Here is a 110,793-nt window from a genome sequence, read left to right on the forward strand (position 1 = left end):
GCCCGGCCGGGCCGGGCGCAGCGCGCCTCCTCGTGGATCAGCTCAGCTGCTTGACCGGGATGATCTGGCCGTCCTTGACCTGGTAGCCCCAGATCGGGATCTCCTTGGACTCACCGGTCTTGGTGAAGCCGAGGTGCTTCGTGATGCCGTCACCGTCGTACGCCGAGACGAAGGTGTTCATCGACGCGCGGTCAGTCTTGCCGGCGTCGATACCCGCCAGGAAGATGTTCGCCGCGTCGTAGGCCTCGGGCGAGTACGTGCCCGGGTCGACGTCGTACTTCGCCTTGTAGGCGTCCGCGAACGCCTTGACCTGGTCACCCGGGACGCAGGGGCAGGTCATGAGCGTGCCCTCGGCGGCGTCGCCCGCGATCTTGACGTACTCCGGGTCCTTCACACCGTCAGCGACGACGAACGAGCCCGTGTAGCCCGCGGCGCGGAGCTGCTTGGCGAGCAGACCACCCTCGGGGTAGTAGCCACCGAAGAAGACCGCCTCCGGCTTCGCCGCGACGACCTTGGTGACAGTGCCTGCGAAGTCGGTCTTGCCGGCGGTGATCGTGTCGCTGCCGATGACCTCGGACTTGAGGTCCTTCTTGACGACGTCCGCGAGACCCTTGCCGTACTCCGAGGCGTCGTCGATGACGAAGGTCTTGTGCGCCTTGGCGACGTCGTGGATCAGCTTCGAGACGTCCGGGCCCTGTGCGTCGTCGTTGCCGAGGAGGCGGTGGAAGACCTTCCAGCCGTTCTCGGAGAGGTGCGGGTTGGTCGCCGAGGCGGAGATCAGCGGGACACCGGCCGAGTTGAAGACCGGGTCGGCTGCCTTGGACTCACCCGAGAAGAGCGGGCCGACGACACCGAGGACGTTCTTGTCCTGCGCGACCTTGGTGGCGAGGGCGGGAGCCTGGTTGGGGTCGGACTGCGAGTCGACCTTGTTCAGCGTGACGCAGGCGTCCTTGTGCTTGTCGTTGTACTGGTCGACAGCGAGCTTGGCGCCGTTGTAGGCGTTGACGCCGAGGGCGGCGGCGTCACCAGTCAGCGCACCGAAGTAGGTGATCGCGTAGTCACAACCACCATCGGCGGAGTTGCCGCCCTTGGTCGTCGTGTTGCAAGCGGCAAGCGACATCGTCGCCAGGCCGACGGCAGCGAGGGCCGCTCCGGCCTTCGGGGAAAAACGCACGATTTGTCTCCGATCGATTCAGGCGGACGGCGATGTCCGCGATCGATTCGCAACCTAGCCCGTGATTCACATCACGCGACAGGTCCGACGCGCGTGGTTGTCGATTCGTGACCGAACTTTTTCCGGGCTGGGGTCAGGCGCTGGGGGTGCCGGCGGCGCCGTGCTCGACCACGCCGTCGGCGACCTGGCGCATCGAGAGGCGCAGGTCCATCGCAGTCTTCTGGATCCAACGGAAGGCGTCGGGCTCGGAGAGGCCCATGTCCTTCTGCAGGACACCCTTCGCGCGGTCGACGGCCTTGCGGGTCTCGAGCCGCTCGGTCAGGTCCCCGACCTCGATCTCGAGCGCGGCCACCTCGGCGAAGCGACTCACCGCCATCTCGATCGCCGGTACCAGGTCGTTGCGGGTGAACGGCTTGACCAGGTACGCCATCGCGCCCGCGTCACGGGCCCGCTCGACGAGCTCGCGCTGCGCGAACGCAGTGAGGATGACGACCGGTGCGATCCGCTCCCCCGCGATCCGCTGCGCAGCGGCAATGCCGTCGAGCTTGGGCATCTTCACGTCGAGAACGACGAGATCCGGACGCAGCTCCTCGGCCAGCGCGATCGCCTGCTCGCCGTCCGCAGCCTGGCCCACGACGTCGTAGCCCTCCTCGACGAGCATCTCGGCGAGGTCCATGCGGATGAGGGCCTCGTCCTCGGCGATGAGGACACGGCGCGGCGGGGTGCTGTTCACGGCGGCAAGGCTAGCCGCCCGGCGTACGGCGCGCACCTGCGATGCGGCTAGGCTGACGCCCGCCAGCCGGGTTGGCGAAATCGGCAAACGCGACGAGCTCAAACCTCGTTGCCCGAAAGGGCTTGCGGGTTCAAGTCCCGCACCCGGCACCACATTGGTTGTCGGTGGCTCGCGCTCTACTGAAGGCGTGGGCCACTTTCATCCGGACGACGTCGTCGAGGAGGCGCTTCGGCTCCTTCGCGCGGGCGTCCGCCCAGGTGACGTAGCCGCTCGCACTGGAGTACCGCGCAACACAGTCTGGCGTTGGCGCAAGGTGTATCTCCACGAGGGTCTGCCTCGCGGCCAGAGCCATTGCCAGGTTCCGTGCCCGCGCTGCGACGGCGCCGCACTGGACGAAGACGCCTATGCCGAGCTTCTCGGCTGGTACCTGGGTGATGGCCACATCGTTCGCGCCCGTCGGGGCGTGTGGAAGTTCAGCATCTACAACGACGCCAACTATGCCGACGACAACGCTCGACTCGTCGAGACCATCGGCAGACTCAAGCCGGGATCGACACCCATGGCGCTAGCGCGTCGAGGCATGGTGACGACGTACCTCTACTGGAAGCACTGGCCGTGCCTGTTCCCGCAGCACGGCCCGGGCTACAAACACACTCGGCCAATCGTGCTCGATCGCTGGCAGCGCGAAGTCGTCGAACGACGTCCCGGGCCATTCCTCCGGGGCCTCTTCCACTCGGACGGCTGCAGGACCAACAACTGGGCCAGCCGGATCGTCAACGGCGAGCGGAAGCGCTACGACTACCCGCGCTGGCAATTCAGCAACCGGTCCGACGACATTCGCGACCTCTGCTGCTGGGCACTGGACTTGCTCGAGATCCCCTGGCGTCAGAGCAACACCTGGTGCATCTCCGTATCAAGGCGCGAGGCGGTCGCCCGCCTCGACGCCTTGATCGGGCTGAAGTCCTGATCAGTCCTCGTCGCTGTCCACGCGGTGGTACGCCGGCGCCACCTCGTTGATCGCGTCCCCCATGCGGTGGACGCGCAGGGCGTTGGTCGAGCCGGGGATGCCCGGGGGCGAGCCCGCGATGATGACGACGAGGTCGCCCTCCTCCACGCGGCCGCTGGCAAGGAGCGCCTCGTCGACCTGGCGGACCATCTCGTCGGTGTGCTCGACGACCGCGGTCTGGAAGACCTCGACGCCCCACGCCAGGCAGAGCTGCGAGCGGGTGTCGGCCTTCGGCGTGAACGCCAGGATCGGGATCCGGCCCCGATAGCGCGACAGCCGTCGGGCGGAGTCGCCGCTCGTGGTGAAGGCGACGATGTACTTCGCGCCGACCCGATCGGCCACCTCGGCGGCAGCCTTGGCGATGACGCCACCGGTGGTGCGCGGGTTCCAGTTGATCAGCGCCATGTGCTCGAGGCTGTGGTCCTCGGCGGCAGCTGCGATGCGGGCCATCGTCTGGACGGCGACGATCGGGTGCGCGCCGACGCTCGTCTCCCCCGACAGCATGACCGCGTCGGCGCCGTCGATGATCGCGTTGGCGACGTCGGACGCCTCGGCACGGGTGGGCGCCGGCGAGCTGATCATCGACTCGAGCATCTGCGTGGCCACGATGACCGGCTTCGCGAAGCGGCGGGCCTTCTCGATCACGGACTTCTGGATGAACGGCACCTCCTCGAGGGGGCACTCCACGCCCAGGTCGCCGCGGGCAACCATCAGGCCGTCGAAGGCGTCGACGATCTCGTCGATCGCATCGACCGCCTGCGGCTTCTCGATCTTGCCGATGACCGGGACGATCCGGCCCTCCTCACGCATGACCACGCGGACGTCCTCCGCGTCGGCCGCGTTGCGTACGAACGAGAGCGCGATGAAGTCGACACCGAGCTGCAGCGCGAAGCGCAGGTCCTCGACGTCCTTCTCCGACATCGCCGGCACGGACACCGGTACGCCGGGCAGGTTGATGCCCTTGTTGTTGCTCACCGTGCCGGGCACGACGACCTGCGTGTGCACCTCGGTGTCGGCCACCCCGGTCACGACCAGGCGGACCTTGCCGTCGTCGATGAGGATCGGGTCGCCGATCTTCACGTCACCCGGAAGGCCCTTGTACGTCGTGCCGCACTCGACGTTGCTGCCGTCGACGTCACGCGTGGTGATCGTCCAGGCCTGGCCCTGCTCGAGGTCGACAGGACCGTCGGAGAAGCGCTCGAGACGGATCTTGGGGCCCTGCAGGTCGGCGAAGATGCCGACCGATCGACCCGCCTGCTCGGCGGCATCGCGCACCAGCTGGTAGATCCGGGCGTGGTCGTCGTGCGACCCATGGCTCATGTTCATCCGTGCAACGTCCATGCCCGCGTCCACAAGCGCCCGGATCTTGTCCGGGGTCGAGACGGCAGGGCCGAGGGTGCACACGATCTTTGCTCTCCGCACACCTCGACCCTAGTGGTCGGCGATGGTTACCCCACAGTCACAGCGACAAACTTTCGTCGTCCGGACAGCAGAAGGCCCCCTCCCATGCGGGAGGGGGCCTTCTGTCGACGTTCTGCGTCAGGCCATCAGCGGACGGGCCGTCGGCGGGATCGGCGCCGGCAGCGTCGTCGAGCCGGTGAGGAACTTGTCCACCGCAGCGGCGGCGGAACGTCCCTCGGCGATCGCCCAGACGATCAGCGACTGACCACGACCGGCGTCACCCGCGACGTACACGCCCTCGACCGACGACTTGTAGTCGAGGTCGCGCTTGACGTTGCCACGCTCGTCCAGCTCGACACCGAGCTGCTCGACGAGGCCGGTCTTCTCCGGGTGGAGGAAGCCCATCGCCATGAGCACGAGCTCGGCCGGGATCTCGCGCTCGGTGCCCTCGATCGCCTTGAAGTCGGGACCGACCTCGGTGACCTTGAGCGCCCGGACATTGCCGTTGGCGTCGCCGAGGAACTCGACGGTCGAGGTCGCGTAGACGCGCTCGCCGCCCTCCTCGTGCGCCGACGAGACCTTGTAGGTCATCGGGTACGTCGGCCACGGCTGGCCGGCGGGACGCTCCTCGGTCGGACGCGGCATGATCTCGAGCTGCGTGATCGAGGCGGCACCCTGACGGATGGACGTGCCGAGGCAGTCGGCACCCGTGTCACCGCCACCGATGATGACGACGTTCTTGCCCGTCGCCATGATCTGCTCGGCACCGCCCGGCAGCTCCGTGTCGCCGTAGGCGATCCGGTTGGCCTGCGGGAGGAACTCCATCGCCTGGTGGATGCCACCGAGCTCCGCACCCGGGACCGGCAGGCCACGCGGGACGGTCGAGCCGATGGCGAGGACGACGGCGTCGTAACGCTCACGGAGCTGGTCGCCCGTGATCTCCTCACCGACGTTGACGCCGGTGCGGAAGACGGTGCCTTCCTTCTTCATCTGCTCGAGACGGCGGTCGACCTGCGACTTCTCCATCTTGAACTCGGGGATGCCGTAGCGGAGGAGACCACCCGCACGGTCCGCGCGCTCGTAGACGGCGACCGTGTGGCCGGCGCGCGTGAGCTGCTGGGCGGCGGCAAGACCGGCCGGGCCGGAGCCGATGACGGCAACGGTCTTGCCGGAGAGCCACTCGGCCTCGACGGGGCGGACGAAGCCGGACTCCCACGCCTTGTCGATGATCGAGACCTCGATGTTCTTGATCGTCACCGGGTCCTGGTTGATGCCCAGGACGCAGGCCGTCTCACACGGGGCCGGGCACAGGCGACCCGTGAACTCCGGGAAGTTGTTGGTCGCGTGCAGCCGCTCGATCGCGGCCTCCCAGTCGTTGCGGAAGACCAGGTCGTTCCACTCCGGGATGATGTTGCCCAGCGGGCAACCCTGGTGGCAGAACGGGATGCCGCAGTCCATGCAACGGCTCGCCTGCGTCGTGATGATCGGAAGCAGGGTCTTGCCGATGCCACCATCGGGGTAGACCTCCTTCCAGTCACCGACACGCTCGTCGACGGAACGACGGGTCGCGACCTGGCGGCCTTCCTTCAGAAAGCCCTTCGGGTCAGCCATGCAGCACCTCCATGATGCGAGCCGCGGCCTCGTCCTCGTTGAGACCCTCCTCGAGGGCCTCCTCACGGGCCTCGAGCACGCGCTTGTAGTCACTCGGCATGACCTCGGTGAAGCGCGGAAGCGCCGCATCCCAGTCAGCCAGCAGCCCCTCGGCGACCGACGAACCGGTCTCCTCGAAGTGCTTGGTCACGATCTCCTTGAGCTCGACGGCCGCCTTGCCGGTGACCGGCGCGAGCTCGACCAGCTCCGGGTTGACCTTGGCCTCGTCCAGTTCGAGCACGAAGGCGTAACCGCCCGACATGCCCGCGGCGAAGTTGCGGCCCGTGGCGCCCAGGACGACCACACGACCACCGGTCATGTACTCGCAGCCGTGGTCGCCGACACCCTCGGTCACGACCGTCGCGCCCGAGTTGCGGACGCAGCAGCGCTCGCCGACCCGGCCGGAGAGGAACATCTCGCCGGAGGTCGCGCCGAACGCGATCGTGTTGCCCGCGATGACGTGCTCGCTCGCCTCGAAGGTCGCAGCGGAGTCCGGGCGGACCACGATGCGGCCACCGGAGAGGCCCTTGCCGACGTAGTCGTTGGACTCGCCGACGATGCGGAGCGTGACGCCCTTCGGGATGAAGGCACCGAACGAGTTGCCGCCCGAGCCCGTGAAGGTCACGTCGATCGTGTTGTCCGGCAGACCGGCACCCTTGTAGCGCTTGGTCACCTCGTGGCCGAGCATGGTGCCGACCGTGCGGTTGACGTTGTGCACCGGCATCTCGATCGTCACGGCCTCGCCGGACTCGAGAGCCGGCTTGGCGAGCGCGATGAGCTCGTTGTCGAGCGCCTTGTCGAGACCGTGGTCCTGACCCTGCGTGTTGTAGAGGGCCTGGCCCTCGTACTGACCGTGGTCACCCGCGGGGTCGACCTTGTGCAGGATCGGCGACAGGTCGAGACCCGAGGCCTTCCAGTACGCCGAGGCGTCACGCGTGTCGAGAGCCTCGACCTGACCGACCGCCTCCTGGATGGAGCGGAAGCCCAGCTCGGCGAGGATCTCGCGCACCTCCTCCGCGATGAACTCGAAGAAGTTGACGACGAACTCCGGCTTGCCGGAGAAGCGGCTGCGCAGGACGGGGTTCTGCGTGGCCACACCCACGGGGCAGGTGTCGAGGTGGCAGACGCGCATCATGATGCAGCCCGAGACGACGAGCGGCGCGGTCGCGAAACCGAACTCCTCGGCACCGAGCAGGGCGGCGATGACGACGTCGCGACCGGTCTTGAGCTGACCGTCCGCCTGGACGACGATCCGGTCGCGCAGGCCGTTGAGCAGCAGCGTCTGCTGGGTCTCGGCGAGGCCGAGCTCCCAGGGACCGCCCGCGTGCTTCAGCGACGTCAGCGGCGAAGCGCCGGTGCCGCCGTCGTGGCCGGAGATCAGGACGACGTCCGCGTGCGCCTTGGAGACACCCGCGGCGACCGTGCCGACGCCGACCTCGGAGACCAGCTTCACGTGAACACGGGCAACCGGGTTCGCGTTCTTCAGGTCGTGGATCAGCTGCGCCAGGTCCTCGATCGAGTAGATGTCGTGGTGCGGCGGCGGGGAGATCAGGCCGACACCCGGGGTCGAGTGACGGGTCTTGGCCACCCACGGGTAGACCTTGTGACCGGGCAGCTGGCCGCCCTCGCCGGGCTTGGCACCCTGCGCCATCTTGATCTGGATGTCGTCGGCGTTGGTCAGGTACTCCGACGTGACGCCGAAGCGACCCGAGGCGACCTGCTTGATCGACGAACGGCGGACCGGGTCGTACAGACGCTCCGGGTCCTCGCCACCCTCACCGGTGTTGGACTTCGCACCGATGGAGTTCATCGCGACCGCGAGGGTCTCGTGCGCCTCCTGCGAGATGGAGCCGTACGACATGGCGCCGGTGGAGAAGCGCTTGACGATCTCGCTGACCGGCTCGACCTCGTCGATCGAGATCGGCGCGCGGCCGCTGTCGAACGCGAAGAGGCCACGCAGCGTCTTCAGCTGGACCGCCTGGTCGTCGACCGCGGCGGTGTACTGCTTGAAGACGTCGTAGCGGCCCTGACGGGTCGCGTGCTGGAGGCGGAAGACCGTCTCCGGGTTGAAGAGGTGCGGCTCGCCCTCGCGGCGCCACTGGTACTCGCCACCGATCGGCAGCGTGCGGTGGGCCGACGCGATGCCGTCCTTCGGGTACGCCGTGGCGTGGCGCTTGGCCACCTCCTCGGCGATGGTGTCGATCGAGATGCCACCGAGGCGCGACGTCGTACCGGTGAAGTACTTGTCGATGACCTCCTGCGACAGACCGATGCACTCGAAGATCTGCGCACCCGTGTAGGACGCGACCGTCGAGACACCGATCTTCGACATGACCTTGAGGACGCCCTTGCCGAGGCCCTTCACGACGTGCTTGACGGCGACGTCGGGCTCGACCTTGACGAACGAACCGTCGCGGGCCAGGTCCTCGGCGGACTCGAGCGCGAGGTACGGGTTGACCGCGGCGGCACCGAAGCCGATCAGGGTCGCGACGTGGTGGACCTCGCGGACGTCACCGGCCTCGACGACGAGACCGACCTGCGTGCGGGTCTTCTCGCGGACGAGGTGGTGGTGCACGGCGGCCGTGAGCAGCAGCGACGGGATCGGCGCGAGCTCGGCGGTCGAGTGACGGTCGGAGAGGACGACGATGCGGGCACCGTCGGCGATCGCCTGCGACACCTCGGCGCACAGCTCGTCGAGCTTCGCGGCGAGCGCGGCGCCGCCACCCTTGACGTCGTACAGACCGCGGGCGACGTGGGCGATGAAGCCCGGCTGGTCACCGTCACGGTTGATGTGGCGGATCTTGGCCAGGTCGTCGTTGCTGAAGACCGGGAACGGCAGGATGACCTGCTTGCAGGACTCAGCCGACGGGGCGAGGAGGTTTGACTCCGGACCGATGGAGCCGTTGAGCGAGGTGACGAGCTCCTCGCGGATGGCGTCCAGCGGCGGGTTCGTGACCTGCGCGAAGAGCTGGCTGAAGTAGTCGAACAGCAGACGCGGCTTCTCGCTGATCGCGGCGATCGGCGTGTCCGTGCCCATGGAGCCCAGCGCCTCGGCGCCCGTGTTGGCCATCGGGGCCAGGAGGACGCGGAGCTCCTCCTCGGTGTAGCCGAAGACCTGCTGGCGGCGCGCGACGGACTTGTGCGTGTGGACGATGTGCTCGAGGTCCGGGAGGTCGCCCAGCTTGATGCGACCCTCGGCCAGCCACTCGGCGTACGGGTGCTCCGCAGCCAGGGCGTCCTTGATCTCGTCGTCCTCGATGATGCGACCCTCGGCCGTGTCGACCAAGAGCATCTTGCCCGGCTGCGTGCGGCCCTTGCGGACCACCGACTCCGGCGCGATGTCGTGGAGGACGCCGGCCTCGGAGCCGTAGATCACGAGACCCTCGTCGGTCACCCAGAGGCGACCGGGGCGCAGGCCGTTGCGGTCGAGCACGGCGCCGACCACGGTGCCGTCGGTGAAGACGACGTTGGCCGGACCGTCCCACGGCTCCATGACGGTGCTGTGGAACTCGTAGAACGCCTTGCGCTCGGGCGACATCGTGGCGTGGTTCTCCCACGCCTCGGGGATCATCATCAGCATCGCGTGCGGAAGCGTGCGGCCACCGAGGTGGATCAGCTCGAGCACCTCGTCGAACGACGCGGAGTCGGACGCCTCGGGGTCGACGATCGGGAAGAGGCGCTGCAGGTCGCCCGGGATGACGTCGGAGGCCAGGAGGGCCTCACGCGCACGCATCCAGTTGCGGTTGCCCTTGACCGTGTTGATCTCACCGTTGTGCGCGATGAAGCGGAACGGGTGAGCCAGCGGCCACGACGGGAACGTGTTGGTGGAGAAGCGCGAGTGGACGACACCGATGGTCGAGGTGACGCGCTCGTCGACGAGGTCCGGGAAGACCTGGTCGAGCTGCTCGGTCGTCAGCATGCCCTTGTACGCGATGGTGCGCGAGGACAGCGACGGGAAGTAGGCGCCCGTCTCGTGCTCGGCGCGCTTGCGCAGGCAGAAGGCCTGACGCTCCAGCGGGAGGCCGGTGATGGCCTCGGTGCCGGCGACGAAGAGCTGCTCGAAGTTCGGCATGCAGGACAGCGCCGTGGCGCCGAGCATGTCGGTGGCGACGGGGACGGTGCGCCAGCCGAGGACGTTGAGGCCCTCCTCGACGGCGATCTCCTCGATGCGCGCCTTGACCTTGGCGACCGCATCGGCGTCACCGTCGATGAACGCCGTACCGGCGGCGTACGCCCCGGCGGCGGGAAGGTCGAAGTCAACGACGTCGCGGAAGAACGCGTCCGGAACCTGCAGCAGGATGCCGGCGCCGTCACCCGAGTTGGGCTCGGCACCCGCAGCACCGCGGTGCTCGAGGTTCTTCAGCGCGGTCAGCGCCTTCTTCACGATGTCGTGCGTGGCAACGCCAGTCAGGGTGGCAACGAAGGCAACACCACAAGCGTCGTGCTCGTGGCCCCCGTCGTACAGACCCTGGGGCGGCGGGAATGCGTGCATGGGCATTCTCCCGTCGTCGTCTGCGCCTGCCCATGAGGGCGCGGCGAATCGGCAATGCAAGAAGCAAAAGGGAACCGCAGGGGACGACGTTGGCCCTAGCGAATGGTCAGAGTACCACTCAGGTCCCCCTCGACTCCTCCCGAAAAAGGGCACCGGGACCCCGGAGTGACGGGCGTCTCAGACCGCTGCGTCCTGCTGCGTCCGGTAGATCCCGTCCTCCCGGCCGGGCCGCTTGACCGCGGCCCAGACGAGGTACGCCGCAGCGAGGCTGAAGACGATCAGCGACATCCAGACGTTGAACCGGAGGCCACCCACGTCGTGGAGCTCGACGGGGTCGATCCGCAGCGTCTCGATCCAGCCGCGGCCGGCCGTGTACAGCATCGCGTAGAGCGCGAGCGTCTTGCCGAAGCCGAGCGCGAAGCGGCGCTCGAGCAGTAGGATCACCGCGAAGGCGCCGAGGCACCACAACGACTCGTAGAGGAACGTCGGGTGGAACGTCGCGACGTTCTCGTAGCCGGCGGGGCGGTGTGCCGCGTTGATCTCGAGCGCCCACGGCAGGTCCGTCGGCTTCCCGAAGAGCTCCTGGTTGAAGTAGTTGCCGAAGCGACCGATCGCCTGCGCCACGAGTACGCCGGGAGCGAGGGCGTCGAGGACCGGCAGGATCCGCAGGTCCATCACGCGGGCGCCGATGATCGCGCCGACGGCACCCAGCGCGATCGCGCCCCAGATGCCCAGGCCGCCGTGCCAGATCTTCAGGGCGTCGATCGCGTGGCGGCCCTCGCCGAAGTACAGGTCGTGGTCGGTGATGACGTGGTAGAGCCGGCCACCGACGATGCCGAAGGGCACGCACCACAACGCGAGGTCCTGCATCTGGCCGGCCTTGCCGCCCCGGGCGATCCAGCGGCGCTCGCCGATCCACACCGCGGCGACGATGCCGAGGATGATGCAGAGCGCGTAGGCGCGCAGCGGGAACGGGCCGAGGTGCCAGACGCCCTGCGCCGGGCTCGGGATGAACAGAGCGGTCACGTCACTCCTCGAGGAGGTGGCTGATGTCCTGCGCGAGCTGCTGGGCGCTGGCGTCGCGGTTCCAGAAGGCGGTGACCTGACCGCCCTGCATCGCGTAGGTGTAGTCGGTGTGGTCGACGAGGTAGCCGCTGCGGCCGGGGTTGTTGCTGTCAGGCGTGCCCTGTCCCCCGGGCCCGGCCTTCTTGCCGTAGACGTAGAAGGCCTTCATGACCACGTCCAGGTCGGACTGCGAGCCCGTCACGCCCACGAATCCCGGGTCGAACGCGCCGAGGTAGCGCGTCAGCACCGGCACGGTGTCGCGCTTGGGGTCCGTGGTCACGAAGACGACGTCGACGTCCTTGCGCTGGTCCTTCGGGATCCGGACCAGGGCCGAGGTGATGTCGGCCATCTCCTGGCTGCAGACATCGGGGCAGTTCGTGTACCCGAAGAAGACCAGGGTCAGCGGGCTCGACTCCTTGGTGAAGGAGAACGACGCGGCATCGGTCGCCGTGAGCGAGTTCGCCGGCGCCTTCCAGGGCGTCTTCAGCATGCTGCCGTGGAACGGCGCGCTGGCGTCCGGGGTGGACGAGCACGCCGAGAGCGCGAGGGCCAGCGCGGCGGCGGCTGCGGCGAGGCCGAGCCGTCGGTTGCTGCGGTCAGCCACGACCGCGCACTCCGGCAGCCAGCTCCTCGGTGAGGGCCGCGAGGTTGCGCAGGCCCGTCGCGCGGTCAGGTGCCTCGAGCAGCGTGCGCACGAACGCCGAGCCGACGATGACGCCGTCGGCGTACTGGGCGAACTGGGCGGCCTGGGCGCCCGTGCTGACACCCACGCCGACGCCGACCGGCAGGTCGGTGGTGGCCTTGGTGCGCTCGATGAGCGGGCGGACGATGTCGCCGGTGGCCTGCTTGCCGCCCGTCACGCCCATGACGCCGGTCGCGTAGACGAAGCCGCGGCTGGCGGCGGTGGTCATCGCGATGCGCGCGGGGGTGCTCGACGGCGCGACGAGGAAGACCTTGTCGAGGTCGTGCGCGTCAGCTGCGGCGATCCACTCCTGGCCGAAGTCAGGCGTGATGTCGGGGGTGATCAGGCCCGCTCCCCCGGCGTTCGCCAGGTCGGCGGCGAACTGCTCGACGCCGTAGCGCTCGATCGGACCCCAGTATGTCATCACCAGCGTCGGGGCGCCCGCCTTGGCGACCGCCTCGACGGCCTGCAGGACCTGCTTGGTGCGGGTGCCGTTGTCGAGCGCCTGCTGGGCGGCGGCCTGGATGATCGGGCCGTCCATGACCGGGTCGGTGTAGGGCAGTCCGATCTCGATGACGTCGCAGCCGTGCTCGACCATGACCTTCAGCGCCTCGATCGAGCCGTCGAGGTCAGGGAAGCCGGCGGGCAGGTAGCCGACGAGGGCAGCGCGGCCCTCGGCCTTCGCCCGCGCGAACGCGGTCGCCGTGGTGGTCACTTGGTCTCACCCTTCTTCGACGAGGCCAGCTCGAAGTAGTCGAGCGCCGTGCCCATGTCCTTGTCGCCGCGGCCGGAGAGGTTGACGAGCAGGATCGCGTCCTTGCCTTTCTCGGCAGCGAGCTTCGGCGCGAGGCGCAGGGCGCCGGCGAGCGCGTGGCTCGACTCGATCGCCGGGATGATGCCCTCGGTGCGCGCGAGCAGCTGGAACGCCGCCATCGCCTCCGCGTCGGTCACGCCCTCGTAGGTCGCGCGACCGGAGTCGGCGAGCCACGCGTGCTGCGGGCCGACGCCCGGGTAGTCGAGGCCGGCCGAGATCGAGTGCGACTCGATGGTCTGGCCGTCCTCGTCCTGCAGGACATAGGTGCGGGCACCGTGCAGGACGCCCGAGCCGCCGGCCGCGATGGTGGCCGCGTGACGACCGGTCTCGATGCCGTCGCCGGCCGCCTCGTAGCCGTAGATCGCGGTGTCGGCGTCGTCGAGGAAGGCCGTGAAGAGGCCGATGGCGTTGGAGCCACCGCCGACACACGCCGCGATGGCGTCGGGCAGGCGGCCGTACTTCGCCAGACACTGCGCACGCGCCTCGTCACCGATGCCGCGGGTGAAGTCGCGGACCATGCTCGGGAACGGGTGCGGGCCGGCCGCCGTCCCGAAGAGGTACGCCGTGTGGTCGACCGACGCGACCCAGTCGCGCAGCGCCTCGTTGATGGCGTCCTTGAGCGTGGCGGAGCCGGACTCGACCGGGACCACCTTCGCGCCGAGGAGCTCCATGCGGGCGACGTTGAGCGCCTGGCGCTCGGTGTCGACCTTGCCCATGTAGACGGTGCAGTCGAGGCCGAAGTAGGCAGCCGCGGTCGCGGAGGCGACGCCGTGCTGGCCGGCGCCGGTCTCGGCGATCACGCGGGTCTTGCCCATCCGCTTGGTGAGCAGCGCCTGGCCGAGCACGTTGCGGATCTTGTGGGCGCCCGTGTGGTTGAGGTCCTCGCGCTTGAGCAGGATCTGCACGCCGTACTGCTCGGAGAGGTGCTTGGCCTCGTAGAGCGGGCTGGGGACGTTGGCGTAGTCGACGAGCGCGCTCTCGAACGCGCCGACGAACTCCGGGTCCGCCATCGCCTCGGCGTACGCGACCGTCAGCTCGTCGAGCGCGGCCACCAGCGCCTCGGGCATGAAGCGGCCGCCCCAGGCGCCCGTGCCGCCGAACCAGCCGAACTCGTCGGCGTCCCAGGTGGAGGGCTGCTTGGTCATGCGTCGACTCCCGTCAGTCCGGTCATGGAACGAACGGCGGCCTCGGGGTCGCCGTCCTTCACGAGTGCCTCGCCGACCAGGACGACCCGCGCGCCCTCGCGGGCGAACCGCGCCACGTCCGCAGGCCCGGTGATGCCGGACTCGGCCACCTTCACGCGGTCGTCGGGGATCAGCGCAGCGAGGCGGCCGAAGGTGTCGTTGTCGACGGCGAGCGTCTTGAGGTTGCGTGCGTTGACGCCGATCAGCTCGGCGCCCAGCGCGACCGCCCGGCGCGTCTCCTCCTCGTCGTGGACCTCGACGAGGACAGTCATGCCGAGACCCGTGGCCTCGTCGAACAGCGCCTTCAGGTCGGTGTCGCCGAGGGCGGCCACGATCAGCAGGACCAGGTCGGCACCGGCAGCCCGCGCCTCCTGGATCTGGTAGCTCGTGACCATGAAGTCCTTGCGCAGCAGCGGCGTGTCCACGGCGGCCCGGACGGCGCGGAGGTCGTCGAGCGAGCCGTTGAACCGGCGCTGCTCGGTGAGGACGGAGATGGCGTGGGCGCCGCCGGCGGCGTACGACTGGGCCAGCGCGGCGGGGTCGGTGATCTCGGCTAGCTCGCCCTTCGAGGGCGACTTGCGCTTCACCTCGGAAATCACGCTGGTGCCCGCGGCGCGGAACGCCGGCATCGGGTCGCGCGGCGCGGGAGCTGCCTGGGCGAGCGCGACGACCTCGTCGTACGACAGGAGCGCCTCGCGTGCAGCGAGGTCCTCACGGACTCCGGCGATGATGTCGTCGAGGACCGTGCCTCCGATTGATGCGCTGCTCACGCGCCCAAGCGTCTCACGGCGGACCCAGCGCTTTTCGCCGGGTTCCACAGCGCTCGCCGTGGACTGTTCCGTGTGCCACCCGACGACGCTAGGGTCCATGGAAATCAGCGTCACACTCGGACGTGACGCCCGGACTCCCTGGGGGAACCATGAGCTCGATGCCACCGCCGCCGCCCGCCTACGGCGCACCCGTCCCCGGCGCTGTGCCGCCGAACCACCCGCGCGCAGTCCTGTCGCTGGTGCTGGCGATCGTCAGCTGGTTCGTGTGCGGCCTCTTCCTCTCGATCCCCGCGTTCTTCATCGCCAAGGGTGCCGAGAAGGAGACGCTCGCGTCGCAGGGCACCATCGGCGGTGCCGGCATGCTCCGGGCCGCCAAGATCATCGCGCTGATCCAGATCATCTTCTCGATCATCGCGATCATCGTTGTCATCGCACTCGTCGCCGGCGGCGCCTTCAGCTCCACCACTGGCACGAGCACCGGCTACTGACATGACCGACCTGCCTCCCCCGCCGCCGGGTGGTCCCCCACCGCCTCCGCCGTACGGCTACAGCACGCCGCAGTACGGAGGGGCGCCGACCGAGCACCCGCAGGCACAGACGATCTTCGTACTGGGCATCGTCAGCCTCGCGCTCGGTGCGGTCGGCATCTTCTGCTGCGCCTTCCTTGGCCTCGTCGGCCTGGCACCGCTCCTGATGAGCAACTCGGCACTGCGTGAGATCGAAGCGTCGGGTGGCGCGCTCACCGGCGCTGACAAAGTCCGCAACGGGCGCCTGATGGGGATCATCGCGCTGGCGCTGTGCGCAGTCGGCGTCGTGGTCGGCGTCGTGATCGGTGTCGGATTGGGCATGCTCGGCGGCACGTCGGGCGTTTGACACGACGACGAAGGGCCTGCGATCTGAGATCGCGGGCCCTTCGTCGTACCGACGTTGGTCGTGCCGCGATCAGGGTGCGAGCCACGCACCCCACGGAGTGTTGCGGGCGATCCAGAAGGCCAGCAGGAGCACGAGAGCGACGGTGACGAAACGCGTGCTCGGGCCTTCGACGGGCTGGCCGCGCCAGGCCTTGCTGACCCACATCAGCCAGCCGAAGGCGAGGAACGGGATGCTCGCCACGAAGTAGAGGTTGCTCGACGCCGCACCGACGATGTCGAAGCGGGTCAGGTCGTTGACTGCGCGCAAACCGCCGCAGCCCGGACAGGGATGGCCGGTCAGCTGCAGGAACGGGCAGAACCCCCACGAGCCCTGCTCGTGGGGGTCACGCAGGTGGAGCGCGACGCTCGCGGCGGCGACGGCCGCTGCGAGGCCGAGGGGTGTCGCCAGGTCACGCGCTCTGCGCGACCTGCGGACGACCGAGGCGGTCAACGCCTCAGTGGCCGGTGCCCTCACCGAAGCCCATCTTGTTCAGCACGACGAGCGCGACCGGCGCGACCGCGAAGATCGCGACGCCGACCCAGAAGAGGGTCCAGTTGAGCGGCGAGAACATCAGGCCGATGCCGCCCACGACGAACGCAGCGAGACCGATGAAGACCGCGGTCCAGGCCGCCGGGGTGTTGCCGTGAGAGTCAGACATGCGCGTGGTTCTCCTCGTCGTGCTGCGATTGCGGCGACAGTCTAGTCAGGCCGACGGACCGGAGGTGTCGTCCGGGCCGATTGTCGGATCGTGACCTGCATCAAGCGACTTCCACAGGTCCATGCTCGACTGCTCCGCGAGGGGTGCAGCGGGGGCCGAGTCGCCGGCGGAGGGCGCGTCGTACCGGCTGCCCATCTCGGGCCAGTGCGGAGTGAGGACGACGGCGAACGCCGCCACGATGACGGCGACCGCACCGGCGACGAGGGCGGCGTGCCACCACGTGTCGCTCATCCAGACCCGGGCCTCGCCGCAACCGGCGACGTGACCGATCCGCTCGGCAGCCTTGCGCTCGGTCAGGTCGCGCAGCGACCACGCGGCCTCGATCGCGGTGGCCAGGTAGCCCGCCGCCGCGAGGACGGCCACACCCGCCATGGCGCGCCGGACCTTGCCGCGGGTCACGAGCAGGACGCCCCAGGCCGCCAGCAGGACCAGCGCCACGGCGCCGGCCAGCGGAGAACGCTGCGCGAAGTCGGACCAGACGATGCCGGCCGGGAGGTCTGCCGGGTTGCACGAGCCGGTCGGTCGATGCGCCTCGGTCCAGGTCTTGTTGCCGGCGACGGCCGCGAGCCCGGCGGTCGCCAGGCCGAGGAGGACGACCGGGCCGAAGGTGCTCCGCTTGGTCACGCCGGCGCCTCGGCCGGACCCAGCAGGTCCGCGTCGAAGCAGGTGCGGTCTCCGGTGTGGCAGGCGGCGCCGACCTGGTCGACCTTCACCAGGATCGTGTCGCCGTCGCAGTCGAGGCGGACCTCCTTGACGTGCTGGACGTGGCCGGAGGTGTCGCCCTTGGCCCAGTACTCCTGGCGGCTGCGGCTCCAGTAGACGGCGCGGCCCGTGGTCAGCGTGCGGCGCAGCGCCTCGTCGTCCATCCAGCCCATCATCAGCACCTCGCCCGAGTCGAACTGCTGGGCAATCGCCGGCACGAGGCCGTCGGCGGTGCGCTTCAGGCGGGCGGCGATGGCGGCGTCGAGCGTGTCAGTCACCTCGGCATTCTCCCCCATCGCACCAGCCGCGACCGACAGCGATCGGCTCGGCGGTCAGCGACACACGTGTGTCGCCTCAGCGGGCGGCTCGGCATGGGGTGGTTCCGGTGACTGCGACACAGGTGTGCCGCAGTCACGACGAGGGGCAGACTGCGCCGGACCCCGAGTGGCGACACACACGTGTCGCCACGACGCCGTGGCGTGGGCCGGTTGATCAGTGAGCCTGTTGAGCCACCCAGCTCGCGTGGAGGCCGGCGTACGGACCCGGGCGGTCGACCAGCACCGCGTGCGGGCCGCGCTGCACGATCCGGCCGTGGTCGACGACGACGACCTCGTCGGCGTTCTCGGCGGTGGTGAGGCGGTGCGCGATGGTGACCGACGTACGGCCCGACATCAGCTGTTCGAGGGCGCGTGCCATGCGCATCTCGAGCTGCGGGTCGACCGCGCTCGTGGCCTCGTCGAGGACCAGCAGGTCGGGGTCGGCGAGGTGGGCGCGCAGGAGCGCGACGAGCTGCCTCTCCCCCGCGCTCATCGACTCGCCCCGCTGTCCGACCCGGGTGTCGAGGCCGTGTGGCAGCGCGTCGAGCCAGTCGCTGATGCCGAGCTCGCGCGCGGACGCAGCGATCTCCTCGTCGGTCGCTCCGTCGCGGCCCCACTGCACGTTCGCACGCAGGGTGTCGTCGATGAGGAAGCCTTCCTGCGGCACCAGCACGACGCTGCGGCGCAGCGAGGCGTTGGCGATCCGGCGGACGTCGACGCCGTCGAGCAGGACCTCGCCGCTGGTCGGGTCCATGAGCCGGGTCAGCAGCTTGGCGAGCGTCGACTTGCCCGAGCCGGTCTCACCGACGACGGCAACGCGGGTGCCCGAGGCGACGTGCAGGTCGATGTCCTGCAGCACGAGCGGCCCACCCGGATAACCGAACGACACGTCGCGGAACTCCACGTCGATCGGGCCGCGCGGCAGGACCTCGCCGTCCGCGCCCGGGTCGACGAGCTCCGCCGGGGTGTCGAGTACGCCGATCACGCGTCGCCACCCGGCGAGCGCGTTCTGCGCGTCGGTGAGCACCTGGGTGCCCATCTGCACGGGACCGACGAAGAGCGTCACGAGGAACGCGAAGGCAATGACCTCGCCGGCACTGATCTGCCCCGCGAAGCCGAGCCAGATGCCGATCACCAGGACGCCCGCGTTGGCCAGGCCGCCCGACAGGCCGCCCAGCGAGAACGAGAACGCCGTGAAGCCCTGCGCCTTCGTGGCGGCCGTCTGGTTGGCGAGGATCGCCTCGTCGATCCGGGCCTGCGTGCGCGCCTGGACGGCGTACGCACGGATGACCGCGGCACCGACGACCGGCTCGGCGATCGCGCCGAGCATGACGCCGACCTGGGCGCGGACCACGCCGTACGCGTCGGAGAGGCGCTGCTGGAACCACTTCAGGCTGAGGAACAGCGGCAGGAAGCAGATCCAGACGACAAGACAGAGCTGCCAGCTGTAGAAGAGCATGATCACGGTCGCGACGATGATCTGGCCGACGCTGACGATCGCGAACACGCCGCCGAAGACAAGGAACTGGCTGACCTGGTCCACGTCGCTCGTAACCCGGCTGACCAGGGCGCCGCGACGCTCGGTGTTCTGCGTCAGCAGGGGCAGGTCGTGGACATGGCGGAACGCCTTGATCCGCAGCGTCGCGAGGCCCTTCTCGGCCTGCGTGAAGAGCCGGCTCGTCATCGCGTACGACGCGACGCCGGTCGCCAGGATCGCGACCGCTGCGACCAGCCCCATGCGCAGCATGTAGCCGACGTCCGCGTGCTGCCCGGGAGCCAGACCGTGGTCGATCGTCTTCTGCACCGTGATCGGTACGACGACCTGGCCGACCGTCGCGATGAGGGCGAGGAGCAGGGTCCCGCCGAGGCCGTCGCGCAGCTCCGGCGAGATCACCATGCCGCGGCGGATGGTGGCCATCGCGGCGATCTCGGCGCCCGTGCCGACGGTGCGCTCGGGGGCGGCGGTGCTCACGCGTCCTCCTCGAGGGTCTCGTAGGCGTTGACCAGGTCGGCGTACGCCGCCGAGCGGGCCAGCAGGTCGGTGTGGGGGCCGCGGTCGGCGATGCGCCCGTCGGCGAGGTGCAGCACCTCGTCGGCCAGCGCGATCGTGGCCTTGCGGTAGGCGACGACGACCAGCGTGGCCGCCTCTGCCCCGTCGCGGAGGGCGCCGAGGATGCGGGCCTCCACCTCCGGGTCGACGGCAGAGGTCGCGTCGTCGAGGACCAGCAGTCGCGGCTGCCGCACCAGCGCGCGGGCCAGCGCGATGCGCTGTCGCTGGCCGCCGGACAGGCTCGTGCCCCGCTCGCCGAGGCGTGCGTCGAGACCGTGCGGGAGCGCCGCGACGAAGCCGTCGGCCTGCGCGGTCCGCAGGGCCGCCCACACGTCTGCGTCGGGGATGTCGGCGCCCAGCGTGACGTTGCCGCGCACCGTGTCGTCGAAGAGGAACGCCGTCTGCGGCACCACAGCGACCGACCGCGCCAGCTCGCCCGCGGAGAGCTCGCGGAGGTCCACCCCGTCGACGCGGATCGCCCCCTCGTCGGGGTCGACGAGGCGGGTGATCAGGTTGGTCAGTGTGCTCTTGCCGCTGGCGGTTGCGCCGACGAGCGCGACCGAGCGGCCGGGCGCGAGCGCAAAGTCGATGTCCGCGAGCACCGGCGTACCAGCGTCGTACGCGTACGTGAGGCGGTCGACCTGCAGCGTGGCCGGCCCACGGGCGTCGAGATGCGCCCCGCCGTACTGCATCTCCCCGGTGGCGGCGAGCACCCGGCTGACCCGCCGGAAGCCGACGACACTGCGCGGGAACTCGCCGAGCAGCCAGCCGATCGAGCGGATCGGCATTGCCACGATCGTCAGCAGGTAGCTGATGGTGACCACGTCACCGGGTGCGGTGTGACCGGACTCGACGCGCCACACACCGACCGCCAGCACGACCAGCACGCCCAGCGAGGGCACCGCCGCGATCACCGGGTCGAACGCCGCGCGGATCCGGCCGGCCCGCACGTTGACGTCGCGGAGCTCATGGGCCACGGCGGCGAAGCGGTCCGTCTCGTCGCCCTCGCGGCCGAGGGTCTTGACCACCTGTGCGCCCTCGAACGACTCGTGCGCGATCGCGCTCAACCGACCGCGCAGTGACTGGGCTCGGGTCATGAGCGGCGACGAGGCGTTCTGGTAGAGGACCGTCGTGCCGATGACGAGCGGGAAGACAAGCAGGCCGATCAGCGCCAGCACCACGTCGGCCGCGAACATCTGCCCGATCGAGATCAGCATCATCACCACCGTGCCGACGGCCATCGGCAGGGGCGCGATCGGGCTCCACGCGGCCTCCACGTCGGCGTTCGCGTTGGAGAGGAGCTCGCCGGTCGGGTGCTGCTGGTGCCACTCCATCGGGAGCCGGAGGTACTGCCGGGTGACCGCGCGACGGTCCCGCGCCTGCAAGCGGTACTGCATGAGACCCGCGCCGAGGCGGCGCGCGACGATGCCGACCGCGCGCAGGATCGCGACCCCCACGAAGAGTCCGACGACCGCCCACAGGATCGACGGGCGGATCTCGCCATCGCGGAACGCCGGGATCACGGCGTGCTCCGTCGACCAGCCGAGGACCCAGGCGTCAGCGACGGTGAGCGCGCCGAACAGGGCACTGCCGATCGTCGCGACGGTGAAGATCCAGGGCTCCCGCCGGATGGCCACTCCCAGCACGGCGAAGCCGTCTCCGAGGGTCGAGGTCGGCCGTCCGGATAACTGGGTCACGTGGGCGCAACCACGGTGGGGGCGGATCCCATTCCCGGGATTGCCCCGGGGCTTAGGCTGACCGGCATGACCCGGTCACCTGCGCGCCTGGAGCGCGAGCAGCTCTGCGACCTGGCCCTGGCCACCGGCCCCGACGCACCGACGCTGTGCGGCGAGTGGGACGTCCGGCACCTGATGGCCCACCTGCTCGTCCGGGACCGCCAGCCGCACAACGCTGTCGGCATCTTCGCCCGCGCACTCGCGGCCCGGCACGACGGCGCGGTGGCCTCCACCGCCCGACGCGACTTCCGCGCGACGGTCGACGCGGTCCGTGCCGCGCGCTCGCCCCTGGCCCTGCCCGGCGTGGACGTGCTGGCCAACACCCTCGAGTACTTCGTCCACCACGAGGACGTACGCCGCGCCGGCCCGGCGTGGGAGCAGCGTCGGCTCCCCCGGTCGACGGTCCGGGCGCTCTGGCTGGCGCTCCCGGTCATGGGCCGCGTGATCGTCCGCGATGCCGGCGTTCCGGTGCAGGTGCGGCGTTCCGACACCGGCGCGACGCTGCAGCTCCGCCGCGGCGAGAACCCGGTCGTGCTGGTCGGCGAGGTGCCGGAGCTGGTCCTCTATCTCTACGGCCGACGCGACGTCGCCCGGGTCTCCTTCGAGGGGCCCGACGCCCACATCACGGCCCTCAAGGCCGCAGACCTGGGTCTCTGATGACCAGCCTCGGGATGCTCGTCGCAGGCTTCCTGATCGTCATCGCCGACCTACGGATCAACGGCTTCGACCTGATCACCGACCCGATCGGCTGGATGCTCGCCCTCGTCGCGCTGGCCGGCCTGACGCGCCTGCACTGGGGCTTCACGCTCGCGGCGGCATCGAGCGTTGCCGGGCTGATCGTGTCGGTCGGCTCGATCCAGCAACCCACCGAAGGACTGCTCGGCACGGCCGAGTCGATCGTCATGACCGGTGTTGTCTTCGGCACCTGCTCGGCGATTCTCGCGCTGTCCTCGTCGGCCCGGGATCGGCGGGCCGCTGACGTGATCCGATGGGTCGACCTGGCCCTCACGGTCTTCGTCGTCGCGTCGAGCCCCTGGACGCCCGACGAGAAGGTCGACGTCAGCGGCGCAGCAGCGTTCCCCCTGGTCGCGCTCGTGATCCTCGCCCTCGGCGTGGTGATCTGGTTCCTGCTGCTCGTCTGGCGCGTACGCCGGGAGCCGGCGTACGCGCCAGACGCGCGGTGATCGAGGGCCTCGCGGTCAGCGCGGGTCGACGTACAGGTCGAGCTCGAGGCCGTCCTCACCGCCGTACGGCGAGAGGTCGGTGATCCCGGCGGCGGCGAGCACGTCGACGTCGAGGAACGAGTTGCCGGTGCACGCGCGCGCGTCCTGGACCAGCACCTCGACCGCAGCGTCGCCCATGATCTCGGGCGTGCGCGACACGGCGATCGCCGCGTCACCGCCGAGCAGGTTCTGCACGGCGGCCGTGGCGATGATCGTCTCCGGCCACAGCGTGTTGGAGGCGACGCCGGCCTCGCGGTACTCCTCGGCCCAGCAGAGGCCGAGCAGGGACATGCCGTACTTGGCGAGCGTGTAGCCCGGGTAGGAGCCGAGCCACTTCGGGTTCATGTTCAGCGGCGGCGAGAGCGTCAGGATGTGCGGGTTCGTGCCGTTGACCAGATGCGGCAGCGACTTCGACGTGAGCAGGAACGTGCCGCGGTGCTCGATGGACATCATCAGGTCGAACCGCTTCATCGGCAGCTCGGTGGTCTTCGAGAGGTTGATGGCCGAGGCGTTGTTGACCACGATGTCGATGCCGCCGAAGCGCTCGACCGTGCGGGCCACGGCGTTCTCGACCGAGGCCTCGTCGCGGACGTCACCGACGATCGCGAGGGCCTGACCACCCGCGGCCTCGATCTCGGCCGCAGCGGTGTGGATCGTGCCGGGAAGGCGCGGGTCCGGAACGTCGGTCTTGGCGAGGATCGCCACATTGGCGCCCTCCTTCGCCGCCGCGACGGCGATCGCGAGACCGATGCCACGGCTGCCGCCGGACATCAGGATCGTGCGGCCCTCGAGTCGCTTGGTCATGCCCCTGCCCCTTCCTCGATGTTGAGCTTCTCCCTGCGGTGCAGGGCCTCGACGACGCCGGCGTACCGGGTCTGCTTGATGGCGCCCATCACCGGGCCGCGCAGTGGCGCGAGCTCGGCAGCCCGGCTGATCGCAGTCTGCAGCAGATCCTCGACCGGCGCGACGGCGTCCAGAATGCCCGCAGCCAGCGCGGAGTCGGCGTCGAACCGGTGCGCCAGGACCATCGCACGGTGCGCGACCTGCGGCGCGAGGCGCGCCATGGTCAGCGCGGCCAGACCCGAGGTGAACGGAACCTTGATCGCGGCCTCGGGCAGGCAGTGGAAGCCACGCTCGGTGCGGGCGATGCGCTCATCGAAGGCCAGCGCGAAGAGCAGGGCGCCGGCGTAGCAGTGGCCGTTGAGCGCGCCGACGGTCGGCACCTCGGAGACCAGGTAGCGGGCCACCATCCGCTGGTACGCCGCGGTGTACTCCGGGTCGACGAAGAGCTCCGGCACCAGACCGTTGGAGAAGAACTTGCCCTGGGCCGTGATGACCAGCGCCGCGGGGCCGTCGCTGGCCTCGACCTCGGTCAGGGCCGCGTCGAGCGCGGCGATCCGCTCGAAGGTGAAGCGGTGGTCGTCATCGGGTGTGTCGCTGATGTCGAGGACGAAGACGTCGCCCTCGCGGGTCAGGGAGGTCATGGGGAGAGCATGCCAGATCGTTTGCGGCACGAAGGAATTCGACGCACGAATTTTTGCCCGATCGGAGGACAGTCTCATGTCCGAACGGCTGACGCCGTCATGACCGTCGGACCCGTACGTTCCTTGTCCATGAAGCGCTCCACCCTCGCCGTTGCGGCTTGTCTCCCCCTCCTGTCCGGCCTGATCCTGCAGGCACCGGCACAGGCGGCGACGAGCACCACGGTGTCGGCGACGCTCTCCTCCTCGACGGTGAAGATCGGCAGCACGACCACGGTGTCCGGCACCGTCTCCGGCCCGAGCGATCGCGACGTACGCCTCGAGGTCAGGCTCGCCTCCGGCTGGCGCATGCTCAAGGCCAGCACGACGACGAGCACCGGCTCGTACAGCATGACGGCACCCAGCCAGTGGATCGGCGGCCACGATCTCCGCGTCGTCGCGCCCGCGGCCGGCACCGCCACGACCGGCTCGTCGACCGCCCGCGCCTTCACGGTCAAGCCGTCGTGGACCCCCGCGGGATCGAGCAGCGACTGGCGCTGGCTCGCCACGGACGGCGACCACCCCCGCTACAACCCGTGTCGTGCGATCAGCTGGAAGTTCAACCGCAACGGCGGCTACGCGGCATCCCTCGACGACGTCAAGGGCGCCTTCCACCGCCTTGCCCAGGCGACCGGACTCACCTTCACCTACGCGGGGACCACAAGCGTCGTTCCGTCGTCCGACAGGTACGACCGCAGCACCGCGATCACGGTCGGGTTCGTCTCGTCACTGAGCGGCAACATCGCGGGTCGGGGCGGCGGCACCTGGTCGGTCCACGATGGCTACGAGGAGATGGTGCACGGCTCGCTGGCACTTGACCGCTCCGAGCACCTCCGCACCGGGTTCACCTCGTCCGGCGACGCGACGTGGGGCCAGATCATGGAACACGAGCTCGGTCATGTCCTGGGCCTCGGGCACGCCGCCGGCAGCAACCAGCTGATGAACGGCACCGCGTCGTCGCGCAACCACCTCATGGGCGCCGGCGACCTCAGCGGCTTCCGCGCCGTGGGCCTGCACGCCGGGTGCATCCCGAACGCGGTGCGGACCGTCTGAGCCTCAGCGGACGGGGTGACCCGCCGCCGCCAGACCGGCCTTGACCTCGCCGATGCGCAGCGTGCCGAAGTGGAAGACGCTCGCCGCGAGGACGGCGTCGGCGCCCGCGTCGACGGCAGGCGCGAAGTGCTCGACCGCACCGGCACCGCCGGAGGCGATCACCGGGATGTCCACAGCAGCGCGGACCATACGGATCAGCTCGAGGTCGAAGCCGTCGCGCGTGCCGTCGGCGTCCATCGAGTTGAGCAGGATCTCGCCCGCGCCGAGCTCGGCCGCCTTGATCGCCCAGCCGACCGCGTCGATGCCGGTGCCCTGACGGCCACCGTGCGTGGTGACCTCGAAGCCCGAGTCGGTGCGGGTCTCCCCCGTCACGCGGCGGGCGTCGACCGAGAGCACCAGCACCTGGTTGCCGAACCGGTCGGCGATCTCGGCGAGCACCTCGGGGCGCGCGATCGCGGCGGTGTTGACGCCGACCTTGTCCGCACCGGCGCGCAGCAGCCGGTCGACGTCGGCGACCGTGCGCACGCCACCGCCGACCGTCAGCGGGATGAAGACCTCTTCGGCGACCTTGGAGACGACCTCCATGGTCGTGGCCCGGGCATCGGTCGACGCGGAGATGTCGAGGAAGGTCAGCTCGTCGGCGCCCTCGGCGTCGTACGTGCGCGCGAGCTCGACCGGGTCGCCGGCGTCGCGCAGGTCCTTGAAGTTGATGCCCTTGACCACCCGGCCGCCGTCGACGTCCAGGCAGGGAATGACGCGGACGGCGAGGCTCACAGGGTGCCCTTGGTGAGGGCGAGCGCGTCCTCGAGGGTGAACTGGCCGGTGTAGAGCGCGGTGCCGGCGATGGCACCCTCGACGCCCTCGCCCACCAGCGTCATCAGCGCGCGGATGTCGTCGAGCGTCGTCACGCCGCCGGACGCCACGATCGGGCGGTCGGTGCGGGCCGCGACGTCGCGGAGGAGCTGGAGGTTCGGGCCCTGGAGCATGCCGTCCTTGTTGACGTCGGTGACGACGTAGCGGGCGCAGCCCTCGGCGTCGAGGCGCGCGAGCGTCTCCCACAGGTCGCCGCCGTCGCGGGTCCAGCCACGCGCGGCGAGGGTCGTGCCGCGGACATCGAGGCCGATGGCGACGCGGTCGCCCCACGTCGCGATGGCCTTGGCGCACCACTCGGGCTGCTCGAGCGCAGCGGTGCCGATGTTGACGCGACGGCAGCCGGTGGCCATGGCGGCCTCGAGGGACTCGTCGTCGCGGATGCCGCCGGACATCTCGACCTTGATGTCGAGGCGGCCGACGATCTCGGCCTGGAGCTCGCGGTTCTGACCGACACCGAACGCTGCGTCGAGGTCGACGAGGTGCAGCCACTCCGCACCGGCGTTCTGCCAGCGCAGCGCGGCCTCGATCGGGTCACCGAAGACCTTCTCGGATCCGTCCACGCCCTGCACCAGCTGGACGGCCTGGCCGCCCTTGATGTCGACGGCGGGCAGCAGCTCGAGGTAGTCGCTCATGGTCGCGATTCTAGGAGGGCCTCTGGGGCTGCCCCGGGTTCGCCCGGAAACCTGATACGCCCAGCGGCGACGGCGCTACCGTCGAAGCATGTCGGCCTGGCACATCCGGGGCATCGTTCTCCCCGAGGCCGTCGAGCGCGACGTGTACGTCGCCGACGGCCTGCTCACCTTCACGCCGATCGACGGCGCCGAGACGGTCGCGACCGATGTCTGGCTCCTTCCCGGGCTCGTCGACGTCCACGCCCATCTCGCCCTGGCCAGCCCCGCACGCAACGCACACAGCCCCCGCGAGGCCATCGAGGCGAGCCTGCACGCCCACCTCGACGCGGGCGTGCTGGCGCTCCGCGAACCCGGTAGCCCGGTGCGTGACGCGGCCGGGCTCGGTCCGGCCGAGGGCTTCCCGCGCGTCGCGACGGCAGGTCGGTTCCTGGCTCCGCCGGGTGGCTACTTCCCCGGCCTGGCCCGCGAGGTCGGCGCAGACGAGCTACCCGTCGCGGCGCTCGAGGAGCTTGCCGCGGGCACCGGATGGGTCAAGCTCATCGGCGACTCGCCGTTCCCCGGACCGGGTATCGCCCGGACGTATCCGGACGACGCGGTCGCGGAGACCGTCCGTCAGGTCCATGCCGCCGGCGGCCGGGTGGCGATGCACTGCACGCTGGCCGAGGTGGTCGAGATGGCCATCGCCGTCGGCATCGACTCCGTGGAGCACGGCACCTTCCTGGAGCCCGGCCAGATCCACGCCTTCGCCGCATCACAGACCGCCTGGGTCCCCACGATGTCGATCGACGGTCTGCTCGGAGACTTCGTCTCCGCCGACCAGGCGCGCTGCATCTCCGCCCACGGCGACGTCGTCGCCGCAGCCCACGAGGCCGGCGTACGCGTGCTGGCGGGGACCGACGCCGGCATGGTCGCCCACGGACTCGTCCGGCACGAGGTGCAGCTGCTCGCGCGCGCCGGCATGCCGGCCGACGCTGCGCTGGGCGCCGGTTCGTGGGCCGCCCGCGAGTTTCTCGGCCTGCCGGGCATCGCCGACGGAGCGCTCGCCGATCTGACCGGCTACCGCGACGACCCGCGCGACCGCCTCGACGTCCTCGCCGACCCGGCGCTGGTGGTGCTCGACGGGCGCGTCATCCGCCGGCCGGCGTGACCTCGAGCAGGATCCGGGCCAGCTCCTGCGGCCGGGTCAGCTGCGGCCAGTGACTCGTGGGCAGCCAGGCCCAACGCAGGTCGGAGACGCGGTCCAGCACGGCGAACGAAGCCGGCCACTGCGCCCGCCACTCCCCCAGCGTCGCCTCGTCGAAACCGGTGCCGATGACCAGCGCCGGGACGTCGTACGCCCGCTCGTCGAGGGGCCATGGGTCGCGGGTGACCTGAGCGGGATACGGGACTGCGGTGGACTCGATCCAGGTGCGCTGTTCGTCGGTCAGGTCGCGCTGCTCCTCGGGCGTGAGGAGGTCCCAGTCGAACGGGATGACCTCACCGGCGTGCTCGTCCGAGCCGGTCGTCGGCTGCGGCAGCGTGTCGACGTACGCCGTCACCGCGATGTGGTCGGGCAGCTCTCCGGATGCAGCAAGGACATGCTTGGCCGCAGCGCTGCTGCCCACCAGCACGACTGGCGCCGTCGCGCCTTGCACCGCGTCGGTGACCACGGCGAGGTGATCGGCGAAGGTCGTTTCCGGGCTTGTCGGGAGGGTCAGCGCGATCACGTCATGGCCCGCCTCGTCAAGCGGAGGCAGCACCGCGTCCCAGGAATCGCCGCCGAGCCAGAAACCGTGCACGAGTACGAAGGTCGCCATGACCCCACCTTGGCACGACGGTGGTCGTGCCGCTGGCCTGAGTAGCCCTGCTCAACATTGCAGGTTTGCTATGGACGGCATAGCAAACCTGCAATACCTTCGAAGCATGCGGACACTTCCGGAGGACAGCGACTTCTACGCCGGCATCGCGCGGCAGGTCGGCGAGCAGCGCACCCTGCGGGGCCTGTCCCAGCGCGAGCTCGCCGAGCTCTGCGGCACCACCCAGTCCGCCATCGCACGCCTCGAGTCCGGGGTCCGGCCGCCTCGGCTGGACACGTTGCTGCGCCTTGCTGCTGCCCTCGACTGCGAGCTGGAGGTCACCCTCCGCCCGCGCACCCGACCCCGCACCACCAGGAGGAACTGATGAGCACCACGCGCCTCGACACGGACGAGATCGAGTCGACCCGGACCGAGAAGTTCCTCGCGGTCATCCTCACCCTCTTTCTGCTCGTCGGCAGCATCTGGCTCTACCTGAAGATCGGTGACTGGGTCGAGTCCGACGACCCGTACTCCTCGATGACGTCCCAGCAGCACGCCGTCGTGAAGACAGCGGACGACGCCGCAATCGCTGCGGACAACGCGATGCGGCAGCACGAGCTCGCGACCACCGCCCTCGACAAGGCGCGCGCCGACTACGACCTCGCCCTCCAGGCGGGCGACCCCATCACCGATCTCAAGCGCACCTACGAGCACGCCCAGGCGTCGTACGACGCCGCTGCCGCGACCGCGTCGTCAGCGCAGGCCCGCAACGAGGAGGCACAGGACGCCGCGAACCGCGTCTACGAGGAGGTCAACAAGAAGGCCGACCGGATCCACGACACCCGTGGCTGGATCACGGCCGGACTGCGCCTGCTGCTGGTCGGCGGATGGATCGCGGCATCGTTCGGCTTCGTCCGGCGGCTGCGCGACCGGGAGTCGCGCTACCTGCCGCTCGGCTTCGCGACCATCGCTGCCGGCGCGATCCTGAGCATCGTCTTCGCCGCCGACTACGTCTTCGACTACATCAACCCGCTCGACCTGGGGCCGATCGTGATCGCCGCGTTCGGTGCGCTGGTGACGGTGCTGACCTTCGTCGCGGTGCAGCGGCGTCTCGTGGCGCGCATCCCGGGTCGGCGTACGCGCAAGGGCGAGTGCCCCTTCTGCGGCTACCCGGTACGCGACCACGGCCCGTACTGCGAGGGCTGCGGACGCGAGGTCATCGCCTCGTGCGCATCGTGCGACGAGTCGCGACGCGTCGGGACGCCCCACTGCGCGAGCTGCGGAGCGAACTGAACCTCAGAGGGTGGCGATCCAGTTGCGCAGCAGCTGCGCACCGGCGTCGCCGGACTTCTCCGGGTGGAACTGGGTCGCCCACAGCGGACCATTCTCGACAGCGGCCACGAAGCGGTCGCCGCCGTGCTCGGCCCAGGTCACCAGCGGCGCCTTGGTGCGGTCATTGGTCTGGAGGGTCCAGTCGCGCACGCCGTAGGAGTGCACGAAGTAGAACCGCTCCCCCTCGACACCCGCGAAGAGCTGAGTGCCCTCCGGAGCCTCGACGGTGTTCCACCCCATGTGGGGTACGACGGGTGCCTGGATGCGCTCGACGACGCCGGGCCACTCGTCGCAACCGTCGGTCTCGACGCCGTGCTCCACGCCGCGCGCGAAGAGGATCTGCATGCCGACGCAGATGCCGAGCACCGGACGGCCACCGGCCAGGCGGCGACCGATGATCCGGTCACCCTTGATCTCGCGCAGGCCCGCCATGCACGCGGCGTACGCGCCGACGCCGGGCACCAGCAGGCCGTCGGCCTCGAGCGCGGTGTCGAAGTCCGAGGTCAGCGTGACGTCGGCGCCGGCGCGCTCGACGGCGCGCACGGCAGAGCGCAGGTTTCCCGACCCGTAGTCGAGGACCGCGACGGAAGGCGTGCCCATCCTCAGATGACGCCCTTGGTCGAGGGGATGCCGGTCTCGCGCGGGTCCAGCGCGATCGCGTCGCGGAAGGCGCGCGCGAAGGCCTTGAACTGCGTCTCGACCAGGTGGTGCGGGTCGCGACCGGCGAGCACGCGGACGTGCAGCGCGATCTGCGCCTGGAACGCGATCGTCTCGAAGACGTGCCGGGTCAGCGAGCCGACGTAGCCGTCGTTGCCGATCTGCACGTAGATCTGGCCCTCGGGCTCACCCGTGCACACGCAGTAGGGACGACCCGAGATGTCGACGACGGCCTGGACGAGCGCCTCGTCGAGCGGGACGGTCGCGTCGCCGAAGCGGCGCGTGCCCTTCTTGTCGCCCATCGCCTCGGCCAGCGCCTGGCCGAGCACGATCGCGGTGTCCTCGACGGTGTGGTGGGCGTCGATGTGCGTGTCGCCGACGGTGTGGACGACGAGGTCGACGAGCGAGTGCCGCGCGAACGAGTTGAGCATGTGGTCGTAGAAGCCCACACCCGTGGCGATGGACGCCTTGCCCGTGCCGTCGAGGTTGACCTCGACGTGGACCTTGGACTCCTTGGTCTCACGGGTGATGGTGGCGGTGCGGCTCATGCCTGCTCCTTCATGACCTCGGTCAGTGCGTTCTTGAAAGCGTTCATCTCGTCAGCGGTGCCGATCGACACGCGCAGCCAGCCGTCCGGCCCGGTCTCCCGGATCAGGACGCCACGGTCCAGCAGACCCTGCCAGACCGCATGACGATCCGCGAAGGTGCCGAACAGGGCGAAGTTCGCATCGCTGTCCGCGACCTGCAACCCCTTTTCGCGCAGCCACCCTACGGTTTCGTCGCGCTCCTTGCGGAGCTCGTCGACCTTGCCCAGCAGCTCGTCGGCGTGGCGCAGGGCCGCCAGCGCGGTCGCCTGGGTGACCGTCGAGAGGTGGTACGGCAGGCGAACGACGCGGATCGCGTCGAGGATCGCCGGGTCCGCGGCCAGGTAGCCCAGGCGCAGGCCAGCACCGGCGAACGCCTTCGACATGGTGCGCGAGACCACCAGGTTGCGGTGCGTGGGCAGCAGCTCGAGCGCGCTCGGGGTGCCCTCGCGACGGAACTCGCCGTACGCCTCGTCGACGACCAGGAGACCCTCGTCGCCCAGCGCCTCGCAGAGCACCGAGATGGCGTCGTGCGGCAGCGCGGTGCCCGTCGGGTTGTTGGGGCTGGGCAGGAGGACGACGTGCGGGCGCTCGGCCTCGATCAGCCCCAGGGCCGCATCGATGTCGAGCGCGAAGTCCTCACGACGCTTGCCGGCCACCCAGGTGGTGTGGGTGTCGCGGGCGTACTCCGGATACATGGAGTACGTCGGCGCGAAGCTGATCGCCGTACGACCCGGGCCGCCGAAGGCCTGCAGCAGCTGCAGCATGACCTCGTTGGAGCCGTTGGCCGCCCAGATGTTGTCAGCCGTCAGGCCCACGCCACCGTCGGTGTTGAGGTATGCCGCCAGGCCCTCGCGCAGCGCGCTGAACTCGCGGTCCGGGTAGCGGTTGAGGTCGCGCGCGGCCTCGCACACGGCGGCAGCGATGTCGTCGAGGCATGCCTCGGACGGGCCGTAGGGGTTCTCGTTGACGTTGAGCTGCACGGGGACGTCGAGCTGCGGCGCGCCGTACGGCTCGATGCCAGCCAGCTCGGGCCGGATCGGGGGAAAGCTCATGCCTGCTCCTCCGCAAACCGGACCCGCACCGCCGCGGCGTGGCCCGGCAGGTCCTCGGCCTCGGCGAGGGTGACGACGTGGTCGGCGACCTCGGCCAGCGCGGCGCGACTGTAGTCGATCACGTGCACGGCCTTGAGGAAGGAGCGCACGGACAGGCCGGAGCTGTGGCAGGCACAGGCAGCTGTCGGGAGGACGTGGTTGGAGCCCGCGCAGTAGTCGCCGAGCGAGACCGGGGCGTGGTTGCCGACAAAGATCGCGCCGGCGTTGGACACCCGGGCAGCGAGCTCGGCGGCGCCCTCGGTCTGGATCTCGAGGTGCTCCGCGGCGTACGCGTCGACGACGGCGAGGCCCTGCTCGAGGTCGTCGACCAGCACGATCGCGGACTGCACGCCGCCCAGCGCGGTGATGATCCGCTCCTGGTGCTTGGTGGCAGCGACCTGCGTCTCCAGCTCCGCCTCGACGGCGGCCGCCAGCGCCTCGCTCGGCGTCACCAGCACGGAGGACGCCAGCGGGTCGTGCTCGGCCTGCGAGATCAGGTCCGCTGCGACGTACGACGGCACGGCCGTGTCGTCGGCGAGCACGGCGATCTCGGTCGGACCGGCTTCGGAGTCGATGCCGACCTGGCCCTTGAGCAGGCGCTTGGCGGAGACGACGTAGATGTTGCCGGGCCCGGTGACGAGGTCGACCTTGCGGCACTCCCCCGCGCCGTAGGCGTACATGGCGATCGCCTGGGCACCGCCGACGGCGTAGACCTCGTCGACGCCGAGCAGCGCGCACGCCGCCATGATCGAGGGGTGCGGCAGTCCGCCGAACTCCTTCTGCGGCGTCGACGTCAGCGCGATCGACTTCACGCCCGCGACCTGGGCCGGGACGACGTTCATGACGACGCTGGAGATCAGCGGCGCGAGGCCGCCGGGCACGTAGAGCCCGACGCGGTTGACCGGCACCAGACGGTGCGTGACGGTGGCGCCTTCGCCGAGCGACGTCGTGACGTCGTGCTCGATCTCCGCCTCGCAGGTGATGCGCAGGCGACGGATCGACTCCTCGAGGCCGGCGCGGACAGCGGGGTCGAGGTTGACCAGCGCCTCCTGCAGCGTCTCCACGGGCACGCGCACGTCCGTCTGCTCGACACCGTCGAACTTCGCGGAGTACTCCACGATGGCCGCGACGCCACGGTCGCGCACGTCGTCGCAGATGGGGCGCACGATCTCGAGGGCATGCTCGACGTCGAACGCCGCGCGCGGAACGGCGCTGCGGTAGTCGGCGGTCGCGGGCGTGCCACGGAGGTCGATGCGGCGGATCATGCCCTCAGTCTAGGGTCTGGGACATGTCCCGGACGCTGCCGTTGTTCCCGCTGAACACCGTGGTCTTCCCGGGCATGACCGTGCCGCTGCACATCTTCGAGGAGCGCTACCGGGCGCTGGTCCGCGAGCTGCTCGAGGTGCGTGATCCCGCGCAACGGGTCTTCGGCACCGTCGCCATCCGCGAGGGCTTCGAGGTGGGCGAGTCCCACGGGGCTCAGTCGCTCTTCCGCGTGGGCTGCGTGCTCCAGCTGACCGAGGTCGAGAGCAACGACGACGGGAGCTTCGACGTCGTCGCCGTCGGCCGTGGGCGCCTCCGCCTTTCCAGCATCGTCACCGACCGTCCGTACCCCGCAGGCGAGGTGGAGCTCCTCGGCGACGACCACGACGACGTGGTGGCGCCCGAGCTGGTCGAGCGGGCCCGCAGCCTCTTCGAGCGCTACCGCGTGCAGCTCTCGCACCTGCACGGCGAGGAGGTGCTGACGGGATCGCTCCCCCGCGACCCGGCGTACCTCTCGTGGACGCTCGCGGCCACCACGCTGCTCCCCATGCCGGACCGGCAGTCGCTGCTCGAGGCGGACGACACCCACCTGCGTCTCGCGATGATCACCCGCTTGCTCCGCGACGAGATGCGCGCGATGGATGTCGTGCCGTCGCTGCCGGCGGTCGACGTCGCGCGCACCGGCTGGTCGCCCAACTAGTCCGCGCTCCGCTAGTCGGTCGTCAGTCGGGCCTTCGTCCGGTCCTCGCCGTCGACGCGCGAGAACGTCACCCCGAGCGCGTCCAGCGGCGCGGCGGAGGCACGGTCGTGCTTGCCGACCACGCGGGCCAGCCAGCCGTCCGCGTCGAAGTTGACGAAGAGCGCACCCGAGGCGTCCTTGGCGTCCGGGAGCAGCTTCGCGTACGTCGACGACCCGGCCAGGCCCTTGCCGGCCAGGACCGAGCTGACGAAGTCGCGGTCCACGCCGACCACGACCTTGTCGCCGTCCGCCTTCCAGACGAGGTGACCCACCGCCCCAGCGGAGATCTTGGTCAGCGCAGCCTCGATCCGGGTCGCGTCACCGTGGAGAACGGCTGCGATCGGCACGGAACCCCCGGCCTGGTCGTCGGTCGGGAAGTCGGTCCCGGCCACGAGGGTCACGCCGGTGCCACCGAGGGTCTTCACGTCCTCCGGGAACGCGAGCCCCGTCTCCTTCTCGAAAGAGCGCTCCATCTCTGCCTGGGACTCCTCCATCGGTCCGCCCATGCCGGTGAACGACGCCATCACCGTCTCGGTCCAGTCGGGCGCGAGGGTCGCGGCGTACGCGCCGGCCAGGTCGGACGGGACATCGGAGAGCAGCCGGTCGGCTCCCGTGCCCGCCGTCAGGTCGCCCCCTGCATCGATGTGGTCGGCGACCATGGTGAGCTGCAGCGCGTCGTCCTCGAACCGGAGGGAGCCACCGAGGCCGTCGAAGCTGCGGAGCGCGTCGAGCAGCTCCTTCGAGACCTTCGGGCCGACGACCTCACCCTCGAAGTCACCCTCGAAGTCGTCGCCGGACTTCGAAGACGCCGTGCCGATCCGGTCGGGCTCGGGGGCCGGGAAGCGCTTCGCGAAGAACGCCTGCTGCTCCTCGGGCGTCATCGTCCGGAGCTTCTTCTCCTCGGCCTTGGTGAGGGGCTTCATCTCGAAGTCGCCCTCGTCGACACGGTGAGACTCCTGTGCGTTCATCTCCATGGCAGGCGGGGCCACCATGCCCATCAGCATCAGGGGCGAGACCCCGAACACCGGCGACATCGCCCCCGTCCCGCCAACCACCGCCGGGACGATGAACGCCGCCTCCGGAGACTTCTCCGCCCAGGTGGCGGCCGCGTCGCCGGCCTCCGGGCCCGCGTACAGGGTGACCAGGCCGGTGCCGCCAGCCTTTCCGGTCCAGGTCTTGAACGACGAGGAGTCGGCGAGCGAGGACGTCGCCGCGTCGGCGAGCACCTTCTTCGCCGCGGCATCCGTCGAGGCGAGCACCGCCCAGGAGCCCTCGACGGCGTGGCCCTTGAGCCCACCGATGCAGTCGCTCAGCGCGTCCAGGCCCTTGTCGAGGCCCTCGTGACCGTCGACCTCGAGGACCACGACGGGCGTCGGATGCGCAGCGTCCAGGAGGGCGACGGCCATGCGGTCACCGATCCAGCCCTCGACGGCCGGCCACTGCTTCGTGCACGGGCCGTCGTCGGTGATCAGGTCGAACGCCGCGCGGCGCAGGTCATCGGAGCCCGAACCCGGACGGGCCTCGGCGGGGAACTTCCGCATGAAGCGCACCGCGTCGATCTTCTGACCACCGGAGGGGTCCACATCGATCGCCGCGTACGCCAGCGTCCCGGCCGGGAGCGCCTCTGCCGGCTGCGGTCCCGTCGACAGAAACGAGGCCAGCCAGACGCCTCCTCCAGCCAGACCACCCACCGACAGGACGCCCGCGACGACCGCGGCGACTCCCTTGGTCCGGCGACGCGGCTGAAGGTCCGACTCTGCAAGCATCATGGACGGAGGCTAGTGGCCGGCGCGCCGATGCCGCAGTTCTTTGCCGGGACGCAGAACGCCGGGTGGTCGCCCGTCAGGGCAACCACCCGGCGTCCCGGTCAGTCGATCAGTGCATCAGTCGGTGGCGACCTTGATCAGCACGTGGGCCTCGTCGCCGTCCTTCCACGACGAGACGCCGATGCCACTCAACGGCTCGACGTTGTCGCGGATGTCCTTCGGGGCGTCGAAGTCCTTGAACAGGTCGTCCAGCCAGTTCTTGGCGTCGAAGTTCAGGAAGAAGCTGTTGGCCGAGTCGCCCGCATTCGGCACGAGCTTCTTGAACGCCTCCGAGTCGCCGAGGCCGTGCTCGTCAGCGAGCGTGTCGGCGTACTTGGGGCTGATGCTGACGATCTCGTAGTCGCCGCTCTTCTTGCTCACGATGAAGCCGTTGGGCATGCCCTGCTTGCCGAACGTGTCGCGGACCTTCTCCAGGACCTTCTCGATCTTGTCGGGGTCGCCCTTGATCTTGATGCCCACGGGGATACCGGTCAGGTCCATCCGCTTGAACGCGTCGCTGCTCAGATCGGAGTCGACCGAGACCGTGAGCCCCTCGCCGAGCAGCGTCTCGATGTCGTCGAAGCTCAGCCCGGTCTCCTGGGTGAGCATCTCCTCGGCCTGCTTCAGGCTCATGCCGGCCTCGTCCTCGAGCATCGGGCCGTAGGCCTTCTCGATCTTCGCGCGCCAGCCGTCGGGCAGGCCGACAGCGAACGCCGCCACCGTCGACTTCGGCAGGGACTCGACGATGTCACCCGACGTGGCGACGTCAGCCTGTGCCTTGCTCGCGGCCTCGATCTCAAGACCCCCGTCGCGGAACCGCCCGACCAGGCCCGCACCCTCGAACTTCTTCGCCTCGTCGGTGGCGGCGTCGGGAAGCTTCACGCCCGAGTCGGCCTCGAAGAAGTCAAGGACCCGCTGATAGCCGAGCGGCGAGCCGTAGGCGGTCACGATGCCCGGATCACCTGCGGCGTCAGTCCAGGTGGAGTAGTTGTCGTCGTCGGCGAGGGACGCCTTCGCCGCGGACTTCACCGCAGCCTCGGCCTTGCCCTCACCCTGCGCCAGGACGAGCCAGTCACCGGAGAACGCCGTCGAGGTCGGCTTCTCGGTCGAATCGATGTCCTTGTCGAAGCACTTCACGATGGACGGCACGGCCGCCTTCGCCTTGGCGTGATCGGTCGTCTGGACGACGATCACCGGCGTCGGGTCTTCACCCTTGCCCGCGTCGAGGGCAGCGACAGCGAGGCGGTCACCAAGCCACGGCTTGACGTCCTTGTCGTAGTCGTCGAGGCCTGCGCAGCCGGCTCCGTCGCCCTTGATCTTGTCGAAGATCTCCTTGCGGATGTCGTCCTTGCCACCGAGCTTGATCTCGTCGGCGATCCCCGGGAACTTCTTCAGGGTCGTCCGGGCTGCCAGGAGCTGCTCACCGTTGGGGCTCATGTCGATCGCCACGTAGCCGAGCAGGCCCTTGGCCGGCAGTGCCTGCGCGGGCTGGTCGCCCTGGCCGTAGAAGACCTTGTAGCCCCACACACCACCACCGACGGCAGCAACGGCGAGCACGGCGCCACCGACACCGAGGGCAAGGCCCTTGCGGCTGGACGGCGGCGGAGTCGGAGTCGGAGTCGACGTGTCGGTCATGCGTGTCCTCGAATCAGTGGCGGAAGTCACTGGAGATTACAGACGATTCACTCCGCGTGCAGGCGCTGTCCACCGTCATCGCCGTGGTCCTGCGAGAGCAGAACGCCGAGGCACCCGACCGCCGTCGCGAACGGCATCGCGCACCAGGCGGCGCCCGGCTGCACCCGTAGCGAGGCGCGGATCTCGGCCCCGTCCTTCGCGTGGCGGGCCAGCGCGAGCGCGCTCTCCGGACCCAGTAGCCACCCGGTCAGGAGCATCGCGGCGGAGCCGGCGAGGGCACCGAGCACGAGCGAGACCACCCCGACGAGAGGCCGCCGGCGGAAGAGCACGCTGCCGACAATGCCGACGACGAGACCGAGGACAGACGCGATGGCGACGTACAGGCCGGTCGAGCGGAACTCCGCATCAGGTGGGAAGAACGGGTGGTGCGCGTAGACCTGGCCGACAGGCGCGGGCTTCCACCATGCCCACCAGCCGACGCCGGCAACGGCACCGACGGCGGCGCATGCCAGGACGGTGAGGACGCCGAGGGCGACCGCGCGCTTACTGGGCAAGGCAACCCGGCCCGAGGAGCTGCTTGAGATCGGCGAAGAGCGCACCACTCGGCGTGACGCGGAGCCGGTCGTCGAGGCGCAGGACGGTGGTCGCGTTGCGCGCGAGGAGCTTGAGCTGCACCTCGGTGACGCCGGGGTGGGTCCGGAGGACGTCCTTGAGCGACTCCACCACCGGAGCCGTGCACCGCGTCGACGGCAGCGAGATCACGACCGGACCGTTGGGACCGTCGGAGAGATCCGGGACGGTCACCTCCTGGCCCATGATCTCCGGAGTGTCCTTGCTGCGGGAGAGCCGCCCGCGGACGGTGATGATCGCGTCCTCGACGAGGTACGGCGCAGCGAGCTGGTAGCTGCTCGGGAAGAGCAGCACCTCGATCGAGCCCTCGAGGTCCTCCAGGGTGACCATGGCCCAGGAGTCACCGCGCTTGGTGATCTTGCGCTGGACGCTGGTGATCAGGCCGGAGACGGTGACGGAGGAGCCGTCGGAGCGCTCCTCATCGACGATCAGCTGACCGATCGAGCAGTCGGTGCCCTGGGACAGGACGTGCTCGAGGCCGTTGAGCGGGTGGTCGGAGACGTAGAGGCCGAGCATCTCGCGCTCGTGGCCGAGCAGCGTCATCTTGTCCCACTCGTCGATCTCGGGGATCGCGACGTTGACGCCGAAGCCGCCACCCTCCTCGTCGTCGCCGAGCCCGGCGAAGAGCGAGTCCTGGCCGATCGCCTCGTTCTTCTTGATGTCGACGTACTGGTCGATCGCGCTCTCGTGGACGACGTGCAGTGGCCGCCGCTTGTGCGCCATCGCGTCGAAGGCGCCGGCCTTGATCAGCGACTCCACGAGGCGCTTGTTGCAGACCTGCGCGGGGACCTTGGAGAGGAAGTCGTTGAAGTCGGTGAAGTTGCCCTCCTCCGCACGCGCCTCGACGATGCCGTCGACGACGTTGGCTCCGACGTTGCGCACGGCCGTGAGGCCGAAGCGGATGTCGGAGCCGACAGCGGTGAAGTTGTGGGCCGACTCGTTGACGTCGGGCGGGAGGACCTTGATCTTCATCCGGCGGCACTCACCGAGGTAGAGCGCCATCTTGTCCTTGTTGTCCTTCACGGACGTCAGGAGTGCGGCCATGTACTCGGTCGGGTAGTTGGCCTTGAGGTACGCCGTCCAGTACGTGATGACGCCGTACGCCGCGGAGTGCGACTTGTTGAACGCGTAGTCGGCGAAGGGGACGAGGATCTCCCACAGGACCTTGACGGACTCCTGGGGGTAGCCGCGCTCGAGCATGCCGGCCTCGAAGCCGGCGTACTGCTTGTCCAGCTCCTCCTTCTTCTTCTTGCCCATGGCGCGACGCATGTTGTCTGCGGCGCCGAGGGAGAAGCCGGCGAGCACCTGGGCGATCGCCATGACCTGCTCCTGATACACGATCAGGCCGTAGGTCTCGCCGAGGACCTCCTGCAGGGGCTCCTCGAGGGCAGGGTGGATCGGGACGATCGGCTCGCGACCGTTCTTGCGGTGCGCGTACTTGTTGTGCGAGTCCGCACCCATCGGGCCCGGGCGGTAGAGCGCGGAGACGGCCGTGATGTCGGCGAACTGGTCGGGGCGCATCGAGCGGAGCAGCGCCTGCATGCCGCCGGAGTCGAGCTGGAACACGCCCAGGGTGTCGCCCCGGCCCATCAGCTCGTACGTCGGCCGGTCGTCGAACGGCAGCTCCTCGAGGACGACCTTCTCGCCGCGGTTCATCGCGATGTTGGCGACCGCGTCCTCCAGCGTGTGGAGGTTGGACAGGCCCAGGAAGTCCATCTTGACCAGGCCGAGCTCTTCGCACTTCGGATACTCGAACTGCGTGATGACCTGCCCGTCCTGCTTCGGGTCCATCAGCGGAACGACGTCGATGAGCGGCTCGCTCGACATGATGACGCCGGCGGCGTGGACACCGGTCTGGCGGATCTGGCCCTCGAGGCCGATCGCGGTCTCGTAGATCGTGCGGACGTCGTGGTCCTGCTCGTAGAGCGCGCGGAACTCGCCGCCCTCGGCGTAGCGCTTGTGCTCGGGGTTGAAGAGCTCCTTGAGCGGGACGCCCTTGCCCATCACGTCGGCCGGCAGCGCCTTGTTGATCTTGTCGCCGATGGCGAAGCCGTGGTCGAGGATGCGGGCGGCGTCCTTGATCGCCTGCTTGGCCTTGATCCGGCCGAAGGTGGCGATCTGCGCGACGCGCTCCGCGCCGTACTTCTCGGTGACGTACTGGATGACCTCGCCGCGACGGTGGTCGTCGAAGTCGATGTCGAAGTCGGGCATCGAGGGACGCTCAGGGTTGAGGAACCGCTCGAAGTAGAGGCCGTGCTCCAGCGGGCACAGGTCGGTGATCTTCAGTGCGTACGCCGCGATGGAGCCCGCACCGGAACCACGGCCGGGACCGACGCGGATGCCGTTGTCCTTGGACCACTGGATGAAGTCGGCAACCACGAGGAAGTAGCCGCAGTAGCCCTTCTGCGTGATGACGTCGAGCTCGAACTCGGCACGGTCGATGACGTCCTGCGTCAGCCGGCCGTCGGGGTAGCGGAACTCGAGGCCCCGGAAGACCTCCTTGCGCAGCCACGACTCCTCGGTCTCCCCCGCCGGGATGTCGGCGCGCGCCATGTAGCCGCCGGTGGACTCGGTGAACTCGACGTTGCAACGCTCGGCGATCAGGAGGGTGTTGTCGCACGCCTCCTTGAGGCCGTTGTGGTCACCCCACAGCTCGCGCATCTCCGCGGCGGACTTGATGTAGTAGCCCTGCCCCTGGAACGCGAAGCGCTTGCCACCCTGCTCGTACGTCGGCTCGGCCATCCGGCTGCCGGACTGCACACAGAGAAGCGACTCGTGCGCCTTGGCGTCCTCGGGGTTGTTGTAGTGCGAGTCGTTGGTCGCGATCGGCTTGATGCCCAGATCGCGACCGAGCTTGAGCAGGTCGTCGCGGACCCGCTTCTCGATGGAGATGCCGTGGTCCATCAGCTCGAGGAAGACGTTGTCGCGGCCGAAGATGTCCATCAGCTCGCCGGCCTCTTGGACCGCCTCGTCCCACTGACCGAGGCGCAGGCGGGTCTGGATCGCTCCGGAGGGGCATCCCGTCGAGACGATGATCCCCTTGCTGTGCTCGGCGAGGATCTCCTTGTCCATCCGGGGCTTGTAGAAATATCCCTCCATGCTCGAGCGCGAGGTGAGCCGGAAGAGGTTGTGCATGCCCTCGGTGGACTCGGCCCACATCGTCATGTGGGTGTAGGCGCCACCACCCGAGACGTCGTCGCCGCCCTCCTCGGAGGCGTTGCCCTTGCCCCACCGGACGCGGCGACGCTCGCCGCGCGGCGTGCCGGGCGAGACGTACGCCTCGATGCCGAGGATCGGCTTGACCCCGTACTTCTTCGCCTTGGAGTAGAAGTCGTAGGCGCCGTGCATGTTGCCGTGGTCGGTCATCGCGATCGCGGGCATGCCGAGCTCGGCCGTGCGCTGGAAGAGGCCGTCCAGGAGGGACGCCCCATCGAGCATCGAGTACTCCGTGTGGACGTGCAGGTGCACGAACGAATCAGCGGAGCCAGACGACATGGAGGGAAGACTAACCGTCCCCACCGACACTCCACGAAAGGCGCACGTCGGGGGCATGTTCCTCGTTCTCGGACCCGTCGGTGTGCTCCTCCTCGACGAAGCCGTGGCCCGCGTAGAAGGCCCGAGCGGGCAGGTTGGAGGTGAAGACCCAGAGCCCGAAACCGTCGGGACGAAGCGTCTTCACGAGCTCGAGCAGCGCCGTCCCGACGCCGACGTGCTGGGCACCGGGAGCGACGTACAGGTCATCGAGCCAGGTGGGCGTGAAGCGCGCGTAGCCGACCACGACTCCCCCGACGTCGGCCACCCAGGTCTCGTCGACCTCGAGGCGCGCAGCCAGGAACGCAGCGATCTCCCGCGGGCTGTGCACGGACGCCGGCATCGGTGCGGCCGCCCGAGCCGTCAGGAAGACGTCGACGAGGTCGGGGACGTCCTCCGCCTCGGCCGGTCGCAGGACCAGCGCGTCGTCAGTCGGCGTCACGGATGACGTCGAGCGCGCGGGCGAGATCGGCCGGGTACTCCGACTCGAACTCGACCCACTGCCCCGACTCCGGGTGCGTGATGCCGAGCTTGACCGCGTGCAGCCACTGCCGGTCCAGCTTCACGCGCTTGGCCAGGATCGGGTCGCAGCCGTAGAGCGGGTCGCCGACGCAGGGGTGCTTCGTGGCACTCATGTGGACGCGGATCTGGTGCGTGCGGCCGGTCTCGAGGTGGATCTCGAGGAGGCTGGCGAACCGGTGCGCCTCGAGCGTCTCGTAGTGCGTGATGCTCGGGCGACCGTCCGCCATCACGGCGAACTTCCAGTCGTGCTTCGGGTGCCGGCCGATGGGGGCGTCGATCGTGCCCGCGAGCGGGTCCGGGTGGCCCTGGACGAGCGCGTGGTACGTCTTCTCCGGCGTACGGTCGCGGAAGGCCTGCTTGAGCACCGAGTAGGCGTGCTCCGACTTGGCGATCACCATGACACCCGAGGTGCCGACGTCGAGGCGCTGGACGATGCCCTCACGCTCCTTGGCCCCGCTCGTGGAGATCCGGACGCCAGCGGCAGCGAGGTGACCGACGATCGTCGGACCGGTCCAGCCGACGGTCGGATGCACGACGACGCCAACCGGCTTGTCGACGACGACGATCGCGTCGTCCTCGTGGAGGATCCGGATCCCGTCGTGGAGCTCCGGCTTCACCTCGAGCGGGTCAGCCATCCGCGGGATGGTCACGTCGAGCATGCCGCCCTCGTGGACCCGGTCGGACTTGCCGACGTTGCGTCCGTCGAGCTGGACGTTGCCCTCGGCCGCGAGCTCCGCTGCACGCGTGCGCGACAGGCCGAACATGCGGGCGATCGCGGCGTCGACGCGCTCGCCGGCGAGGCCCTCGGGGATGAAGATGGTGCGCTGGTCCATGTCCGTCACTTCCGCTCGTCGCGCGTGCCGTTGAGGCGGACACCACGGAACGCCTGCACGAGGATCAGCACCGCAGCCACGTTGATGCACATGTCGGCGACGTTGAAGATCGGCCAGTGCGGCAGCTGGAGGAAGTCGACGACGTGCCCCTCGAACGGCCCCGGCGCCCGGAACAGCCGGTCCGTCAGGTTGCCGAGGATGCCGGCGAGCAGCAGCCCGAGCGCCACGGCCCAGACCCGGTCGACGGCGCGCAGCGCGAACCAGATGACTGCGGCCGCCGCCAGCATCGCCACACACGAGAGCACGGCGGTGTACGACGTGCCCGTCCCGAACGCCGCTCCCGGGTTGCGGGTCAGCCGGAAACCGAAGAGGCCACCGATGACGTCCACGCGACCGCGGTCCGAGAGCTGCCGGACGGCGAGGGTCTTGGTGGCCAGGTCGACCAGGTAGAGCAGGACCGCCGTCGCGGCGAACACCACCCTCGCGATGCTCCGGGAGGTCGTGGTGACGGACGGGCCGGCGATCGCTTCTTCCATGATGGAGCGAGTTTCCCACACGGTCCCAGACGCAACGAACCCTGTGCGCTCGCCCGTCAATGGATGACCGGTGAGCGCACAGGGCCGGTGGGTCAGCGGCGCTCTTCGCGCTTCTTGCAGTCCATGCAGAGCGTGGCGCGCGGGAAGGCCATGACGCGCATCTTGCCGATCGGCTGGCCACACGACTCGCAGACGCCGTAGGTGCCGTCGGCGATGCGGGCCAGGGCACGCTCGGTCTGCGCCAGCATCTCGCGCGAGTTGTTGACGACCGTCAGCTCGTGGTCGCGCTCGAAGCTGGTCGCGCCCATGTCGGCCTGGTCGTGGCCAGCACCGTCTCCGGCGTCCTTGAGCAGGCCTGCGAGCTCGACCTCCTGGTCGTGGAGCTCCTTGCGCAGGCGCTCGGCGTGCTCCTTGAGCTCGGCGATCACCTCGGCGAGGTCTGCCTTGGTCCAGGCCTCCTCACCCTCCTTGTACGGAAGGGTCTCGGGCTTCACCGGGCCGGACTTGCGGACCGGGGCCGCCTTCTTGGCCGTCGCGGCGGCCTTGCGAGCCGTGGTCGTGGCCTTCTTGGCAGCCGGAGCTGCGGCCTTCGTCGCGCTCGCCGCGGCCTTGGTCGCAGGAGCGGCCGCCTTCTTGGCGGTCGTCGCGGCCTTCTTCGTCGTGGAGGCGGCGGCCTTCTTCGCGGTCGCGGCAGCCTTCGTGGCCGGTGCCGCCTTCTTCGCGGCCGGTGCCGCCTTCTTCGCAGGAGCCTTCTTCGCCGGCGCAGCCTTCTTCGCAGCAGGCTTCGCGACCTCGGGAGCCTCCACGGCGTCCTCGGGGCGAGCGCGTCGTCCGATCACCTTCTTCGCGGCGGAGACGGCAGAGCCGGCGATCTTCGTCGTGCTGCGGGGCATAGGACCTGGCCTCCTGGACCGGGACGAGGAAGGTGATCTGCGCCACCTCGGGTGCCGGAAGGCTAGTCGTTTCGTCCTACAGGCATCAAACCGGCTCGCGGGATGGTCACGGATTCACCAACGGGCGCGCCCGAAATGCCGGACCGGCCGGATCCACAAGGGATCCGGCCGGCCTCAGCGACGGTGCGGAAGGGCTCAGCCCTCCTCCTCGCCGAGGATCGAACGAAGGCGCTTCGGGCCCTGGCCGGCGGCCTCGTCGGGAGCGACCTCCGGGGTGCTCTCCAGCGACTCGAGCTGCTGGCTGAAGTAGCTCTTGAGGCGCGAACGGTACTCCCGCTCGAACGAGCGAAGACGCTCGACCTCGGTGCTGAGCTTGGCCTGCTCCTTCTCCAGGTCGCCGAAGAGCTGCTTGCGCTTCTCGGCGGTCTCGGAGTCGAGCATCTGCGAACGGGTCCGGGCGTCGGACTCCATCTTGTCGGCCTTGACCTTGGACTCCGACTCGAGGCGCTCGGCCTTGGTGCGGGCCTCGCCGACGATCTTGTCGGCCTCGTTCTTCGACTCCTCGACGAGCTCGTCCGCGTTGCGCGTGGCGATCTCCAGGAGGCGGGCGGCGGCGCTCGAGGCGTCAGCGACGGTGACGACGCGGATCTCCTCGGCAGGCGCGGGAGCGGCAGCGGCAGGCGCGACCGGCTCGGGAGCCTTCACCGGCTCGGGGGCCTTGACCGGCTCCGGGGCCTTCTCCACAACCGGAGCGGCAGCAACCGGCTGGCCGGACTGCGCCGCAGCCAGCTTGGAGCGCAGGTCGTCGTTCTCCTTGGTGAGACGAGCGAGCTCGGCCTCCACCTCGTCGAGGAACTGGTCGACCTCACCCATGTCGTAGCCCTCACGGAGCCGGACCGGAGTAAAGCGCTTGTTGCTCACGTCCTCAGGCGTCAGCGGCATGCCCTCACCCATTCATATGTCGAAGCGGAAAGAAACTGTCAGAACAATAGCGCCTGTGGCCGTGACACACGGTCACGGCCACAGGCGAGAAGCATTGGTCAGCTCTGGTTGAAGAAGCCACCCTCAGCGATGCGCGCCTTGTCCTCAGCGGCAACGGTGACGTTCGGGGGCGAGAGAAGAAACACCTTGTTGGTGACCCGCTCGATGTTGCCGCGCGTGGCGAAGACCAGGCCGGCGGAGAAGTCGACGAGACGCTTGGCGTCGGAGTCGTCCATCTCCGAGAGGTTCATGATGACCGGGACGCCGTCACGGAAGTTCTCACCGATGGTGCGAGCCTCGTTATAGGTGCGCGGGTGCAGGGTCGTGATGCGCGACAGCTCAGCAACAGTGGGCTGCGGCGCAGGGGTCGGGCGACGACGCTCCGTGATGTCCGCGACCGGCGCGGGGCGTGGAGCGGCGGCCTGACGCGGCGCAGGCTGTGCTGCGCGCGGGGCGGCCGCGGGGGCCTCGTCGTAGTCGTCGTACTCGTCGGCGTACCGGCCCGTGTCCTCGACCAGGCCGAGGTACTCACCGATCTTGCGCATGGTGCTCATGCGGCTGTCCTCCGATACTCCTGCGCCACCATCAGGCGCGTTGCTTGTGACATTACTTGAGAGTCCTTCGTGTACCGAGCACCGCGCTCCCGACGCGCACGTGTGTCGCGCCGGCGGCAATCGCCTGCTCGAGGTCGCCACTCATGCCCGCGGACAGCACTGTCGCGTCCGGATGAGCGACGAGGAAGTCGTTGCGGATCCCCGCCAGCCGCTCGAACGCCGCGGCCGGGTCCTCCCCGAGCGGGGCGACCGCCATCAGACCGCGGAGCCTCAGGTGCGTCGCGCCGTCGACCGCAGCGGCGAGCTCCGGCAGGTCGACAGGGTCCGCTCCGGCGCGGCCCTCGCGGTCCGGCGGGTCCAGGCTGACCTGCAGGAGTACGTCGACCGCTCGGCCCGCGGCGCCCTTGTCCAGCGCGTCGACCAGCTTGAGCCGGTCCACGGACTCGACCACGTCGGCGTACGCCGCGACGGCTGCGGCCTTGTTGGACTGGAGGCCGCCGATGTAGTGCCAGCGCAGGTCGAGGCCGGTGCAGTCGGCTGCCTTGGCCTCGGCTTCCTGGTGGCGGTTCTCCCCCACGTCGACCACACCGAGACCGGCGAGCAGCCGGACATCCGAGGCCGGGAAGAACTTGGTGACCACGACGAGCTCGACGTCGCCCGTGGGGCGCCCCGCAGCAGCCGTCGCCGCGGCGATGCGCTCGCGGACGTCGGCGAGGTTGGCAGCGAGCTCGGCCCAACGGGCCTCCCCCGGCAGCGGCGTCGTCATGCGCGCACCCGGATCAGGCCGGCCAGGCGGCCGGCGCCGTCTGCGTCGCGGCGGTGGGAGAAGAGCGTGGAGTCCTCGAGCGTGCAGGGGCCGAGGTGCTCGACAGTCACGCCGGCCCGCTCCAGCTGCGCGCGTACGCCGGCACCGAGGTCGAGCGCCGGTGTGCCCCACGTGGTGGTGGCCAACGTGGCGGGCTCGATCGCCGTCACCTCGTCCTGCATCTGCTGCGGCACCTCGTAACAGCCGCCGCAGACGTGCGGGCCGATCCAGGCCGTGATCGTCGTAGCGCCCAGATCACGCATGCGGGCAACCGTCGCCCCGACGACGTCGAGCTCGACGCCCTTGCGGCCTGCATGCGCTGCACCGACGACACCGGCGGACGGGTCGGCGAGCAGCACGGGGACACAGTCAGCGACACGGACGGCGAGCACGACGTCGGGCCGGTCAGTCACGATCGCGTCGCAGACCGGTGCGTCCACGGCAGCCGGGTCAGCGACCGCGACGACGTTGCCGTGCACCTGCTGCATGTCGCACAGCACGGCGGCATCGGGCGCGAGGACCTCGAGGACGCGGCGCCAGTTCTCGGCGATTGCCTCCGGGGCGTCGCCACCCACGCGCGCCAGGTTGAGCGCGTCGTACGGCGATGCACTGACCCCGCCGAGCCGGTCCGTGAAGGCCAGCTCGACGGGGTCGATGGTCAGGCGATGAGCGAACAAGCGCGCGTCACTTGAGGAAGTCCGGCACGTCCAGGTCGTCGTCGTCGAACTGCACGGCCGGGCGGGCCGGCTGGACGGGCTGGGTCGGCTGGACGGGAGCCGCCTGCTGGACCGGAGCGGCCTGCGGGGCCGGACGCGACGCAGCGACCTGACCGACGTTGTTGGTCGGGACCTGGCGCGCGGCGGCCGGGGCGGCGTCACGACGCAGCACGGTGCCCTCGTCGCGCTTCTTCGGCGAGCCGCCGTCGAAGCCCGCGGCGATGACGGTCACGCGGACCTCGTCGCCCAGGGCGTCGTCGATGATCGTGCCGAAGATGATGTTGGCCTCGGGGTGGACCGCCTGGGCGACCATCGCGGCGGCCTCGTTGATCTCGAAGATGCCGAGGTCCGAGCCACCGGCGATCGAGAGCAGCACGCCGTGCGCACCCTCGATGCTGGCCTCGAGCAGCGGCGAGGAAACAGCCATCTCGGCGGCGGCGAGCGCGCGGTCGTCGCCACGCGCGGAGCCGATGCCCATGAGGGCCGAGCCCGCGTTGGACATGACGGCCTTGACGTCGGCGAAGTCGACGTTGATCAGACCCGGGGTCGTGATCAGGTCCGTGATACCGGAGACACCCTGCAGCAGGACCTGGTCGGCCTGCTTGAACGCGTCGAGCATCGACACGTTGCGGTCGCTGATCGAGAGCAGACGGTCGTTGGGGATGACGATGAGGGTGTCGACCTCTTCGCGGAGGCGGGCGATGCCGTCCTCGGCGGAGTTGGCGCGACGGCGACCCTCGAAGGCGAACGGGCGCGTGACGACACCGATCGTCAGGGCACCGAGCGAGCGGGCGATGCGCGCAACGACCGGCGCACCGCCGGTGCCCGTGCCGCCACCCTCACCCGCGGTCACGAAGACCATGTCGGCGCCCTTGAGCACCTCCTCGATCTCGTCCGCGTGGTCCTCGGCGGCCTTCTCGCCGACGTCCGGGTTGGCGCCGGCACCGAGGCCGCGGGTGAGCTCGCGGCCGATGTCGAGCTTGACGTCGGCGTCCGACATCAGCAGCGCCTGGGCGTCGGTGTTGATCGCGATGAACTCGACACCCTTGAGGCCGAAGTCGATCATCCGGTTGACGGCGTTGACGCCACCTCCACCAATGCCGACGACCTTGATGATGGCCAGGTAGTTCTGTGCTGCTGCCATGGCGGCTGTGCCTCTCCCGATGGACGGTCTGTGTGTTGGCAAAACTGGGGAAGTACGCGCCGCTGACAGAACCCTAACCCTCAACTAGAGCGTTATAGTTATGTCAACCTCGCGTTGAGGAAGACCATACGGACCGGACGCCGCGTGTAAAGGGCCGACACGCCAGCGTCTCGAATTGCGCCGAGATTCCTGAGGCGTCGGATCAGGAACGCGTCGTCGGCTGACCCGGCACGCTGACGTCGTACGCCCGCGCGTCCGGCTCCGCCTTCAGCAGCGAGGTGAGGACGCGCGACTTGGCGTCGGACTGGTCCGCGCTCCCCCACACGACGACGCGGCCGTCGCGCAGCTCCAGCGAGATGGCGTCGCGCGTGTGCACGTCGACGAACGCGACGCGCTTCGCCACCTGCTCCGGGAGTACGCCGACCACGCGCGCGGCCTCCTGCATGGCATCGGCGTGTGTGTCGGCCGAGGTGCGGATCAGGGGCAGGCGCGACGGCCGACCCTTGAAGTCGCGGAAGACGACGCCGGTGGCGTCGAGGCCGTGCAGACCACTGCTGTCCTCCACGACCGCCACGGCGACCCGCTCGGTGACGTCGATGCGCACCTGGTGCGGCCAGGCCCGGGAGACGGTGACCGAGGCGACTGCAGGAAGCGCCTCGACGCGCTTGCGGACACCGTCGAGGTCTGCCCGGGCGAGCGGACCGCCCTGGGGCACGGCCGCCGCGCTGCGCACCTGCGCGGGGCGGAGGAACGTCGTGCCCGTGACGTCGACGCCACGGACGTCGAGCACCGACGAGGCGAGCACCACCCAGCCGGCAACCGCCAGCACGGCGGCGACCACACCGAGGACGACGAGGCCACGCCAGGTCCCCCACCGGCGAGCCCACTGGCGCCGCGCGAACCGACGACGGGACGCCTCGACGGTGTCGCCCTCGCCGGCGCTCCTGCGCCAGGGCAGGTCAGGCATCGGTGCGTCCCAGCAGGCCGAGGACCAGCGGTCCGACGGTGGTGATCGTGCCGGCACCGAGCGTGAGGACCATGTCACCCGGGCGCGCGCGGCGCGCGAGCTCGGCAGCAACATCGGCCAGCTCGGGCACGAAGGCAACGGAGCCCTGCGGGAGCGGCACCGCGTCGGCGACCAGCGCGCCGGTGACGGCCGGGTCGGCATCCTCGCGGGCGAGGTAGACGTCGGCGACCACGACCGCATCGGCGGCGCCGAGCTCGACGCCCATCTGCTCACCGAAGATCCGCGTGCGGGAGACGAGGTGCGGCTGGAACGCGACGATCAGGCGCCCCTCCCCCGCGACCGAACGCGCAGCCTGCAGGTCGCCGTGGATCTCGCTGGGGTGGTGGGCGTAGCTGTCGTAGACCCGGACGCCGGCCACCTCGCCCTTGAGCTCCATGCGGCGCTTGGTCCCGGTGAAGCCCGCGAGGCCCGCCTTGAGACCCGCGATGTCCAGCCCGAGCTCGAGGCCGACTGCCAGGGCCGCGAGCGAGTTGAGCACGTAGTGCTGGCCCGGGATCTGCAGCGTCAGCTCGCCCAGCGAGTCGCGCTCGGCGCGGATCGCGAACGTCGTGCGCGTGCCGTCGTGACGGACGTCGTGGCCCTCCAGGTCCGCGCCATCCGCGGCGAGCCCGTAGGTGACGACGCGCAGGCCCTTTGCACGCGCCTCGTCAGCCAGTTTGCGGGTGGCGTCACTGCCCGCCCACGTGATCAGGAGGCCGCCCGGATCGATCCGGTCCAGGAACTCCGTGAACGCCGCCTGGTAGGCCTCTTCGGTGCCCCACTGGTCGAGGTGGTCCGCGTCGACGTTGGTGACGACCGCGATCGACGGGCGGTAGACCAGGAAGGCGCCGTCGCTCTCGTCGGACTCGGCGACGAACAGGTCGCCCGTGCCGTCAGCGGCGTTGACACCGGTCGAGGTCAGGTCACCCCCGATGGCGTACGTCGGGTCGGCACCCGCCGCCTGCAGCGCGACGGTGACCAGGGAGGTCGTCGTGGTCTTGCCGTGCGTGCCGGCGATCGCGACCGTGCGCTTGCCCGCCATGACCGCGAAGAGACCGGCCGACCGCGGCAGGATCCGGAGGCCCTGCTCGACGGCGGCGACGTACTCCGGGTTGTCCTCGCGGATCGCGGTGCTCACGACGAGGGTGTCGACGTCGTGGATGTGCTCGGCCGCGTGGCCGACGTGGACGCGGGCGCCGAGCTCACGCAGGGCGTCGAGCGTCGGGCTGTCGTTGCCGTCGGAGCCGCTGACCGCGATGCCGCGGGCCAGCATGATCCGCGCGATCGCCGAGAGGCCGGCCCCACCGATGCCGATGAAGTGGACGCGGCCGAGATCCTCGGCGGGGAGCAGCTGGTCCGGGACGGGGATCCTCATCGACGGGCCTTCTTTCCGGAACGTGCGGCCTCGACGGTCAGCGCAGCGAGCTTGTCGTCGGCGTCGAGCGGGATGACATCGGCTGCGGCCTCGCCCATGGCAGCGAGACGGGCCGGGTCGGTGAGCAGCGGGACGAGGTTGGCCTCGATCCATGCGGCGTCGAGGTCGGCGTCCGCGACGAGCAGGCCGCCGCCGGCATCGACGACCGGCGCCGCGTTGAGCGCCTGCTCGCCGTTGCCGATCGGCAGCGGGACGTAGACAGCCGGCAGACCGACGCCCGACGTCTCGGTGACGGTGTTGGAGCCGCACCGGCAGAGCACCGCATCGGCGGCGGCGAGCGCGAGGTCCATGCGGTCGACGTAGTTGGCGACGACGTACGGGGCTCCCTGCGCCTCCACCACGAGCTCGTTCTTGGGGCCGATCACGTGCAGCACCTGCACGCCCGCTCCCCCGAGCACCCCTGCCGCTCCACTCACGGCCGAATTGATCCGCTGGGCGCCCTGCGAGCCACCCGTCACGAGCAGCGTCGGGCGGTCCGCGTCGAGGCCGAACGCCGCGCGACCTTCGGCACGCAGCGCGCCGCGGTCGAGCGTCGAGATCATCCGGCGGATCGGCAGACCGGTGTAGAGCGCCGGCTCACCGCCCTTCGCGGTCAGCGGCGTGTCCGGGAACGACGTCGCGACGTACGGCGTGAACCGGGCGCCAAGCCGGTTGGCGATGCCCGGGAGGGCGTTGCCCTCGTGCACGACGAACGGGATGCCGCGCTTGCGCGCAGCCAGGTAGGCCGGCACGGAGACGTATCCACCGAAGCCGACGATGACGTCCGGCTTGATCCGGTCGACGATCTCGAGGGCAGCGGCGCGCTGGGCGCGCATCTTGCCCGGGAACTGCAGCATCGCCTTGCCGGGCTTGCGGGGCAGCGGCATCCGCGGGACGAACTCGAGCGGGAAGCCGGCCTCGGGGATCAGCCGGGCCTCCAGGCCCGTGGTCGTGCCGAGGCAGGTGATCTCGACCGTCGGGTCCTCGCGCAGCAGCGCGGCGGCCGTCGCGAGCAGGGGTGACGTGTGGCCGGCGGTGCCACCACCGGCGAGCAGGACGCGCATCAGAGACCTCGGGACTGCTTTGCGGGGCGGGCGGGGCGGTTGCGCTTGCGGGCGGCCAGCGCGGCGGCGGCCTCGGGCTCGCGGCGGGCGAACCCGATCAGGATGCCGAGCGCGATGAGCGACGGGAGCAGCGCCGAGCCGCCGTACGAGACGAGCGGGAGCGGGATGCCGATGACGGGCAGCAGGGACAGGACCATGCCGATGTTGACGATCGCCTGACCGAGCAGCCACACCATGACGCCGAAGGAGACGTAGCGGACGAACGGGTCGCGCGTCTGGCTCGCGATCCGCACGGCCGACCACGCGATGGTGGCGAACAGGCAGAGGACGAACAAGGTGCCGATCAGGCCGAGCTCCTCGCCGAGGACGGCGAAGATGTAGTCGGTGTAGGACTCCGGCAGCGTGCCCCACTTCTGCTGGGAGGCGCCGATGCCCTTGCCGAAGATGCCGCCCGATGAGAGGCCCAGGAGGCCGTGGGCCGCCTGCCAGCCGTCGCCCAGGTAGTCCTTGAACGGGTTGGTGAAGCTGAGCAGTCGCCCGCGTCGTTCGGAGCTGGTCGTGGCGAGGAAGAACGCCGACACACCGACCACCGACAGCGCGAGACCGAAGAGCTTGGCCGGAGCACCGACCACCCAGAGCAGGCTCAGCAGGATCGCCATGAAGACGAGCGCCGTGCCGAGGTCACGCTCGAGCAGGACCAGGCCGACCACCAGCAGCGCCCCCGGCACGACCGGCATGAACACGTGGTGGAGCTCACCCAGCCGGCGCTCCTTGTTGGCGTAGACGTTGGCCGCCCAGAGGATCAGCGCAAGCTTGGCCAGCTCCGAGGGCTGCATGCTCAGGGGGCCGAGATTCAGCCAGTTCTTCTGGCCGTTGACGATCTTGCCGAGGCCGGGGACCTGCACGGCCGCCAGCAGCACGATCGAGCCGAGCATGCCGACCACGGTCAGCCGGCGCAGCGTCGCCTGGGGCATGCGGGACGCGACGTACGCGAGAGGGATGCCGATGGCCACCCAGATGAGCTGGCGCTCGACGATCGCGTAGGAGTTGTGCGTCGTCTTGTACGAGATCACGCTCGACGCGCTCAGCACCATGATCAGGCCGATGGTCAGCAGCAGCGCCGTGCACCCGAGCAGCAGGTAGTACGGCGTCAGGGGGCGGTCGAGCGCCTCCTTGAGCGCGGCAAGGCCCCGCGGTCGCTCGCGGGTCTCCTCAGGCGTGGCAGTGGTCATCGCGGCCCATCCTCCCCCGCGGCCTCGGCGTGTCCGCGGTAGGTGCTCACGCGTGTCGCGCGTTGCGAAGTCCGTCACGCACGGCGGCGGGCGTCGCACCCGAGGCGAGCGCGAGGGCGGACGCGACCAGGGCGCGCGTCACCTCGACGGGTTCGTCGGTGCCGAGCTCCTCGAGCGAGGTCAGCTCGGCGGCCGAGGTCGACCGCTGCGGGAGGAAGGCCCGCTCCACGAGCAGGTCCTCCACGACGCCGAGCATGCCGATGCCCGGCATGCCCAGGGTGACGCCGATGGCGCGGGCACCCTCGACGACGTCGGCCTCACGGACCAGCTCCTCGGTGGCCGTGTCGGCGGCGACGTAGACGCAGGCCTCCTGCACGTGCTCGTACGCCGCAGCCCGCGCCGCCACGGAGCCGACGGCCCCCGGCTGGCTGTCGAGGACGACCGACGCGAGGGCGCTCATCGACACGACGTCGACGAGCTGGGCGTCGTCGAGCGCGACGACGAGTGCGTCGTACGGCTCGGGGTCCATGACCGCCTCGACGAGCGGGAGTCCGGCCACGCCGGCGACCGCCGGCCGCTGTCCGGCCGCGAGCAGGATCTGCTCGACGAGCAGCGCCACCTCCGCCTGGCCGGTGCTGCCGGCGACGACGAGCCACGGAGCCGGGCGGCTGCCGACGCCGGTGTCACGCAGGCGCCAGGCCAGCTCGACCTCGCCCCACACCGGGACGCCGCGGTCGCGCGCCGCGGCAACGAGCGGCGCGTCGAGATGTTCAGGTGACGCGATGACCAGATCGACCTCGTCCGGCAGGGTGTCGAGGGCGTCGGCGGCGAGCTCGATCGTCGCACCGAGCACCTCGAGCAGCTCGGCCTTCTCGGCACTGTCCGCCTCGAACGGGTCGTCGTCGTTGAGCGGGACGGCGCGGGCCGTGACCGTCGCGCCGAGGTGCAGCAGGTTGTCGCTGGCCGCGAAGCCGGCCCGGCCGAAGCCGGCGACGACGACGCGCACGCCCTCCCACGGCCCCGAACGATCCAGGGCCGCGACCTCGGGGGCGTCAGACACCGGCGACCCACTCGGCGTAGAAGAGGCCGAGACCGCCGGCCACGAGGAGGCCGGTGATGATCCAGAACCGGATCACGACCGTGACCTGCTCCCAGCCGAGCATCTCGAAGTGGTGGTGGATCGGTGCCATCCGGAAGATCCGCTTGCCCTTGGTCGCCTTGAAGTACGACACCTGCATCATCACCGACAGCGTCTCCATGACGAAGAGGCCACCGAGGATCAGGAGCAGCAGCTCCGTGCGGGTCAGGATCGCCAGGCCGGCGAGGCCACCGCCGAGCGCCAGGGAGCCGGTGTCACCCATGAAGATCTGTGCCGGCGAGGCGTTCCACCACAGGAAGCCGAACGCCGCACCGGTGATCGCCGCCGCCACCACCGCGAGGTCGAGCGGGTCGCGCACCTCGTAGCAGCGGCCGAGCTCGGGGGCCGGGCTCTGGAAGCAGGTCTGGTTGGACTGGAAGATGTTGATCAGCGTGTAGGCGCCGAAGACCATGACCGAGGCGCCCGCGGCGAGGCCGTCGAGGCCGTCGGTGAGGTTCACCGCGTTGCTGGTGCCGGTGACGATGATCCAGATCAGGGCCATCACGATGACTGCCGGGATGGTCCAGGCTTGCCAGTCTCGCAGCACCGAGATGTGGAGCGACGCCGGGCGCACACCGTGGGAGTTCTCGAGCCACGGCGAGATGGCGACGCCACCGAAGACGAGGGCGATGAAGGTCTGGCCGATCATCTTCGCCCGGCTGCGCAGACCGAGGTTGCGCTGGCGGTAGATCTTGATGAAGTCGTCCAGGAAGCCGACGAGGCCGCATCCGGCGAAGAGGAAGAGCAGCAGGAGCGCCGACGCCGTCGGGAGCTCGCCGGTGATCAGCTTGGCCAGGCCGTAGGCCAGTAGCGCGGCGAGGATGATGACGATGCCGCCCATGGTCGGCGTACCGCGCTTGGTCTTGTGCGACTCCGGACCCTCTTCGCGGATCTCCTGGCCGTAGCCCTTGGCCTTGAGCACCCGGATCGCGTAGCGCGTGCCGATCAAGGAGAGGATCAGCGAGAGGCCGCCGCTCAGCAGGATCGCCCTCATCGTTACTCCTTCTCCAGCAGCCCGTCGGCCACGTGCTCCAGCGCGGCCCCGCGTGAGGCCTTGACCAGTACGACGTCGCCGGGAGCGACGTTCTCGCGCAACCATGCCAGAGCAGCGGCCCGGTCGGCAGCCGACACCGCCGTGCCGGACCAGTCTGAGATCTTGCTCGCACCGTCCAGCATGGGTGCCGCGTCGTCGCCGATCACCAGGAGTACGTCGACCCCGGCCGTCGCCGCGTGGGCGCCGATCTCGGTGTGGATGCGGGCCGCATCGCCGCCGAGCTCGCGCATCTCTGCCAGGACGGCGATCGTCCGGCGGCCGCTGCGCTCCTTGATGCCGGCAAGGGTGTCGACGGCCGCACGCATCGCGTCCGGGCTGGCGTTGTAGGCGTCGTTGATGACCGTCACGCCGTCGGCGCGGTCGTGGACCTCCATGCGCCAGCGGGACAGGCTGCGCGCCTGCTCAAGGGCCTGCGCCGCGACGAGCCAGTCGACGCCGGCTGCGAGGGCCATGGTGAGCGCGGCGGCGGCATTGAGGACCTGGTGCTGCCCGATCTCGAGCACCTGGACCCGGACGGGCGACTGGCCCGTCGTGCCGTTGAACGAGACGCGGGGGCGTCCGAGCTCGTCGAGCACGACGTCCTTGAAACCGACGTCGGGGCGCGGGATCGGTGCATCCGTGGCAGTGCTGCCACCGATGGATGCGGACTCGGCGGATTCGGGTGCATCCGTGGCAGTGCTGCCACCGATGGCACCCCAGCGCAGCACCCGGGCCGGCGTGCGGGAGGCCATCGCGGCAACCAGCGGGTCGTCGGCGTTGAGAACGGCGACACCGTCGGCCGGCAGGCCCTCGACGATCTCGCCCTTCGCCTGCGCGATCGCCTGCTGCGTGCCGAACTCGCCGAGGTGCGCGGTGCCGACGTTGATGACCGCAGCGATGTCCGGGCGCGCGATGCCACAGAGGTAGGAGATGTGTCCGAGACCGCGGGCACCCATCTCGACGACGAGGTAGCGCGTGGACTCCGTCGCCCGCAGGACGGTCAGCGGGACGCCGAGCTCGTTGTTGAAGTTGCCGGCAGTCGCGACGGTCTCCCCCGCTGCGGCGAGGATCTGCGCGAGGAAGTCCTTGGTGCCGGTCTTGCCCTGGCTGCCGGTGAGCGCGAGGACCGTCAGGCCGCTGAGCTGGTCGCGGACGTGCCGGGCCAGGAGGCCGAGGGCCACCGCGGGGTCGTCGACCACGACGGTCGGGACACCGGTCGGGCGCGAGCCGAGGACACCGGCGGCGCCGGCGGCGACCGCGCCCTCGGCGTACGCGTGGCCGTCGACGTGCTCACCGGCGATGGCGACGAAGAGGCCACCCGGCTCGACAGCGCGGCTGTCGACGAAGGCCGGCGCCGTCACGACGACGTCGTCACCGTGCAGCACTCCCCCGACGACCGAGGCGATCGCGGAGAGACGGAGCGGGATCACGCGAGCTCCTCGCGGACAACCTGACGGTCGTCGAACGGGTGCACCATGCCGTGAACCTCCTGGCCGGTCTCGTGACCCTTGCCGGCGACGAGCACGATGTCGCCCGCCCCCGCCCGGGCCAGCGCGAAGCGGATCGCGAGGCGGCGATCGCCGATCTCGTGGACCTCCGCGGAGCCCTCCGTCGTGCCGGCCAGCACCGCAGCCCGGATCAGGTCAGGGTCCTCGGTGCGCGGGTTGTCGTCGGTGACGACCACGAGGTCAGCGAGGCGAGCGGCGATCTCGCCCATGACCGGCCGCTTGCCGGTGTCGCGGTCGCCGCCGGCGCCGATGACGCAGATCAGCCGACCGCCCGGAGCCACCAGCGGACGCAGCGTGCGCAACGCCGCCTCGACGGCGTCAGGCTTGTGGGCGTAGTCGACGACGACGTGGAAGTCGCGGCCGGTCTCGACCCGCTCGAGACGGCCGGGCACTCCCCCGGACGCCGCGAGACCCGCGGCGACCAGGTCGAGGTCGTAGCCCGCTTCGACGCAGGCAGCCACGGCCGCAAGTGCGTTGGAGACGTTGAAGTCGCCGGCAATCGGCACCGACGTCACCGCCGACCGGCCATCGGGGGCGACGACGGTGAAGGACGAGCCCTCCGGCCCGGCCACGATGTCGGTCGCGCGCCAGTCGGCGTCGCCGAGAGTCGAGAACGTCCGCACCGGCACGCCGTGGACGTCACCCTCCAGCTGCTCGCGCAGCAGCAGGCCGTGCTCGTCGTCGGCGTTGACCAGTGCCATCCGGGCCCGCTCGGGCGTGAAGAGCCGGGCCTTGGCGGCGAAGTAGTCGGCGAGGTCGGTGTGGAAGTCGAGGTGGTCGCGACCCAGGTTGAGGAAGACCGCGACGTCGAACTGGACGCCGTCGACCCGCCCCAGCACGAGCGCGTGCGAGGAGACCTCCATCGCGCAGGCATCGACCGAGCGCTCGCGCATCATCGCGAAGAGGCCGTGCAGGTCAGGCGCCTCGGGCGTGGTCAGGGCGGTCTTGATGTCCTCGCCGTTGACCCGGGTGCCGACCGTGCCGATGACAGCCGCCGCGACCCCGGCGTGCTCGAGCGCGAGCTCGGCCAGCCGGGTCGTCGTGGTCTTGCCCTGGGTGCCCGTGACGGCGATCAGCCGCAGGTCGCGCGCGGGCTCGCCGTAGATCCGGGCGGAGACGGTGCCGAGGGACGCGCGGGCATCGTCGACGACAAGGATCGGGACGCCACAGTCGGCAGCGAGCTCCGCGCCAGCGGCGTCGGTCAGCACGGCGACGGCACCGGCGGCGACTGCCTGGGCGGCGTACGTCGCGCCGTGGACCCGGGTGCCCGGCAGGGCGGCGTACACGTCACCGGGGTGGATCCGCTGCGTGCTGAGCGAGATGCCCGAGACCGCGGCGTCGCTGGCCGGCGAGGAGAGGCCGAGCCAGCCGGCGACCTCGGCGAGCGGCGTACGACGGGGCACGCGGGGGCGCCCGACGGGCGCTTCGAACGGGATCGGGTCGCTCACGGGTGGAGGTTACCGGTGCCGCTGCCGCCCCACGTGGTCTCGTACGGCGTGGCGGTGGTGTCCGTCGGCGGGATCCCGTACTTGCGCAGCATGTAGCTCATGATCCGCTTGAACGCCGGACCGGCGGTCAGGCCGCCCGCGCCGCCGTTGACGTGGCGGAGGACGACGTAGACCGTGAAGCGCGGGTTGTCCGCGGGGGCGAAGCCGACGAACGAGTTCTCGTTGAGGTTGTCGAGGTAGCGGCCGTTCTCGTTGACCTGGGCGGTACCGGTCTTGCCCGCCACCCGGTAGCCGGGGATCCGCGCGAGCGGCGCGGTGCCCTCCTCGGGGTCGAGGACGGTCTCCATCATGCGGGCCATCTTTGAGGCGGTGTCGGCGCTGACCACGCGGGTGGCGGTGGCCTCCGACGTGCCGACCTTGGCACCGGTGTTGGTCGTCGCGGACCCCTCGATCAGGCTCGGCGAGACGCGGACGCCGCCGTTGGCAATCGTGTTGACCGCGGCGATCATCTGCAGCGGCGTGACCGTGATGCCCTGGCCGTACGCGATCGTGGCGCGGGTGATGTCGGTCCACGGCGCAGCCGGCACGATGCCCGGGCTCTCGCCGCGGAGGCCGACGTTCGTCGACTGGCCCAGGCCGAACTTGGTCAGGTAGTCGCGGATGTCGGCGCTGTCCATCGTCTCGGCGGACAGCGTCGTGCCGATGTTGGAGGAGCGCGAGAGCACGCCGGCCAGGGTGAGCTTCACGGTGCCCTGGCGGCCGTGGTCGTGGATCGGCCAGTTGTCGCGCACGAGCACGTCCGGCAGCGTCAGCCGGGTCTCCGGCGTGGCGTGACCCGAGTCCATCACCGACGAGAGGGTCAGCACCTTCTCGACGGAGCCGGGCTCGTACGGCTCCTGGACACCCTTCGAGCCGTAGTAGTCCTTGCTCGTCGCCTGCGGGTCGTTGGCATCGAACGTCGGGTAGTCGGCGTACGCGAGGAGCTCGCCGGTGTGGCTGTCCATCACGATGGCAACGCCGGAGGCGGCCTTCCAGTTGCGCACCGCCTGGGCGAGCGTCCACTGGGTGAAGGCCTGCGCGTCGCTGTCGATGGTCAGCCGGAGCGGCTTGCCGTCGCGCGGCTCGGTGATGCTGGCGTCGGCGAGCGGGATCTGCTTGCCCTTGACCGCCTGGTAGCGGGCCATGCCGTCGGTGCCGGCGAGCTGCTGGCTGAAGGTGCGCTCCATGCCCGCGAGCGGGCCGACCTTGTCGTCCTGGCCGATGAACCCGACGATGTTGGCGCCGACATCCTTGAGGGGGTACGCCCGGATCGGGTCGCGCTCCGTCGAGAGGCCGACGAAGCCCTGATCCTTCGCGTAGGCGAGAGCGTCGCGGACCTTCGTCGCCGGGATCCGGTGGGCCAGGATCTGGTAGCGGCTGCCGTCGCCCGTCGTCTTGCGGAGCTTCGCCAGCGTCGTGAAGTAGTCGATGCCCAGCCGGTCGGCGAGGAGCTTCGCCAGCGCCGGGGCCTTCGGCGAGGTGAGGTACGGGTCGGCGATGACCATCAGGCCGTCCATCGACGCTGCCAGCGCGACGCCGTTGCGGTCCTCGATCTCGCCACGCGACGCCGGCAGGACGACCTTCTCCTCACCCTCCAGGTGCGCCTTGCCTGCGTAGTTGGCCGGGTCAACGGCCTGCAGCTGCACGAGTCGCGCCCCGTAGAACGACAGGACGATCGCGATGAGCAGGAAGCCGAATCTCAGCCGGAACTGGCTGACGGGGCGGGTGTTCACGGGGGTCCTTCAGGGGTCAGTTGGTGCTGCTGACTCCATGAGAACCCACGCGGGTGGTCTCCGTGGCGCCAGCCTTCGGCGTGTCGGCCTGCTTCGTCGTCTGCTTCGGCTTGACCTTCACCACAGTGCGCTCCGGGATCAGCGACTCGGGGCGGGCCTGGGCCGGCGCGTCGATCGGGAGCTTCGTGGCCGGCTCGTCGCAGGCCTGCGTGACCTTGTTGGTCGCGGTGTAGAGGAACCGCGGGCAGACCGGCATCAGCATGCCGAGCCGCGTGGCCTCCTCGGCCACGTGGTGCGGCTCGTTGAGGCCGTCGATCTCGGCCTGCAGGGCCTGCTGCTCGGAGCGGAGCTCGTCGGCGTGCGTCTGGAGGTCGGCTGCGGCGAAGGAGTTCTGCTGCATCGTCGTGTTGAAGAGCAGCAGGCCGACGACACCCGCGAGGAGGATCGCGCTCACGAGCATCACGAACGGCACCTTCGGCGCCCGGACGCGGGTGCGCGGGACGACGCGGAGGCGAGCCCGCTCGACCGCCTCCTCGGCGATACGGGTGACGCGGACGCGGGACAGCTGCGGCGTGCTCATCGCTGGGGGCTCCTTCGGGGGCTGTCTGATGCAGTGGTGCGCTCGACGGCGCGAAGTCGGACGCTGGCGGCGCGGGGGTTCTCGGTCAGCTCGGGCTCGACGGCCTTCTCGGCGCCGCGGGTGACCGCCTTGAACGGCGGCTCCATCCCGGCCGGGATGAACGGCATGTCCGGCGGTACGTCGAGGCGGGTGGCCTCCGTGAAGACCTGCTTGGTGATGCGGTCCTCGAGCGAGTGGTACGACTCCACGACTACGCGGCCTCCGACGCCGACCGCCTCGAGCGACGCGGGCATCGCCCGGCGCAGCACGTCGATCTCGTCGTTGACCTCGATGCGCAGCGCCTGGAAGGTGCGCTTCGCCGGGTGGCCTCCGGTACGCCGCGCCGGCGCCGGGATCTCGGCGTACAGGAGCTCGACGAGGCGGCCGGAGCGGGTCCAGGGCTCGATCTCGCGCTCACGCACGATCGCCTTGGCGATCTTCCGCGCGAACTTCTCCTCGCCGTACTGGTGGAGGATCCGGGCGATGTCGCGCTCGTCGTAGGTGTTGAGGACGTCGGCGGCGGTGATGCCCGTGCCGTCGTTCATCCGCATGTCGAGCGGCGCGTCCTCGGCGTACGCGAAACCACGCTCGCGGACGTCGAGCTGCATCGAGCTGACCCCGAGGTCGAAGAGGACGCCGTCGACGTGGTCGAGGCCCTGGCCGGCGATCACGTCGAGGATCTCGTCGTAGACCGCGTGGACACCGACGAAGCGGTCACCGAACGGCGCCAGCCGCTCCCCCGCCAGCCGCAGGGCGTTGGGGTCGCGGTCGATGCCGATGACGCGGGCGTTCGGGAGGGTCTGGAGGACGGCCTCGGTGTGGCCGCCGAGGCCGAGGGTGCAGTCGACCATGACCGAGCCCTCGGTCTGGAGGGCAGGGGCCAGGAGCTCGACGCACCGCTCGCGCAGGACCGGGACGTGGAGGGGACGCATCGTCAGATCAGCCCTGTCCGCCTGCTGCGAGGAGGAGGATCAAGGCCATCGCGCATCCAACCGAGAGACCGGCCGACAGGACCATCACCGCCAGGGCCTCGCGGGCCTGGTCGCGGACCCGCGCCTCGCGGGTGCCGGTGGTGGCGTTCATGGTGTCGACCCTTCGGTGTGCTGCGTAGATGACGACAGCGGATTCGCCTGACCAGGTCCCTGCCCACTTCCGCACAAAGGGGGAAGTTGTGGCCTGGAGCCGGGGAAGTTGCCCCAGGGCACGGGCAGAAGTGGGCACGAGACCTCGTCCTGCGAATCCGCTGTTCTGTTTCGTTCGGTGGTGCCGGGTGGTGCGGGGTGGGGATCAGATCCCCGGGAAGACCTCGTCGGAGAGCTCCGAGAACTTCTGCTCCTGCTCCTCGGAGTAGGTGGCCCAGGCCGTCGGGTCCCAGATCTCGATCCGGTTCATCGCGCCGATCACCATGACCTCCTTGCCGAGCGAGGCGTACTCCCTCAGCACGGACGGGATGGTGATGCGGCCCTGCTTGTCCGGGACCTCCTGCGACGCCGCCGCGAACAACATGCGGACGTAGTCACGAGCTCCCTTGTTGGTGACCGGCGCCTCGCGGAGCCGGTCGGTCATGCCTGCGAAGTCCTGCATCGACCAGACCGTCAGACAGCGCTCCTGGCCACGGGTGACCACGAGTCCCTCTGCCAGCTGCTCGCGGAACTTCGCCGGAAGGAAGAGGCGGCCCTTCTCGTCGACCTTGGGGGTGTAGGTGCCGAAGAACATCCGTTCTCCACCCCTTTCCCCCACTCTTCCTCCACTGCGCTCCACATTACTCCACTTCCCTCCACCGTCAACCATGTTGCGCGCGTTTTCCCGCCCTTTTACGAACCACCGCTTCCCAGACTCGGCAGCCCCCGGATCGCGCTACGTTGTGGGCGTGGGAGTTGCAGCTGGAGACCTCGAGACGGTCACCCGGGTCATGGCGCGCGTGCGCGCCAACATGGAGCGCGTCATCGAGGGCAAGCGCGAGGTGGTCGACACCGCGCTGACCGTGCTGCTGGCCGAAGGACACCTCCTGATCGAGGACGTCCCGGGCGTCGGCAAGACGATGCTCAGCAAGGCGCTGGCGCGGTCGGTCGACGGCACGGTGAAGCGGATCCAGTTCACCCCGGACCTGCTCCCCTCCGACGTCACCGGCGTCAGCGTCTTCGACCCGGAGACGCGCCGGTTCGACTTCCACCCGGGCGGCGTCTTCGCCAACGTCGTCGTCGGCGACGAGATCAACCGGGCCTCCCCCAAGACGCAGTCGGCCCTGCTCGAGTGCATGGAGGAGCGCCAGGTCACCGTCGACGGCACGACACTTGCCCTGGAGTCGCCGTTCCTGGTGATCGCGACGCAGAACCCGATCGAGATGGAGGGCACCTACGCCCTCCCGGAGGCGCAGCGCGACCGCTTCATGTGCCGCGTCGCCATGGGCTATCCCGTGCCCGAGGCCGAGCTCGCGATGCTGGGCTCCCACACGTCGGCGAACCCGCTCGACGACCTCGAGCCGGTCACGGATGCCGCCGAGGTCAGCAAGCTGATCGGCATCGTGACGCAGGTGCACGTCTCAGACGCCGTCGGCCGCTACGCCGTAGCCCTCGCGACCGCCACCCGCACGAGCCCCGACCTCCTCCTCGGCGCGTCGCCGCGCGCGACGCTCCACCTGGTCCGGGCAGCGAAGGCACGTGCGGCGCTCTCCGGACGCGGCTTCGTCCTGCCCGACGACATCCACGACCTCGCCGTTCCCGTCCTCGCGCACCGGCTCCTGCCGGGAGTCGAGGCCGCCCTCACCGGCCGGACGCCCCAGGCCGTCCTGGCCGGGATCCTCAACCGGGTCCCCGTCCCCGCGTCGTCCTGATGACGGCGGACGCGCGATGGCAACCCTGACCGGCCGAGGCCGGACCCTGCTGGCGGCCGGGCTCACCGCGGCGATCGGCGGACTCGTGCTCGGGCAGCCCGCCTTCACCGGCGTGGGCGTGCTGCTGACCGCGCTCCCCCTGCTCTGCCTCCTGTCCGTACGCCGACCCCGGCCGGTCGCCGTCCAGCGCACGCTCGAGCCGCGGTGCACCCCCACCGGCCAGCCCGCGCGGGTCCGGCTCACGCTCGCCGGCGCGACGCGCACCGGCCCCCTGCTCCTCGAGGACCGGGTGCCGTGGGCGCTCGGCGTACGTCCACGGTTCGTGGTGCCCGCAGCAGCGCGGGAGTGGACCGCCGAGGTCGACTACACCCTGCGCTCCGACGTGCGCGGCAGGTTTGCGCTGGGGCGGCTGACGGTGCGGGCGCTCGACCCCTTCGGGCTCGCGGTCCGCACCCAGGTGGTCGCCGACCAGAGCGACCTGATCGTCACGCCGTCCGTCCTGACGCTGCCTGCTGTCGGTCGCGCGGGCACGTGGACCGGCGCCGGCGACAACCGGCCCCGCGCCTTCGCCATCGGCAGCGCCGAGGACGTCACCGTGCGCGAGTACCGCCCGGGCGATCCGCTCCGGCGCGTGCACTGGCGGACCAGCGCCCGCACCGGCGAGTTGATGGTGCGCCGCGAGGAGCAGCCCTGGCAGTCGCGCGCGACCGTGCTGCTCGACAACCGCGCAGGCGCGCACCGTGGACACGGCGCGGCCTCGTCGCTCGAGGCCGCCGTGACCGCAGCAGCGTCGATCGCGTCCCATCTGGCCGCGCGGGGCTTCGTCGTACGACTGGTGACGGCGGACGGCCCGTCGAGCACGGGATGGCACGACGGCGCGACGGCGGCGGACGCCGACCGCATGCTCGAGGAGCTCGCGGTGGTCGAGCAGACCCAGCGGACCACCATCGACACCGGGTGGCTCACGGCCAGCTCGCGCCACGGGATGCTCGTCGCCGTGCTGGGCGACGTGCGCGAGGATGCGACCACCCTCCGCCGGCTCCTCCACCACGGCGCGCCGGCGGTCGCCCTGGGTCTCGACGTCGGCCGGTGGAACTCCGGCCCCATGGGCACCCCGCCCGGCGAAGCGCTCCGGGCAGCGGGGTGGCGTGCCGTGACCGTCCGCCCCGACACGGTCCTGGCTGCGGCCTGGCGCGAGCTGGCGGTCATGCCGTGACCACGCTGCGCAGCCCCGTCGTCGCCGCCTGGGCAGCTGCCACCACGTGGCTCGTCCTCACCTCGTGGAGCCGGCTAGTAGAGCAGTCGAAGGGGTTCGACCACCGCCTGCTCGTCGCCATCGCGCTCGTGTGCGCCGTCGGCGTCGGGTTGCGTCGGGTCGGGCTCGAGTGGCCCTTCGCCCTGTCCGGCCAATTCCTCACGGCGCTCCTGGTCCTCCAGGCACAGTTGGGCACGAGCCTGCTTCCGACGACCGGATCCACACGGCACGCCCTCCTGGCACTGGTGCACGCACTCGACTCCGCCGCACAGAACGCGACACCGGTCGCCCCCAAGCTGCCGTCGATCGTGCCGTTGCTCCTCGTCGGAGGCGTGGCCGTACACCTGGTCGTGGACCTCGTCGCGGTCTCGCTGGGCAGGGTGCTTCCTGCGAGCCTGCCGCTCCTGGCTGCCTGGGTCCTCCCCGTGAGCGTCCTCGGCTCCACCTCCGGCACGGGACTCTTCCTCCTCGCCGCCGGGTCGTGGCTGGCGCTCGTCGCGACCCATGAGCACGTCGACCGCGGTCGCTGGGGCCAGCTGGCGACGCACGGACGCGGCGCCGTCCTCAGGTCCGGCCCACCGACGATCGTCCTCGGCGGCACGGCACTGCTGCTCGCGGCGCTCCTCCCGGGCGTCCTGCCCCACCGGGAGCCGTATCGGCTCGACGGCGATCGGCCCGGCGGGACCGTCCGCGTCGCGGACCCGGTCGCAGACCTCCAGCGCAACCTGACCCGAGGCACCGACGTCGACCTGATGCGCGTCACGCTGGTCAACGACGTGGCGGCTCCGTCGTACGTCCGGGTGGCGGTGCTCGACGAGTTCGACGGCAAGGCCTGGCGCGTCGGACCCCGGACCTGGCCATCGACCAACGCAGTCGACGACGGGTTCCCCCCGGCGCCGGCCCTCCGTCTCCCCGGCCAGCGCGTCTCCTGGAAGGTGGCCGTCTCCCCGTCGTTCGCCTCGGACTGGCTGCCGCTGCCCAGCTGGACCATGAGCGTCCTGACCGGCGACGCGTGGCGCTACGACAGCACCCAGCTCGACGTCCACCGGGCCGGCCAGCCGGGCACGACCGCGGGCTTGCACTACGCCGTCGAGGAGTACCGCCCTCACATCGACCCGGCACTGCTGAAGCGCGCCGCGCCCGACCCGAGCCACCAGGCGAGCGACACCGCACTGCCCACGACGCGCCCCGAGTGGGTGCAGCGACTGGCTCGGCAGGTCACCGAGGGAGCAACGACGGACTACCAGCGGGCGGTCGACCTCCAGGAGTGGTTCCAGCACGACTTCACCTACTCCACCGACACGGAGCCGGGCAGCGGCTTCGAGGCACTCGGCGACTTCCTCAACCACTCCCGCACCGGCTACTGCGAGCAGTTCGCGGCATCGATGGCGTTGCTCGCCCGGGAGCTCGACATGCCCGCCCGGGTCTCGGTCGGCTTCCTGCGTCCGCGTCACCTCACCGGGATGACCTACGAGTTCAGCGCGCACGACCTGCACGCCTGGCCCGAGATCTGGTTCTCCGGCGTCGGATGGGTCGGCTTCGAGCCGACGCCGACCAGTCACACCGGATCGGTGCCGGCCTGGTCACGCCCGACCGGCCAGCCGTCACCGAGCGCGAGCCCGTCGACCACGGCCAGGCCGACAACCTTGCCGAAGCCGCAGACACCGGCCCCGCGGGACAACGGCGCAGCCGCGTCGCCGGAGGGTCACGACGCGCGGGTGCCGCTCCTGGTCTGCCTCGTGCTCGTCGCACTGGCCGCCGTTGCCACGACGCCCCGCCTGGTCCGGAGCCGCCGGCGCACCCGACGCCTCGGCTCATCGGACGTCGAGGACTGGTGGGAGGAGCTGCACGCCACGGCGTTCGATCTCGGCGTCGCCTGGCCGTCCGGACGGTCGCCACGTGCGACGGCACGGTCGGTCGCTGCCCACTTCGCCGCCGAGCACGAGGCCGACGCGCGCGAGGCTCTGGACCGCATCGTCGACGCCCTCGAGCTGCACCGCTACGCGCCCACAGGGACGGGCACCGCCACGAGCGCTGACGTCACTACCTGCGTGCTCGCGTTGCGGGCCGCCGCCGGCGCACGCGTCGTACGCCGCGCCACGTGGTGGCCGCGATCAGTGCTGCGGGGTCAGTGGGGCGCGGGCCGGCTGCGGAGCGCGGAGAGCGCGTAGGTCGCACTCGCCAGCATCACGAGGAAGCCACCGACCGCGACGAGCACGAGCTCGGTCACGGCACCGGTCATCAGCAGGGCAACGCCACCGAGGAAGACGACGCCCGCGAAGATCGCGCGCTGACGCGCGGCACGCCGGAACGAGCTGCCACGCAGCGTGGAGGCGAACTTCGGGTCTTCCTCACTGAGGGCCCGCTCCATCTGCTCCAGCAGCCGGAGCTCTTCTTCCGAGAGTGGCACGGCCCCTCCTCCCTGCACGTCGATCGATCCCCTCCAGTCTAGGCAGGTCACCGCAGGTGCGGGTACCCGCTTCGGGCATTTTTTCAGGGCCGCGCGACGAGGTGGACCTGGCTCGCCAGCGGGAGGAACTCCGGCACCGAGGCGACCGCGCGCTCGAGCTCGGCGAGCGCCTCCGCGGAGCCCGGCTCGTTGTCGTGGAGCGCACCGGGCACGAGGTCGCTGAAGACCCGGATCGCCTGCCGCGCCGACGGCGTGAAGCCGGCAGCACCGAGCAGCTCCTCGACCTCGGCGGCCGTGAACCGTCGGCCGGCACCCCGGGAGCTGGACGGGACCACGCCCGGCCCTCCCTCGAGGAGGTCGCGGGCCTGCTGGAACTGGCCGGCCATCGCGCGGGCCACCACGGCCGCGTGGCGCTGGGCGACGAGGAGGCTGAGGACGCCGCCGGGCCGGAGCACCGCGGCGATCGAGGCCAGTGCGGCAGCCGGGTCGGCCACCATCTCGATCACCCCGTGGCACAGCACGACATCCACGCTGTCTGCGGGGACCAGCGTCGCCAGGTCGGACAGGTCGCCCTGCTCCGCCGTGACGAGGTCGGCAACTCCGGCGTCGGCGGCACGGCGTGCGAGCGCGGCAAGCGCGTCGGGGCTGGGGTCGATGACCCGGACTCGGTGGCCCCGCTCGGCGATCCGGACGGCGAAGCCGCCGGTGCCACCCCCGATGTCGAGCACGGTCGCGCCCGGGAACTCTTCGAGGATGTCTTCGAGGGCCGCCCACAGGACGGTCGCGCGGCGATCAGTGCCAGCCATGGCGCCCACAGTAGTGGCGGGCATCGCTGGACTCACGCCCCGGCGCGCAGGGCAGGGCGGAAGACGATCTCCTCCTCCACCGATGTGTGCGGCGCCAGCCCGAGCGCCTGCTCCACGACGGCCAGGAACCGGTCGGACTCCCGCACCAGGTCGTCGGCCTCACGCTCGGTCACCGAGCGGACCGAACCCGCCTCGGCCGCCGCCCGCTTGGATGCACCGGCCGCGAAGAACGTCGCCCACTCCCCCAGCTCCGGCGCCACCGCGGCCAGGAGGACCCAGGCGTTCTTCTGCTTGCGCAGGCGCGGGTCGGGGTGGGCACGCGCGGCCAGCAGTGCAGCCGCCGCCCGGAGCGCCGCGACGTGGGCGTGGGCGTAGCGAGCCGGTGCCTCCGTCGTCATGATCGCCTCCCGAAGCGACTCGGCCGAGCGCTCCAGGTAGGAGTGGGTGGTGGCGGGCAGCAACATCATCATCAGGGCTCCTTCGGTGACATCGACCCTCACGTCTTCGAACATTTGTTCGATGGGTCGAACGCTACACCCGGCCTCCGACAGATGGGCCGGCCGACAGGCCCTAGGGTCGAGCGCATGATCGAGATCTGGCTGAACCCCGCGTGCTCGAAGTGCCGTACCGCCGTGACCGAGCTCGACGCGGCCGGCGCTGCGTACACCGTGCGTCGCTATCTCGAGGAGCCGCCGACGGTCCGCGACATCGACGACGTGCTCACCCGGCTCGACATGGAGCCGTGGCACATCGCCCGCACCGCCGATGCCAAGGGCCTGGGCGTGATCCTGCCCGAGCGGACGGTCGACCAGCGAGCGGCCTGGATCCAGCTGCTCGCCGACCACCCGAAGCTGATCCAGCGGCCGATCCTCACCGCGACCGACGGCACGACCGTCGTGGGTCGGGACGCCGACAGCCTCGCGAAGGTCATCGCCGCCGGCTGACGTCCAGCGGCGTCGCTCGGGGCTAGGTTGCTTGCGTGGACTCTCTCGCGATGACCTTCACCAGCGGCTGGGCCAGCGGCGTCAACAGCTATCTCGTCGTCCTCGTGCTCGGCATCGCCGAGCGCCTCGGGGTCGACGGCATCCCGCACGTCCTCGGGAGGTGGGAGGTGCTGGCCGTCGCCGGCTTCCTCTACGTCATGGAGTTCGTCGCCGACAAGATCCCGTACGTCGACTCGACGTGGGATGCCATCTCCACCGCGATCAGGCCGACCGTCGGTGCCGTCCTCGGCGTACTGCTCGCGGGTGACGCGACCTCCTTGCAGGGAGCACTGGGCGGCGTCCTGGGCGGCACCACCGCGCTCGCCTCCCACACCGTGAAGAGCGGCAGCCGGCTCGCGATCAACACCTCCCCCGAGCCCGTGACCAACGTCGTCGCCAGCCTCGGCGAGGACGTCACCGTGCTGGGCGTCGCACTCCTCGCGCTCCACCACCCGGTCATCGCTGCCTCGATCGCGGCCGTCCTGCTCGTCGTGGGACTCGTCGTCCTCTACGTGGTCCTGAAGTACGTGCGTCGCGGCTGGCGTCGCTGGAAGGGCAAGGACCGCCTCCCCGCGGCGGTGGCCTGACCGCTAGGTTCAGCGCCCATGGCACGCATCGCAGTGATCGGCGGCGGCTTCGGCGGCACCGCCGCGGCGGCCCGGCTCGCCAAGCTCGGCCACGACGTCACGCTCCTGGAGAAGTCACAGCGCCTCGGCGGCGCCCTCGACACGGTCACGGCCGACGGCTTCACCTGGGATGCCGGCCCGACCATGACGCTGCTGCCGGCCGTGATCCGCGACCTGTTCCGCAAGTCCGGGCGGCCACTGGAGAAGGAGCTCGACCTCGTCGCGCGCGACGTGATCCGCGAGCACTGGTTCGCCGACGGCTCGACGGTGGTCCTGCGCGGCGGCTCGCGCGGCGTGCAGTACGACGCGTTCGAGGAGCTCGGCACGGGCCTCGGTGAGGCGTGGTGCGACCACGTCTCGTCGTACGCCGATGACTGGGAGGTGGTCCGCCGGGAGTATCTCGAACGACCGTGGCGTCCCGAGATCGCCAGCAAGGAGGTCGTCGCACGGCTCCAGTCGCGCACGATGCTCGCGAAGCGGCTGAAGAAGGACTTCCGCGACGAGCGGCTCCGGCTGGTAGCGGGCCACCCCTTCTTCATGGACGGCCACGACCTGCGCAACGTGCCGGCCTGGATGGGCCTCAACGCCTACGTCGAGCAGAACTTCGGCGCCTGGACGGCTCCCGGCGGCATGGCCGTGCTCGCCGACGCGATGGCCGACCGGCTCCGCACCCGCCGCGTGACCGTGCAGCTCGGCACGACCGTGACCGACATCGTGCAACGCGACGGCCGGGCCGTCGCGGTCGCCACCGACGCGGGCGAGGTCGACGCCGACGCCGTCGTCTGCGCGATCGACCCCCGCCTCGTGCCCGCCCTGGCGCCGTACGTCGCGAAGACGATGCCGGCCATCCCGGCGTTCCTCGTGCACGTGGGGCTGGACGGCGACGTGCCGGAGCTCGGTCCGGAGACGGTCTTCCACGGCGACCCGACGATCGTCGTCCGCACCGGCGGCACCGCGCCGGAGGGCTGCCACGCGTGGACCCTCGCCGGGCGCGGCCACCTCTCCGAGGACATGGTCCTCGCGCTGTCACGGATGGGCGTCAACGTCCGGGCCGACGTCGTCACGCGCGTCGACCGTACGCCGCGCGCCCAGGTCGCTGCCCTCGGCAGCTCGCCGCTCGGCGTGCTGTGGCAGGGACGTGACACGCTCCGATACCGCCTCGGCCCACGCACCCCGATCGAGGGCGTGTACGCCGCCGGCGCCAACGCGACGCCCGGCTCCGGACTCCCCTACGTCGGCCTCTCGGCCTCGCTGGTCGCCCAGGAGATCGGCCCGGCCTGAGCCAGGCTTGCGTCAGGCCTGGAGGGCGGCGAGCGCCTCGAAGATCTCGCGCGTCGCCTTCGAGCGGTTCAGCGTGTAGAAGTGCAGGCCCGGGGCACCGCCGTCGAGCAGCTCCCGGCAGAGCTCGGTCGCGAGACGGATGCCGTTGGCGCGGATCTCCGCCGGCTCGGTGAGCCCGTCGAACGTCGCCACGACGTGCTCCGGCACGGACGTGCCGATCAGCTCGCCCTGCTTGGCGATCGCGTTGAGGTTCAGGATCGGCATGATGCCCGGGAGGATCGGCATGTCGACGCCGTGCGCACGCACCCGCTCGACCAGCGCGAAGTAGTCCTTCGCGTCGAAGAACATCTGCGTCACCGCGAACTCGGCACCGGCGCGGGCCTTCTCAACCAGCACCTCCGCGTCGTGGTCCAGCGAGGCCGCCGACGGGTGGCCCTCCGGGAACGCCGCGACGCCGACGCTGAAGCCGCCCTTGGCGGCCGCGAGCTGCACCAGCTCCACCGCGTGCTCGAAGCCGCCGTCGGTCGGGGTCCAGTCAGCGCGCGGACCCTCCTTCGGGTCGCCGCGCAGCGCGAGGACGTTGGCGACGCCCGCGTCGGCGTACGCCGCGAGGATCTCGTCGAGCTCGTCCTTGGTGTGGCCGACGCAGGTCAGGTGGGCCATCGGCAGCAGGCTCGTCTCGTCGACGATGCGGCGCGTGATGTCGACGGTGCGGTCGCGCGTGGAACCACCCGCGCCGTACGTCACGGAGACGAACGTCGGCCGGTAGTCCTCGAGCTCGCGGATCGCCTGCCACAGCTGCGTCTCGCCGGCCTCGTCCTTGGGCGGGAAGAACTCGAAGGAGATGCTGCGCTCGCCGGAGCGGATGCGCTCAGCGATGCTGCGTGTGGCCTGCGTCATGGGACGAAGCGTAATGAGAGGTCTGGTCCGGTCACGACCATGTCCACGCCCTCGCTACCCTGCACGCGTGACCTCCGCCGTGCACCTGTTCGACCCTGCCGCCTTCCGCGACGCCGTCCAGATGGTGCTCGACGAGTTCCTCGACGAGCAGGCCGAGCGCCTCGCACCCCTCGGCCCGGACGCCGCAGCGCTCGTCGCCGAGGCGCGGATCGCGGTCACCGGAGGCAAGCGCCTGCGCGCTGCGTTCTGCCACGCGGGCTACGTCGCGGTGCGCCCGGAGATCGCCGACGAACGGGCGCTGCTGCGGGCCTGCGCCTCGCTCGAGCTGCTGCACGCCAGCGCGCTGGTCCACGACGACTACATGGACGCCTCCGACACCCGCCGTGGCCGCGCCGCGAGCCACCGGATCTTCGAGTCCGCCCACACCGACGCCGGCTGGGACGGCAACCCCCAGCAGTACGGCGCCGCTGCCGCGATCCTGCTGGGCGACCTGCTGCTGACCTGGGCCGACGAGCTCCTCCGCCGCTGCGGTCTCCCCCTCGCCGACGTGGCGCCGGCGCTCGACATGTTCGACCTGTGCCGGTCGGAGGTCGTGGCCGGCCAGTTCCTCGACGTGTCTGTCCAGGCCCGCGGGGTTGCCGACGTGGACACCGCGATGACCGTGCTGCGCTTCAAGTCGGCGAAGTACTCCGTCGAGCGACCGCTCCACATCGGCGCGGCACTGGCCGGCGCCAGCGACGCCCAGATCCAGGCGCTCACGGATTTCGGCGTGCCGCTCGGTGAGGCCTTCCAGCTCCGCGACGACCAGCTCGGCGTCTTCGGCGACCCGGCACTGACCGGCAAGCCCGCTGGTGACGACCTGGTCGAGGGCAAGCGCACCGTCCTCGTGGCGATGGCGCTGGATGCCGCCCCTGCTCCCGAGGCGACCGTGCTGGACGAGGCACTCGGCACGCCGCTGGACGACGCGATGGTCGACGAGCTCCGCCGGATCATCACGGCGGCAGGTGCCGACGTGAAGGTCGAGGCGCTGATCGACGAGCTCACCGAGCGCTCGCTGGCCGCGCTCGACGCGGCGCCGCTCGATGCTGCGGCGAAGGGGACGCTGCGCGACCTTGCGGCCGCGGCGACCCGGCGTACGACCTGAGGGGTGCGCGCGGCGTTGGCAGCACAACCGTGTCGCCACACGCCCGCTCTCTGGATGCGGTGCTTGGTGTGATCACGACACGGCTGTGTCGTGGTCACACCGAGGCAGGGGTGCGAGAAACCGGCGCCATGGCGACACACGCGTGCCGCCAACCCGGCTCCGTCAGTCAGTCGGCTCGAGCAGCCAGACAGCGAACGCCGGCTCCGCGTCGGTGCGGTCGTCGAGCACGAGCATGATCCGGCCGAACCCCGTCGGGTCGTCGGCCTGCAGCGTCTGCCAGCCCGACCACTCGAGGCCGGTTGGCTCGGCCAGCTCGGCCAGGCAGTCGGCGAGGGCGTCCAGGTTGCGGCCGTAGTGCGCGGGGAAGCCGAGCGCGACGCCGAGACGGGCCAGGACTTCCTCGCGCGCGTCGGTGTCGGCGGTGTCGAGACGCACGGTCTTCATCGGGAGATCCGTTCGAACGAGGCGTAGTGGTCGCCGGTGTAATAGAGCTCGTGGTCGTCGCCCTCGATGATCCGGCGGGCGCCGCGGTCGCTCTCCCCCGGCGTCGGCACCGTGTACTCGTGGTAGTAGCCGCGCTCGTGCTCGGGGAGGAAACCCTCGAAGTTGCCGAAGACGACGCCGTCACGGTCATAGGGGTACGGACCGTTGCTGTCGATCAGCTCGATCGTGTGCGCAGCCTCGGCCGGGAGTTCACCGATGCGGACCAGCGGCAGGCCGGACGTCGGGTCGGTGCCGTTGCGCGCCGCCTGCGGGTCCTTGGACGGCGAGCCGACCGTCTGACCGGGGTTGACCGGGACGCTCTGCTGCGACGCGTGCGAGGACCGGCGCGCGGAGTCCGGCGTACCGCTGTGCTGCTGCCAGAAGTACGCCGCCAGCGCGACCAGGAGCGCAACGAGCGCCGAGATCCACTGGCTCCTCGTCCGCGGCAGGCGCATCAGCTGAACGCCTCGACGCGGGCTCGGCGCTGGACCTCGGAGCCACGGTTCTCGCGCAGGGCGTCGATCGGGCGGCCCGGCAGGTCCTGGTCGGTGAAGATCCACTGGATGCAGTCGCGGTCGCTCCAGCCGCCGTCGTGGAAGACGGTGAGCAGGCCGGACAGGCCCTTGACGACCTCGCCGTCCTGGACGAAGAGCGCGGGGACCTTCTGACCTGCGCCCTCGGTCGGGACCGCGCCGGCGAGCGAGTGCTCGCGAATCATCGTCCGGACCCGGTTGACGCTGACGCCGAGCGCCTTGGCGGTCCCGTGCCAGTCGAGCCAGTCGGAGACGAGGACAGAGAGATCGGTGTTCGCGTCAGTCACGGGAGAAGTCTCCCACGGCAACCGCCACTCACTATTTTCACTCCAGACCCTTGAGCCCCAGCAGAACCACGGGTTACTGTCAATCGTTCGTTCGGACTACTTTTCGGGGAAACATGACCGCCACCCGCACGATCCACCGTCTGCTCACCGGCGTCCTCGCGACCGCCCTCACCGGAGCGACTCTGGCCCTGGCTGGACCGGCGGAGGCACACCACCGCGACCTGCCGTCCGGGCGCACGATGACGAAGCACACCGTCCGCGCCGGCGAGACCGCCACCGAGCTCGCGGTCCGCTACCACGCCTGGACCGACGAGCTGATCAGCTACAACCACCTCGGCCGCAGCGGTCACCTGTACGTCGGTCAGCACATCGTCATCCCGCAGGTCACCGCCCGCCTGCACCACAAGCCGAAGCCGACAGCGCACCACGACAAGCGCTCGCCGAAGGCGACGAAGTCGTCGTGGAAGCACGCGGACCCGTCCCGCGCCCGGGTGCGGTCGGAGATCATCCGGACGGCCCGCGCCCACGGGGTCGACCCCGAGCTCGCGCTCGCGGTGTCATGGCAGGAGTCCGGGTGGCAGATGCACCACGTCTCCTGGGCCTCGGCGGTCGGCGCCATGCAGGTCCTGCCCAGCACCGGCACCTGGATGAGCATGTACGCCGGTCGCCCGCTGCACCTGACGCGACTGCACGACAACGTGCTCGCCGGCGTACTCCTGCTGAAGGTGCTCGACCGCAGCACGCGGACGACGACGTCGCAGATCGCGGCGTACTACCAGGGGCTCGGCGCCGTGCGGGAGCACGGGCTCTACACCGACACCCGGCGCTACGTGGCCAACGTGAAGTACCTGAAGAAGCGTCTCGAGCACGGCTGGCGTCCGGCCTGAGCGCGCCGCGCCGCGGCAACGGCCACCCATCCGTACGATGACGCCCGTGGATCCTCGAGTCGAACGGGACCCCAGCGACCCGTTGATCGGACGGCTGCTGGACGGTCGTTACCGCATTGGCGCCCGCGTGGCGCGCGGTGGCATGGCGTCCGTCTACGAGGCCACCGATGTCCGCCTCGACCGCACCGTGGCCGTCAAGATCATGCACCCGGGCATGGGCGACGGCTCGGCGGACGACGACTTCGCGCAGCGCTTCGTCCGTGAGGCGCGCGCCGCTGCACGCCTGTCGCACCCCAACGTCGTCGCGGTCTTCGACCAGGGCACCGACGGCGACACCGTCTTCCTCGTCATGGAGTACGTCCCGGGGCAGACGCTCCGCGACGTGATCCGTGCTGAGGCTCCGCTCAGCCCACGTCGCGCGCTCGCGCTCCTCGAGCCCGTCGTCGCCGCGCTGGCGGTCGCCCACCAGACCGGCCTGATCCACCGCGACATCAAGCCGGAGAACGTCCTCATCGCCGAGGACGGCCAGATGAAGGTCGCCGACTTCGGCCTCGCGAAGGCGGTCAGCGCCGACACCCAGCACACCGCCACCGGCGGCGTCCTGATCGGCACCGTCTCCTACCTCGCGCCCGAGCTCGTCGTCGACGGTCGCGCCGATGCGCGCGCCGACGTCTACGCGGCCGGCGTCGTGCTCCACGAGCTGCTCACCGGCCAGAAGCCGCACCAGGGCGAGAGCCCGATCCAGGTCGCCTGGAAGCACGTCCACGAAGACATCCCGGCCCCGTCGCAGCTGGTCCCCGGCCTCCCGGCGTACGTCGACGCGCTGGTCGCCCGCGCCACGGCGCGCGACCGCGGCCTGCGGCCCGCCGACGGCGGGGTGCTGCTGCGCCAGCTGCGTCGCGTGCGCAACGCGGTCGACGCTGGCATCCAGGACGACCCGGACCTCCTCGCGGACCTCGCCCTGCCCGTGGCCGCACCGATCGCGGACGACTACGACGAGCCGGACGACGTCGAGCACACGACGGAGGAGCCGCCGGCGTACGCGCTCTACGACCAGGCCTCCGACGAGGGCTGGGAGGGCGACGGCTGGGAAGGCACCGCCGTCGTCGCGGCCCAGTCGTGGGAGCACCAGACCCGCGGCTCACGTCGCGGACCGATCCTGCTGATCGCCGCGCTCGTCCTCGCGCTGCTGCTGGGCATCGGCGCCTGGTGGTTCGGCTTCGCGCGCTACACGACGACGCCCGACGTCATCGGGCTCACCGCCGGCCAGGCCGAGACCAAGGTCGAAGCCGCGGGGCTGGAGTTCGACGGCTCCGAGACGGCGTACAGCGAGACGGTCGCTGCCGGCCGGGTGATCAGCACCGATCCCGGCGCGACCGGCAAGATCCTCCCCGGTCACACCGTCCACGCGGTCATCTCCAAGGGCAAGGAGCGCTACGCCGTCCCGACCCTGCGCGGCAAGTCCGAGGACGACGCCCAGCAGGCGCTGCTGGACACGCACCTCGCCTTCGGCCGCTCCACCCAGAAGTACGACGGCAAGGTCCCCGAGGGCCAGGTCATCACCAGCAACCCTGCCGCCGGCGAGATGCTCCCCCGCGACGCCGCGGTCGACCTCGTGATCAGCAAGGGCCCGAAGCCGATCGACGTCGTCGACTGGACGGGCAAGGCGTTCAAGGACGCCGAGCACTGGGCGAAGTCGAAGAAGCTGAAGGTCGAGAAGTCCGAGGAGTACAGCGATGACGTCGCCGAGGGCGATGTCATCTCCCAGGACCCGTCGGAGGGCGACGCCTTCAAGGGCGACACCATCACCTTCGTGGTCTCCAAGGGACCCGAGCTCGTGACCATCCCGCGGGTCCGCGCGATGGGTGTCGACGCCGCGACCCAGACCCTCGAGGACGCCGGCTTCAAGGTCAGCGTCAAGCACAGCGAGCTCTACCTCGGCCTCGGGTACGTCTCCTCGGTCAAGCCCGGCGAGGGCGACAAGGCGCCCAAGGGCAGCACCGTGACGATCTACCTCGTCTGACCCGTGCTCTAGGGTCTGCGGGTGCTCTCCCCCGCTGATCTCGCTGCGTCCCGTCCCATCGGCTCCCACGTCCCCGTCGGCAAGGGCCTCGTGGCCGGCGCTCTCACGACGATGCGCGAGATCGGGCACGAGACGCTGCAGGTCTTCGTCGGCAACCCGCGCGGGTGGAAGCTCTCCGACGGCAAGCCGGCGGAGGACAAGGAGTTCCGTCGCCAGATCGAGGCGAGCGGCACGCGCGCCTTCATCCACGCGCCGTACCTGGTCAACCTCGGATCGCCGACGCCGGCGACGTACGAGAACTCCATCGCCGTCGTCGCGCACAACCTCAAGCGGGCAGCCGAGATCGGCGCCGAGGGCGTCGTCGTCCACACCGGCTCGTTCGTCGACCCGAGCGACTCCTCCGAGCGGTACGACGCGGCGATGCGCCAGGTCCGCGAGGGCCTGCTGCCGATCCTGGAGACCCTTGAGGGCGACGACGCACCGTGGCTCCTGCTCGAACCGACCGCGGGCCAGGGCCGCTCGCTGTGCGCCGGTGTCGAGGACCTGACGGCGTACCTCGGGGCGCTGGATCTCCACCCGAAGGCGGGCATCTGCCTGGACACCTGCCACGTCTTCGCGGCAGGTGCGCCGCTCGACGAGGAGGGCGGCGCGGCCGCGACGCTCGACCGGATCGTGGAGATCGGCGGCGAGGGTCGGCTGCGGCTGATCCACGCCAACGATTCGATGGACGTGCGGGGCGCGTTCAAGGACCGCCACCAGAACATCGGCGCCGGCCACATCGGCCGTGACGCGTTTCGTGAGCTGTTCGCGCACCCGGCGACCGAGGGCGTTCCCTTCATCCTCGAGACGCCCGGCTCGCGCGAGTCGGCGGACGACCTGGCGACCCTCCAGGAGCTCCGCGCAGAGGCCGCTTCCCGGGGTTGATCCAGGCGCGTGTCGGGCGCACGATGGAACGGCGGGGGCCGGCCGTCAGGAGACCCGACATGACAGGGCACGTCATCCATCTCAGCACCAGCATCCACGCCTCGCCCGAGGCTGTCTGGGACGTCCTCACCGACGTCCCGCACTACGGCGACATCCTGCGCAGCGTGAAGTCGACCCGCCTCCTCACCGATGACGGGTACGACGTCGGCACGGCGTGGGTCGAGGAGCGCACGTTCTTCGGGCACCACGGGCAGGAGGAGCTCCGCGTCACCGACAGCGACGCCCCGCGCCGCACGATCCACGAGACGTCTCTGCGCCACGACGCGATCCGCACGGCGTACTCCGTCCAGCCGAACCGCGACGACACCACGCGTCTGCTGGTCACCGCCACGATGGACGTCACCGGCCGGTCGACCGCCGAGAAGGCGTTCTGGAACGCGTTCGGTGGGCACAGCTACAACGCGACGCGGCGGATGCTCGAGCAGGACCTCGAGGACATCCGGGTCGAGACCGAGCGGCGCAGCGGCGCCGCCACCGGAAGGCATCGCGCGAGCTGAGTCGGGTTATGGTCCCCGGGTGAAGTACTGCATGAGCTGCGGTGCCGAGCTCGGGGCGGGGCGCTTCTGCACCAACTGCGGTACCCCGGTCGGCAGCGCGACACCCCCGGTCGAGCCCGTCGTCATCGTCACCACGGAAGCACCCGTTGGCGCGGCGTCCACAGCATCACGTGCGTCTGCCGGGCCCGCGGCGTCTGCGGCGCGTGTGCGCGCGGGGGCCGACCGACCCCACTGGACCGGCTGGATCCTGCTCGCGATCGGCATCGTGCTGGCCGTGGTGCTGGGCAGCTGCCTGGCCCGCGGCGGCGACCCGAAGTCGGCCGCGGCCCCGACTCCGTCAGCCACCTCGTCCTCCCCCGCGGCATCGCACACGCCCCTGCCCTCCGACAGCGGCCGGGCCGGCACGGACCTGGCCCGCGACGCCTCGGTGAAGGCGCCCGCACCGATCCGCCCGGGCACGGACCTCGCCGGCCACCGGGTGCCGTATCCGGCCAGCAACATGCTCGACGGCAAGCGTGACTCGGCGTACCGCCTCGCGGGTGACGCGACAGGCACGGTGATCCGCTTCGACCTGGGTGGCGAGCGGACCGTGACCGCGGTGGGCCTGGTCAACGGCTACGCGAAGACGGACGGCGGCGTCGACTGGTACCCGCTGAACCGCCGGATCGAGGAGGTCGAGTGGCGCTTCGCCGACGGCACGACGATCCAGCAGGACCTCGTCGACACCGACGACCTCCAGGCCATGCAGATCCACCCCGAGAAGACCGACTGGGTCGAGCTCACCCTGGTCAGGGTCAGCTCGCCCGGCGACGGTCGTCGCGGCAAGGACACCACCGCGATCAGTGACTTCCTGCTGCTCGGCAGCTGATCCCCGCGATACCGATCAGTAGAGCCCTTTTCAGAGCCAAATAGGGGCCGTACTGATCGGTACTAGCGCGGACCCGCAGCACCTGTGGATGACGAACGACGCAAGGTCCTCGACTCGCGAATCCTGCGGGCATGGGAAATCACCGCTGGGATCCACGCTGTACGCCGCCACGCAATCTTGTCCCGCCCGTCGCGGTCGACCCGCGCGGCGTCACAGGCCCCACGCCGAAGCAGGCACGCGGCCCGCGATGGCGACCCACCAGTCCCCGGATGTACGTGCCGGCCGACACCGACAGCGGCGTTCCTGAGCAACGCATCCTCGAGGCCGCCGCGCGTCTACCACCGCTCGGCGCCGTGACCGGGTGGGCCGCCTGCCGCCTGTACGGGGCCAACTTCCATGACGGCCTCGGCCGAGATGGCCAGACCGAGGTGCCTGTGGACCTTGTCGTGGGCTCTCGCGGCTGGACCCGCCCGGCCGCGGGAGTTCGACATACGTACGAGCGACTCGAACCAAGCGAGGTGGGAGTCGCGCAAGGGATCCGCGTCGTCAGCCCAGTCCGCGCAACGTTCGATGCCATGCGCCGGCAACGCAGCGTCCGCGAGGCCGTGGTCGAGTTGGAGAAGTCGGTCATGGCTGACGTCGTCTCCATCCAGGCTGTGGCGGCCCACGCCGCCACGAAGAAGGGGGCCTGGCGCATCCAGCTCGTGCGCGATGCGCTCCCCCTCGCTCGCGAGAACGCGAAGTCACCTCAGGAGACCCGCACCCGCCTGGTCGCACACCTGGACGCCGGCATCACGGGCCTCCTCGTCAACGCAACCCTGCACACCATGAGCGGCGCGCTCATCGGGGAGTGCGACCTCGTCGATCCCGAGACCGGCCTGGTCATCGAGTACGACGGCGCCGATCACGAGCAGCAACCCAGACGCCACAGGGACGCCATCAAGTTCGAAGCCCTGCGCCACGCGGGAGCCGAGGTGCTCCGCGTGAGTCCTCAGCTTCTCCGCGAACCCGAACGATTGGCCGCTTCGATGCGCGACGCCCAAGCGCGTGCCCGTTCGACGCGACCCGAGCAAAGGCGATGGCAGGTCGTGTCCAAGGCGACCGACCTCGACATGAGGCTGCGTCGCGAGCGCGACCTCGCGGCGTACTTCCAAGCCATGGACGCGGCCGCCAATACCGATCAGTAGCGCCCCCAAACCACCTGTGAAGGGGCGGTACTGATCGGTATCGCGAGCGATCTGGCTCAGGCGCGGGTGCGACCTGCGGCCAGCATGTCCGCGACGAGGAACGCCATCTCCAGCGACTGGACGCGGTTGAGGCGCGGGTCGCAGACGGACTCGTAGCGCTGGTTGAGGTCCTCGTCGGAGAGCATCTCGCCGCCGCCGACGCACTCGGTGACGTCGTCACCGGTCAGCTCGACGTGGAGGCCACCGGGCCACGTGCCCACCGAGCGGTGCGCGTCGAAGAAGCCCTGGACCTCGTCGATGACGTCGTCGAAGCTGCGGGTCTTGTAGCCCGACGTCGCCTCGAACGTGTTGCCGTGCATCGGGTCGCAGATCCAGGCGACGTTGAGGCCCTCGGCCTTCGCCTTCTCCAGCAGCGGCGGCAGACCCTCGCGGATCTTGCCGGCGCCGAAGCGGGTGATGAAGGTCAGGCGACCCGCCTCGTTGGCCGGGTTCAGCTTCGCGGCGAGCGCGAGCGCGTCGTCGGGCGACGTCGTCGGGCCGAGCTTCACACCGATCGGGTTCTGGATGTGGCTCAGCAGCTCGACGTGGGCACCGCTCAGCTGGCGGGTGCGCTCGCCGATCCAGACCATGTGCGCCGAGACGTCGTACGGCGCGTTGGTGCGGCTGTCGATGCGGGTCAGGGCGTGCTCGTACTCCAGCACGAGCGCCTCGTGGCTGTTGTAGAAGTCGACCCCGTGGAACTCCTTGGGGTCGGCGCCGATCGCCGTCATGAACTCGAGGGCCTTCTCGATCTCGGCGGCCATCTTCTCGTAGCGGCGACCCGCCGGCGAGGAGCGGACGAAGTCGGTGTTCCAGGTGTGGACCTGGCGCAGGTCGGCGTAGCCACCCGTCGTGAAGGCACGCACGAGGTTCAGCGTCGCGGCGGAGTTGTTGTAGACGTCGACGAGACGCTGTGGGTCGGGGATCCGCGACGCCTCGGTGAAGTCGTAACCGTTGACAGCATCACCGCGGTACGCCGGCAGCGTCACGCCGTCGCGCGTCTCGAAGTCGCTCGAGCGCGGCTTGGCGTACTGACCGGCGATGCGGCCCAGCTTCACGACCGGGACGGAGCCGGCGTACGTCAGGACGACGGCCATCTGCAGCAGGACGCGGAGCTTGTTGCGGACGTTGTCGGCGGTGACCCCGGCGAACGTCTCGGCGCAGTCGCCACCCTGGAGGATGAAGGCCTCACCGCGCACGACGTCGGCGATCTTCGACTTCAGGTCGTCGCACTCACCAGCAAAGACCAGCGGCGGCGACGTGCGGAGCCTGTCGACCGCGAGGTCGAGGGCCGACGCGTCGGGATAGGTCGGCTGCTGGGCAGCCCCCATCGCATGCAGCGCGGACAGGTCAGGAATGGTGCTGGTCACACGGTCAAGGGTACGGGGCGCGACACGCGGTGTGCGAACCGGTTGTCACGCCGGGACCCGCTCCCGCGCGCTCCCCCGGGCACGGCGTCGGGGACGCCCTAGGATTGCCGCGTGTCCGACCTGTTGAACGTCGCCCCAGCCGAGCTCGTCTTCCACGTCGACGAGCCGCGGATCTCGCCGGACGGAGCGGTGATCGAGCTCGACTACCGGATCGCCCACGTCTCCACCGTCGGGCCGGTCGCCTCCCTCACCGAGACCATCACGCTGCCGTCCGTCGAGGCCCCCGTCGCGGTCGGTGACGGCTTCCGCGCGCTGGCCCGACTGCTGGCGCTCGCGGCTGGCACGTCGTACTACAAGGCGCTGGTGCCGGCGACGATCTCCGTCGCGGGCGGCCTGAACCCGGCCGAACGCCACTTCCTGGCCGAGGTCGTGAAGGGCGGGCTCGCGGAGTTCGCGTTCCGCAACAACCTACCGGACGCGCTCTTCCCGAGGATCACCGCTCCTGAGCTGCCGGCGCCTGCAGCGGCCGCTGTCGCGCCCAGCCACGCACGCGCCCTGGTCGCCGTCGGCGGTGGCAAGGACTCCATCGTCACGCTGGAGGGTGTACGCGGCGTGGCCGACGTGACGCTGTTCAGCGTCAACTCCTACGAGCCGATCACGCGCACGGCCGAGGCCTCCGGGCTGCCGCTGATCCAGGCCTCGCGCAAGCTCGACCCGGCGCTCTTCGCCCTCAACGAAGCCGGAGCGCACAACGGCCACGTCCCCGTCACCGCGGTCAACTCGCTGATCGGCTGCCTGACTGCGCTGCGCGGAGGCATGGACACGGTCGTCTTCGCCAACGAGGCCTCCTCGTCGTACGGCAACCTCGAGTGGCACGGCGTCGAGGTCAACCACCAGTGGAGCAAGGGCATCGGCTTCGAGGGCCTGCTGCGCGAGGCGGTCTCGCCGTACGGCGTCGACTACGTGTCGTTCCTGCGGCCGCTGACCGAGCTGGCGATCGTCCGCCGCTTCGCTGCCCTGCCGTACCTGGATGTCTTCACGTCCTGCAACCGGGCCTTCCACCTCGACGCGTCGCGCCGGCGCAACTGGTGTGGCGAGTGCCCAAAGTGCACCTTCGTCTTCCTGATGCTGTCGCCGTTCGTGCCGAAGACGCAGATGGACTCGATCTTCGGCAAGGACCTCTTCGCCGATGCCGCGTTGCGGCCGTTGTTCCTCGACCTGCTCGCGATCGGCGACGGCCACAAGCCGTTCGAGTGCGTGGGCGAGCCGAGCGAGTGCCGCGCGGCGTACACGCTCCTGCAGACGCATCCCGACTGGTCGGCGCACCCGTTCGTGACGGACCCGTCGCTGCGTTCGGCCGTCGTCAGCGAGGCTGAGGTGGAGGCGCTCTTCGCGTTCTCCGACCAGCACTTCCTGACCGGCTCGCTTGAGAAGGCCGCCCGTGAGGTTCTCTGACCTCGACGGGCGCCGGGTCGCCGTCTGGGGCCTGGGCCTCGAGGGACGCGCGGCACTCGCGGCGCTGTCCGCGCACGGCATCGCGGCCTCGGTCGCCGAGTCGGATGCCGATGTCGACGTCCTGCGCGCCGCCGAGGTGATCGTGAAGTCGCCGGGCGTGCCGGTCTCCTCAGCGCTGTACGCGTCGCTGGTCGAGGCGGGCGTGTCCTTCACGTCGAACACCGATCTGTGGCTCTCCTCCAACAGCGATCGAGCGATCGGCGTGACCGGCACCAAGGGCAAGTCGACGACCTCCTCGGCGATCGCGCACCTGCTCGCCGCGCTCGGCGAGGAGGTCTCGCTGGGCGGCAACATCGGCGTCTCGCTGCTCGACGCGGCCCCGACCGGCACGGTCGTGATGGAGGTGTCGAGCTACCAGGCCCAGTCGATCTCGGTGTCGCCGCGCGTGGCGGTCGTGACGTCGCTGTTCCCCGAGCACCTGCCGTGGCACGGCTCGGAGGAGCGCTACTTCTCCGACAAGCTGCGGCTGGTCTCGCAGGGTGCCTCGGTCGTCGTGGCGCCGGGGCACGACCTGGCTCTGGTCGAGCGGATCCGCGAGGTGCTGCCCAAGGGGGCCACGCTGCACCTCACCGGCGAGGGCCTGGACGCCGACGAGCGCGGCCTGCACTGGACCGGCGTCGGCTCGATCGCCCCGGCCGACCTGCCGCTCATCGGCGTGCACAACGCCCGCAACCTCGCCCTCGCCGTGCTCGCGGTGGCGGTCTCGCTCGACATCTCGGCGAGCGACCCGCGGGCACTGCAACTGCTCGACGGCGTACGCACGTTCCAGCCGCTGGCACACCGCATGGAGACGGTGCCCTCGCGGGACGGACGCCGCTGGATCGACGACTCGCTCGCGACCGCGCCCGAAGCGGTCATCGCGGCGCTGTCCGTCTTCCCGTCCGAGCCGGTGGCGCTGATCCTCGGCGGCGCCGATCGCGGCCTCGACCTGTCGCCGCTGGCGGCCTACCTGCGTGGGCGGCACGCGCCGGTGCACCTGCTGCTGATCGGTCCTGCCGGGGCGCGTTTCGGCCGCGAGCAGACCGTCGACCTCCCGCACGCGGCGATCGAGTTCGGGCGGATGGCTGACGCGGTTGAGTGGGGCCTCTCCATCGCCAACCCGGCGAACGTCGTCCTGCTCTCCCCCGGCGCTCCGTCGTTCGACGAGTACAAGGACTACGCCGATCGCGCCAGGCACATGTGCGAGCTGATCGCGCCCTGACAGAAGTTGTCCGCTGCTTCCACCCGAACCCACTGCTCCGTGCGTGAATACGGGTGTGAGGCAGGACTTCGAAAGCTGGGTGCACGCTCGGTCGCAGACGCTGGCCCGCTCGGCGTACCTGCTCACGGGTGACGTGCACCTGGCCGAGGACCTGGTCCAGGAGACCCTGGGCCGCGTCGCACAGCACTGGGACCGCGTCCTGCGGAAGGGATCCCCGAACGCCTACGCCCACCAGGTGATGAACAACCTGGCGATCGACGGATGGCGGCGCCGCTCCCGACGTCTGTACGAGGTCACCGCGCCCGAAGCGGTCGACGGGCGGAGCGTTCCGGACAGTCCGGTGGAACGCGTCGCCCTGCGCCAGGCGCTGCTTCGGCTGACGCCGAAGCAGCGGGCCGTCCTCGTCCTGCGGTTCTACGAGGACTACACCGAGGTGCAGACCGCGCACCTTCTGGGCTGCTCGACGAGCACCGTGAAGTCCCAGACCCGTCACGCCCTGCAGCGGCTACGGGACCTGGCGCCCGACGTACTGGCCGAGTTCGACGACCGCCCGGAGGTGGCACTGCCATGAGCTCCCTGCGTGACCATCTCGACGACCTCGCCCGCGACCCCGGGCACGACGTCCGCATCGACGTCGAGGCGGCCTGGTCCAGCGGCCAGCGTCGGCGTGCGGGGCGGCGTATGCGCACCGCGGCCTTCGGCGTCGCGGCTGTGGCAATCGCGGCGACGAGCCTGCCGTTGGCGAGCGAGGTGACATCGATGCCGAGCTCGGCGGACGGCGATGCGCAGGTGGCCTCCCACTATCCGCAGCGCCTCGACTACGTGTACCGCGACAGCTCATTGCCTGCTGACAGCGGCCCGCTAGCGGGAGTCGTTCAGCGAAGCCACGAAGACTTTTTCGGGTCGTGGGCGGTGTCACCCGGCGGCCGGATGTGGCGGATCGAGGACGTGTACGGCGAGTCGGTGTCGATCTCGCCTGACGGTGTCCACCTCGTCTATCTGAAGGGCAAGAACGCAGCCGACGCGAACCTCGCGATCACCGACCAGACGACCGGGCACGTCACGCGGTTCGACGAGATCAGCCTGGGCGCCACGGACGCGCAGCACCCGGAGCCGCGTGAGCGGTACTTCCACAGCGACCAGATGCCGGCGTTCTGGAACGCTGGCTCCTCGGCGGTCTTCCTGCAACTCGGGGACTACCGGGCGCGGCGAGACACGGTGGCAGCTGGGGTGCTCGGTACCGATGGCTCAATGACGATCATCCGGAACAGCCGAGATCTCCCGTCGGGATCCCAGCCTGTCGGCTGGTTCAGCACGACCACCGTCGGCTTCGTGAAGGAGACGAAGTCAGCGCCCCGGGTCATGGAGGTCGACGTCCGGACCGGCCGCGTGACGAGGACCTTCGCGCTGCACGACCCCGAGCCCTTCGTCTCCCAGTGGTACGCGTCGCTGTCACCGGACGGCAACGAGATCATGACGCGCAACGAGAGCGAGGGCAGTCAGCCCTTCCGCTTCTTCAGCGCTCGCGGCAGCGGCGCCGGCTCACTGCGGACGAAGATGCCGGTGCCCAGCGATCTCTCCGGCCCGTGTCAGCCGACCTGGACCTCGACAGACGTCTACCTCCCGACAGACAGCAACACGGGCGACAACGGCTCCGTGCTCTACCGCGTCAACGGCGGGCACCCGATCGTCGCCGATCCGCGGCTCGGCGCCGGCTGCTCGGTGTGGGCCGCCCGTGCCCTCGAGGGAGGCCCGGAGCGCACCCTCGGTGGGCTGCTCTTCGGCACCGACTCGACCTGGCTGTCGTGGCACTGGCGCGAGCTCAGTGCAGCGCTCGCCGCACTGCTGGCGGTCGGCCTCGGCGTCGGGGCGTTCAGGATCCGGCGGCGCTGACCGGCGCGATCCGCTGGCGCAGCAGGCAGAACTCGTTGCCCTCCGGGTCCTGCAGGACGTGCCACGACTCCTCGCCGGTCTGGCCGATGTCGGCCTTGCGGGCCCCAAGGGCGAGCAGGCGCTCGAGCTCGGCGGCCTGATCGCGGTCGGTGGCGTTGACGTCGATGTGCAGTCGCGGCTTGTGCGGATCCGGCTCGTCGCTCTTGCTCAGGAAGATCGTCGGCTGGCTGCCGCCGAAGCCGTCACGCGCACCGATCTCGATGCTGCCGTCGTCCTCGGTGCCGAGGACGACGAAGTCGAGGACCTCGCACCAGAACCGTGCGAGCAGCTCCGGATCGCGGCAGTCGAGGACAAGTTCTCCGATGCGGCAGGCCATGTCTCGCACGGTACTCCGACGTCCATGCATGATGGCGAGGTGACATCCCACACCGAATCCGGTGCCGCCCACCCCGCGGTCACCTACAGCTCCTACCTCGCCCTCGACGACGTGCTCTCGGCGCAGCATCCGCGCTCCGACGAGCACGACGAGCTCCTCTTCATCGTCATCCACCAGACCTACGAGCTCTGGTTCAAGCAGCTGCTGCACGAGCTCGCGTACCTGCAGCGCAACCTCGAGGGCGGCAGCACCGCCCGCGCCGAGCACGCGCTCCGCCGGATCCTGACGATCTTCAAGACGATCGTCGCCCAGGTCGACGTACTCGAGACGATGACGCCGCGGCAGTTCACCAGCTTCCGCGGGCGGCTGGCGCAGTCGAGCGGCTTCCAGTCGGCGCAGTTCCGCGAGCTCGAGGCGGTCCTCGGCCGCCGCGACTCCTCCGTCTTCGAGCACTACCCCGCAGGCGCGGAGCGTGACCGCATCGTGGCGGCGATGTCGCGACCGTCGGTCTACGACTCGTTCACGACCTACCTCGCCCGCCACGGGTACGCCGCCACCCCGCGCGCCGACGTCGGCTCGCCGGTCGAGGCACGCGAGGACGTCCAGGCCGTGCTGCTCGCGGTCTACGGCGACGACGGTGACGCGGCCCGGGTGGCCGAGCGGCTCGTCGACCTCGACGAGGGGCTGATGGAGTGGCGCTACCGGCACGTGAAGATGGTCGAGCGCACCATCGGCATGAAGCCGGGCACGGGCGGGTCGGCCGGGGCGGCGTACCTCCGCACGACGCTGGACCGACCGATGTTCCCCGACCTCTGGGCGATCCGGAGCTCGCTGTGAGCCTGGCGGCGCAGCTCGCTCCCCACTACACGCGCTTCCGGGTCAGCGAGCGGCTGCTCCTCACCGGGCACTCCCACCAGGCCTGGCCCGACGTTGCCGTCGAGGGCCAGCTCGAGGCGTACGCCGACGCCGCCGAGCTCGTCGACGAGAAGTGGGGTCGCGCCTTCGCCAGGGCGGATCTGGTTCGCGACGGCTTCCGACACTTGCTCGGTGATCCGGCGGCGGAGCTCGCACTCGGGGCGAACACGCGCGAGCTCGTGGTCCGCTTCCTCTCCGCACTCGACCTGCGGGCGCGACCTCGGCTGGTGACGACGGACGGCGAGTTCCACTCTGCGCGGCGTCAGCTTGCCCGTCTTCGCGAGGCCGGGGTGTCGGTCGTCGTGGTCCCGGCTTCGCCGGTCGACACGCTGTCCGACCGATTGGCCGCTGCCGTCGATGTGCGGACCGCCGCCGTCCTCACCTCGTCGGTGCTGTTCGAGACCGCGCGCGTGGTGACCGGTCTCGGTGACCTGGCTTCGGCGTGCACGCGCGTCGGCGCCGAGCTGCTCGTGGACGTCTATCACCAGCTCGGGGTCGTGCCGCTGGCGCTGGAGGAGGCCGGCCTCGGATCGGCGTGGGTCGTCGGCGGCGGCTACAAGTACCTCCAGCTCGGCGAGGGCAACTGCTTCCTCCGCCTGCCGCCCCAGGCCGCGTCGCTGCGTCCCGTCATCACCGGCTGGTACGCCGAGTTCGGCGCCCTCGCCGCGGAATCCGGCTCTGACCGCGTGGCGTATGGGCCCGGGGCGACGCGGTTCGCCGGCTCCACCTACGACCCGACGAGCCACTACCGAGCGGCGCGGGTGCTGGAGTTCTTCTCGTCGCAGGGCCTGACGGTGGACGTGCTCGCTGCGTCGTACCGCCGCCAGCGCGGGTTGCTCGCCGCGGCGTTCGATGACCTTGACGCGCCTGACGCGGTGATCACGCGGGACCGTGCGACCGATCCGACGGGCTTCGGGGGCTTCTTGTCGCTCACGAGTCCGCATGCCTCCCAATTGCAGGCGCTGCTGGCCGAGCGTGGCGTCCTGACGGACAGCCGTGGTCAGCACCTGCGGTTCGGGCCGGCGCCGTACCTGAGCGACGTACAGCTCGAGGAGGCGGTGGGGCACCTCGGCGAGGTGCTTCGAGACTTGGATTGAGGCCAGCTCGCCCGTCGCGATCCGCGCGCCCCAGCCCAAGGTCTCAGGATCAGGTCAGCCTGATCATGCGTGCGCGGGGGCTCGTCCGGACGAATGGTGCCGCAACATGCAAACATGTTCTCGTGGCGTGGCTGAAGCGGTTGGTGACCAGTGGCGACGTGGTCTTTCCGCTGATCATGCTGGCTTTCGCGATCCAGTCGCTGCGCTACGGCGACAATCCGCTGACGGCATGGCCGGTCATGTTGGTCATTGGCTGCCTTTGGTTCGTTTCGGCGCGGCGCAGCAACTAGTCGGCGCACCGTGCGCGGCGGCGTAGGGATCAACCGCGACCACATCACCGCGGCGGGCACTGCCTACGGCAAGCAGACCAGCGACTCGATGGTTCGGTACGAACCACTGCCGAACGGGCGAGCGACCTCAATGAGAGTCACGCGAACGCGAGCCAGCTGGCCGGCCTTGCGGATGCACGGCGGGATCGAGTTGGAGTCCGTCTTGTCGCCGGCCATCCACGGGATCGTGTCGGGTCGAAACGCGATGTGCTCCTGACCCTTCTGCTTGAAGTAGGCAAAGGGGACGTCGGCAGGGACCAATTGGGCCGTCCCCTCAACCCGGTAGGGATGGTGCACCGACCAAGGGGACCGCAGGCCGACCCAATACCCAGCGATTGCGATGGCAATTCCGAGCACGGCAGCGGTGACGTACTTTCTCGGAGCGCGTGGTGTTGCCATGGCGCGAGTATCGGGCACCCGCCGACCCTTCGCTTCGTAATGCCTCAGATGGCGTGGTGCCTGTCCCAGTCGGCGTACGGACGCACGATCACATTCCGAAGTCGGTGAAGCGGAGCGGACAACCGATGTCGAAGCGGTGGGCTCCCGGCGAGACGACCCAACCGGTTGTGAGCTTCAGAGCAATACGCCCGCGGAACCATTCGGGTGGCCCACCAGCATCACGGCTCGTGCAGATCGAGTCTTGCTCCAGTCCGATGGACGTGGTGGTCGTGCCACTCATGGGCACCGGCTTTCCGAGCATCCCCACGAACCACGACCCGGGAAGGACGGGGACTGACCGGTCCGCTCCCCGGACCTCGACGCGCAGCGGCCGGCCACGCAAGATGCACGGTGTCGCGGCGACATTGCGGATCCTGAGCAGCCGGACGAAGTGCCCGGTTGCTCCCTCCCCCTTCCGGTCGTACGACGCCGTGAGCTGCTCGGCGTGGCATGCCGAGGCCACGGGTGCGACGTTCGTCGCGGAGGGGGTGGCGCTCATCGGGGGCGCTGTTGATGCGCGCGACGATTCCGCCGATGGTGATTGGCCTCCTGCGCACGCACCGAAGGACAGCACGACAGCGACCATCACGCACGCCCAGGTTGTTCGCGGGTAGGAAAACGCCGTCATGGGGTGACTATGCCGCCGCTCCCGATCGGGACGCAGCGTTTCGGCAGACTGGATGGGGACGGCATGGAATCGTTGCGTTCATGAGCGCGACTCCCGGATCTGGCCAGCAGCGTGGCGACCTCCCTCAGCGGTGGGCTCCCGCAGATCCTGAAATCGCCCTGGTGCCCGGCATGGTGCTCGCGCTTCTCGGCGTCTGGTCCCTCACTGAAGGAGAACTGCCGTCACTCGTCGGCTGGGCCGGCGTCGCGGTGGGTGCGGCGTTCCTGATCACTGGCGCCGTCGCCAAGGGCGTTGCCTGGGGCCTCGCCCTTTATCAGCAGAGGGAGCGCTGATCGAACTCCAGACCGTCGACGGTCGGCGAGGATCTTGATGGCAAGCAGGTTGAGAAGTGCCGCGCAGGTCAACGCGAGCACACCGATCGCATCTGTTGTCACCACAAACCAGGTTGCTTGGTCACCGATCGTCGACCGGCTGCACACACCATCCGCGGTGCATGACCGTGTCGAGCTGGAAATCACTGAGGGATTCGCCCCAGGCACGAGTGCGAGCAGGCCGTACGCCATGTAGAAGCCGGGCAAGGCGATAGCGCTTGCGGGAAGCGACAAAAACGCGGCGAGCAGGATCGGCGGCGTCGAGTCGATGATGAATCCCGACGCGGCCAGGACGGTTACGACAAGCACGTACACCGATCCGACGGACCAGAACAGCGGCGAGACCTGTCGCGCGGTCGTGGCCTGCCGATCCATCTTTCGAGGCTACTCGCGATGCGCGGCCGTGGCCGTCGTACGTCGTCATCTGTGCGACTCCTCGGCGGCCTGACGAGCACAAAGGCGGTTGCGACCCCGGTCGGCTTTCTACGACCCTTGGGGTCTCGCCTCGCTCCTGGGGCGGACGGGCTCCGCGGGTCTTCCCGTGCTGCGACCGTGATCCGTAAACAGTGGTCCGACCACATCGGCAGGAGCTCTTGGGTGGGGGCTGGCCTTCGGTCGGCTCCCACTCTCGCGAGATCCTGCTCCGGGAGCGGTCGCGCGAATGTGTGTGCAGACCCCAAGCGGCATCGAGTACGGTCACTGCCATGCTCGCTGCTGAAGAATCCACCGAAGCACTCTCGCCTCTGATGCCTGCCTTCCCGGAGATCGTGTTCGGTGTGGTGTTCCTGCTCCAGCCGCTGCTTCTGATCGTCGTCCTGGCGCTGATCTTCACGAACAAGGCACGGCTGCCGTTCGGCCTGCTCGGGGTCATCGTGCTCTTCCTCGTGCCGATCGTCGGACCGCTGCTCGTGCTCAACTGGAACCGTCTGGAGCGCAAGCGCCAGCCCGTGGGCTGACCTGGCGTCGTTCGGCAACGCACACATCGGCCGCGTTCGGTTCAGCGACTACTCGTCGCGCGCGTACACAAACGCTCGCGGGCCCTCCCGCGCCGTGATCGCTGCGGCGACGGGTTCCTCCATGTAGGTGAAGACGCGGATCTCCATGGATCGATTCGCACCGCACTTCTGGCCGTGAGCCGTTCCGAGCGGTGCACCTACACCGGGCTCGATGTCGGGCGGGCTCTGATACAGCCGATACGTAGCGCCGCGGAAGGCGAGCGTCCGACAGGGCGCAGCAACGTCCGCGGCAGCGGTCGGCACCCCGGTAGCGGTCGTTTCCGCCGGGCGGCCGACGGGTGCCTCGCTTGAGCACGCAACGACTGCTGACAACGCGACGAGCGTTACGGCCATCGCGACGCGATGGCGCTCCCCGGCTCGCCACTCCATGAACCGAGAATGGCACGGGTTGGTGGCGCCAGGTTGGAAACGGTCGCAAGGACCGCGCCCAACGCGTTCGGCGAGGTCAGTGGAACCTTGCGGTACCGGCCTGCCGCTCCCATGATCGATGCATGGGAGCAGACACGATCGTCATGCTGGTCGGCCTCGCAGTGGCGGCGTTGATCGTCGTTGCGTGGTTGGTCAGCGTGTTCCGCACGCGTCGGCAGGAGCCAGAACGCCAGGAGCATCCGGCGGGTGTCGACCCGGCGCTCAACCCCTGGTCGGGCGGCAACGGCGGGCGCTGGTGACGGACCGCCCTGCGGCCGCGCGTCGGCTGTGGCAGGTCCTCGAGCCGATCCACGCCGTCACGTACTTCTCCCCCGAGCCCCTCACTGCACTCAGCGCGGCCGGTTACCGCGGGCTCTGGATGGGCTACTTCGCCGGACGTGCCGCACCGCTCGGCCCTGCGGGACCCGAGGTCGTGGAGCGGTTGTTCTACAACTTCACCGCCGGGCACGTGGCGCGAGCGCTGCCCGATGCGTGGAGGTTCGCTCCCCCGGAGGCCGCGCTCGCTGCACGCCTCGGCGGATCGGTCGCAACGCTGCGCCGCGTGCTCGGCGACGCGGCCGACTCCCCCGCCGTCGAGCGAGCTGCTGAGCTCGGGTTGCGCGCGGCACGCACGGCTCCGGCCGAGGGGCGCGCGCTCTTCGCCGCCAACCTCGCCCTGCCCGAGCCGGCAGAGCCGCTAGCGCGCCTCTGGCACGCCGCGACCCTGCTCCGCGAGCACCGCGGCGACGGCCACGTGAACGCCCTCGTCGAAGCCGGCATCGGCGGCCGCACGTCGCATGTCCTGCACGCGCTCGCGACCGAGATGCCGGCGGCGCTGTACGAGACGTCGCGCCAGCTCGGCGAACCCGAGTGGTCCTCGATCCTCGACGACCTCGCCGCACGCGGCCTCACCGACGGCGACCAGCTCACCGCGACCGGGCGCGCGCTGAAGGCGAGCATCGAGCGACGTACGGACGAGCTCGCCGCGTCGGCGTACTCGGGTCTGTCGGATGACGAGGTCCAGGAGCTGGCGGACCTGCTCCTTCCGGTGACGCGCGCCGTAATCGCGTCCGGCGACATCCCGACGAAGTCACCGATCGGGATCGACCTCGACGACGTCGGCGCCTGAAGGGCCAATTGCCACAACAGCGACCCCCGACACGCCGACACCTGCGGCGTGTCACGCGTTGCTACCGGTGGGACTGGCCGCTGCCCGGCGTCCAGATCGGGACATTGGCCAGAAATGTCCAGACCGGGCGCCTAGCGTTCTGACGGTCCCCCAACCCCGAAAGGACGCTCATGAAGCTCTCCAAGGCGAGTTTCGCCGCCGGCGCCGTCACTGCACTCATCCTCGGCAGCGGCACCGCGTACGCCGCGACCGGCGGCACCTTCCTCCTCGGCAAGTCGAACTCGGCCGGTGCCACCACCAGCCTGACCAACTCCGCCGGCACCGCCCTGTCGCTCACCTCCAAGTCGGGCACCGCGCCCCTGAAGGTCAGCAGCTCCACCAAGGTCACGAACCTCAACGCCGACAAGCTCGACGGCCTCGACTCGACGTCGTTCGTGAAGGCGTCGGGCCAGACCGGCACCATCTGGAGTGATGGTGGCGTCTGGATCGACCTCGACAGCGACCAGCCCGATGGTGACCCGTACGCCGAGGCCCTCTTCGCCTACGCGTCCTGCCCGACCGGCACGGTGCTCACCGGCGGTGGCGGCGAGGACGACACGCCTGGCGGCACGCTGTGGCTCAGCGAGCCTGTCGACACGGGGGTTTGGGCGGTCGCATCGAGCACCGCTCCGGACAGCGCCACCATTCCTGACGGCACGGCCAGCGACGCGATCTACGCGCAGGCCCAGTGCCTCAATCTGAAGGGTTCCGTGCCGGGCGCCTCTTACCGCACAGCTCACCAGGATCCGATCGATGTGATCAAGGCACGTGCGGCCGGCAAGCGCCTCTGATCCACGCGCTCATGCCCGCGGCTCGCTAGGGTCGCGGGCATGAGCGTTCTCGCGATCGATGCAGGCACGACGGGTGTGACCGCCGTCGTGGTGGATCCCGACGGCAGCATCGCCGCGAAGGGCTACCAGGAGTTCGCGCAGCACTTCCCGCAGCCGGGGTGGGTGGAGCACACGCCGGAGGAGATCTGGCAGGCCACTCTCGAGGCGACGCGCGAGGTGCTCACGAAGATCGACCAGTCGACGCTCACCGGCATCGGCATCACCAACCAGCGCGAGACGATCGTGCTCTGGGACCGCGAGACCCTCGGCTCGCCGCGCCGCGCGATCGTCTGGCAGGACCGTCGTACGGCGGAGATCTGCGAACGCCTCAAGGCGGACGGCCACGAGGCGCGGGTCAGCGAGCTGACCGGCCTGCGGCTCGACCCGTACTTCTCCGGCACCAAGCTGACCTGGATCCGGGAGAACGAGCCGCACACGTGGGCGCTCGTGGAGTCCGGGCGCTACGCGATCGGCACGGTCGACTCCTACCTGATCGCGCGGATGACCCGCGGCCTGCACCACGTCACCGACGTCTCCAACGCGAGTCGCACGCTGCTCTTCGATCTGACCACCGGCGACTGGTCGGATGAGCTGTGCGGCCTCTTCGGCGTACCGCGCGACGCCCTCCCCGAACTGGTCCCCAACTGGGGTGTCATCGGCACCACAGACCCGCGGACCTTCTGCGGTCTGAGCCTGCCGATCGCGGGCCTGGCCGGCGACCAGCAGTCGGCGCTCTTCGGCCAGACCTGCTTCGACGCGGGTGACTCCAAGTGCACCTACGGCACGGGCTCGTTCCTCCTCACCAACACCGGTACGACGATCGAACGCTCCGACGCCGGACTGCTCACCACCGCGGCGTGGCGCTCCCCCGCGGGCGAGACGACGTACGCGCTGGAGGGCGCGATCTTCGTGACCGGCGCTGCCGTGCAGTGGCTCCGCGACGGCCTGCAGATCGTCGGCACCGCCGCCGAGACGGCGGCCATCGCCGGCGCGGTCGCGTCCAGCGAGGGCGTCGTCTTCGTCCCGGCGCTGACCGGCCTCGGCGCCCCGCACTGGGACCCGCACGCGCGCGGCACGATCCTCGGCATCACCCGGGGCACGACGCGGGGTCACCTCGTGCGGGCGACGCTCGAGGCGATCGCCTTCGAGGTGCGCGATGTCCTCGAGACCGTTCCGCAGAAGCTCGCCAGCCTCCGGGTCGACGGTGGCGCAGCTGCCAACGACCTGCTCTGCCAGGTGCAGGCCGACCAGGTCGGCGTACCGGTGGAGCGGCCGCGGATCGTGGAGACGACGGCGCTGGGTGCGGCGTTCCTCGCCGGGCTGGGCACGGGGCTGTGGGGATCGACCGAGGACCTGCGCGAGACGTGGCAGCTGGACCGCCGCTTCGAGCCGGGTGCACGCGACGACCGGGCCTGGGCCCGGTGGCAGCAGGCAGTCGAGCGCTCCAAGGGCTGGGCGCTGCTCTGAGCCGCGGCCGCCAACCTGCCAGCGTGACAGTTTGGCTCCCCGCGACAGTTCCGAACTGTCAGATCCGGCGAAACTGTCAGATTGACAGTTTGGCAGCGGCGGCGTCCCGGGCACCCTCGGCCGCGGCGACCTCCTCCTGCGCGTCCTCCACCGCAACAGCGGCGCGTTCGACGGCGGTCTGAGCCGACTCCTCGCGCTCCTCGAGCTCCGCCAGCCGGCGCTTCAGTTCGTCGATCTCGGACTCCACCTGCAGCGCCTGGGCCTGCGCACCGCGGTGCCGCACCTCCGCCCGGGTCAGCGCCTCACGCGCGATCCGGAGCTCCTTGTCGGCGACGGCGAGGGCCCGTTTCGCGTCACGGCGCCGCTCTGCCTCCGACGGGTCGGGTACGGCGTGCAGGGTCGCTGGCACCGACGACGCGACGTGACCGATCGCGTCAGCCACCGCGACGTACGCCGAGGGGTCGAGGTCGTCGACACCCGTCGTCGCGAAGGCCCGCACGAGCAGCCCCGACTGCAGCGCGGCTGCCGCGCCGGCGTCGACCATGGCGGCCGTCAGCGTCGCCTCGATCTCGGTGGCGACGGACTCGGTCACCTTCTGACCCTCGGAGAGCGCATGGCGCCGGGCCACGGTGGTCACGGCAGCGGTCAGCTGACGCCGCTGCGCCGTCAGCGCACGCAACTGGGTCGCATCGAGGGATGCTGCGGCGTCGCGGAGCGCTGCGCCGACCGAGACCAGCTGGTCGACCTGCGACGGCTCGCGGCGTACCAGCAGGTTGAGGACCCAGGCGGCGAGCGACGGCTTCTTCAGCGCCTTGACGGCACCGGCGAGCTCGGCGTCGGTGGCCTTCAGCGCCCGGGCACGCGCATCGCGCGCAGCCGTGAACTCGCCCAGTCCGAGGCCGTAGATCTCCTCCGCCTCCTCGAGCAGGGTCACTCCAGGCCCTTCTCGATCGCGTAGCGGGTGAGCTCGACCCGGTTGTGGAGCTGCAGCTTCCGCAGGGTGTTCTGCGTGTGGTTCTGGACGGTGCGGTGCGACAGGACCAGCCGCTCCGCGATCTGCGTCGACGACAGGCCCTTGGCGACCATCCGCAGGATCTCGGTCTCGCGCGGGGTGAGCACGTTGTCCTCGGCCGCGGGCTCGGCAGACGTCTCCATCCGCCGGAACTCGCCCAGCACGAGTCCCGCCAGGCCGGCCGTGTAGACGGCCGCGCCCGCTGCGACCTTTCCGACAGCATCGACGAGCTCGGCACGCGAGGCCGACTTCACCAGGTAGCCGGTCGCCCCTGCCTTCACCGCCTCGAGCACGTCCCCCTGCTCCCCCGAGGCCGACAGGATGAGGACCCGGGGGCCGCCCTCGACAGCGATCGCACGCGTCACCTCGACGCCGTTGGGCTCAGGGATCTGCAGGTCGAGGACGACGACGTCCGGACGCGCGGCAGGACACCGGGCCAGCGCCTCCCGCCCGGTCGACGCGACGGCGACGACCTCGAACCCCGCGGCTGCGAGGTCCCGCTCGACCGCGTCGCGCCACATCGGGTGGTCGTCCACGACCATGACCCGCACCGGCTGATCTCCCATGACCAGCAACCTAGGCCATCGGCACGTAGCGACCACGTCGATGCACGAGCGGGTCGGGCTCCTCGCCCAGCACGACGTGCTCGATGCGGCAGGTCACCTGCATCGACCAGCCCACCTCCACGACCGACTCCAGCACGACACCGGCCCAGGTCGTGGCATCGGCGAGGACCGGCCCCCACGCGCTCTCGTCGAACTCCGCTTGCCGGAAGACTCCCCCGGGCGCCGGCGTCGCTCCCGCGAACATCTCGGCCAGCTCGCGGTGCCGCCACCGCAGCAGCTGCACGACGCCGCGCTCCGTGGTCTCGAGCGCGTCGAAGAGGTCGGAGTCCGGGTCCAGCAACCCCACGACGTACGCCGGAGCGCCGGTCGCCACCATCAGGCTCGAGACCGTGAGCCCCGCGCGAGTAGCCCCGCTGCCAGCGGTCCAGAGCGAGACGGTGCCCCCGAGCCGACCGCGGAGGCGCCGGGCGGCGTCCTCCGGCATGGCGAACGGGTGCGTGGAGTGGATCGTCACGACACCACCCTAGGGACGTCGAGCTCCCACTCGGTGCCGTGGACGCCCGTGCTCAGCGTTGCGGTGCCGCCGAGGTCGCGCAGGCGACCGACGATCGACCCGGCGACGCCGATCCGCCCCTGCTCCGCCGCACGCTGCAGGCGCCCGACGGCGATGCCGGGGCCCTCGTCGCGGACGGTGACGACCACGGAGTCCTCGAGGTCCTCCAGCAGCACCCATGCCGTCGCGGACTCACCGACGTGGCGCGCGACGTTGTCCAGGCAGGCGTTGACCGCGCCGAGCAGCTCGTCGACGGCGGACGCCGACAGCAGCACCGCGGTGCCCGGCACAGACACCTCGACGACCGGCGTCGCGCGCGTGGCCAGGGCAGAGATCCCGGCACCGAGATCCGCGACGCCGGAGCCGACGACAGTCGTCTGCGAGCCGGCGTGCAGCATCGCGCGCAGCCGGGACTCCTGCTCCCCCGCCAGCCGACCCAGGTCGACGCCGTCGCCCCCGAGCTCCGGTCCCCGTCGCTGCACGAGCGCGAGCACCTGCAGCACGCCGTCGTGCACGGCCCGCGCGAGGCGGGCGCGCTCCTCGGCGAGCGCTGCTTCGCGCTGCGCCTGGTCGCGTTGCCGGGCGAGATCCTTGAGCGCCGACGCGAGGCGACCGAGCAGCGGCCCGCCGATCAGCAGCAGGAAGACGTTGCCGTAGTTGGACTCGGTGATGTGCGGCCAACGGATGCCGAGGTCCGCGGCGGCGATCGCGACAGCCGCAACCAGTCCCCCACGCGCGCCCCGGTACGCCGCCCACACCAGCACGACGGTCATCACCCAGAAGCCGGGGATCGTCGCACCGAAGTGGTCACCCTTCAGCCAGGGCGTCGCGACGAGCGACCCGACCGCGACGGCCAGGTCAGCGACCAGGAGGCCGGACGTGCGGCGGCGGTCGTCGGCGTACGCCCAAGAGACGAAGCCGCTCCAGCAGACGAGGAGCGTGAGGACGACCACCGCGGCAACCGGGCGCTGGATCGTCTCCCACCGCACCGCGGCGAAGCCGACCATGTTGGCCGTGACGACGAGTCGCAGCCAGAAGAGCACACGCGACATGCCGTCCGCGACGGCATGGTCGGACGTGGGGTCAGGCAGCCGAGCCGCCATCGGTCTCGCCAGCCTCGCGGGCCGCCGCACGGGCAGCCTTCTGCGCCGCCTTGTCGTCGGCGGCGTAGGTGTCCTTGACGTAGACCTGACCGGAGAGCTCCTGGATGCGGTCCATGATCTCGTCGGTGACCTTGCGGAGGACCTCGCGGTCGCCCTGCTGGCCGGCGTACTGCGAGAAGTCGAGCGGCTCGCCGAAGACGATGACCGGGCGGGTCCAGCGACCGAACTTCTTGCCCTGCGGGGCGAGCTTGTCCGTGCCCTTGACGGCGACGGGCACCACGGGGACGCCGGTCTCGATGGCGATGACCGCAACGCCGACCTTGCCCTTGTAGAGGCGGCCGTCGTGCGAGCGCGTGCCCTCGGGGTAGATGCCGAAGATGTGGCCCTCGTTGAGGATCCGCTTCGCGGTGATCAGCGCACCCTCGGCAGCGCTGGCGCCGGAGCGGTCGATCGGGACGTTGCCGGTGTTGGTGAAGAAGAACTTCTTCAGCTTGCCCCGGATCCCGACGCCCTCGAAGTACTCGGCCTTGGCGACGAACCGCACCATGCGCGGCAGCGAGTTCGGCACGAACAGCCAGTCGAAGTACGACAGGTGGTTGCCCGCGAGGAGCACGCCTCCCTCGCGCGGCACGTTGTGCTGGCCGGAGACCTTGGGCAGGAAGAAGAGCTTCAGCCAGGGACCGACCGCGACGTACTTCAGGAACGAGTAGAACGGAAGGGAATCGCGCACATGCGAAGCCTAGGGCATCCGCGACGTGCAGCAGAGGGCTCCCGCCGGGCAGGCCCGTAGGGCAGGATCATCGGCATGGTCATCCAGTCCCACCCGCTTGCCTGGTCGGCTCCGGCGAACCCCGAGCTCACCGGCGGCCGACGCATCGGCGTCCTGCTCAGCCATGGCTTCACCGGATCACCGGTCTCGATGCGCCCCTGGGCGGACTTCCTCCACGAGCACGGGTACGCCGTCGAGGTCCCCTGCCTGCCCGGACACGGCACCACGTGGCAGGAGATGAACGCGACCACCTGGGCTGACTGGTACGCCGAGCTGACGGCGGCGTTCGCGCGGCTGCGCACCACGTGCGACCAGGTCTTCGTCTTCGGCCTGTCGATGGGCGGTGGCCTCGCCCTGAACCTCGCGGCCGACCGTCCGGGCGACGTCGCCGGCCTCGTGCTGGTCAACCCGGCCGTCAACTCCTCCGACGCGCGGCTGAAGGCACTTCCGGTGCTCAAGCGCGTGGCGAAGGGCTTCCCCGGCATCGGCAACGACATCAAGAAGCCGGGCGTCGACGAGCACGGCTACGCCAAGGTGCCGCTGCGCGCGCTCTCCTCGATGCTGGCCGGCTGGGCCGTGCTCCGTCCCCGTCTCGGCGACGTCAAGGCGCCGCTGCTGCTCTTCCGCTCCTCCGTCGACCACGTCGTCGACCCGAGCTCGGGGCGGATCATCCTCGGCTCCGTCGGGTCGGGCGACGTGCGCGAGGAGATCCTGACCAACAGCTTCCACGTGGCCACGCTGGACAACGATGCGCCGTACCTCTTCGCGGAGTCGTTGGCGTTCCTGCGTAGGCTTTCGGTGTGACCCAGGGAGACGAGGACAAGCTCTGGGCGGACATCGTCGCCCGCTACGACGAGGCGCCGGCGGCCGCTGAGGTGCCCGAGGCCGAGACCGTCACTCCTGCACCCGAGGCGGTCTTCGAGCCACTCCCGCTGATCGAGCCCGCCGAGACCTGGAACCCCGTCCCGTTCACGCCCGACGCGGAGGAGGGCTTCGTGCCTCCGGTGCCGCCGAAGGTGCAGCTCCCGGAGCCTCCGCGGCTCATCGCGTGGTGCGGCGTGATCGGAGCCCCCGCGGTCTTCCTGCTCTTCCTGATCCTCGGCATCACGCTGCCGTCGTGGGCGAGCACGCTGCTGATCATCTCGTTCCTGGGCGGGTTCGTCTTCCTCGTGGCGACGATGCGCAACGAGCCCCGCGACCCCTACGACGACGGAGCCCGCGTCTAGCTGTCCTCGTCCGGGGACTCCCCCAGGACCGCGTCACGGACCAGGGCGGCGGCGCCGATCAGCCCGGCTGCGTTGCCGAGCCGCGCCGGCACGACCGCCGGGACTTCCCGGTGCCCCGCCCCCACGAGGGACCGCTCGAGCGCCACCCGGGCCGGCTCGAGCAGCCGGTCACCGGCTTCGGACACGCCCCCGCCGACGACCACGACCTCCGGGTCGAACGCCGCGACCAGGTTGGCCAGGCCCACACCGAGCCACTCCCCGACCTCCGCGAACGCCGACCGCGCGAGCAGGTCGCCTGCCCCGGCCGCGTCGGACACCATCGGGCCGGTGAGCATCTCGGCGTTGCCGCCACACATCTCCTCGAGCATCGACGGGCGGCTGCCCAGACCGGCGCGCGCGACGCGCTCGAGGGCCCGGCCGGAGCAGTACTGCTCCCAGCAGCCACGCGATCCGCACTCGCAGGCGATCCCGCCCGGCACGACCTGCATGTGGCCGAACTCCCCCGCCATGCCGTTGTGGCCGCGGTAGAGACGGCCGCCGATGACGATGCCGCCGCCGAGGCCGGTGCCGAGGTTGACCATGACCACGTGGCCGTAGCCGCGGGCGGCGCCCAGCACCAGCTCGCCGTACGTCGCGGCGGTGGCGTCGTTCTCCAGGCGGACCGGCGCGCCCCAGCGTGCGGCCAGCCGCGACCGGACCGGCTCGTCGAGCCACGGCAGGTGCGGGGCGAAGCGAACCCGTTCGCCCGCCGCGTCGACGAAGCCCGCCGCCGCCACACCGACTCCGGCGAGCGGGCGCCCGTCCGCCGCCTCGAGCACGGCCTCGGTCAGGGCGTCCTCCACCATGGCTGCGTCGACCCGTCGCCCGGGCGTCGTACGCCGGGCAGTTGCGGTGATCCTGCCCGCCCCGTCGACCACGCCTGCCAGCACCTTCGTGCCACCGACATCGACGCCCACCCAGACCGGTTCGCTCACGCGCACAGTCTGCCGTGTCGGCCAACCGGTCAGATTCCCGTGCACAAGCGGACCAGACCAGTGTCGACCGGCCCCGCTCACCGCCGATCCGCTCCTACCGTCGAAGCATGGCCGGTCGGGATGAGTCGGGAGCCGCCGCAGTCGAGTTCGCGCTCGTGCTGCCGCTGCTGCTCACCATCGTGTTCGCGATCATCGACTTCGGCATCGTCTTCGGGCAGACGCTGGCCCTCAACAACGCGGCACGCGAGGCGGCCCGGCAGGGCGCGGTACCAGGTCTGACCTGCGCGCAGGTGAAGGACACCGGCCGCGCATCCGCCACGTCGATCGGCATGAGCGGCGCGTCAGTGACGCCTACCGTGACCCCCTGCCCGGCGGGCGGCGTCTGTGCCGGATCGACTCCCGGGCAGGCCGTGACCGTGGGCCTGACCTACACCCACGAGTGGCCGGTGCCGTTCTTCCTGCCGGGCGTGCCCTCGACGTACACGATCTCGGGGCACGGCGAGTTCCGCTGCGAGTACTCATGACCCGGCGGCGTGACGAGGGTGGCGCCATCGCGGTCATGACGGCGCTGCTGAGCGTGGCGCTGCTGACGATCGGCGCCTTCAGCGTCGACCTGGGCGTCGCGTACACCTCGCGGATGGCGCTCCAGACAGCAGCGGACGCCGGTGCACTCGCCGCCGCCGCGACGTACGCCGACGGGGCCGGGCGCACCTGTGCCGACCTCCGTGCAGCCGTGCCGGAGGCGACGGCCCGCGCAGCCGCCGATCGCTACCTCGCGGCGAACCGGTCGAGCCTGACGACCTCCGCCACCGGAACACTGAGCGTGACCTGCACCGGCGGAGCCCTCCGGGTGAGCTACACCGTCCGGGGCGACACCCCGACGTACCTCGGACGTCTGGCCGGTGCCGGCGACGCTCTCACGGCAGCCGTGCGCGCCGGCGCTGCCGTCGAGGTGTCACCGGGCGGCAACGGCCTGCGTCCCCTGGCGATCTGCGGAGCCGACATCCCGGCGGACGCCACCCCGGGATCGGTCTGGCGCGCGTACGTGCCGGGCATCGGGCTGGCTCCCCCGTCGACCTGTCCGTTGCCGCCGACCCCCGGCGACTGGTGGACGCTCGACTGCCCCGGCGAGAGCGACGACGACGGCGGCAACGGCCAGGCGCAGCTCGCCACGCAGATCCGCAACGGCTGCTCGCTGCCGATCACGGCGGTGAGCGGGCAGGGCGGGCTCGCCGGCACCGCGCTCGGCAACCTGCTCCGTTCGGCGTGCCCGACGGCATCGACGGCTCCGCCGTATTCGTGCCTGTCGGGCGACCCGGGCCAGCCGGATGCGGGTCAGGTCAGGGACGCGTGGGCCGCGCTCATCGACTCCGGCAGGACGATCGGGCTGCCCGTCTTCTGCGGGCCCGCGACGTGTGGGCCCACGTTCACCGGCACCGGCACGCACGCGGTCTTCCCCGTCCAGCGGGTCGTGGTCGTCACCGTGTGCGGCTACCACTTCGGCAAGCAGCTCAAGAAGCGCTACAGCAGCGGCATCGGTGTGTGCACCCCGGCCAGCGCGGCCGCCTCGGCGCTGATGGCCGACGAGACGGACACCAGCTACCTGCTGCTCGTCGCCCGCACGCTCTTCGCCTCGGGAAGCACCCAGGAGACCGGGTGCGCGCTCGGCGACACCACCTGCGACGGGGGCCTGCGGCGGGTGCGCCTGGTCGAGTGAGTCCGGATCAGCCGAACGGGCCGTCGAAGGGACCGAAGTCGTCCTCGAGGTCGATCTTCTCGACCGGATCGCGGCGGGCGTGCTGGCCACCGCTGGCCTTCGCCTCCTCCGGGACAGCGGCCTGCAGGACCGCCGATGCGGCCTGGGCGATGCTCGCGGCGGCGATCGCGAGGTGCGTGCGCACCTCCGGGCTGCTCTCGCGCACGATGTGGACGACGCGGCACAGCGGGCAGTACTTGCAGTCCTCGCCACCGGTCGCGAAGTGGGCGTTGGCCTCCTGGAAGACCCCACCGAGACCGGCGCCCAGGCCGGCGCCGGCGTCCGCGCCGTGCTCCTTGGCCCAGCCGGAGAGCGCACCGAGCAGCTTGGCGGTCTCCTCCGCCACGGACCCGACCTCGGGCCCGCCCGGGGCCCCGGTCTCGCCAGTCTGCTCTGTCATGACTGCCTCTCCTCGAATCGAACCTGCAGCGCTCCATGGTCGACCCTCGCGCCCGTCACGTCCAACCGGGTGAGCCCGGCGGGCAGCGTGAAGAGGCGGCGGTAGGACCCGACGGTGAGCACCAGCTCGTCTCCGTGGCGCACCAGGTCGACGTCGCCGCGCTCCACGAACGGCAGCGCCAGGCGCAGCACCGCCCCCGTTTCGGTACGGGCGACCTGCAGCGGCCCCGGCCCGGTCGGTACGCCGAGCGGGTCGCTGTCGGCGTACAGGGCACGGGCGAAGGCAGCCAGCGCCTCGACGCCGACCGGCTCGGCGGCGTGGTACTCCGAGCGCCACAGCGGGAGCCCCTCGAACGACTGCTCCGTCTCGGCCAGCACCTTCGTCTGGGCAGCGACCCAGCCGGCGCGCCAGCTGTCGCCGCCACCGGCAGCCTCATCCGGGCCGATCGCCGGGAAGATCCGGTTGGCGACCACACCGTCGACGCGGTAGCCGAAGAGCGAGAGCGTCGTGAAGGAGCGGCGCGCCTCGGCCAGGACCACGGTCTCGGGGGTCATCACGATCCGGACGCTTGCCTCGGGGCCGGACAGGATCTGGCGCACCTCGTCGAGCTCGGCGTGCAGCCGCTCCATCGCGTCGAACGTGTTGTCCTCCGGCAGCGGTACGCCGACGGCCTTGGTGAGCAGCGGTCGGAACGCCTTGATCGCCTTGCGACCCACCGGGAAGACGCGCTCCATGTACCAGGCGAGCGCCTCCGGGAGCGCGAGCAGCCGGAGCGTCTCGGCGGTCGGGGCGCAGTCGACGACGACCGTCTCCCAGTCGCCCGAGAGGACGTGGCGCCGGAGCTGGAGCAGTGCCAGCACCTCCTCCGCGCCGGGGATGACGGTGAGCTCCTCGGCCGCGACCGGGTCGACACCAGCCGCGTCGAGGACCGAGAGCAGGTAGCGCTGGATGTCGGCCCAGGACTCCTCGAAGAGACGCTGGGCGTCGACCTGCTCGACGTACAGGTTGTCAGCGACGAGCGTCGGGGTCGGCCCGATCGAGGTGCCGAACGCGTCGGCCAGCGAGTGGGCGGCGTCAGTGGAGAGGATCAGCGTCCGGCGGCCCGAGGCGGCCGACGCGACCGCGGTGGCCGAGGCCGTCGTGGACTTGCCCACGCCGCCCTTGCCGGTGAACAGCAGGATGCGCACTGCTCCAGGACCCCGTGTCAGAGCGACTCGACGCGCTTCTTGAGCCCCTTGAGCGCGGTGTCGATGAGGATCTTCTCGCCCTTGCGCTTGATCATGCCGATCATCGGGATCGCGAGCTCGGCCGACAGGCTGTAGGTCACCTCGGTGCCCTCGTCGACCGGCTTCAGTACGTAGGAGCCGTCGAGGCGGTGCAGCATCCGGCCCTCGGCGAGGGTCCAGGAGACGTCGAGGTCGTGCCAGGTGTAGGTGAGCGTGTAGGCGTCGCGGATCGGCGGCACGTCGAGCTCGAAGTGCACCGTCTCGGCACGCTGACCCGGCTCACCGGAGACCACGTCGGCGCTCATGACGCCCTTGGCCCAGACGGGGTACGCCGCGAAGTCGGCGATGACGGCCATGACCTCGCCCGGCGACGCGTCGACGACGATCGACGACGTGGTCTGTTCGGCCATCAGGAATCCTCCGTGGGGCAGGCGGGTCCGGCAACCGTACCGGATACCCGCGGTGCGCCCGACGCCGGTAACGTGCCGCCCGTGCGCGAGTTCTCGACTCCCCCGACGTCTGCGCTTCCCCAGGCGAGCGACCTCGGCAACCTGACCGATGACGTCGTCAGCAACGCCACCGCGCACCCTGCGGCGGCGGTGCTCGCGCGCCGCGACGCGTCCGGCGCCTGGAGCGACGTCACCGCTGCGGCGTTCCACGCCGAGGTGTCGGCAGTCGCGAAGGGTCTGATCGCCGCGGGCGCCCAGCCCGGTGACCGCATCGTGATCCTCTCGCGCACGCGCTGGGAGTGGACCGTCCTCGACTACGCCATCTGGTACGCCGGCGGGGTCAGCGTGCCGGTCTACGAGACCTCGTCCGTCGAGCAGCTCGGCTGGATCCTCGAGGATGCGGGCGCGACGATCGTCGTCGTCGAGACCACTGCTCACGCCGAGCGCGTCGCCGCCACGGGCGCGACCGCCACCACGTTCACCATCGAGGACGGCGCGCTCGCCTCGCTCGCCGCCTCCGGTGCCTCGGTGCCGGACGCCGACCTCGAGGCGCGGCGTACGCAGGCGCGGCCGGGCGACCTGGCCACGCTCGTCTACACGTCGGGCACCACCGGCCGACCCAAGGGCTGCATGCTCACGCACGGGTCGCTGATGAGCGAGATCACCCTCGCGACCAACGAGCTGCCGGAGATCTTCACCGAGGACGCCGGCGCCACCCTGCTCTTCCTCCCCCTGGCCCACGTCTTCGCCCGCGTCGTGCAGCTCGGCTGCATGCGGGCGCGGGTAAAGCTGGCGCACTCCTCCGACATCCGCCACCTCTCGGCGTACCTCGGCGAGCTGGAGCCGTCGTTCGTCTTCGGCGTGCCGCGGGTCTTCGAGAAGCTCTTCAACGCCGCCTCGCAGGAGGCAGCGGCCGACGGCAAGGGCCGGATCTTCGACCGCGCCGTCGAGACCGCCATCGCCTGGTCGCGCGCCCAGGACGCCAACGGCCGGGTGCCGCTGCGCCTGCGCACCGAGCACGCGCTCTTCAACCGCCTGGTCTACGGCCGGATCCACGCCCGCCTCGGCGGGCACTGCACCTGGGCGTTCTCGGCCGGCGCTCCGCTCGGTGAGCGACTGGGGCACTTCTACCGGGGCATCGGCATCCCGGTCCTCGAGGCCTATGGCCTGACCGAGACGTCCGGCGCCCTGACCGTCAACTCGACCTCCGCGCAGAAGGTCGGCTCCGTCGGTCGTCCCCTCCCCGGCACCGCGGTGCGGGTGGCCGACGACGGCGAGCTGCTCTTCCGCGGACCGCAGGTCTTCAGCGGCTACTGGCAGAACGCTGCCGCCACCGCGGAGGCCCTCGATCCGGCCAGCGAGGGCGGCTGGTTCCACACCGGCGACGTCGGCGAGGTCGACGACGAGGGCTTCGTCCGGATCACCGGCCGGAAGAAGGAGCTGCTGGTCACCGCTGGCGGCAAGAACGTCGCGCCCGCGGTCCTCGAGGACCGCCTGCGCTCGCACCCGATCGTCAGCCAGTGCATGGTCGTCGGCGACGGCGAGCCGTTCATCGGTGCGCTTGTCACGATCGACCCCGACACCTTCGAACAGTGGGCCGAGGCCGCCGGCAAGTCCGGCAGCGTCGCCTCCCTCGTCGATGACGGCGACCTCCGCGCCGAGGTCCAGCGCGCGGTCGACGCCACCAACAGTGCCGTGAGCCAGGCCGAGGCGATCCGCAAGTTCACGATCCTCCCCGAGGACTGGACCGAGGAGGGCGGCCAGCTGACGCCGTCCCTGAAGCTCAAGCGCGCGGTCGTGATGCGGGAGTTCCGCCGCGACGTCGCCGCCCTGTACGGCCGCTGACCCCAGCCCCGGCGGCTGACGTCGTACCTACGGCTAGCCACCCGGAGACCGCCCCGGACTACCCGACTGGGGAGACCGGTCTAGTCCAAATGGGTCATATGTCGGTCGGATGGTCACTGATCCTCTCCAGATGAGGCATTGTGATCCACGCAACTCGGGAGGGAGTTGCTGACGGGACGGTTCTGGGAGGGAAACCGAGTCGTCCGGTCATGGTCACCTATTTTCATTTGAGGGTGTCATGGACCGTAGGAAGATCCTGCTTGTCCTGGCAGCGGTGATTGCCGCGCTGGGAACCATGCTCGTCTGGCTCTACGTACGCGGCGCTGACGGCCGCGCGCAGGCGCAGTACGAGTCCGTCAACGTGCTGGTCGCGACGCAGGACATCGCGCCGGGCGAGACGTTCAAAGCCGCTTCGCAGGCCGGCAAGTTCGAGAAGAAGGCGATCCCCGCCAACGTCGTGCTCTCCGGAGCCCAGACGGACCTGTCGGGGCTCGACGGCGAGGTCGCACTGACGACCATGTACGCCGGCGAGCAGATCGTCTCCGCCAAGTGGGGCGGCAGCAGTGACGTCGACGTCACCTCGAAGGTGATCGCGATCCCCAAGGGCAAGATGGCGGTGACGGTGAACCTCACCGACCCGCAGCGTCTCGCTGGCTTCGTGCAGCCGGGCTCGCAGGTCGCCGTCCTCGTCGCGGTCGACGACCAGAAGGCCGACACGTTCTACGCGAACACGCTGCTGCAGAAGGTCACCGTGCTCGGCGTCGGCGACACCTCGACGGTGACCTCGACGAAGACCAACAAGTCGGGCGACTCCACCACGGACACCGTGCCGCAGACGCTGGTCACCCTGGCGGTCACCCAGCACCAGGCCGAGCAGCTCATGTGGGGCACCAACTTCGGCACGCTGTCCCTGGCGCTGGTCACCGGCACCACCGATCTCTCGACGACCCCCCGGGTCACCGAGAAGAACCTCGCGAACTGAGGCCGTCATGCCCGTCATCGTCGAGACTGACGCGGGCACCGTCGAGGCACTGGCCCGGGCACTTCCGCCCGGCACCCACGCCGTCGACGGCACCGTCCCGCTGAACGCCTGGCTCCTGCACCGCACCGACGAGTACGTCGTCGTGCTCGGGCCCGGCCTGGACCTCACCGAGGCCATCGCCACCTGCGAGAGCCTGCGGCTGACGCGTCCCACGACCAGCGTCGTGCTGGTCCGCCACGAGGTCGACACCGACGTCCTCTACCGCGCCATGCAGGCCGGCTGCCGCGACGTCGTACGGACCGCGGACACCGACGGCATCCGCGCCGCCGCCGCGCGCGCCCACCAGCTCTGGGAGGCGTTCAGCGGCCAGAGCGCCAATGGCCCGCACGGCTCGCTGATCACCGTCTTCGCCCCCAAGGGCGGGGTCGGCAAGACCACGACGTCGGTCAACCTCGCCCTGGCACTCGCCGACGGCGGTGCGCGCAAGGTCTGCCTGGTCGACCTCGACCTCGCCTTCGGCGACGTCGCGATCACGATGCAGCTCTTCCCGACGCACACCATCGAGGAGGCCATCGGCTCCGAGGACGGCATCGACCCCGCGCTGGTCGCGTCGCTGCTCACGCGCCACGAGGAGTCCCTCATGGTGCTCGCCGCGCCGAACCTCCCCGACGGCCGCGACCGGGTGACCGCCCGGCTGGTCTCACGGATGCTCCGCACGCTGCGCCAGCAGTTCGACTACGTCGTCGTCGACACGGCGCCGAACTTCGACGAGCAGACGCTGCAGGCGCTCGACGAGACCGACGAGTGCATCGTCATCGCGACGCTCGACGTGCCGACGCTGAAGAACGTGAAGGTGGCGCTCGAGACGCTCGACCTGCTCAACATCGCGCAGGGTCACCGGCACCTCGTCCTCAACCGCGCGGACGACGCGGTCGGCCTCGACAACGACAAGGTCGAGGCGATCCTCGGCCTCGCCGTCACCACGCCGATCCCGTCGTCGACCGACATCGCCGCCGCCACGAACGCCGGCAAGCCGATCGTGCTCTCCAGCCCCGACCACGCCGCGAGCCGGGCGTTCCGCCAGCTCGCCAGCCAGATGGCGCTCGCCGCCGGCGACTCCGACCACCCGGTCGTCAGCGACGGTGCCGAGGACCAGGGTCGGGTCCGCAAGCTGCGACTGCGGAGGGCCGGCGCATGAGCCTCGCTGATCGCCTGAAGGCCGCCCAGGACGCCGCTGCCGCCGAGGCTGCCGCTGCTGAGGCCGCCGCTGCCCCGGAGCCGGCCCAGCCCGAGCTGCCGACCTCGCCCGCGCAGCCCACCGACACGCTCGACGCTGCCGGTGCTGCTGACGTGGCTCCGGTTGCTCCCGCGGCACCCGTTGCTCCTGCCGCTCCCCCGGCTCCCGCGGCGCCGTCGCACCGCCGTACCCCCGACGAGGTCGCGGCTGTGCCGGAGGTCTCCAGCCTGGCGACCCGCCGGGCCGCGGTGGGCGCTGCCGACAAGTACGCCGAGCTCAAGGCCGCCGTGCACGCCGAGATGCTCAAGCAGCTCGGTCCGCAGCTCTACGAGGCGGACGTGAGCGTCGAGGAGCTCGGCCCGAAGGTGCGGGCCACGCTCAAGGAGGTCCTCGCTGCGCAGGACCGACCGCTGTCGACCGCGGACCGCGCCCAGGTGACCAAGGAGATCACCGACGACATCCTCGGCTACGGCCCGATCGAGGCGCTGCTCTCCGACCCGGACGTCACCGAGGTCATGGTCAACGGTCCGACGATGGTCTTCGTCGAGCGGGCCGGCAAGCTGACTCGCAGCGAGGTCCAGTTCGACGACGACGCGCACCTGCGCCGGATTATCGACAAGATCGTGTCCCGTATCGGCCGCCGCGTGGACGAGTCCTCCCCCATGGTGGACGCCCGT

The 110,793-nt window shown here is 70.4% G+C and carries 114 protein-coding genes, 1 tRNA gene and 2 pseudogenes (1 of these 117 only partly in view); 45 read left to right on the top strand and 72 right to left on the bottom strand.

Going from position 1 to position 110,793, the window contains the following annotated elements; translation table 11 throughout:
• Positions 1 to 37: 37 nt before the first annotated feature.
• Together EPD65_RS10085 and EPD65_RS10090 are read right to left on the bottom strand one after the other, a co-directional pair.
• Positions 38 to 1,174 carry a branched-chain amino acid ABC transporter substrate-binding protein gene (locus tag EPD65_RS10085; protein ID WP_207891499.1) on the bottom strand — a complete coding sequence of 379 codons (1,137 nt, stop codon included), beginning with the start codon at positions 1,172 to 1,174 and terminating at the stop codon, positions 38 to 40.
• Positions 1,175 to 1,307: 133 nt separating this feature from the next.
• Positions 1,308 to 1,907: an ANTAR domain-containing response regulator gene (locus tag EPD65_RS10090; RefSeq protein WP_131583717.1), complete on the bottom strand. Its 600-nt coding sequence runs from the start codon at positions 1,905 to 1,907 to the stop codon at positions 1,308 to 1,310.
• Between the two features lie 65 nt (positions 1,908 to 1,972).
• On the opposite strand from EPD65_RS10090, the gene EPD65_RS10095 reads away from it, so the two are divergent.
• Both EPD65_RS10095 and EPD65_RS10100 read left to right on the top strand, forming a co-directional pair.
• Positions 1,973 to 2,059 (top strand) — tRNA-Leu (locus EPD65_RS10095).
• A 35-nt stretch (positions 2,060 to 2,094) separates the two neighbouring features.
• Positions 2,095 to 2,874: a helix-turn-helix domain-containing protein gene (locus EPD65_RS10100; protein WP_131583719.1), complete on the top strand. Its 780-nt coding sequence runs from the start codon at positions 2,095 to 2,097 to the stop codon at positions 2,872 to 2,874.
• On the opposite strand, the gene pyk is transcribed toward EPD65_RS10100, so the two are convergent.
• The 8 genes from pyk to trpC all read right to left on the bottom strand — a co-directional run bounded on the left by pyk (position 2,875) and on the right by trpC (position 14,971).
• Positions 2,875 to 4,335: a pyruvate kinase gene (pyk, locus tag EPD65_RS10105; RefSeq protein ID WP_131583721.1), complete on the bottom strand. Its 1,461-nt coding sequence runs from the start codon at positions 4,333 to 4,335 to the stop codon at positions 2,875 to 2,877.
• Between the two features lie 117 nt (positions 4,336 to 4,452).
• Positions 4,453 to 5,925: a glutamate synthase subunit beta gene (locus tag EPD65_RS10110; protein WP_131583723.1), complete on the bottom strand. Its 1,473-nt coding sequence runs from the start codon at positions 5,923 to 5,925 to the stop codon at positions 4,453 to 4,455.
• Positions 5,918 to 10,456, bottom strand: a complete 4,539-nt coding sequence (gene gltB, locus EPD65_RS10115; RefSeq protein ID WP_424450504.1) for a glutamate synthase large subunit — start codon at positions 10,454 to 10,456, stop codon at positions 5,918 to 5,920. The genes EPD65_RS10110 and gltB overlap by 8 nt, the downstream gene beginning before the upstream one ends.
• A gap of 177 nt (positions 10,457 to 10,633) precedes the next feature.
• Positions 10,634 to 11,482, bottom strand: a complete 849-nt coding sequence (lgt, locus tag EPD65_RS10120) for a prolipoprotein diacylglyceryl transferase (protein WP_131583727.1) — start codon at positions 11,480 to 11,482, stop codon at positions 10,634 to 10,636.
• Between the two features lies 1 nt (position 11,483).
• Complete coding sequence (locus EPD65_RS10125) at positions 11,484 to 12,125, bottom strand: SCO family protein (protein ID WP_131583729.1); 642 nt, start codon at positions 12,123 to 12,125, stop codon at positions 11,484 to 11,486.
• Entirely contained in the window at positions 12,118 to 12,918 is an 801-nt protein-coding gene (trpA, locus tag EPD65_RS10130; protein ID WP_131583731.1) for a tryptophan synthase subunit alpha, read from the bottom strand. The genes EPD65_RS10125 and trpA overlap by 8 nt, the downstream gene beginning before the upstream one ends.
• Positions 12,915 to 14,162, bottom strand: a complete 1,248-nt coding sequence (gene trpB / locus EPD65_RS10135; protein ID WP_131583733.1) for a tryptophan synthase subunit beta — start codon at positions 14,160 to 14,162, stop codon at positions 12,915 to 12,917. The genes trpA and trpB overlap by 4 nt, the downstream gene beginning before the upstream one ends.
• The gene (trpC, locus tag EPD65_RS10140) at positions 14,159 to 14,971 is read right to left on the bottom strand and encodes an indole-3-glycerol phosphate synthase TrpC (protein WP_243640537.1); all 813 of its coding nucleotides are present in this window, start codon (positions 14,969 to 14,971) and stop codon (positions 14,159 to 14,161) included. Before trpC ends, trpB begins: the two co-directional genes overlap by 4 nt.
• 149 nt (positions 14,972 to 15,120) lie before the next feature.
• On the opposite strand from trpC, the gene EPD65_RS10145 reads away from it, so the two are divergent.
• On the top strand, positions 15,121 to 15,459 hold the full coding sequence (locus EPD65_RS10145) for a DUF4190 domain-containing protein (RefSeq protein WP_131583737.1): 339 nt from the start codon (positions 15,121 to 15,123) through the stop codon (positions 15,457 to 15,459).
• 1 nt (position 15,460) lies between these two features.
• Positions 15,461 to 15,844 (top strand): DUF4190 domain-containing protein, encoded by a 384-nt coding sequence (locus tag EPD65_RS10150; protein ID WP_131583739.1) that lies wholly within the window; start codon positions 15,461 to 15,463, stop codon positions 15,842 to 15,844.
• A 69-nt stretch (positions 15,845 to 15,913) separates the two neighbouring features.
• On the opposite strand, the gene EPD65_RS10155 is transcribed toward EPD65_RS10150, so the two are convergent.
• From EPD65_RS10155 to EPD65_RS10180, 6 genes are all read right to left on the bottom strand, one after another.
• Positions 15,914 to 16,357 carry a DUF2752 domain-containing protein gene (locus tag EPD65_RS10155; protein ID WP_207891500.1) on the bottom strand — a complete coding sequence of 148 codons (444 nt, stop codon included), beginning with the start codon at positions 16,355 to 16,357 and terminating at the stop codon, positions 15,914 to 15,916.
• Positions 16,338 to 16,541, bottom strand: coding sequence for an HGxxPAAW family protein (locus EPD65_RS10160; protein WP_131583741.1), 204 nt, complete (start codon positions 16,539 to 16,541; stop codon positions 16,338 to 16,340). The genes EPD65_RS10155 and EPD65_RS10160 overlap by 20 nt, the downstream gene beginning before the upstream one ends.
• Before the next feature lie 45 nt (positions 16,542 to 16,586).
• Complete coding sequence (locus EPD65_RS10165) at positions 16,587 to 17,225, bottom strand: Trp biosynthesis-associated membrane protein (protein ID WP_165872963.1); 639 nt, start codon at positions 17,223 to 17,225, stop codon at positions 16,587 to 16,589.
• Positions 17,222 to 17,581: a phosphoribosyl-AMP cyclohydrolase gene (gene hisI / locus EPD65_RS10170; RefSeq protein WP_424450505.1), complete on the bottom strand. Its 360-nt coding sequence runs from the start codon at positions 17,579 to 17,581 to the stop codon at positions 17,222 to 17,224. Before hisI ends, EPD65_RS10165 begins: the two co-directional genes overlap by 4 nt.
• A 214-nt stretch (positions 17,582 to 17,795) precedes the next feature.
• Positions 17,796 to 19,592 carry an ABC transporter ATP-binding protein gene (locus tag EPD65_RS10175; protein WP_341539058.1) on the bottom strand — a complete coding sequence of 599 codons (1,797 nt, stop codon included), beginning with the start codon at positions 19,590 to 19,592 and terminating at the stop codon, positions 17,796 to 17,798.
• Positions 19,589 to 21,367, bottom strand: coding sequence for an ABC transporter ATP-binding protein (locus EPD65_RS10180; RefSeq protein WP_131583747.1), 1,779 nt, complete (start codon positions 21,365 to 21,367; stop codon positions 19,589 to 19,591). Before EPD65_RS10180 ends, EPD65_RS10175 begins: the two co-directional genes overlap by 4 nt.
• Positions 21,368 to 21,433: 66 nt before the next feature.
• Here EPD65_RS10180 and EPD65_RS10185 point away from each other — a divergent pair, with 66 nt between their 5' ends.
• Both EPD65_RS10185 and EPD65_RS10190 read left to right on the top strand, forming a co-directional pair.
• Complete coding sequence (locus tag EPD65_RS10185) at positions 21,434 to 22,063, top strand: TIGR03085 family metal-binding protein (protein WP_131583749.1); 630 nt, start codon at positions 21,434 to 21,436, stop codon at positions 22,061 to 22,063.
• Positions 22,063 to 22,590 (top strand): hypothetical protein, encoded by a 528-nt coding sequence (locus tag EPD65_RS10190; RefSeq protein WP_131583751.1) that lies wholly within the window; start codon positions 22,063 to 22,065, stop codon positions 22,588 to 22,590. The genes EPD65_RS10185 and EPD65_RS10190 overlap by 1 nt, the downstream gene beginning before the upstream one ends.
• A 15-nt stretch (positions 22,591 to 22,605) precedes the next feature.
• On the opposite strand, the gene EPD65_RS10195 is transcribed toward EPD65_RS10190, so the two are convergent.
• Both EPD65_RS10195 and EPD65_RS10200 read right to left on the bottom strand, forming a co-directional pair.
• On the bottom strand, positions 22,606 to 23,433 hold the full coding sequence (locus EPD65_RS10195; protein WP_131583753.1) for an SDR family oxidoreductase: 828 nt from the start codon (positions 23,431 to 23,433) through the stop codon (positions 22,606 to 22,608).
• Complete coding sequence (locus EPD65_RS10200; RefSeq protein ID WP_131583755.1) at positions 23,430 to 24,113, bottom strand: enoyl-CoA hydratase/isomerase family protein; 684 nt, start codon at positions 24,111 to 24,113, stop codon at positions 23,430 to 23,432. The genes EPD65_RS10195 and EPD65_RS10200 overlap by 4 nt, the downstream gene beginning before the upstream one ends.
• 129 nt (positions 24,114 to 24,242) lie before the next feature.
• Here EPD65_RS10200 and EPD65_RS10205 point away from each other — a divergent pair, with 129 nt between their 5' ends.
• Positions 24,243 to 25,202 (top strand): matrixin family metalloprotease, encoded by a 960-nt coding sequence (locus EPD65_RS10205; protein WP_165872964.1) that lies wholly within the window; start codon positions 24,243 to 24,245, stop codon positions 25,200 to 25,202.
• Positions 25,203 to 25,205: 3 nt separating this feature from the next.
• On the opposite strand, the gene hisF is transcribed toward EPD65_RS10205, so the two are convergent.
• Positions 25,206 to 25,976, bottom strand: coding sequence for an imidazole glycerol phosphate synthase subunit HisF (gene hisF, locus EPD65_RS10210; RefSeq protein WP_131583759.1), 771 nt, complete (start codon positions 25,974 to 25,976; stop codon positions 25,206 to 25,208).
• Positions 25,973 to 26,707 (bottom strand): bifunctional 1-(5-phosphoribosyl)-5-((5-phosphoribosylamino)methylideneamino)imidazole-4-carboxamide isomerase/phosphoribosylanthranilate isomerase PriA, encoded by a 735-nt coding sequence (gene priA / locus EPD65_RS10215; RefSeq protein WP_131583761.1) that lies wholly within the window; start codon positions 26,705 to 26,707, stop codon positions 25,973 to 25,975. Before priA ends, hisF begins: the two co-directional genes overlap by 4 nt.
• Positions 26,708 to 26,795: 88 nt before the next feature.
• Here priA and EPD65_RS10220 point away from each other — a divergent pair, with 88 nt between their 5' ends.
• Positions 26,796 to 27,854 carry an amidohydrolase family protein gene (locus tag EPD65_RS10220; RefSeq protein WP_131583763.1) on the top strand — a complete coding sequence of 353 codons (1,059 nt, stop codon included), beginning with the start codon at positions 26,796 to 26,798 and terminating at the stop codon, positions 27,852 to 27,854.
• On the opposite strand, the gene EPD65_RS10225 is transcribed toward EPD65_RS10220, so the two are convergent.
• Entirely contained in the window at positions 27,835 to 28,503 is a 669-nt protein-coding gene (locus EPD65_RS10225) for an alpha/beta fold hydrolase (protein ID WP_131583765.1), read from the bottom strand. The genes EPD65_RS10220 and EPD65_RS10225 overlap by 20 nt on opposite strands.
• Positions 28,504 to 28,609: 106 nt before the next feature.
• Between EPD65_RS10225 and EPD65_RS10230 the strand changes: the two genes are divergently transcribed.
• Together EPD65_RS10230 and EPD65_RS10235 are read left to right on the top strand one after the other, a co-directional pair.
• Positions 28,610 to 28,867, top strand: a complete 258-nt coding sequence (locus EPD65_RS10230) for a helix-turn-helix domain-containing protein (protein ID WP_165872965.1) — start codon at positions 28,610 to 28,612, stop codon at positions 28,865 to 28,867.
• On the top strand, positions 28,867 to 29,775 hold the full coding sequence (locus EPD65_RS10235; RefSeq protein WP_131583769.1) for a zinc ribbon domain-containing protein: 909 nt from the start codon (positions 28,867 to 28,869) through the stop codon (positions 29,773 to 29,775). The genes EPD65_RS10230 and EPD65_RS10235 overlap by 1 nt, the downstream gene beginning before the upstream one ends.
• Positions 29,776 to 29,778: 3 nt before the next feature.
• Here the strand turns inward: EPD65_RS10235 and hisH are convergent, their stop codons facing one another.
• From hisH to hisD, 4 genes are read right to left on the bottom strand one after another with little or no spacing between them, the layout of a single operon-like run.
• Complete coding sequence (hisH, locus tag EPD65_RS10240) at positions 29,779 to 30,414, bottom strand: imidazole glycerol phosphate synthase subunit HisH (RefSeq protein ID WP_131583771.1); 636 nt, start codon at positions 30,412 to 30,414, stop codon at positions 29,779 to 29,781.
• Positions 30,415 to 30,416: 2 nt separating this feature from the next.
• Positions 30,417 to 31,019 (bottom strand): imidazoleglycerol-phosphate dehydratase HisB, encoded by a 603-nt coding sequence (gene hisB, locus EPD65_RS10245; protein ID WP_131583773.1) that lies wholly within the window; start codon positions 31,017 to 31,019, stop codon positions 30,417 to 30,419.
• Positions 31,016 to 32,110, bottom strand: coding sequence for a histidinol-phosphate transaminase (locus EPD65_RS10250; protein ID WP_131583775.1), 1,095 nt, complete (start codon positions 32,108 to 32,110; stop codon positions 31,016 to 31,018). Before EPD65_RS10250 ends, hisB begins: the two co-directional genes overlap by 4 nt.
• A complete protein-coding gene (gene hisD / locus EPD65_RS10255) occupies positions 32,107 to 33,414 on the bottom strand; it encodes a histidinol dehydrogenase (protein WP_131583777.1) in 1,308 nt (435 codons plus the stop codon). Before hisD ends, EPD65_RS10250 begins: the two co-directional genes overlap by 4 nt.
• Positions 33,415 to 33,437: 23 nt before the next feature.
• On the opposite strand from hisD, the gene EPD65_RS10260 reads away from it, so the two are divergent.
• Positions 33,438 to 34,112, top strand: a complete 675-nt coding sequence (locus EPD65_RS10260) for an LON peptidase substrate-binding domain-containing protein (protein ID WP_131583779.1) — start codon at positions 33,438 to 33,440, stop codon at positions 34,110 to 34,112.
• A gap of 11 nt (positions 34,113 to 34,123) precedes the next feature.
• Here the strand turns inward: EPD65_RS10260 and EPD65_RS10265 are convergent, their stop codons facing one another.
• From EPD65_RS10265 to mraZ, 26 genes are all read right to left on the bottom strand, one after another.
• Positions 34,124 to 35,920, bottom strand: coding sequence for a hypothetical protein (locus EPD65_RS10265; RefSeq protein ID WP_131583781.1), 1,797 nt, complete (start codon positions 35,918 to 35,920; stop codon positions 34,124 to 34,126).
• Between the two features lie 114 nt (positions 35,921 to 36,034).
• Positions 36,035 to 37,591 carry a DUF3352 domain-containing protein gene (locus EPD65_RS10270; protein ID WP_131583783.1) on the bottom strand — a complete coding sequence of 519 codons (1,557 nt, stop codon included), beginning with the start codon at positions 37,589 to 37,591 and terminating at the stop codon, positions 36,035 to 36,037.
• A gap of 47 nt (positions 37,592 to 37,638) precedes the next feature.
• Positions 37,639 to 38,145 (bottom strand): hypothetical protein, encoded by a 507-nt coding sequence (locus EPD65_RS10275; RefSeq protein WP_131583785.1) that lies wholly within the window; start codon positions 38,143 to 38,145, stop codon positions 37,639 to 37,641.
• Positions 38,135 to 41,716: a DNA polymerase III subunit alpha gene (dnaE, locus tag EPD65_RS10280; protein ID WP_131583787.1), complete on the bottom strand. Its 3,582-nt coding sequence runs from the start codon at positions 41,714 to 41,716 to the stop codon at positions 38,135 to 38,137. Before dnaE ends, EPD65_RS10275 begins: the two co-directional genes overlap by 11 nt.
• Before the next feature lie 10 nt (positions 41,717 to 41,726).
• Positions 41,727 to 42,194: a GNAT family N-acetyltransferase gene (locus EPD65_RS10285; RefSeq protein WP_131583789.1), complete on the bottom strand. Its 468-nt coding sequence runs from the start codon at positions 42,192 to 42,194 to the stop codon at positions 41,727 to 41,729.
• Positions 42,181 to 43,107: an RluA family pseudouridine synthase gene (locus EPD65_RS10290; protein WP_131583791.1), complete on the bottom strand. Its 927-nt coding sequence runs from the start codon at positions 43,105 to 43,107 to the stop codon at positions 42,181 to 42,183. Before EPD65_RS10290 ends, EPD65_RS10285 begins: the two co-directional genes overlap by 14 nt.
• 5 nt (positions 43,108 to 43,112) lie before the next feature.
• Positions 43,113 to 43,643, bottom strand: a complete 531-nt coding sequence (gene lspA, locus EPD65_RS10295) for a signal peptidase II (RefSeq protein WP_131583793.1) — start codon at positions 43,641 to 43,643, stop codon at positions 43,113 to 43,115.
• 92 nt (positions 43,644 to 43,735) lie between these two features.
• A complete protein-coding gene (locus EPD65_RS10300; RefSeq protein ID WP_131583795.1) occupies positions 43,736 to 44,536 on the bottom strand; it encodes a TraR/DksA family transcriptional regulator in 801 nt (266 codons plus the stop codon).
• A gap of 195 nt (positions 44,537 to 44,731) precedes the next feature.
• A complete protein-coding gene (locus EPD65_RS10305) occupies positions 44,732 to 45,478 on the bottom strand; it encodes a DivIVA domain-containing protein (protein ID WP_131583797.1) in 747 nt (248 codons plus the stop codon).
• 98 nt (positions 45,479 to 45,576) lie between these two features.
• Positions 45,577 to 46,062, bottom strand: a complete 486-nt coding sequence (locus EPD65_RS16735) for a cell division protein SepF (protein WP_207891509.1) — start codon at positions 46,060 to 46,062, stop codon at positions 45,577 to 45,579.
• A gap of 61 nt (positions 46,063 to 46,123) precedes the next feature.
• A complete protein-coding gene (locus tag EPD65_RS10315) occupies positions 46,124 to 46,837 on the bottom strand; it encodes a YggS family pyridoxal phosphate-dependent enzyme (RefSeq protein ID WP_207891501.1) in 714 nt (237 codons plus the stop codon).
• A complete protein-coding gene (gene pgeF, locus EPD65_RS10320; RefSeq protein WP_131583801.1) occupies positions 46,834 to 47,553 on the bottom strand; it encodes a peptidoglycan editing factor PgeF in 720 nt (239 codons plus the stop codon). Before pgeF ends, EPD65_RS10315 begins: the two co-directional genes overlap by 4 nt.
• A gap of 7 nt (positions 47,554 to 47,560) precedes the next feature.
• The gene (gene ftsZ, locus EPD65_RS10325) at positions 47,561 to 48,736 is read right to left on the bottom strand and encodes a cell division protein FtsZ (RefSeq protein ID WP_131583803.1); all 1,176 of its coding nucleotides are present in this window, start codon (positions 48,734 to 48,736) and stop codon (positions 47,561 to 47,563) included.
• A 202-nt stretch (positions 48,737 to 48,938) separates the two neighbouring features.
• Positions 48,939 to 49,703: a cell division protein FtsQ/DivIB gene (locus EPD65_RS10330; protein WP_131583805.1), complete on the bottom strand. Its 765-nt coding sequence runs from the start codon at positions 49,701 to 49,703 to the stop codon at positions 48,939 to 48,941.
• On the bottom strand, positions 49,696 to 51,117 hold the full coding sequence (gene murC / locus EPD65_RS10335) for a UDP-N-acetylmuramate--L-alanine ligase (RefSeq protein ID WP_131583807.1): 1,422 nt from the start codon (positions 51,115 to 51,117) through the stop codon (positions 49,696 to 49,698). The genes EPD65_RS10330 and murC overlap by 8 nt, the downstream gene beginning before the upstream one ends.
• Positions 51,114 to 52,220 (bottom strand): UDP-N-acetylglucosamine--N-acetylmuramyl-(pentapeptide) pyrophosphoryl-undecaprenol N-acetylglucosamine transferase, encoded by a 1,107-nt coding sequence (locus EPD65_RS10340; RefSeq protein WP_131583808.1) that lies wholly within the window; start codon positions 52,218 to 52,220, stop codon positions 51,114 to 51,116. Before EPD65_RS10340 ends, murC begins: the two co-directional genes overlap by 4 nt.
• Positions 52,220 to 53,452, bottom strand: a complete 1,233-nt coding sequence (gene ftsW / locus EPD65_RS10345) for a putative lipid II flippase FtsW (RefSeq protein WP_131583810.1) — start codon at positions 53,450 to 53,452, stop codon at positions 52,220 to 52,222. Before ftsW ends, EPD65_RS10340 begins: the two co-directional genes overlap by 1 nt.
• A gap of 46 nt (positions 53,453 to 53,498) precedes the next feature.
• On the bottom strand, positions 53,499 to 54,512 hold the full coding sequence (locus tag EPD65_RS10350; RefSeq protein WP_131583812.1) for a Mur ligase family protein: 1,014 nt from the start codon (positions 54,510 to 54,512) through the stop codon (positions 53,499 to 53,501).
• A complete protein-coding gene (gene mraY, locus EPD65_RS10355) occupies positions 54,505 to 55,584 on the bottom strand; it encodes a phospho-N-acetylmuramoyl-pentapeptide-transferase (protein WP_131583814.1) in 1,080 nt (359 codons plus the stop codon). Before mraY ends, EPD65_RS10350 begins: the two co-directional genes overlap by 8 nt.
• 2 nt (positions 55,585 to 55,586) lie before the next feature.
• Positions 55,587 to 57,053, bottom strand: coding sequence for a UDP-N-acetylmuramoyl-tripeptide--D-alanyl-D-alanine ligase (locus EPD65_RS10360; protein WP_131583816.1), 1,467 nt, complete (start codon positions 57,051 to 57,053; stop codon positions 55,587 to 55,589).
• Complete coding sequence (locus EPD65_RS10365; protein WP_131583818.1) at positions 57,050 to 58,579, bottom strand: UDP-N-acetylmuramoyl-L-alanyl-D-glutamate--2,6-diaminopimelate ligase; 1,530 nt, start codon at positions 58,577 to 58,579, stop codon at positions 57,050 to 57,052. The genes EPD65_RS10360 and EPD65_RS10365 overlap by 4 nt, the downstream gene beginning before the upstream one ends.
• Positions 58,576 to 60,351, bottom strand: coding sequence for a peptidoglycan D,D-transpeptidase FtsI family protein (locus EPD65_RS10370; protein ID WP_243640538.1), 1,776 nt, complete (start codon positions 60,349 to 60,351; stop codon positions 58,576 to 58,578). The genes EPD65_RS10365 and EPD65_RS10370 overlap by 4 nt, the downstream gene beginning before the upstream one ends.
• A gap of 16 nt (positions 60,352 to 60,367) precedes the next feature.
• On the bottom strand, positions 60,368 to 60,931 hold the full coding sequence (ftsL, locus tag EPD65_RS10375) for a cell division protein FtsL (RefSeq protein ID WP_131583820.1): 564 nt from the start codon (positions 60,929 to 60,931) through the stop codon (positions 60,368 to 60,370).
• Entirely contained in the window at positions 60,928 to 61,902 is a 975-nt protein-coding gene (rsmH, locus tag EPD65_RS10380) for a 16S rRNA (cytosine(1402)-N(4))-methyltransferase RsmH (protein WP_131583822.1), read from the bottom strand. The genes ftsL and rsmH overlap by 4 nt, the downstream gene beginning before the upstream one ends.
• A gap of 7 nt (positions 61,903 to 61,909) precedes the next feature.
• The gene (locus tag EPD65_RS16290) at positions 61,910 to 62,053 is read right to left on the bottom strand and encodes a hypothetical protein (protein ID WP_165872966.1); all 144 of its coding nucleotides are present in this window, start codon (positions 62,051 to 62,053) and stop codon (positions 61,910 to 61,912) included.
• A 204-nt stretch (positions 62,054 to 62,257) separates the two neighbouring features.
• Positions 62,258 to 62,686: a division/cell wall cluster transcriptional repressor MraZ gene (gene mraZ / locus EPD65_RS10385; protein ID WP_131583824.1), complete on the bottom strand. Its 429-nt coding sequence runs from the start codon at positions 62,684 to 62,686 to the stop codon at positions 62,258 to 62,260.
• A 73-nt stretch (positions 62,687 to 62,759) separates the two neighbouring features.
• Here mraZ and EPD65_RS10390 point away from each other — a divergent pair, with 73 nt between their 5' ends.
• Genes EPD65_RS10390 through EPD65_RS10400 form a run of 3 tightly spaced genes read left to right on the top strand, consistent with a single transcriptional unit; the run spans position 62,760 to position 67,229 of the window.
• Positions 62,760 to 63,803 carry an AAA family ATPase gene (locus EPD65_RS10390; RefSeq protein WP_131583826.1) on the top strand — a complete coding sequence of 348 codons (1,044 nt, stop codon included), beginning with the start codon at positions 62,760 to 62,762 and terminating at the stop codon, positions 63,801 to 63,803.
• Positions 63,804 to 63,819: 16 nt separating this feature from the next.
• Positions 63,820 to 65,019: a DUF58 domain-containing protein gene (locus EPD65_RS10395; RefSeq protein WP_131583828.1), complete on the top strand. Its 1,200-nt coding sequence runs from the start codon at positions 63,820 to 63,822 to the stop codon at positions 65,017 to 65,019.
• Entirely contained in the window at positions 65,016 to 67,229 is a 2,214-nt protein-coding gene (locus EPD65_RS10400) for a transglutaminase TgpA family protein (RefSeq protein ID WP_165872967.1), read from the top strand. Before EPD65_RS10395 ends, EPD65_RS10400 begins: the two co-directional genes overlap by 4 nt.
• On the opposite strand, the gene EPD65_RS10405 is transcribed toward EPD65_RS10400, so the two are convergent.
• The 3 genes from EPD65_RS10405 to EPD65_RS10415 all read right to left on the bottom strand — a co-directional run bounded on the left by EPD65_RS10405 (position 67,187) and on the right by EPD65_RS10415 (position 68,744).
• Entirely contained in the window at positions 67,187 to 67,468 is a 282-nt protein-coding gene (locus tag EPD65_RS10405; RefSeq protein ID WP_131583832.1) for a DUF3040 domain-containing protein, read from the bottom strand. The two genes, EPD65_RS10400 and EPD65_RS10405, sit on opposite strands and share 43 nt — an antisense overlap.
• 83 nt (positions 67,469 to 67,551) lie before the next feature.
• Positions 67,552 to 68,274, bottom strand: coding sequence for a methyltransferase domain-containing protein (locus EPD65_RS10410; RefSeq protein WP_243640539.1), 723 nt, complete (start codon positions 68,272 to 68,274; stop codon positions 67,552 to 67,554).
• Positions 68,275 to 68,306: 32 nt separating this feature from the next.
• The gene (locus tag EPD65_RS10415) at positions 68,307 to 68,744 is read right to left on the bottom strand and encodes an SAV_6107 family HEPN domain-containing protein (protein ID WP_131583838.1); all 438 of its coding nucleotides are present in this window, start codon (positions 68,742 to 68,744) and stop codon (positions 68,307 to 68,309) included.
• Positions 68,745 to 68,858: 114 nt separating this feature from the next.
• On the opposite strand from EPD65_RS10415, the gene EPD65_RS10420 reads away from it, so the two are divergent.
• Genes EPD65_RS10420 through EPD65_RS10430 form a run of 3 tightly spaced genes read left to right on the top strand, consistent with a single transcriptional unit; the run spans position 68,859 to position 71,164 of the window.
• Positions 68,859 to 69,218, top strand: coding sequence for an ArsC/Spx/MgsR family protein (locus EPD65_RS10420; protein WP_243640540.1), 360 nt, complete (start codon positions 68,859 to 68,861; stop codon positions 69,216 to 69,218).
• 35 nt (positions 69,219 to 69,253) lie between these two features.
• Positions 69,254 to 69,844: a DUF4126 domain-containing protein gene (locus EPD65_RS10425; RefSeq protein WP_131583841.1), complete on the top strand. Its 591-nt coding sequence runs from the start codon at positions 69,254 to 69,256 to the stop codon at positions 69,842 to 69,844.
• An 18-nt stretch (positions 69,845 to 69,862) separates the two neighbouring features.
• A complete protein-coding gene (locus EPD65_RS10430; RefSeq protein WP_131583844.1) occupies positions 69,863 to 71,164 on the top strand; it encodes a phytoene desaturase family protein in 1,302 nt (433 codons plus the stop codon).
• A 12-nt stretch (positions 71,165 to 71,176) separates the two neighbouring features.
• Here the strand turns inward: EPD65_RS10430 and metF are convergent, their stop codons facing one another.
• The gene (gene metF, locus EPD65_RS10435) at positions 71,177 to 72,064 is read right to left on the bottom strand and encodes a methylenetetrahydrofolate reductase [NAD(P)H] (protein ID WP_131583847.1); all 888 of its coding nucleotides are present in this window, start codon (positions 72,062 to 72,064) and stop codon (positions 71,177 to 71,179) included.
• Positions 72,065 to 72,131: 67 nt separating this feature from the next.
• Here metF and EPD65_RS10440 point away from each other — a divergent pair, with 67 nt between their 5' ends.
• Positions 72,132 to 73,208 (top strand): polyprenyl synthetase family protein, encoded by a 1,077-nt coding sequence (locus EPD65_RS10440; RefSeq protein ID WP_243640541.1) that lies wholly within the window; start codon positions 72,132 to 72,134, stop codon positions 73,206 to 73,208.
• Between the two features lie 162 nt (positions 73,209 to 73,370).
• On the opposite strand, the gene EPD65_RS10445 is transcribed toward EPD65_RS10440, so the two are convergent.
• Genes EPD65_RS10445 through EPD65_RS10455 form a run of 3 tightly spaced genes read right to left on the bottom strand, consistent with a single transcriptional unit; the run spans position 73,371 to position 74,511 of the window.
• Positions 73,371 to 73,652: a barstar family protein gene (locus EPD65_RS10445; protein WP_131583852.1), complete on the bottom strand. Its 282-nt coding sequence runs from the start codon at positions 73,650 to 73,652 to the stop codon at positions 73,371 to 73,373.
• Positions 73,649 to 74,146, bottom strand: coding sequence for a guanyl-specific ribonuclease (locus EPD65_RS10450; RefSeq protein WP_131583855.1), 498 nt, complete (start codon positions 74,144 to 74,146; stop codon positions 73,649 to 73,651). The genes EPD65_RS10445 and EPD65_RS10450 overlap by 4 nt, the downstream gene beginning before the upstream one ends.
• Entirely contained in the window at positions 74,146 to 74,511 is a 366-nt protein-coding gene (locus EPD65_RS10455) for an Rv2175c family DNA-binding protein (RefSeq protein WP_131583858.1), read from the bottom strand. Before EPD65_RS10455 ends, EPD65_RS10450 begins: the two co-directional genes overlap by 1 nt.
• A 113-nt stretch (positions 74,512 to 74,624) precedes the next feature.
• Here EPD65_RS10455 and EPD65_RS10460 point away from each other — a divergent pair, with 113 nt between their 5' ends.
• The 7 genes and pseudogenes from EPD65_RS10460 (at position 74,625) to EPD65_RS10485 (ending at position 80,957) form a co-directional block, all read left to right on the top strand.
• On the top strand, positions 74,625 to 75,398 hold the full coding sequence (locus tag EPD65_RS10460; RefSeq protein WP_131583860.1) for a lytic transglycosylase domain-containing protein: 774 nt from the start codon (positions 74,625 to 74,627) through the stop codon (positions 75,396 to 75,398).
• Positions 75,399 to 75,435: 37 nt separating this feature from the next.
• A pseudogene (pknB, locus tag EPD65_RS10465) lies at positions 75,436 to 77,211 on the top strand (Stk1 family PASTA domain-containing Ser/Thr kinase); the annotation flags it as partial.
• A gap of 36 nt (positions 77,212 to 77,247) precedes the next feature.
• Positions 77,248 to 77,421, top strand: a pseudogene (locus EPD65_RS16560) (PASTA domain-containing protein); the annotation flags it as partial.
• A gap of 21 nt (positions 77,422 to 77,442) precedes the next feature.
• Positions 77,443 to 78,345 carry a deoxyribonuclease IV gene (locus EPD65_RS10470; protein WP_207891503.1) on the top strand — a complete coding sequence of 301 codons (903 nt, stop codon included), beginning with the start codon at positions 77,443 to 77,445 and terminating at the stop codon, positions 78,343 to 78,345.
• Between the two features lie 59 nt (positions 78,346 to 78,404).
• Complete coding sequence (locus EPD65_RS10475) at positions 78,405 to 78,902, top strand: SRPBCC family protein (protein ID WP_165872968.1); 498 nt, start codon at positions 78,405 to 78,407, stop codon at positions 78,900 to 78,902.
• 31 nt (positions 78,903 to 78,933) lie between these two features.
• Positions 78,934 to 79,770, top strand: a complete 837-nt coding sequence (locus EPD65_RS10480; RefSeq protein ID WP_207891504.1) for a discoidin domain-containing protein — start codon at positions 78,934 to 78,936, stop codon at positions 79,768 to 79,770.
• Between the two features lie 269 nt (positions 79,771 to 80,039).
• Entirely contained in the window at positions 80,040 to 80,957 is a 918-nt protein-coding gene (locus EPD65_RS10485; RefSeq protein ID WP_207891505.1) for a DUF2726 domain-containing protein, read from the top strand.
• A 56-nt stretch (positions 80,958 to 81,013) separates the two neighbouring features.
• Here EPD65_RS10485 and EPD65_RS10490 read toward each other — a convergent pair whose 3' ends face one another.
• Positions 81,014 to 82,327, bottom strand: coding sequence for a class II 3-deoxy-7-phosphoheptulonate synthase (locus EPD65_RS10490; RefSeq protein WP_131583988.1), 1,314 nt, complete (start codon positions 82,325 to 82,327; stop codon positions 81,014 to 81,016).
• A 150-nt stretch (positions 82,328 to 82,477) separates the two neighbouring features.
• On the opposite strand from EPD65_RS10490, the gene EPD65_RS10495 reads away from it, so the two are divergent.
• From EPD65_RS10495 to EPD65_RS10510, 4 genes are read left to right on the top strand one after another with little or no spacing between them, the layout of a single operon-like run.
• Positions 82,478 to 83,821, top strand: a complete 1,344-nt coding sequence (locus EPD65_RS10495; RefSeq protein WP_131583872.1) for a MurL-like N-terminal domain-containing — start codon at positions 82,478 to 82,480, stop codon at positions 83,819 to 83,821.
• Positions 83,808 to 85,082, top strand: a complete 1,275-nt coding sequence (murD, locus tag EPD65_RS10500; RefSeq protein WP_165872970.1) for a UDP-N-acetylmuramoyl-L-alanine--D-glutamate ligase — start codon at positions 83,808 to 83,810, stop codon at positions 85,080 to 85,082. Before EPD65_RS10495 ends, murD begins: the two co-directional genes overlap by 14 nt.
• Before the next feature lie 55 nt (positions 85,083 to 85,137).
• Positions 85,138 to 85,653, top strand: coding sequence for a SigE family RNA polymerase sigma factor (locus EPD65_RS10505; RefSeq protein WP_131583876.1), 516 nt, complete (start codon positions 85,138 to 85,140; stop codon positions 85,651 to 85,653).
• Positions 85,650 to 86,975: a hypothetical protein gene (locus EPD65_RS10510; protein ID WP_131583878.1), complete on the top strand. Its 1,326-nt coding sequence runs from the start codon at positions 85,650 to 85,652 to the stop codon at positions 86,973 to 86,975. The genes EPD65_RS10505 and EPD65_RS10510 overlap by 4 nt, the downstream gene beginning before the upstream one ends.
• Here EPD65_RS10510 and EPD65_RS10515 read toward each other — a convergent pair.
• Entirely contained in the window at positions 86,956 to 87,351 is a 396-nt protein-coding gene (locus tag EPD65_RS10515) for a VOC family protein (protein ID WP_131583881.1), read from the bottom strand. The genes EPD65_RS10510 and EPD65_RS10515 overlap by 20 nt on opposite strands.
• A gap of 39 nt (positions 87,352 to 87,390) precedes the next feature.
• Between EPD65_RS10515 and EPD65_RS10520 the strand changes: the two genes are divergently transcribed.
• From EPD65_RS10520 to EPD65_RS16295, 3 genes are all read left to right on the top strand, one after another.
• A complete protein-coding gene (locus EPD65_RS10520) occupies positions 87,391 to 88,188 on the top strand; it encodes a tryptophan 2,3-dioxygenase (RefSeq protein WP_243640543.1) in 798 nt (265 codons plus the stop codon).
• Positions 88,185 to 89,363 carry a kynureninase gene (locus EPD65_RS10525; RefSeq protein ID WP_131583885.1) on the top strand — a complete coding sequence of 393 codons (1,179 nt, stop codon included), beginning with the start codon at positions 88,185 to 88,187 and terminating at the stop codon, positions 89,361 to 89,363. The genes EPD65_RS10520 and EPD65_RS10525 overlap by 4 nt, the downstream gene beginning before the upstream one ends.
• Before the next feature lie 122 nt (positions 89,364 to 89,485).
• Positions 89,486 to 89,653 (top strand): hypothetical protein, encoded by a 168-nt coding sequence (locus EPD65_RS16295; protein WP_165872971.1) that lies wholly within the window; start codon positions 89,486 to 89,488, stop codon positions 89,651 to 89,653.
• 63 nt (positions 89,654 to 89,716) lie between these two features.
• Here the strand turns inward: EPD65_RS16295 and EPD65_RS10530 are convergent, their stop codons facing one another.
• From EPD65_RS10530 to EPD65_RS10540, 3 genes are all read right to left on the bottom strand, one after another.
• Complete coding sequence (locus EPD65_RS10530) at positions 89,717 to 90,091, bottom strand: hypothetical protein (RefSeq protein WP_131583887.1); 375 nt, start codon at positions 90,089 to 90,091, stop codon at positions 89,717 to 89,719.
• Between the two features lie 88 nt (positions 90,092 to 90,179).
• Positions 90,180 to 90,629, bottom strand: coding sequence for a DUF4232 domain-containing protein (locus EPD65_RS10535; RefSeq protein ID WP_131583889.1), 450 nt, complete (start codon positions 90,627 to 90,629; stop codon positions 90,180 to 90,182).
• A 350-nt stretch (positions 90,630 to 90,979) separates the two neighbouring features.
• Positions 90,980 to 91,504 (bottom strand): hypothetical protein, encoded by a 525-nt coding sequence (locus tag EPD65_RS10540; RefSeq protein WP_131583891.1) that lies wholly within the window; start codon positions 91,502 to 91,504, stop codon positions 90,980 to 90,982.
• A 329-nt stretch (positions 91,505 to 91,833) separates the two neighbouring features.
• Between EPD65_RS10540 and EPD65_RS10545 the strand changes: the two genes are divergently transcribed.
• From EPD65_RS10545 to glpK, 5 genes are all read left to right on the top strand, one after another.
• Positions 91,834 to 92,085, top strand: coding sequence for a hypothetical protein (locus EPD65_RS10545; protein ID WP_131583893.1), 252 nt, complete (start codon positions 91,834 to 91,836; stop codon positions 92,083 to 92,085).
• Between the two features lie 551 nt (positions 92,086 to 92,636).
• Complete coding sequence (locus EPD65_RS16300; protein WP_165872972.1) at positions 92,637 to 92,813, top strand: hypothetical protein; 177 nt, start codon at positions 92,637 to 92,639, stop codon at positions 92,811 to 92,813.
• Positions 92,810 to 93,682 carry an SCO6745 family protein gene (locus tag EPD65_RS10550; protein WP_131583895.1) on the top strand — a complete coding sequence of 291 codons (873 nt, stop codon included), beginning with the start codon at positions 92,810 to 92,812 and terminating at the stop codon, positions 93,680 to 93,682. Before EPD65_RS16300 ends, EPD65_RS10550 begins: the two co-directional genes overlap by 4 nt.
• A 170-nt stretch (positions 93,683 to 93,852) precedes the next feature.
• Entirely contained in the window at positions 93,853 to 94,512 is a 660-nt protein-coding gene (locus tag EPD65_RS10555; protein WP_131583897.1) for a hypothetical protein, read from the top strand.
• Positions 94,513 to 94,551: 39 nt separating this feature from the next.
• A complete protein-coding gene (gene glpK, locus EPD65_RS10560; protein WP_131583899.1) occupies positions 94,552 to 96,018 on the top strand; it encodes a glycerol kinase GlpK in 1,467 nt (488 codons plus the stop codon).
• Between the two features lie 76 nt (positions 96,019 to 96,094).
• Here glpK and EPD65_RS10565 read toward each other — a convergent pair whose 3' ends face one another.
• The 5 genes from EPD65_RS10565 to EPD65_RS10585 are packed head-to-tail and all read right to left on the bottom strand — an operon-like array spanning position 96,095 to position 99,982.
• Positions 96,095 to 96,952, bottom strand: coding sequence for a hypothetical protein (locus EPD65_RS10565; RefSeq protein WP_131583902.1), 858 nt, complete (start codon positions 96,950 to 96,952; stop codon positions 96,095 to 96,097).
• Entirely contained in the window at positions 96,949 to 97,596 is a 648-nt protein-coding gene (locus EPD65_RS10570; RefSeq protein WP_131583905.1) for a response regulator, read from the bottom strand. Before EPD65_RS10570 ends, EPD65_RS10565 begins: the two co-directional genes overlap by 4 nt.
• A 10-nt stretch (positions 97,597 to 97,606) precedes the next feature.
• On the bottom strand, positions 97,607 to 98,110 hold the full coding sequence (locus EPD65_RS10575) for a flavin reductase family protein (RefSeq protein WP_131583908.1): 504 nt from the start codon (positions 98,108 to 98,110) through the stop codon (positions 97,607 to 97,609).
• Entirely contained in the window at positions 98,107 to 99,252 is a 1,146-nt protein-coding gene (gene macS, locus EPD65_RS10580; RefSeq protein ID WP_131583911.1) for a MacS family sensor histidine kinase, read from the bottom strand. The genes EPD65_RS10575 and macS overlap by 4 nt, the downstream gene beginning before the upstream one ends.
• Positions 99,233 to 99,982, bottom strand: coding sequence for a lysophospholipid acyltransferase family protein (locus tag EPD65_RS10585; protein WP_131583914.1), 750 nt, complete (start codon positions 99,980 to 99,982; stop codon positions 99,233 to 99,235). Before EPD65_RS10585 ends, macS begins: the two co-directional genes overlap by 20 nt.
• A gap of 75 nt (positions 99,983 to 100,057) precedes the next feature.
• Here EPD65_RS10585 and EPD65_RS10590 point away from each other — a divergent pair, with 75 nt between their 5' ends.
• Positions 100,058 to 100,825, top strand: coding sequence for an alpha/beta hydrolase (locus EPD65_RS10590; RefSeq protein WP_131583917.1), 768 nt, complete (start codon positions 100,058 to 100,060; stop codon positions 100,823 to 100,825).
• Positions 100,822 to 101,247 (top strand): hypothetical protein, encoded by a 426-nt coding sequence (locus EPD65_RS10595; RefSeq protein WP_131583921.1) that lies wholly within the window; start codon positions 100,822 to 100,824, stop codon positions 101,245 to 101,247. The genes EPD65_RS10590 and EPD65_RS10595 overlap by 4 nt, the downstream gene beginning before the upstream one ends.
• On the opposite strand, the gene EPD65_RS10600 is transcribed toward EPD65_RS10595, so the two are convergent.
• Complete coding sequence (locus tag EPD65_RS10600) at positions 101,244 to 102,221, bottom strand: ROK family protein (RefSeq protein WP_207891507.1); 978 nt, start codon at positions 102,219 to 102,221, stop codon at positions 101,244 to 101,246. The genes EPD65_RS10595 and EPD65_RS10600 overlap by 4 nt on opposite strands.
• Positions 102,222 to 102,328: 107 nt before the next feature.
• Between EPD65_RS10600 and EPD65_RS10605 the strand changes: the two genes are divergently transcribed.
• Positions 102,329 to 102,745: a TadE/TadG family type IV pilus assembly protein gene (locus EPD65_RS10605; protein WP_131583924.1), complete on the top strand. Its 417-nt coding sequence runs from the start codon at positions 102,329 to 102,331 to the stop codon at positions 102,743 to 102,745.
• Positions 102,742 to 103,938 carry a pilus assembly protein TadG-related protein gene (locus tag EPD65_RS10610; RefSeq protein WP_131583927.1) on the top strand — a complete coding sequence of 399 codons (1,197 nt, stop codon included), beginning with the start codon at positions 102,742 to 102,744 and terminating at the stop codon, positions 103,936 to 103,938. The genes EPD65_RS10605 and EPD65_RS10610 overlap by 4 nt, the downstream gene beginning before the upstream one ends.
• 7 nt (positions 103,939 to 103,945) lie before the next feature.
• On the opposite strand, the gene EPD65_RS10615 is transcribed toward EPD65_RS10610, so the two are convergent.
• From EPD65_RS10615 to EPD65_RS10625, 3 genes are read right to left on the bottom strand one after another with little or no spacing between them, the layout of a single operon-like run.
• The gene (locus EPD65_RS10615; protein ID WP_131583929.1) at positions 103,946 to 104,377 is read right to left on the bottom strand and encodes a hypothetical protein; all 432 of its coding nucleotides are present in this window, start codon (positions 104,375 to 104,377) and stop codon (positions 103,946 to 103,948) included.
• Positions 104,374 to 105,564, bottom strand: a complete 1,191-nt coding sequence (locus tag EPD65_RS10620; protein WP_131583931.1) for an ArsA family ATPase — start codon at positions 105,562 to 105,564, stop codon at positions 104,374 to 104,376. The genes EPD65_RS10615 and EPD65_RS10620 overlap by 4 nt, the downstream gene beginning before the upstream one ends.
• Positions 105,565 to 105,581: 17 nt before the next feature.
• Positions 105,582 to 106,013 carry an SRPBCC family protein gene (locus EPD65_RS10625; protein WP_131583933.1) on the bottom strand — a complete coding sequence of 144 codons (432 nt, stop codon included), beginning with the start codon at positions 106,011 to 106,013 and terminating at the stop codon, positions 105,582 to 105,584.
• An 81-nt stretch (positions 106,014 to 106,094) separates the two neighbouring features.
• Between EPD65_RS10625 and EPD65_RS10630 the strand changes: the two genes are divergently transcribed.
• The 4 genes from EPD65_RS10630 to EPD65_RS10645 all read left to right on the top strand — a co-directional run.
• Positions 106,095 to 107,897, top strand: a complete 1,803-nt coding sequence (locus EPD65_RS10630; protein ID WP_131583935.1) for an AMP-dependent synthetase/ligase — start codon at positions 106,095 to 106,097, stop codon at positions 107,895 to 107,897.
• Between the two features lie 238 nt (positions 107,898 to 108,135).
• Complete coding sequence (cpaB, locus tag EPD65_RS10635; protein ID WP_131583937.1) at positions 108,136 to 108,879, top strand: Flp pilus assembly protein CpaB; 744 nt, start codon at positions 108,136 to 108,138, stop codon at positions 108,877 to 108,879.
• 7 nt (positions 108,880 to 108,886) lie between these two features.
• Positions 108,887 to 110,077: a CpaE/TadZ family protein gene (locus EPD65_RS10640; RefSeq protein ID WP_131583939.1), complete on the top strand. Its 1,191-nt coding sequence runs from the start codon at positions 108,887 to 108,889 to the stop codon at positions 110,075 to 110,077.
• Positions 110,074 to 110,793, top strand: the 5' portion of a protein-coding gene (locus tag EPD65_RS10645; RefSeq protein ID WP_131583941.1) for a TadA family conjugal transfer-associated ATPase. The gene runs 858 nt beyond the window's last position; the window shows 720 of its 1,578 coding nt (coding positions 1-720); its start codon is at positions 110,074 to 110,076; its stop codon lies off the right edge, out of view. The genes EPD65_RS10640 and EPD65_RS10645 overlap by 4 nt, the downstream gene beginning before the upstream one ends.

The organism is Nocardioides jejuensis, assembly GCF_004337475.1.
In the GTDB taxonomy this organism is placed as follows: domain Bacteria; phylum Actinomycetota; class Actinomycetes; order Propionibacteriales; family Nocardioidaceae; genus Nocardioides; species Nocardioides jejuensis.

What these genes read in the sequence shown, in the direction of transcription:
- EPD65_RS10160 (WP_131583741.1), bottom strand. Translation starts at nt 16,541, where the DNA reads ATGTCTGACTCTCACGGCAACACCCCGGCGGCCTGGACCGCGGTCTTC.
- EPD65_RS10200 (WP_131583755.1), bottom strand. Translation starts at nt 24,113, where the DNA reads ATGACCTCCCTGACCCGCGAGGGCGACGTCTTCGTCCTCGACATCAGC.
- EPD65_RS10605 (WP_131583924.1), top strand. Translation starts at nt 102,329, where the DNA reads ATGGCCGGTCGGGATGAGTCGGGAGCCGCCGCAGTCGAGTTCGCGCTC.
- ftsW (WP_131583810.1), bottom strand. Translation starts at nt 53,452, where the DNA reads ATGACCACTGCCACGCCTGAGGAGACCCGCGAGCGACCGCGGGGCCTT.
- EPD65_RS10530 (WP_131583887.1), bottom strand. Translation starts at nt 90,091, where the DNA reads ATGGCAACACCACGCGCTCCGAGAAAGTACGTCACCGCTGCCGTGCTC.
- EPD65_RS10110 (WP_131583723.1), bottom strand. Translation starts at nt 5,925, where the DNA reads ATGGCTGACCCGAAGGGCTTTCTGAAGGAAGGCCGCCAGGTCGCGACC.
- EPD65_RS16735 (WP_207891509.1), bottom strand. Translation starts at nt 46,062, where the DNA reads ATGCGCAAGATCGGTGAGTACCTCGGCCTGGTCGAGGACACGGGCCGG.
- EPD65_RS10540 (WP_131583891.1), bottom strand. Translation starts at nt 91,504, where the DNA reads ATGGATCGGCAGGCCACGACCGCGCGACAGGTCTCGCCGCTGTTCTGG.
- EPD65_RS10270 (WP_131583783.1), bottom strand. Translation starts at nt 37,591, where the DNA reads ATGACCGACACGTCGACTCCGACTCCGACTCCGCCGCCGTCCAGCCGC.
- EPD65_RS10445 (WP_131583852.1), bottom strand. Translation starts at nt 73,652, where the DNA reads ATGAAGACCGTGCGTCTCGACACCGCCGACACCGACGCGCGCGAGGAA.
- gltB (WP_424450504.1), bottom strand. Translation starts at nt 10,456, where the DNA reads ATGCACGCATTCCCGCCGCCCCAGGGTCTGTACGACGGGGGCCACGAG.
- EPD65_RS10235 (WP_131583769.1), top strand. Translation starts at nt 28,867, where the DNA reads ATGAGCACCACGCGCCTCGACACGGACGAGATCGAGTCGACCCGGACC.
- EPD65_RS10300 (WP_131583795.1), bottom strand. Translation starts at nt 44,536, where the DNA reads ATGCCCCGCAGCACGACGAAGATCGCCGGCTCTGCCGTCTCCGCCGCG.
- EPD65_RS10195 (WP_131583753.1), bottom strand. Translation starts at nt 23,433, where the DNA reads ATGACCAAGCGACTCGAGGGCCGCACGATCCTGATGTCCGGCGGCAGC.
- trpB (WP_131583733.1), bottom strand. Translation starts at nt 14,162, where the DNA reads ATGACCAAGCAGCCCTCCACCTGGGACGCCGACGAGTTCGGCTGGTTC.
- EPD65_RS16290 (WP_165872966.1), bottom strand. Translation starts at nt 62,053, where the DNA reads ATGAACGCCACCACCGGCACCCGCGAGGCGCGGGTCCGCGACCAGGCC.
- EPD65_RS10265 (WP_131583781.1), bottom strand. Translation starts at nt 35,920, where the DNA reads ATGATGCTTGCAGAGTCGGACCTTCAGCCGCGTCGCCGGACCAAGGGA.
- EPD65_RS10420 (WP_243640540.1), top strand. Translation starts at nt 68,859, where the DNA reads ATGATCGAGATCTGGCTGAACCCCGCGTGCTCGAAGTGCCGTACCGCC.
- dnaE (WP_131583787.1), bottom strand. Translation starts at nt 41,716, where the DNA reads ATGTCGTCTGGCTCCGCTGATTCGTTCGTGCACCTGCACGTCCACACG.
- macS (WP_131583911.1), bottom strand. Translation starts at nt 99,252, where the DNA reads ATGGCGGCTCGGCTGCCTGACCCCACGTCCGACCATGCCGTCGCGGAC.
- hisB (WP_131583773.1), bottom strand. Translation starts at nt 31,019, where the DNA reads ATGAGCCGCACCGCCACCATCACCCGTGAGACCAAGGAGTCCAAGGTC.
- EPD65_RS10395 (WP_131583828.1), top strand. Translation starts at nt 63,820, where the DNA reads ATGGCAACCCTGACCGGCCGAGGCCGGACCCTGCTGGCGGCCGGGCTC.
- EPD65_RS10220 (WP_131583763.1), top strand. Translation starts at nt 26,796, where the DNA reads ATGTCGGCCTGGCACATCCGGGGCATCGTTCTCCCCGAGGCCGTCGAG.
- metF (WP_131583847.1), bottom strand. Translation starts at nt 72,064, where the DNA reads ATGACGCAGGCCACACGCAGCATCGCTGAGCGCATCCGCTCCGGCGAG.
- EPD65_RS10185 (WP_131583749.1), top strand. Translation starts at nt 21,434, where the DNA reads ATGACCCGGTCACCTGCGCGCCTGGAGCGCGAGCAGCTCTGCGACCTG.
- EPD65_RS10315 (WP_207891501.1), bottom strand. Translation starts at nt 46,837, where the DNA reads ATGACGACGCCGCTGCCGGGGGAGGCCCGTTGGGCCGAGCTCGCTGCC.
- EPD65_RS10390 (WP_131583826.1), top strand. Translation starts at nt 62,760, where the DNA reads ATGTTGCGCGCGTTTTCCCGCCCTTTTACGAACCACCGCTTCCCAGAC.
- EPD65_RS10330 (WP_131583805.1), bottom strand. Translation starts at nt 49,703, where the DNA reads ATGCCTGACCTGCCCTGGCGCAGGAGCGCCGGCGAGGGCGACACCGTC.
- EPD65_RS10460 (WP_131583860.1), top strand. Translation starts at nt 74,625, where the DNA reads ATGACCGCCACCCGCACGATCCACCGTCTGCTCACCGGCGTCCTCGCG.
- EPD65_RS10450 (WP_131583855.1), bottom strand. Translation starts at nt 74,146, where the DNA reads ATGCGCCTGCCGCGGACGAGGAGCCAGTGGATCTCGGCGCTCGTTGCG.
- EPD65_RS10260 (WP_131583779.1), top strand. Translation starts at nt 33,438, where the DNA reads ATGTCCCGGACGCTGCCGTTGTTCCCGCTGAACACCGTGGTCTTCCCG.
- EPD65_RS10515 (WP_131583881.1), bottom strand. Translation starts at nt 87,351, where the DNA reads ATGGCCTGCCGCATCGGAGAACTTGTCCTCGACTGCCGCGATCCGGAG.
- EPD65_RS10475 (WP_165872968.1), top strand. Translation starts at nt 78,405, where the DNA reads ATGACAGGGCACGTCATCCATCTCAGCACCAGCATCCACGCCTCGCCC.
- EPD65_RS10430 (WP_131583844.1), top strand. Translation starts at nt 69,863, where the DNA reads ATGGCACGCATCGCAGTGATCGGCGGCGGCTTCGGCGGCACCGCCGCG.
- priA (WP_131583761.1), bottom strand. Translation starts at nt 26,707, where the DNA reads ATGAGCGACTACCTCGAGCTGCTGCCCGCCGTCGACATCAAGGGCGGC.
- rsmH (WP_131583822.1), bottom strand. Translation starts at nt 61,902, where the DNA reads ATGCGTCCCCTCCACGTCCCGGTCCTGCGCGAGCGGTGCGTCGAGCTC.
- EPD65_RS10305 (WP_131583797.1), bottom strand. Translation starts at nt 45,478, where the DNA reads ATGCCGCTGACGCCTGAGGACGTGAGCAACAAGCGCTTTACTCCGGTC.
- EPD65_RS16300 (WP_165872972.1), top strand. Translation starts at nt 92,637, where the DNA reads ATGGGAGCAGACACGATCGTCATGCTGGTCGGCCTCGCAGTGGCGGCG.
- hisH (WP_131583771.1), bottom strand. Translation starts at nt 30,414, where the DNA reads ATGGGCACGCCTTCCGTCGCGGTCCTCGACTACGGGTCGGGAAACCTG.
- cpaB (WP_131583937.1), top strand. Translation starts at nt 108,136, where the DNA reads ATGGACCGTAGGAAGATCCTGCTTGTCCTGGCAGCGGTGATTGCCGCG.
- EPD65_RS10480 (WP_207891504.1), top strand. Translation starts at nt 78,934, where the DNA reads ATGAGCTGCGGTGCCGAGCTCGGGGCGGGGCGCTTCTGCACCAACTGC.
- mraZ (WP_131583824.1), bottom strand. Translation starts at nt 62,686, where the DNA reads ATGTTCTTCGGCACCTACACCCCCAAGGTCGACGAGAAGGGCCGCCTC.
- EPD65_RS10555 (WP_131583897.1), top strand. Translation starts at nt 93,853, where the DNA reads ATGAAGCTCTCCAAGGCGAGTTTCGCCGCCGGCGCCGTCACTGCACTC.
- lspA (WP_131583793.1), bottom strand. Translation starts at nt 43,643, where the DNA reads ATGGAAGAAGCGATCGCCGGCCCGTCCGTCACCACGACCTCCCGGAGC.
- EPD65_RS10570 (WP_131583905.1), bottom strand. Translation starts at nt 97,596, where the DNA reads ATGGGAGATCAGCCGGTGCGGGTCATGGTCGTGGACGACCACCCGATG.
- EPD65_RS10205 (WP_165872964.1), top strand. Translation starts at nt 24,243, where the DNA reads ATGAAGCGCTCCACCCTCGCCGTTGCGGCTTGTCTCCCCCTCCTGTCC.
- ftsZ (WP_131583803.1), bottom strand. Translation starts at nt 48,736, where the DNA reads ATGGCAGCAGCACAGAACTACCTGGCCATCATCAAGGTCGTCGGCATT.
- EPD65_RS10485 (WP_207891505.1), top strand. Translation starts at nt 80,040, where the DNA reads ATGTACGTGCCGGCCGACACCGACAGCGGCGTTCCTGAGCAACGCATC.
- EPD65_RS10250 (WP_131583775.1), bottom strand. Translation starts at nt 32,110, where the DNA reads ATGAGCTTTCCCCCGATCCGGCCCGAGCTGGCTGGCATCGAGCCGTAC.
- EPD65_RS10340 (WP_131583808.1), bottom strand. Translation starts at nt 52,220, where the DNA reads ATGCGCGTCCTGCTCGCCGGTGGTGGCACCGCCGGCCACACGTCACCC.
- EPD65_RS10545 (WP_131583893.1), top strand. Translation starts at nt 91,834, where the DNA reads ATGCTCGCTGCTGAAGAATCCACCGAAGCACTCTCGCCTCTGATGCCT.
- EPD65_RS10590 (WP_131583917.1), top strand. Translation starts at nt 100,058, where the DNA reads ATGGTCATCCAGTCCCACCCGCTTGCCTGGTCGGCTCCGGCGAACCCC.
- EPD65_RS10230 (WP_165872965.1), top strand. Translation starts at nt 28,610, where the DNA reads ATGCGGACACTTCCGGAGGACAGCGACTTCTACGCCGGCATCGCGCGG.
- ftsL (WP_131583820.1), bottom strand. Translation starts at nt 60,931, where the DNA reads ATGAGCACGCCGCAGCTGTCCCGCGTCCGCGTCACCCGTATCGCCGAG.
- EPD65_RS10190 (WP_131583751.1), top strand. Translation starts at nt 22,063, where the DNA reads ATGACCAGCCTCGGGATGCTCGTCGCAGGCTTCCTGATCGTCATCGCC.
- EPD65_RS10225 (WP_131583765.1), bottom strand. Translation starts at nt 28,503, where the DNA reads ATGGCGACCTTCGTACTCGTGCACGGTTTCTGGCTCGGCGGCGATTCC.
- EPD65_RS10610 (WP_131583927.1), top strand. Translation starts at nt 102,742, where the DNA reads ATGACCCGGCGGCGTGACGAGGGTGGCGCCATCGCGGTCATGACGGCG.
- EPD65_RS10640 (WP_131583939.1), top strand. Translation starts at nt 108,887, where the DNA reads ATGCCCGTCATCGTCGAGACTGACGCGGGCACCGTCGAGGCACTGGCC.
- EPD65_RS10625 (WP_131583933.1), bottom strand. Translation starts at nt 106,013, where the DNA reads ATGGCCGAACAGACCACGTCGTCGATCGTCGTCGACGCGTCGCCGGGC.
- hisD (WP_131583777.1), bottom strand. Translation starts at nt 33,414, where the DNA reads ATGATCCGCCGCATCGACCTCCGTGGCACGCCCGCGACCGCCGACTAC.
- EPD65_RS10615 (WP_131583929.1), bottom strand. Translation starts at nt 104,377, where the DNA reads ATGACAGAGCAGACTGGCGAGACCGGGGCCCCGGGCGGGCCCGAGGTC.
- mraY (WP_131583814.1), bottom strand. Translation starts at nt 55,584, where the DNA reads ATGAGGGCGATCCTGCTGAGCGGCGGCCTCTCGCTGATCCTCTCCTTG.
- EPD65_RS10510 (WP_131583878.1), top strand. Translation starts at nt 85,650, where the DNA reads ATGAGCTCCCTGCGTGACCATCTCGACGACCTCGCCCGCGACCCCGGG.
- EPD65_RS10490 (WP_131583988.1), bottom strand. Translation starts at nt 82,327, where the DNA reads ATGGGGGCTGCCCAGCAGCCGACCTATCCCGACGCGTCGGCCCTCGAC.
- EPD65_RS10290 (WP_131583791.1), bottom strand. Translation starts at nt 43,107, where the DNA reads ATGGACCAGCGCACCATCTTCATCCCCGAGGGCCTCGCCGGCGAGCGC.
- EPD65_RS10150 (WP_131583739.1), top strand. Translation starts at nt 15,461, where the DNA reads ATGACCGACCTGCCTCCCCCGCCGCCGGGTGGTCCCCCACCGCCTCCG.
- EPD65_RS10415 (WP_131583838.1), bottom strand. Translation starts at nt 68,744, where the DNA reads ATGATGATGTTGCTGCCCGCCACCACCCACTCCTACCTGGAGCGCTCG.
- glpK (WP_131583899.1), top strand. Translation starts at nt 94,552, where the DNA reads ATGAGCGTTCTCGCGATCGATGCAGGCACGACGGGTGTGACCGCCGTC.
- murC (WP_131583807.1), bottom strand. Translation starts at nt 51,117, where the DNA reads ATGAGGATCCCCGTCCCGGACCAGCTGCTCCCCGCCGAGGATCTCGGC.
- EPD65_RS10535 (WP_131583889.1), bottom strand. Translation starts at nt 90,629, where the DNA reads ATGAGCGCCACCCCCTCCGCGACGAACGTCGCACCCGTGGCCTCGGCA.
- EPD65_RS10145 (WP_131583737.1), top strand. Translation starts at nt 15,121, where the DNA reads ATGAGCTCGATGCCACCGCCGCCGCCCGCCTACGGCGCACCCGTCCCC.
- EPD65_RS10410 (WP_243640539.1), bottom strand. Translation starts at nt 68,274, where the DNA reads ATGGCTGGCACTGATCGCCGCGCGACCGTCCTGTGGGCGGCCCTCGAA.